The following is a 114,998-nucleotide window of genomic DNA, read 5'->3' as shown; positions in this document are numbered from 1 at the left end:
GGAGAGGCGCAGCATCTTCTTGGCTGCCAGCGGATGATCCGAGCGGGTGATCACCACAAGACGCTGGGGAAGGCTGGCGATGACGCGCAGTGACGGCCACATCGCCGGACGATGCACCAGAGCGAGATCGACGTCGTAAGCCGCCAGCGCGGCCAGCGCGCGCTCGTGATCCATCACCTTGAGGTCGAACACGACTTTCGGATGTTTCTTCTGGAACGCAGCGACGCGCAGCGCCAGAAAATCCAGCGCCAGTGCCTGGCTGCAGGCGATCTGAATCGGACCGCGCCGCAGACCCCTGAGATCCTCGACCTGCGATCTCATCCGCTCGGCATCGGCAATCTGGCTGCGCGCGTAGCGCACGAACATCTCGCCGGCGGTGGTCAGCTTCACGCCCCGTGGCCGGCGCTCGAACAAAGGCGTGCCGATTTCGGCTTCGAGGTCCTGAATGCGCCGGTTCATCGCGGAAGGCGTCAAGTTGAGCAGTTCCGCGGCGCGGCGGATCGAGCCGGTGCGGGCCACTTCGACCACATGGGTCAGCAACCGCAGATGCCTCATTGCCCCTCGCCTCTCAAGTGATGCCTTTTTCACACCGGTCACTGGAAAAGATAGCAGCAGATGTGACCACTCGAATAGGTCTATCCTGATTCACACAGGAAGATAGTCGCGAGAGCGACGTCGCCCACCGACCAATCATGTCACGTTTCGCAACAGGAAAGCATCGATGACCGAACGCCGGGCACTTCGTGGATTACTGACGCTCGTGTTAGCCTTGGGCGTAGCCGCAGGAACACTCACTCTTGCCCAGGCTGCCGGGCCAACCAAGATCAAGTTTACCCTCGACTGGAAAATCCAAGGTCTGCATGCGTGGTACTACTGGGCGAAGGCCAAAGGGTACTTCAAAGATGAAAATCTCGACGTGACGATCGATCAGGGCGAAGGCTCGGCGGCGACCGTCACGCGGATCATGTCGGGCGCTTATGATGCCGGCTTCGGCGATATCAACGCCATCATTCAGAATGCTGCCGCCAAGCCGGACGATGCACCGGTGATGGTCTACATGATCTATAACAAGACGCCGTTCGCGCTGCTCAGCAAGGCGGATGGACCGATCAAAACTCTCAAGAATCTCGAGGGATCCAAGCTTGCCTCGCCTTCCGGCAGTGCGTCGCTGAAACTACTGCCGCTGCTCGCCAAGCAGAACGGCATCGATTACAGCAAGATCAGCATTCTGCAGGTTTCGCCGGCCTTGCAGGAACAAATGCTGCTGCAGGGCCAAGTGGATTCAATCGCGGTGTTCGCGGCCACCAGCTATCTCAACCTGGTGTCGCTCAAGGTCGATCCCGACAAGGACTTCCGCTGGAATTTTTATTCTGACGCCGGCCTCGACCTCTATTCCAACGGCGTAATGGTGTCGCAGAAGCTGCTGAAGGAACATCCGGAGGCGGTGAAAGGTCTGCTGCGCGCCATTAACCGCTCGATCAAGGAAACCGTCCAGGCACCGGACGCCGCCATCGACCTGCTCGCCACCGAGGAACCGCTGATCAAGAAGGATATCGAGAAGCGGCGCCTGACCTACGTTTACAACAACTTCATCAACACGCCAGAGGTCGGGGATCTGGGCCTCGGCGAGCTCGATCAGAAGCGCCTGACTTCAGCGATCTCCACCATCGTCACCTCGTTCGAACTGCCGCGAACACCGAAGCCCGACGACGTGTTCAACGATACGTTCCTGCCGGCCAAGCCCGACCGGATGCCCCCGACCATCGCGCCGTAATGACAACGTCTCGCTCCACCGGCGCGCCGCGTCGCATCACCTGCGCTCATGTGCTTGGCCCGGACGGGCCGATGCCCGGCGCACAGGTGATCGCGCTGCACGACGGCAAGATCCAGTCGATCGCGCGGACAACTGAAGCAGCAGAGTCGATCATGGCGCTGCCCGCTTTGGTCAATGCCCACGACCACGGCCGCGCGGTCCGCACCAGCTCCATCGGCGCCGACGCCAAGCCGCTGGAGTCCTGGATCCACTATCTCGCATTGTTTCCTGCGGTCGATCCCTATGTAGCGGCCTGCGTCGCGTTCGCCAGCAGCGCGCTGGGCGGTGCCGGTATCGTCATGAACCATTACACCCGCGTGCAGGGCTTCACTGATCTGCCGACCGAACTGGCCGAGGTATCGCGCGCGGCACGCGATGTCGGCGTGCGCACCGGCCTCGCCGTGGCAATGAGAGATCGCAATCCTTTGGTCTACGGTCCCTCGGAACCTGTGCTGGCAGCGCTGCCGCCGGACGTTCGGGCGGAGATCGCGCAGCGCTTCACGCGTCCGCCGCTGTCACCGCGCGATTACATGACGCTAGTGGACGAGATTGTCTCCGCCGCCGATGGCCCGACATTCGATGTGCAATATGGTCCCAATGGCGTGCAGTGGTGCAGCGACGCGCTGTTGCAGGCGATCGCCGAAGCCTCGGCACGGACCGGCCGCCGTGTCCACATGCATCTGCTCGAGACCAAGTATCAACGCCAGTGGTGTGACGCCAATTATCCTGGCGGCGTAGTCCGCATGCTGGACGAGATCGGTCTGCTGTCCCCGCGGCTGACGCTGGCACATTGCGTCTGGGCCCGGCCCGATGAACTCGAACTCCTGGCCGAACGGGGCGTCGTCATTTCGGTCAATACCAGCTCCAACCTGCATCTGCATTCGGGTCTGGCCCCCATGACCCGGATGTGGACCGCCGGATGCCGGATCGCCCTCGGCATCGACGGCAAAGCATTCGACGACGACAACGATGCACTGCGCGAGCTCCGACTGTCACATCTGCTTCATGCCGGCAGCGGTTTCGATCAAGTCGCGACCCGCCACCGGGCGCTGCATGAGAGCGTAAGCAACGGCCGCTTCGCCGTCACCAATATCGCCAGCGACGGCGGTCTGCGGGACCGTGCCGATGCGGACATGCTGCTGCTGGACTGGAACGCCCTCAACGACGACGCGCTGCGCAGCGATCTCGACCCGATCAATCTGCTGTTCTCGCGGGCAACCGCGCGCCATATCCGGGAAGTGATCGTCGCCGGCCACACGATCGTGCGCGATGGGCATGTCACCGGGATCGACTTCACGGCCGCGCGGCAGGAGATTCTGACGCAGATGCGCGCCGACATGCCCTCTTGCCAGAACCTGGCTGGGGCCCTCGCTGCGCTCGACGGCGTGATTGCCGCAAGCCTTTGCGGATGCTGCTGACGCGCCTGCGCCTCGCGGTTCTGCAAGCGCCGGCCTGAACAACGCGTTATCTGGACGATTCCGGTGAGGCCTTTTTTGCACCGCTTAGGCAAAAAGATAGCAGCAGATAAGTGCACTCGGATAGGCTTAACTTGTTCCTGAGGGCGGCCGCAGGCAGAAACACCCCACCGGCCGATCGTGTCACTCTTCTCAACAGGAACGCACCGATGACCGGACGCCATGCATTTCGTGGATTGCAGACGCTTGCCCTGACACTGATCGTGACGGCCGGATCGTTTGTCGCCGCGCAGGCCGACACCAGGATCAAGATGGTCCTGAACTGGAAGTATGAAGGTCCGCAGGGCATGTTCTTCCTGGCGCAGGATCGCGGCTACTTCAAAGCGGAAGGCCTCGATGTCAGTTTCGACCAGGGTAACGGCTCTGGTGCGGCGGTGCCGCAGGTCGCCAACGGGGCCTATGACATGGGGTTCGGCGACATCAATGCGCTGATCGAACTTGCCGCCAGGAAGCCGGACGAAGCGCCGATCGGCGTCTACCAGATGTACAACCGCCCGCCCTTCACGGTGGCGGTGAAAGCCGACAGCCCAATCAAGACCCCCGCCGATTTCGTTGGACGCAAGCTCGGCGGTGCGGCCAACGACGGCGCGCTGAAGCTATTCCCGGCGCTCTGCGCGGCGACCAAGATCGACTGCAGCAAGGTCGAGGTGACCAACATGCAGCCGAATCTGCGCGAACAGATGCTGATGAAGGATCAGGTCGACGGCGTGTTCGGCTACATCACCACCATCCGCTTCAGCGCCAGGCTGATCGGCATCGATCCTGAAAAGGAGATCCGCTTCATCAAATTCGGCGACTACGGCATGGATCTGTATTCCAACGCCATCATTGTCTCGCGCAAGTTTGCCAAGGAAAACCCTGACGCCGTGAAGGGCTTCCTCAAGGCGCTCAACCGTGGCGTCAAGGATGCGATGGCCGATCCCAAAGCAGCCATCGAGGCGGTGCAGAAGCGCGAACCGCTGATCAAGCCGGACATCGAACGCGCGCGCCTGGAAGCCACGCTGTCCGACGAAATGACTTCGCCGGAAATTTCAAAGATCGGCCATGGCGACATCAGCGACGAACGCATGAGCAAGGCGATCGATATCCTCGTCAGCGCCAAGGAGCTGCCACGCACGCCGAAGGTCGGCGAGGTATTCGACCGCAGCTTCATGCCGCCGCTGGCCGATCGCCCAACGGCCATCAAGGCCGCGATGTAACGACGAACCGGCCCCTCAGCATCATCGCCTCTCAACCGTCATTGCGAGCCCTGGCGAATTGGCGAAGCCAATTCGTTGGGCGAAACAATCCAGTCTTCTTCCGCTCGTGGCTTCTGGATTGCCGCGTCGCCTTCGCTCCTTGCAATCACGTCAAGGGGCCAGAGCAAATGACCCAAGAAAGACAACACCATGAAACTCTCCCTCGAAAACCGCGTCGTCATGATCACAGGCCCCGCCAAGGGTATGGGCGCCTCCATCACCCACGCCTTTGCCGAACAAGGCTGCAAGCTGGCGCTGCTGGGCCGCGATACCTCGGCGATCGAGCCGGTTGCCGCCGAGGTGAAAGCCAAGGGCGGCGAGGTGATCGTCATTCCCTGCGATCTCACGAAGTCCGAGCAATGCGAGGCCGCGGCGGAGAAGACCAAGGCGACGTTCGGCGGGCGCATCGACATTCTTGTCAATGTCGCCGGCGGCTCCGGCCCGATCGGCAAAACGGGGGTGCAAACCACGCCGGAGGAGTTCGACGAGATCGTCACGCTCAACATGAACGGTTGCTTCCACTCCATGCGCGCGGCACTGCCGACCATGATCGATCAGCGCTACGGCAAGATCGTCAATGTTGGCGGCACCTTCGGCATGCGCGGCCGCGCCGGCCGCATGGCCTACTCGGCCTCGAAATGGGGTCTGCGCGGCATCACCAAGAGCTTCGCGCTCGAGGTCGGCCCGCACAACATCAACGTCAATTGCGTGGCGCCTGGCATGGTCGATGGCCCGCGCTTTCGCGACAAGGTCTGCCGCGACATGGCGCTGAAGCTCGGCATCACCGAACAGGAAGCCGCCGAGCGCCACGCCATGGACTACGCGCTGCGCCGCGTCACCGTCGATGCCGACGTAGCCAATGCCTGCCTGTTTCTGGCCAGCGACGTCTCGCGCCAGATTACCGGCGTCGACCTGCCGGTCGATGGCGGTTGGGCCATGCTGTGAGCGAGGGGGCTAACATGAGCGACAAGGTCGATCTGGTCATCAATGGCGGCACCATCGTATCGCCCGATGCAAGCTACAAGGCTAGCATCGCCATCAAGGACGGCGTGATCCACGCTATCGGCGCGCCGGAGGCGATGCCGCCGGCGACGCAGATACTCGACGCCACGGGCCTTCATGTTCTGCCCGGCGCCATTGACGTGCACGTGCATTTCCGCGATCCCGGCTATCCGCAGAAGGAAGACTTTGCCAGCGGCACCGCCGCCGCGGCCTTTGGCGGCGTCACCACCGTGTTCGACATGCCCAACACGCTGCCGACCATCAACAATGCGGAAGCGCTGGCTGACAAGCACAAGATCGCTTCTGCCAAGGCCTATGTCGACTACGGGCTCTATGCGGTGCTGGGCGAAGACAGCATCGAACATGTCGACGCGCTGATCGATGGCGGCGTGATCGGCTTCAAGCTCTATATGGGCAACACTTTCGGCCGCATCCCCTCGCCGACCACCGGCGCGATGCTGGAAGCCTTCGAAGTGGTGGCCCCGACCGGCAAGCGCATCTCGCTGCATGCCGAGACCAATTCCATCATGGAGCGCCGCGAAGCACGGCTGCGTGCCAGCGGACGCATCGAATCGATCGCGCATCTGGCAGCACGGCCCGCCGTCGTCGCCGTCGAGGCCGTCGCTCGCGCGGCGATCCTCGCCGAATGGACCGGTGCGCGCATCCACGTGCTGCACATTTCCTCCGCTGCCGAATTGCAGCCGCTGGCCGAAGCCAAGGCGCGGGGCGTCGACATTACCGGCGAGACCTGCCCGCAATATCTGCTGCTGTCGGAGACCGATTACGAAAAATTCGGCGGCGTCGTGCGCGTCAACCCGCCGGTGCGCGAGAAGCCCAACCAGCAGCCGCTGTGGAACGCGCTGATGGATGGCACGATCGACATGATCGCCACCGACCATGCGCCACATGCACCGGACGAGAAGACCCGGCCGGACATCTGGACGGTCGACTGCGGCTTTCCCGGCGTCGAGACCCAGATGCCGCTGATGCTGACCGAGATCAACAAGGGCCGCGCCACCATCAACGACTACGTGCGCTGGAGCGCCGAGAGCCCCGCCAAGATCTGGGGCCTGTATCCACGCAAAGGCACGCTGACGGTGGGATCCGATGCCGATATCGCCATCGTCGACCTCAAGCGCGAATGGACCGTCGACGACGCGATGATCCAGTCGCGCGCGAAGATTTCGCCGTGGCATGGCCGCAAGGCCTCGGCACTGCCGATCCATACCATCGTGCGCGGCCGCTTCGTGATGAAGGACCGGATCTTGCAAGAGGAAGCCCGCGGCACCGGGCAATCGGTGCATGCGATCCAGCAGACGCTGCCGGCGATGCCGGCCAACACCGACTCGACCATGGCCGCGATCACCTCCGTGCAGAAAGCCTGACCCGATGAACGCACCGCTCGCCCACCCAAAGCCCCGCGCTGTGGACAATGTGATCGAGCTCGAAAAGGTGCGCGTCACCTTCGGCACGGCGAAGAACGCCGTGACCGCGCTGGCCGAGACGTCGCTACGCATAGACAAGGGCGAATTCGTCGCCCTGGTCGGTCCGTCCGGCTGCGGCAAGTCGACGATTCTGAAACTGGTGGCCGGCACGCTGAATGCGACCCAGGGCAACGTGTTCGTTGCCGGCCGCGAAATCGGCGCGGGCGCGGCACGGATCGGCATGGCGTTCCAGAACCCCACGCTGCTGCCGTGGCTGAATATCCGCGACAATGTCATGCTGCCACTGAAGATCGTGCCGCCGTTCAAGGAAAGCTTCAGCGCCAAACGCAAGAACGAATATCGCGACCGCGTCGAGGCCTCTCTGACGCAGGTCGGCCTCGGCGGCTTCGGCGACAAGTTTCCCTGGCAGCTCTCCGGCGGCATGCAGCAGCGTGCCTCGCTGTGCCGGGCGCTGATTCATGATCCGACCTTGCTGCTGCTCGACGAGCCATTCGGAGCGCTCGACCAGTTCACCCGCGAGGAGTTATGGGAGATCATGCAGAACCTGTGGATCGAGAAGCGCCCAACGGTGCTGCTGGTCACTCACGACCTCAAGGAAGCCGCCTATCTGGCGTCGCGCATCTGCGTGATGCAGGCGCGGCCCGGTCGCATCGTCGATGACAGCACGGTGCCGTTCGCGCGGCCACGCACCATCGACGTGTCGTTCGAGCCGGATTTCGTCACGCTGACCCAGCGCCTGCGCCAGCGCATCGTCGCGGCTCGCGCCGTTCAGGAGATCGTGTCATGAGCGAACGCGTCCGCCGCCAGGTCATGTCCACCGCCTGCATCATCGGCTTCTTCGTACTGTGGGAATTGTTGTGCCTGATGTTCCATGTCTCGGACATCGTGCTGCCGCGGCCGAGCCAGGTGCTTGCGACGCTCTGGACGCGCTTCCCCGCGATCTGGCCGCATGCGCTGCAGACGCTATACACAACCATGGTTGGGTTCGGCTTCGGCATCGCGATCGGCATTCTCCTGGGCATGCTGATCGGCTCGTCGAAGCTGGCCTATGACGTCGCCTATCCGATGCTGGTGGGATTCTCGTCGATCCCGAAAGTCGCGGTGGTGCCGATCTTCGTACTGTGGTTCGGCGCGGGCACCGTGCCGGCGATCCTCACCGCGATGATCATGTGCATCTTCCCGATCGTCGTGAACGTCGCCACCGGCCTTGCGGCGACAGAGCCCGAATTGCAGGATGTCATGAAGACGCTGCGCGCGACCAAGCTGGAAATTCTGTGGAATGTGGGCCTGCCGCGCACCATGCCGTACTTCTTCGCCTCACTGAAGGTGGCTGCGACGCTGGCTTTCGTCGGCACGGTGATTTCGGAAACCGTGGCCTCCAATCGCGGCATCGGCAATCTGATGATGATCGCGTCGTCCAGCTTCGATGTGCCGCTGGTGTTCGCCGGCCTGTTCATTCTGGCTGCATTGGGCGTCGGCTTGTATATTGTGTTCTCGCTGATCGAGGCGCGCGTCACCGGCTGGGCCGTGCGCAGCGACAGCTTCGCCGCCGGCGGCTGAACACAGGACATTCCATGACGCAGACACTGCTTCCGAGCCCGACGACCGTTCATTGGGGTTATTTCGACGCCACGCTGAAGCCGATCGCCACCATCGATCCCGGCGAGACGGTCACGATCACGAGCGTCAGCGGCACGCGCGAGAACCTCCCGACAGAAGCGGGCATGACCATCCGCCCCGAACTTGTCGCCATCCTGGATGCCGTCACGCCAGAGCTCGGGCCGCATATCCTCACCGGGCCTATCGCCGTGCGCGGCGCCCAACCGGGTGACGCATTGCGTGTCGAGATCCTTGATGTCCAGCTCGCGGATGACTGGGGCTACACGCTCTTCAAGCCCGGCATGGGCACGCTGCCCGACGACTTCGACTATTTCCGCCGCGTCCATATCGGACTTGATCGTGCCAGCGGCGCGGTAAAGACCCCATGGGGCATCAAGCTACAGGCGCAACCGTTCTTCGGTGTGATGGGTACCGCGCCGAAACCTGCGGTTGGCCGGGTCAGCACGACCATGCCCTCGCATTTTGGCGGCAATATCGACAACAGGGAGCTCGGCGCAGGCTGTGTTCTCTATCTTCCTGTCTGGGCCGAGGGTGGCCTGTTCTCCTGCGGTGACGGTCACGCCGTGCAGGGTGATGGCGAAGTCTGTGTGACCGCCGTCGAGACCGGCCTCACCGGCACGTTCAAGATCGATCTCGTCAAGAATACGCAGCTGGAGGCACCTTATGCCGAGACGAAGGATCACCTCATCTCGATGGCCTTCGATCCCGATCTCGACGAAGCCGCGCGTATCGCGCTCCGCCGGATGGTGAGCATGATTGTCGCACGCACAACACTGACGCCCGACGATGCCTATATGCTCTGCAGTCTCGCCGCCGATGTCCGCGTCACCCAGCTGGTCAACCTCGACAAGGGCATCCATGTCATGATGCCGCATGCGGTTCTGAACCAGTCGAAGCGCTAAACCGCGCGTTCGGCCGGCTCAAACGCGACCTCTTCGTCGTCGATCTTGTCGACGAAGGTTGCCGGTACGAGGCGCTTGCGATTGATGGTCAGATCGAACACGTCGAAACGATTGTAATAGCCGACCACGTCGTGGAACTGCTTCGGCTCGATGCAGCGGCGCAGGTCGAATTCGGCATAGGCGATGCCCTCCTCGTCCTGCAGCATGTCGCCGAGCACTTCGCCGGTCGGGTCGACGAAGAAGCTGGCGGCGCGCTGCGTGCGATCGATCACATCGACCGCGTCGGGATCCCGCGCGATCAGGAAGTCGCGCATCGCCTTGTCCATATAGCCGGCGGTGACGATGCCGAAGGCCTTGGCCTCGAACGAATGCGCGCTGGCGCGAATGCGATTGGCTGCGACATTGTTGAAATTGCCGCCGCTGCTCGGGCGGCGCGTCGGCCACATCGGCGGCCAGCTCGAAATGTGGATCTGCTCGGCCTGAGCCATCAGTGTATAGCGTGCCAGCGGATTGGTGTTCTCACCGCAGATGAGATTGCCGACACGGCCCACGGGCGTATCGGCGACACGGAGGCCCGCGCCATCGCCGGCAGCCCAGACCAGCTTCTCATAGAAGGTCGGCACCAGCTTGCGGTGATGGTTGAGAATACTGCCGTCGGGCCCGATCAGGACATTGCTGTTCCAGATCAGGCCGACGCTGACCGGCGAGCTTTCGCTGATGCCCATCGAAACCGTCACGCCAAGCGCCCGCGCCTCGTTGCGCAAGGCGGCCATTTCCGGACCTGCAATCGAGACCGACTGTTCGGCCATCGTCACGAACAGATCGTGATTCTCGATCGGCGCCCATAGTGCCGCCCAGACCGGAAACGCCGGGATATAAGTTTCAGGAAATGCGATCAGCTGCGCACCCGCGGCCGCGGCCTCGCGAATGATCGAAATCGCCTTCGCCGTGGTGGCCGCGCGATCGAGAAATATCGGCGCAGCATGGACCGCAGCGACTTTAACCTGTGACGACATCGTCATTCTTCCTCTTGCATCGATGCAGCGATGTCTCAGGCTCGTCGGAAGGCCCGGAAATGTCGCTGAACCATGTTCGAGGAGGAACCTATCCATTCAGGGCCGCGGGACCACCGGGCATTTCTGCAACCCGGGGTGCACGGACCACCATGCTTCGAGGATCAACCGGGCCTGGCTGGGCGCCTCGCTTCACCACGTCTGGTTTCGGGAGTTGTCGCCGATGCCGTAGCCATAGCTTGTCGGCGCACTCGCATAGGAATCCATCGGCCGCACCGGCGGAGCAACGGAAGGAACCGTCACGCGGGCGGGAGCATGGACACGTCGCTGCTGTACACGGCGGGCTGCGCTGATGTCGGTGGAGAGCCGGGGATCTCCGATCCAGCGATAGGCCTTGTCGGACGCCGCCGAGCTCTCCGCCATGGAAGTCAACATCACGAAAGCCACGGATGCGGGCACCAGGAGCCACCGCCGGGCCGATTTCATCATCGTGTTGCGCGCAGACATTTGAGCGATCCTTTCATCATGGTTGAGGTAGCGAGATATCTTCGGGTGGAGCGTCGATGCGAACTATTCGTCAAAGGCGGGGACGATCATGCAAGCGTCCGTGGCCCGTTTCTGGATACTCCCCGAGGAGCATCACTGCTGTGTTGCGAGCGCAGACATCATCATGTTGTCGCGGCGCCAGACGTTGGGGCTGGCCCCGGTCGCGCGGCGAAACTGGCGGCACATGTGGGCCTGATCGGAGAAGCCACAATCGATGGCGATCTCGCAGAGTGACTTGCTGCTGGATGTCATCAGCACCATCGCACGCGTCAGACGGCGGGAGACGATATAGGCATGGGGAGACTGGCCGAACGTGGTCTTGAACGCATTTGAGAAGTAACCGCAACTCAGGCGAGCGAGACTCGCGAGATCCGATACTTGGATCGCCTCATCCAGATTTGAATCAATGTGGCGCTTGATCCGCTCCGCCTGCCAGCGTGCGAGGCCGCCCCTCGCGGGGCTGACGGGCGACGGTTGGGAGGGCGCCTCGAGCAGCGATGCAGCCTGCCTGATGCAGCGAAGAGCCGCACCAACATCCGATCCAATCGCCTGCCGTGCATCTAGCAGGAGCTGGGCGACCGTCGTAGAACTTGCGTCAGACAATATACCGGCAAACGAGTCAGAATTCTGGGACTGTGAATCGAGCAGCATATCGGTCTCCTTTGGATGGTGAATGCCATCGACATCGCGATGACTTCGACGATCCAAGGATGAGAGATTCCGGCCGCGCTAACCATTCTACGAGGATAGAGATTCAAGAAACGAAGGTAATCCCGCCCTATACCAAGGTTTATCCTGGGCGAGACGCCACCGACTTCAGACGACTTCACCATTCCCTGCAGGACGCACGCCCTGCTTCCTATTTTGCGGCTCAAATGACCAATTCTGATCGGGTGCACCGCCCCTCACAGCTGCCCATGGCCATTGCGACAGCTATCCTTGCTGCAGGCATTTTCGCGTTCGACGCCTTCAGCACATTCGAGATCGCCGTCGCGGCGCTTTATATCGTCGTGCTGCTGATGGCGCTCCGTTTCACCAATGTCACGGGTATCATCCTGATCGCCCTCGGTTGCATCGGCCTGACAATCCTCGGCTATCTGATCGGCCACGCGAACGACCCCAATGAGGGAGCAATGCTGCGCGGCGCCGTCAGCGCGCTCGCCATTGCCATCGCCGCCGTGCTCTGCGTTCAGATCAGGATGTCGGACGCAAGGCTTCGGCAGAGCGAAGAGCGCTATCGCAACATCTTTCAGGGCACGAGTGTTGCCATCTGGGAGCAGGACTTCACGGAAGCGGCCAATGCCTGCGCGCCGATCCTGCAACAAGGCATTCCCCGATTGCGCGACTATCTCATCGCCAATGAGGGTTTCCTCAAGCATTGCCTGTTTCTCGTCCGGACCCTCGACGCGAATGATGCCGCGAAGCAACTGATCGGCGATCTCGACCAGAAGAATGTTCAGCAGTCCTGGGATGCGGCACTCGAGCCAGAGACTTTGGTCGCCTTTCGCGAAATCCTGCTCGCATTTCTTGCGGGAGAAAGCTCATTCACGATTGAAGCGGCCATCCGTGCCGTCAACGGCGAGTTGCGTACCACCATCGTCACGGCAACCTTCCCCACCGATCGATCTCGTTCCGTCCTGATCAATTCGCTTGATGCCACCGCCAAGATCGCAGCCGAGCAAGCACTCCAGCAGAGCATCGCAGAACTCACCCGCGTCTCGCGCATCGCAACATTGGGGGCCCTGACGGCATCGATCGGCCATGAGGTCAACCAGCCACTTGCCGCCGTGGTGACCAATGCAGAGGCGGCCTTGCGCTGGCTGTCGCGGGAACGGCCCGATCTCGGCGAAACCACGGCCTGTCTCAAGGAAGTCGTGCAGGAGGGGCGCAGGGCGGGCGACATCATCCACCGGCTGAGGTCGCTCGCCGTGAAGGGCGAGTTGGCGCGTGGCCCGGTCGACGTCAACGCCATCGTCACGCAGGTACTGGCGATGGTTCAGCGCGATCTGGCACAGCACCAGATTTCAGCAGTCCTCGACCTCACACCCGATCTGCCCACCATCGCCGGCGACGAAGTACAGCTTCAGCAGGTGCTGATGAATCTCGTCAACAACGCCGTCCACGCCATGAAGGCGACCGAGACGAAAGAGCTGAGGGTGTGGTCGGCATTCGACGCGGCACGAGGAATTCTCGTCTCGGTGCGCGATTCAGGATCAGGTATCCCGGACGACCATATGCAACGCCTGTTCGCGCCGTTCTTCACGACAAAGGCCGAGGGGATGGGCATCGGCCTGTCGATCTCCCGATCCATCATTGAGTCGCATCACGGGCGCATCTGGGCGGAACGAAACGAGAGTGGTGGAACCACCTTTCATTTCATGATACCGACAGCGACCGCAGAAGGACCCGGCAACCTTGCCTAACGACGCAGAAGCACCTTTGGTCGTCGTCGTGGACGACGAAGCCGCCATCCGCACTGCGGTTGGCAGTCTGCTGCGCTCGGTCGGATATGAAGTCAGCTTCGCCTCCTCGGCGGTCGAGCTTCTCGAGAGCGACATTCTCACCAGGGCCAGCTGCCTTGTCCTCGATATTCGGCTGCCGATCGTCAGCGGCCTTGATTTCCAGAAGCGCCTGGCCGATCTCGGCGGCAATACACCCATCGTCTTCATGACCGGCCATGCCGATGTGCCGATGACGGTGCGCGCCATGAAGGCCGGAGCCGTCGATTTTCTCGCCAAGCCGTTTCGCGATCAGGAAATGCTCGATGCCGTCGCCGGCGCGGTGGAGCGCGACCGCAAGGCGCGGCAAGAGCGCGATGGACTGGCCGATATCAAGGAGCGTTTCGGCACTTTGAGTGCGCGGGAACGCGAGGTGATGGAATTTGCCACCGCTGGGCTGCTGAACAAACAGATCGCCGCAAAGCTGAACCTCAGCGAAATTACGGTTAAGATCCACCGCGGCAAGATGATGAAGAAGATGGATGCGAAATCCTTCGCCTCTCTGGTGCGCATGGCCGAGGCCATCGGCATGAAACCAGCCCCGGGTACCTCCCGATAAACCTCAGTATGATTTCACTACACGGCGTTATTTGACAATATCCTAGGCGAAACGGCTCAACACTGGGGTCGCTGTCAAAGCTGCCGTGTGGAGATTGCGTTGAACTCTGAACATGCCATTGCCATCATCGACGATTCCTCGTCGGTTCGCCGCGCGCTTGAAAGCCTGCTGCGATCGCTGGGCTTTGTCGTTCTCAGCTTCGAATCCGCCGAAGCGTTTCTGACATCGCCGTCGGTGCTCGCTACGTCATGCGTGGTGACCGACGTCGAAATGCCGGGCCTCACCGGCATCGACCTCTATGAGCGCATGCGCTCGGACAAGAACCAGACGCCGGTCATTTTCATCACGGCCAATTCCGAGCAAAAGGTGCGTCAGCGGCTGGGCAACACGCCCTGCGTCCTCAACAAGCCGTTTGAAGTCGACGAACTAGCCGCCTGCATCAACCAGGCTATCGCGACACCATAGCAGCACTGATCTTCCCAATATCGATGGCACCGATCCCCCAATAGCGATGGGCTCACATGCCCTATATGCCGTCACGCGGCGGTTTTAACGCGCGCGCGTGTCGGATACTGTGCGCGCACTTACATGGGGGAATGACATGAGTTTGTCTGGAGTTTTTGCGCGCATCGTGGCGGTCATCGGCGGCGCGGCGCTGCAGTGGCGCCGCCTGCAGGGCAATACGCACGCGCCCGCCTGGGGCAGCGCGCCAGTGGTGCCGGAGGCCAAGCCACAAGGCGCCATCCCCACATTGAAGATGCCGACCGCTCAGGGTTGGGCCGCGGGACAGAAGCCAGTTGTAGCGCCCGGGCTCAAGGTCAATGCCTTTGCCTCCGGCCTGAAACATCCGCGCTGGATCAATGTGCTGCCCAATGGCGACGTCCTCATCGCCGAGGCGACGCAGGTTGCGGGCCCGGTGCGCAACATGTTCGGCTATGCGATGCAGGCCACGATGCGGCGGGCCGCGGCGCTCGGCGTCAGCGCCAACCGCATCACGCTGCTGCGCGACCGGGACGGCGACGGTGTCGCCGAGACCAGCCAGACCTTCATGGAGGGGCTGAACCAGCCGTTCGGTATGGCGCTGCTGAAGGACACGTTCTATGTCGGAAATGTCGATGGCGTGGTGGCCTTCCCCTATGTGGCGGGCGCAGACAGCATCACGGCGCCGGGTAAGAAACTCACCAATTTCAAGTCGGGCGGTCACTGGACGCGGAGCATCCTGCCGAGCCCGGATGGCAGCAAGCTCTATATCGGCGTCGGCTCGCTGAGCAACATCGCCGAAGGCGGCATGGAGGTCGAAGAAGGCCGCGCCGCCGTCTATGAGCTCGATCTTGCGAGGGGCAAGAGCCGCATCTTCGGCGCCGGCTTGCGCAACCCCGTCGGCCTCGCTTGGGAGCCGACGACCGGCGCGCTATGGACCGTGGTCAATGAGCGCGACGGCCTCGGCGACGAGACGCCGCCGGATTACCTGACCTCGGTGCGCGATGGCGGCTTCTATGGCTGGCCCTATTGCTACTGGGGCAAGACGGTGGACGACCGCGTGCCGCAGGATCCGGCGCTGGTGGCCACCGCGATCACCCCCGACTATGCGCTGGGTGGTCACACTGCATCGCTCGGACTGTGCTGGCTGCCGGACGGCACGCTGCCGGGATTTCCGGACGGCATGGTCATCGGCCAGCACGGGTCGTGGAATCGCAGCACGCTCAGCGGCTACAAGGTCGTCTTCATCCCGTTCGTGAACGGCAAGCCGTCCGGCCCGCCGCGCGATATCCTGTCGGGCTTCCTCGCACCGGACGAGAAGGTGTCCTACGGACGCCCGGTCGGTGTCACGCTCACCTCCGACGGCGCTTTACTGGTGGCCGACGATGTGGGCGATGTGATCTGGCGTGTAACGGGCGCGGCTTAAGGGCCGCGGACTAGTCCGGCAGGCTCGTGGAGCACGCGTTAGTCGCGCGCTCCACGCTTCGACCTACTTCATCGTTGGCATCACGAATTCCGGCCCCTGCGCAATGCTCGTCGGCCAACGGCTGGTGACGGTCTTGAGGCGGGTATAGAAGCGTATGCCTTCCGGCCCGTGCATCGAATGGTCACCGAACAGCGAAGCTTTCCAGCCACCGAAGGAGTGGAACGCTACGGGCACCGGGATCGGCACATTGATGCCGACCATGCCGACGCGAATGCGATGAGCGAATTCACGCGCGACGTCGCCGTTCTGCGTGAAGATCGCCGTGCCATTGCCGTATTCGTTGTCGTTGATCATGCGCGCTGCCGTCGCATAATCCGGCGTACGCACCACCGCGAGCACGGGCCCGAAGATCTCTTCCTTGTAGATCTTCATGTCCGGCGTCACGTGATCGAACAGCGAGCCGCCGATGAAGTAGCCGCCCTCGTTGGACCGGAAGTCCCGGCCATCGACGACCAGCTTGGCGCCCTGCTCGACGCCGGAGTCGACATAGCCACGCACCTTGTCGAGATGCTGCTGGGTCACCAGCGGGCCCATTTCGGACTCGGCGTTGAAGCCCGACCCGACCTTCAGCGCACGGATCTTTGGCTCAAGCTTCGAGATCAAGGCATCCGCCGTCTTCTCGCCGACCGGCACAGCCACCGAAATCGCCATGCAGCGCTCGCCGGCCGAGCCATAGGCGGCGCCCATCAGCGCATCCACGGCCTGGTCGATGTCGGCGTCGGGCATCACCACCATGTGGTTCTTGGCGCCACCGAGTGCCTGGCAACGCTTGCCGGTGCTGGTCGCGGTCGAATAGATGTAGCGCGCAATCGGGGTCGATCCGACGAAGCTGATCGCTGCAACATCGGGATGATGCAGCAGCGCATCGACGGCTTCCTTGTCGCCATGCACAACGTTGAACACACCTGCCGGCAGACCGGCTTCGGCCAGCCATTCGGCAATCAGAAGCGAGGCCGACGGGTCACGCTCGGAGGGCTTGAGTACGAAGGTGTTGCCGCAAGCCAGCGCCACCGGGAACATCCACATCGGCACCATGACCGGGAAATTGAACGGCGTGATGCCGGCCACGACACCAAGCGCCTGACGTACGCCGTAGCTGTCGACGCGCGTGCCGACATTCTCGCTGACTTCGCCCTTCAGCAGCTGCGGAGCACCCACAGCGAATTCGACGACTTCGAGGCCGCGCTGGATTTCACCCTTGGCGTCCGACAGGGTCTTGCCGTGCTCCGAGGTGATCACCGCCGCGAGATCGTCGATGCGGTCTTCGCAGATGCGCAGGAATTTATTGAGAATACGGGCACGGCGCAGGGATGGCGTATCGGCCCAGCTTTCGGCAGCCGCGCTTGCGGCAGCAACCGCGGCGCCCACTTCGGACGTGCTGGCAAGACCCACCTGAGCAGTTTGCTCGCCGGTGGCCGGGTTGAAAACAGGCGATGTCCGGCCGCTGCGACCTGCCACCTGCTGTCCGCCGATATAGTGCTTGATTTCCGAAGCCATCGAACTCTCCTTTGATGCTCCGGCGGTCTTGCGCCGCTTCCCCGGCCCGGACAACGCGAAGTATTGCGGCTTCGATGTGCAGCAAATAGAGTCCGGCGATGGATTGGGACAAAGTTCGGATTTTCCTGGAAGTCGCCCGTACCGGCCAGATTCTGGGTGCCGCCAAGCGGCTGAAACTCAACCATGCGACGGTCGCGCGCCAGCTCACTGCGCTGGAAAAAGACCTCAAGACAAAGCTCCTGAACCGGCAGACGACGGGCTCGTCGCTGACGCCATCAGGGGTTGCCCTTCTGGCCGCCGCAGAGCGCGCCGAATCCGAACTGCTCAAGGTGGGATCGCAGCTGACATCGGCCGCCGACAAGGTGGCAGGCACGGTGCGGATCGGCGCGCCGGATGGGCTCGGCAATTATTTTCTGGCCGACAGGCTCGGCGGCTTTGCCGCAGCCAATCCGGATCTGATCGTCCAGCTCGTGGCGCTTCCCCGCACATTTTCGCTTGCCAAGCGCGAGGCCGATATCGTGGTGACGCTGGAGCGACCCGACGAAGGCAAGCTGATCTGCACCAAGCTCACCGACTACACGCTCAGCGTCTACGCGTCTGAGGACTATCTGGCTCGGTCGACGCCGATCCGCGAGCCCGGCGATCTCGCCGACCACCTGCTGATCACTTACATCTACGATATCATCTACAGCCGCGCGCTGGACTATGCATCGACCTTCAGCGAACTGATCACCCGCCGCTTCGAATGCGGCAGCGTGGTCGGCCAGCTTGAAGCAGTTCGTGCCGGCCACGGCGTCGGCATCCTGCACGACTATGCGGCGCAGCTTTATCCCGAACTGAAGCGTATCCTGCCAGCCAGCCGCTTCACGCGAAGCTACTGGCTGGTGTCACATCCTGACACGCACGACACCAGCCGGGTCCGTGAAGTCCGCCGCTATATCGTGGCAAAGGTGCGCGAGGCGCGCAGCCAGTTCGTCGTGCAATAGGCCACAGCCGCTGCACTCAGCTTGCGGAAACGACCGCGCCGAATTTGGTGAAGAACTCGCCGGCCAATTTCTTGGCGGTGGAGTCGATCAAGCGCCCACCGAGCTGCGCCAGCTTGCCGCCGATCTGGGAATCGACCTCATAGTGCAGGATCGTTTCACTGTCGCTCACCGCATCGAGCCTGATCGCAGCGCCGCCTTTGGCGAAACCGGCGACACCGCCAGAGCCTTCACCGGTGATCCTGTAGCCGTTCGGCGGGTCGAGATCACTCAGCGTGACCTTGCCCCCGAACGTCGCTTTCACCGGGCCCACCTTGATCACGACCGTTGCCGTCATCTCGGTCGGTGACGTCATATCCAGCACCTGACAGCCGGGAATACACTGCTTCAGCACAGCGGGATCGTTGAGCGCGGCCCAAACCTTGTCGCGCGAGGCCGGAACGGTTTGGCTGTCTTTCATCTGCATGGGAGTGACCTGTCTGCAAGCATGCGCGTCAGACCGCGCAATAACGTTCCTGGATTTCCTTGTCGGCAAGCAATGCCGCTGAGCTGCTCTCGTAAACGACCTCGCCCTGGTCCATGATGATTGCGCGATCAGCAAGGCGCAGCGCCCATTCGACATTTTGCTCGACCAGTAACAGCGTGACGCCCTGATCGCGCAGCTTGCGGAACAGCACGCCCATCTCCTCGACCAGCACCGGCATGATGCCCTCCGACGGCTCGTCGAGCAGGATCATCTTGGGCTTGGCTATGGTCGCGCGCGCGATGGCCAGCATCTGCTGCTCGCCGCCGGACATGGTGACGCCTTCCTGATCGAGGCGCTCCTTGAGGCGCGGAAAGCTCTCTGCGATTTCCTCGATGGCTTCGCGCTCGTCGATCTTCCCGCGGCTGGCAACGAGACCAAGCTGGAGATTTTCGCGCACCGTGAGTCCCGGAATGATCCGGCGCTCTTCGGGCACATAAGCAAGGCCGAGCCTGAAACGATCATGGGCGGGCATCGACGTCAGGTCGCTGCCGTCGAATGTCATGCCGCCCGTGGTTTTCGACATCAACCCCATGACCGAACGGATCGTGGTGGTCTTGCCGGCGCCGTTACGGCCGACCAGCGCGACGACTTCGCCCTGCGCCACCGAGATCGAGACCCCATGCAGCGTATGGCTGGCGCCGTACCAGGCGTTCAGGTCTTTGGTTTCAAGCATAGCCATCGTTCTGTCCCAGATAGACGCGACGAACCTCGGGGTCCGTCTGAATGTCGTGCGGCGTGCCATCAGCGATCAGCCGGCCATGGTGCAGCACCAGAATCCGGTCGCTGAGGCCGAGGATCATCTTCATCTTGTGTTCAACCAGGAGGATGGTCCGCTCCGCCGCCAGCTTCTCGAGCAGAGCCACCATTTCCTTGGTCTCTTCCGGACCCATGCCCGCGGTCGGCTCGTCCAGCAGCAGCACCTCCGGATTGGAGATCAGCGCGATGGCAATCTCCAACGCACGCTGCTGGCCATGGGCTAGAAACTTCGCGGTCTCGTCGCGCTTGGCGACCAGACCGACGGATTCGAGCGCCGCATCCGCCTTAGCATCCAGCTCGGTGAACCTGTTGCGGTTGGTCCAGATATTGTAGCGCGAGCGACTGGCCTGCGCAGCGACACGAACGTTCTCGTGGACGCTCAGATCGGGAAAGATGTTCGTGATCTGATAGGAGCGTGCGATGCCGCGATGCACGAATTCGTGCTGCTTCGTGCCCTTGAGATCGTCGCCCTTGAAGCGGATTGATCCGCTGGACGGCGTCAGCACGCCGGACAGCACATTGAAGAACGTGCTCTTGCCGGCACCGTTGGGGCCGATGATGGAGGTGACGCGGCCCGGCCGGAACTCCGTCGTCACGCCTTGCAGCGCGACGAAGCCGCCGAACCTCACTCCGATATCGTTGACGGCGAGAAGCGGCGCGTTCATCGCATGACCTTTGTGAGAAATGTGCCCCAGATGCCCTTGGGCAGAAACAGCACGAACAGCACGAAGATGGATCCGACGATGATCTGCCAGTGCGACGTCCACAGCGAGAACACGTCTTCCATCACCAGGAACACCAATGCACCGATGAACGGGCCGAAGAAGCTGCTGGCGCCGCCCAGCAGAGTCATCATCACGATCATGCCGGAGGACAGGTAGTGCAGCGAATCCAGCGGCACGAAGGCCAGATGCAGCGCCGACATAGTGCCGCCAAGCGCGCAGATCGTGCCTGACAGGGTAAATGACAACAGCTTGGTGCGCTCGACATTGTAACCGCAGGTCCGTGCGCGACGCTCGTTCTCGCGGATCGCCTCGATGGCGGCGCCGAAAGGTGAATTGAGAATGCGCGAGACCAGCCACAGTGCTGCGGCGGCGAACGCCATCAGCACATAGTATTTGTTGACCGGATCGAGGAAGTTAATGTCGAAGCCGAACAGATTGATCTTGTTGACGGTGAAACCGCGCAATCCGTTCTCGCCACCTGTCCAGGACGGCGTCTGGAGCGCCACGTAATAGACGAGCTGCGCGAGAGCAAGCGTCACCATCGAGAAGTAGATGCCGCGTGTGCGCGTGGACAGCGCGCCCATAACGAAGGCCAGCAGCGCACCGCCAATAACGCCCATCAGCACCGCGAGATACCAGGGCACACCGAACTGGCCGATGGCGATACCGGTGACGTAAGCCCCGGTGCCGACAAAGGCTGCATGGCCGAATGATAGCAGGCCGGTATAGCCGAACAGCAGATTATAGCCGACGGCGACCGTGCCGTAGATCAGGACGTTCACCGCCAGCGCCTTGGACGGCAGTAGCCACGGCAGCAGGCATAGCGCGAGGATCGACAGCGGGACGCGATATTTGATCACGAGTGATTTGAAGCGTGCAGGCTTACGCATGCTTGCAGAAGGGGAAACGGCGAGCGCCGGGGATGTCATGGTCCGCTCCGTTACGCGAGTTTGCCGAACAGGCCTTGCGGCCGGATCAGAAGAACGATGGCCATCAATGCGAACATCACGATGGTCGCCATTTCCGGTGCGAACAGCGCGGTCATGCTGATCACGACGCCGACCAGAAGACCCGCGATGATCGAGCCGACCAGCGAGCCGAGGCCGCCGATGACAGTCACGACGAAGGCTTCGGCCAGCACCAAGGCGCCCATCTCGGGATTAACTGACCGCATCGGGCCGGAGAGCACGCCGCCGAGCGAGGCGAGACCGACACCGAGCCCGAACACCAGCAACCAGACCTTGCTGATATCGACGCCGAGCACCTTCATCATGGTCGGATCGCGCGCGCCGGCGCGCACGATCAGGCCGAATTTGGTCTTCTCCAGCCCCATCCACAGCAGCACCACGACCAGGAAGACGACGCCGACAACGAAGATGCGATAGATCGGAAAGAATCCGACGCCGAGATCGACCACGCCGGTCAGTGACGACGGCGTGGGAAACGGAATGCCGTCACTGCCGAACACGATCCGCACGCCTTCCACCAGCACGTAGCTGAGGCCGAAGGTGAGCAGAAGCGGATCGTCGATCGAACGGCCGTAAAGTGGACGTATCAGGACATATTCGATCGCCATCCCGAACAGGCCGATCATGATGGGGGCAACGAGCAGCCCCCACCAGAAGCTGCCGGTCAATGAGGCAACCCATAGCCCGGCATAGGCGCCGACCATGAACAGCGCGCCATGCGCGAAGTTCACCACACCAAGCATGCCGAAAATGATCGACAGGCCGAGCGCGGTGATCACGAGGATCGCACCGAGGGCAACTCCGGAGAAGAGTTGCATCAGAATGAGTTCTGTATCCATGGACGACGAATGCTTTCGTTAGGCCGGGAAGCCGAGTTCAGTGCAGCTGCGCAGCACGCTTTCCGAAGCCGGCTCATTGGCCACGATGCTGAACAGATCGCTGTCGCCCTTCATATCGGCCTTCTTCTTGGACTCGAGCACGAGCACCGACTGGACCGACTGGTGATCGCATTTGCGATAATATTGCGGGCCCTTGGCGACATCGTATTTCAGGCCTTCCAGCGCCGCGATCACCTTGTCGGTGTCGGTGCCGCCGGCCACCTGCATCGCCTGCAGCAGCGACGAGACGCCGGTATAGCCATAGGCGCCGTAGTCGGTCGGGATCGCGCCGCCATTCGCCGCACGATAGGCATCGTTGAATGCCTTGGCGCTCGGCAACTGGCTCTCAAGGCCCCAATAGTAATTTGAACCGCCAACGACACCTTCGAACACTTCCGGGCTCACCGCCAGCCGCTGATTATGCAGCAGCACAGGCACGACGATCTTGGCCTGCTGCTTGAGGCCGAAATCCACCGCCTGCTTGATGGAATTGGCCTGATCGCGGCCGAAATTGCTGATGCACAGGATGTCAGGACGCATCGAGCGCAGACGCGGCATGAAGGTCGAGTAATCGGCCGCACCGAACGGGTGCATGATCTCACCAACGGTCTCGGCGCCGATCACGGCCTGCGCACGCTTGAATCCGCGCAGCATTTCATGGCCATAGGCATAGTCGGCCACGAGATGCGCAACCTTGGTGCCCTTCTTGAAGGCGTGCCGCGCCACCGCGCCTGCGGTCATCGTGGGATTCAGCGCTTCGTGGAAGGTGTATTTGCTGAAGTCCTTGACCTCGTTGATGGTGTCGGACTGGCTGATCGAGACATAAAGCACGCCGCGGGCGCGGGTGACTTCATTGACCGCGAGCTGCACCGCGCTGGACAGTGATCCGACGATCGCATGCACCTTGTCTTTTTCGATGAGCTCGAGCGTGCGAGTCGCCGCCTCGCCGCCATTGAGCTTGTCATCGCGCACCAGCAGCTCGATCTTGCGACCGTTGACGCCGCCCTTGTCGTTGAACTGCTTGACGGCAAGCTCTGCGCTCTTGACCTGATCCTTGGCTTCGGCAGCGAACGGGCCGGTCAGCGGTGTCGGAAAGCCGATGCGGATCGTGTCGTCGGCCGCGCGTGCGACCCACGGCATGGCGACGATGCTCGCGCCGGTGCCGAGCGCGGCCAGCACATTGCGGCGTGAAATATGATTGCGTTTGGTGTCTCGAATGTCCTTCGTCATGATGTCCTCCGTTTGATTTCTTTTATGGGTCAGATGTGTCCAAGCGCCTTGAGTATTCGCGCCGGTGTCATTGGCACCTGCGCGACCGTGCCTCCGAATGGCTTCATCGCGTCATTCATCGCATTAAGCGCTGCTGCCGATGCCGCAGCCGTACCGGCTTCGCCGACACCCTTGGCACCGAGCTGGGTATCCAGCGTCGGCGTCTCGACATGTCCGATCTCGATGTCCGGCATCTCCACCGCCATCGGCACGAGATAGTCGGCGAGCGAACCATTGGTGAGCTGGCCGTTGTCTCCGTAGACGCATTCCTCGAAGAACGCCGCGCCGAGCCCCTGCACGACGCCGCCGCGGATCTGCTCATCGACCAGCAACGGATTGATGACACGGCCGCAATCCTCGACCACCCATAGTTTGAGGATCTTGACCAGACCGGTCTCAACGTCGAGTTCGAGATGACAGGCCTGGACACCATTGGTGAAGGCAAAAGGATAACCCTGCGGCGCATAGTGCTGCGCGACGGACAGCTGCGCCTGGGTGCCGGGCGGCAGTGTATCGGAACGGAAATAGGCGATACGCGCGATCTCGGCGAGTTCGATGCGCTGCTGCGCCGTCGCGGCATCGACGATCCAGCCACTGTGGATGTCGAGCTTCTCCGGCTCGTCCTGCAGGATGGCCGCAGCCACGGCCAGCACATTGGCCTTCAGCTTCTTGGCCGCCTGCAACGCCGTTTCGCCGCCGATGCCGGCGCCACGGCAAGCATAGGTCGCACCGCCATGCGGGGTGGTGTCCGTGTCGCCTGTCATCACCTTAATGCGATTGCTATCGACGCCGAGATGTTCGGCGACGATCTGCCCGATGATGGTCTCGGTGCCCTGCCCGAGTTCGGTCACCGAGATCGAGCAATGAACATCCCCTGACGGCGTGATCTTGATGATGGCGCCATCCTGCGACGAGATGCGCGCACCGCCGACGCCATAGAAGGCCGGGCCGGGATTGGTGATTTCCACGAAGGTGGCGATACCGATACCGCGATGAATGCCTTTGGTCCGCAGCTCGGCCTGTTCGGCGCGCAGCCGGTCGTAATCCATCATCTCCCGTAGCTTAGCGAGACAGGCGTGATGCGACAGCGCCTCGAATTGGTATCCGGTCGGCGACGTGCAGGGATAGGCATCGTCGGGGATCAAGTTGCGGCTGCGGATGTCGAACACATCCTGCGCCGTCTTGTCGGCGATCATGTCCACCAGACGCTCGGTGACGGTGCAGGCCACCGGATGCCCAACGGCGCGGTACTGGCTCATCTGCACCTTGTTCTGGAACACCACCTGCAGATCGGCCCGGTAATTCCTGAACGTGTAAGGCGCGCCCATCAGGCGGTAGACCTGATTGCCTTCGACCACACTGGTGCGCGGATAGGCAGAGAAAGCGCCGATGCCGGTAACGTCCTCCACATCCATCGCCAGGATGTTACCCTCTGCATCGGCCGCCATGCGGGCGCGGACGCGGTGATCGCGCGCATGGATGTCCGACACAAAGGATTCAATACGGTCGGCGACATATTTCACGGGACGGCCAAGCATCATGCTGAGTCCGACCACCGCCATGTCCTCGTGATACATGTGCAGCTTCATGCCGAACGAACCGCCGATATCCGGTGCGATCACGCGGACGCGGGATTCAGGGAGGCCGTAGTGGCGGGCATAGATGTCTTGGAACTGATACGGCGTCTGCGTCGCATGATGCACCGTCAATTGCCCTTCGCTGGCATCGTAATCAGCGATGATCGCGCGCGGCTCCATGGTGACCGCCGTATGGCGGCCGAAGTGAAACTCCTCCTCCACCACATGCGCGGCGCCGGCGAAGACATCCTCGACACCACCGGTATCGATCTTACCGTGGAAACAGAGATTGCTGCCGAGTTCCGGTGAAATCACCGGCGCATCCGGTGCGCGCGCAGCGTCGATATCGACAACGGCGGGCAGTTCATCGAACTCGATATACACCGCCTCCGCTGCATCTTCAGCCAGTGCGCGCGTATCGGCCACGACCGCGACAACCGCCTGGCCGGACCATACGACCTTGTCGATCGGCAACGGCAGCTGCGGCGGTGACTTCATGCCCTTGAAGTGATCCATGGTACCGATCCATGGCGCGCACAGTTTTGCGAGATCCTCGCCGGTAGCCACCAGTCGCACGCCGGGCATCTCGCGCGCCGTCGTCGCATCAATCGAGACGATGCGGGCGTGCGCATAAGGACTGCGTACATAGGCGACATGCAGCATGCGCGGCAGCGTGATGTCGGTGACATAGCGTCCACGGCCGGCCAGCAACCGCTTGGCGTTGGGGCGCGGCACCGAGCGGCCGATATAGGAATTCGGACGGTCAAGTGGGGTCAGCACGCTCATACGCCGACCTCCTCGGACGCCTGAGCAATCACACCAGCATCGCGGTCGCGCGCGACCTTCTCGATGGCATCGACGATGGCTTCATAACCGGTGCAGCGGCAGTAATTTCCAGATAGCGCGTCGCGAATTTCCTCACGCGTGGGCACGCCCGGCTGTGACAGCAGGCTATGCGCGGTCATCAACATGCCGGGCGTACAGAAGCCACATTGCAGGGCATTACGCTGATGGAACGCCTCCTGGATGTCCGCAATCACCGCCCGATCACTGAGACCTTCTACCGTCTCGATGGCCGCCCCGCTCGCCTGCACCGCGAAGGTCAGACAAGAATGTACGACGCGGCCATCCAGAATAACCAGACAGGCGCCGCAAACGCCCATCTCGCAGCCGGTATGGGTGCCGGTCAGTTCCAGCGTCTGGCGCAGGAAATCCGCTAGCGTGATGCGCGGCGCGATGCTGTGCGACACTTCTGTGCCGTTCACCGTCATGGTGACATTGACGAGATCGCTCATGCGCCCTGCCTCTCGATCTCGACCAGCAGTCGACCGAGAAGAACGCGCGCAAGATGGCGCTTCATGGCAGGCGGCGCGTGCTCGTCTTCAGGCGGATCGAGATCGTCGCCAACGACGGCCTGCGCCGCAGCGATCGCGGCCTGATCCAGCCTCTTGCCGACCAGACTGTCCTCGGCCTGCCGGGCGCGCAGCGGCGTGCTGCCGACGGAGAAGAACGCAATACGCACCTGTTTGACGACGTCATCGACGAATTCGGCGAGAACACCGCAGCCGACCAACGCAAAGTCGCCACGCCGACGCGCAAGCTCATGAAAGGCCCAGCGATGACTGGGCTGAACCACCGGCACATGAATCGCGACAAGCAGCTCGCCCGGTTCGATCGCTGTCTGAAACAGATCGAGGAAGAAATCGTCGGCCGGCACGCGGCGTACGCCGTCGCGGCTAGCAATTTCGAGCTCGGCGCCCAGCGCCAACGTCATCGCCGGGAATTCCGACGCAGGATCGGCATGAGAGATACTGCCGCCGAGGGTGCCTTTGTTTCGTATAGCCGGATGCGCCACATGCGGCGCGGCTTCGCTGTAGAGCGGCGCGTGCCGGCGGATCAACGGATCGGTCAGCACTTCGTGATGGCGGGTGAGCGCGCCGATGCGCAACCAGTCACCCTGCAGGTCGACACCACGAAGCGTCGAGATATGCGCGATGTCGATCAGCAATTGCGGCGCCTGCAACCGCAAGGCAAGCGCCGGCACGAGGCTCTGGCCACCTGCGATGTAACTCGCATCGTCGCCGGCTTCCTCGAACGCTTTCAAAGCCTCCACCACCGTGGAAGCCCTCACATAGTTGAACGCCCTCGCCTTCAACGTCTTCTCCCTAAACGTCTCACGGACGTCCAGTTGTGACCATTTGGTCGGAAATCTAGAACACGTCGATTTCCCCGGGTCAACTTAAAATGACCATTTGGTCTCTTTTTCGAATTGAGCTATTCAGAACTCCCGCAACGCGAAGCAAAAATGGCAAAAAAGCCCATCAAATCAGTCGAAAAACCACCGCGTCGCAACATGCGCGCGGCGGAGCGCGAGCGCTTCATCGTCGATGAAGCCGTGAAATTTTTCGCGGAACACGGCTTCGGCGGGCAAACGCGCGAACTGGCGAAACGCATGGGCATCACCCATTCGGCAATCTATCGCCACTTCCCGAGCAAAGAGGCGCTGATCGAACGCGTCTATGAAGAGATCTATCTCAGCCGCTGGTCGCCGTCCTGGGCCGGCCTGATCCAGGATCGCACGCTGTCGCTGCAGGCCCGGCTGTCGCGCTTCTATCTCGAATATGTCGAGCAGGTCTTCGAATACAACTGGGTGAGAATCTTCGTCTTCTCCGGGATGAAATCGTTCGACATCACCAAACGGTATCTTCAGATCGTCCGCGAACAAATCATCGAGCCCGCCTGTTGCGAACTTCGTCACGAGTTGAAGCTGCCTTCAAGCGATCAGGTCCCGCTGTCGGAGCGCGAAGTCGAAATGTTCTGGGGTTTGCACGGCCGCATCTTCTATATGGCCATCCGGCGTTTCGTCTACGACACGCCGACACCGGAGCGACTGGACGACATCGTCAACGACGCAGTGAGGGTGTTTCTTGATGGCTCAAAACAGCTGATGCCTGAGCTTGTACAATCGGCATCATGACATTTGTAGCACAGCCACACCGGCAGATTGATCAAGCTGCTCGAGCGCATGAAGTGCAGCTACGGAGCCAGGTTCTGCCGCGGCATTGATGTGACCCGGCACCGGCGCACGCATTTTGCGTCGAAAGAGTGAGATCGCGCCACACCGACATTACGGGCTTTCCGAAGTGCGACGCCCGAAATGGGCACCCGAGGTCGGAGAGAAGCTTGCTGTCGTCGTCACGAGTGCAACTGCAGCAGAGGAAAGCGAAACGCGCGTCACCGAGTATCATTTCTCTCAGCGATACTTATGCGCGCTTGTGTAGTTCCTTCACCGCATCGGGACTATCGAAAAGTACCGCTGCGAACAGATTGAATCGTTACGCACCGTGCTAACACTTCTCTGATACCAGCCTCCAAGTTTTAGCACAATAAACTCACTGTTTCGTCCGGTGCTGCGACAAACTCCCGCCTCAAACGTAAACAAACGTTAATCCATGGGCGCTTCGATCAAAGCTAACGCAGAACTGTAGTTACATACCTGCATTTACTTTTACGAAGATTCTTGGGGGCCTCGTCAACGTACTACAATACAGGGGAACGGTATTGGCAACATTACACTACGCATCAGGCGACAACATCGACGCACAAGGTAACTTCACCCCAGCTCAAGCAGGCTTCAATCTTGCCGACGTTTCGTCGGTGGAGCAAGTGAACGCTTTGCCGGCAGGCGTGAGGGGCCTCGTCTGGCTCGATCAGGGTGACGGCGTCACCCAGAGCTTCATCGACGCTGTGAAACCTTACATCGGTAATCCCAACGTCTACGGTTTCTTCCTTAAGGACGAGCCAGATCCCACGGGGCAGTGGAATACCCTCGTGACCGCTGCAAACCTGAAGGCTGAGTCCGATTGGATTCACGCCAACGTTCCGGGTGCGAAGACGTTCATCACCATGATGAACATGGGATCTTCGGATAATCCCAGCTTCGCGAATACGTACACCCCGGAGAACACCCATATCGACCTCTTCGGAATCGATCCGTATCCGGTGCGGTCGGATAGCTCGACAGTCGACTACAGCATGATTGACAAGGCTGTCGCTGCCGCCAAAGCCGCCGGAATTCCGGAGGCCAGCATCGTCCCGGTATTTCAGACATTCGGCGGCGGTAACTGGGTCACCGATCAGGGTGGTCACTATGTGATGCCGACCGCCGCGCAGGAACAGCAAATGCTCGACCATTGGGCATCTGTCGTTCCCAATCCGGCTTTCGACTACGCCTACGCCTGGGGATCGCAGAACGGAGACGTGGCGCTGGAAAACTCGCAAGCGCTCCAGAACGTATTCCTGCAGCACAATACGAGCACGACGACGGATTCGACGTCGACTGGAAGCACGACTCCGGTTGACACGTCGAGCAGCAACCCGACGACGCCGGTCGATACGTCGCATAGCGGCACCTCGACGGATACGACGTCTTCGAGCGATTCTTCGACGACGCCCACGGCCTCTCAGCCAACGACGACGGCGCCGACCACCGATACCAGCGGCTCCGGGCACAACCACCATCACAAGGCTGACTCCTCCCAGTCGACAGATGGAAGCACATCGTCCGGTTCCGGAGGTGGACACCATCACCACGGATCCGCGGCAAACGCGTCCGTGAGCACTGCAACGGATACCGCTTCCAGCAGCGTTACCGACACAGCGTCGGTCGACACCTCGACTGCGCCCACGACCACCGAGCCAACGACGACGGCGCCGACCACCAACGCCGGCCACTCCGGGCATAACCACCATCACAAGCTGGACTTCTCCCAGCTGACTGATGGAAGCACATCATCCGGAGGTGGACACCATCACCACGGATCCGCGGCAACCGCGTCCGTGAGCGTTGCAGCGGATACCGCTTCCAGCAGCGTTGTCGACACCTCGACTGCGCCTACGACCACCGAGCCGACGACGACGGCTCCGGCCACCGACGTCGGCAACTCCGGGCACAACCACCATCACAGGCTGGACTTCTCTCATCTCACGGATGGGAACAAATCTTTCTGGGGTGGTCATCATCAGCACGCATCCGCTTCGCCCGCTGCAACCGCAGCAGCGACGGCTGCAACGGATACGGCTTCGAGCGACGTCACCGACGCAACTCTGGCGCCGCATCTGGATCTCGCCAGCCTCCACAACAACCATCACGTGGATCACCATTCGTGGCACTGGTAAACCCGCAGAACTGAGTCTGCGACAAAGAACGACATATGCGCGGTGATCCGCGCATATGAAAGCGACTTGGGGGGCCTTCATGGCCCCCCATTTGGGGATCATCGCGGCCAGTATGGTCACGAGAGGAATGCCGTCTCGCGCAGTGCGGGATGTGTTGAGTACGAGTGCCCTCGCACTCGCTTTTCCGTATGTAATTTCTCTAACCGTTTGTGCCGTCCGATCCGGGCGGCCTGGATGCACACATGTATACTTCAGCAAGACCGCCCGCGCTTGCGGACGCTTTCCGCCAGATACGTCCAGGCCTGCTTGCCGCTGGCGGGCTGTCTATCTTCATAAATCTCCTGGTGTTCGTTTCGCCGCTTTATACGATGCAGATCTACGATCGCGTGCTGACGAGCCGAAACGCGATGACGCTGTTGCTGCTTTCGCTGATCGCGCTCGCGCTTTTCATCAGTTACGCAGCACTCGAGCACTTTCGCAGCCGTGTTCTCGTGCAAACCGGAATTCGCTTCGACCATTTGCTGTCAGGAGAAGCTTTCGAAACGGCTCTCGCGCAGGCAGTGCGCACAGGAAGCTCGCATCATGTTCAGCTGTTGCGCGACGTCGACACATTGCGCGACGTTCTATCCGGCGGCGTGATCACGTCTCTGATGGACGCACCCTGGACTCCGATTTTTCTCGGCATGTGTTTTCTGCTTCATCCGTCGATCGGCATGGTTGCTCTGACAGGCGCGCTGGTCATCCTTGCGCTCGCCTTTCTCAATGAGCGCGCCACCAAAGCGCCGCTGATGGCGGCTTCGTTCAAGAATCTCCACGCTCTGGACCGATTGACGTCCTCGCTTCGTAACGCGGAAGCGATCCGTGGTCTCGGAATGGGGCCTGCCATACGCGCCGCCTGGGGCGTCACGCATGGACAGGCGCTCGTTGAAAGCGCCAAGGCCGGAGAACGCGGCGGAACGCTGCTCGCAATCTCGAAATTTCTGCGGATGGCGATTCAAGTGGCGATTATGGGCGTCGGGGCCTACCTGGCAATTCATCAGGAGATTTCGGGAGGCGTTCTCTTCGCTGCCTCGCTGATCATGGGGCGTGCGCTCGCACCGGTAGAGGCGGCCGTCGCGCAATGGAGAGCGTTCGTGTCGGCGCGGACGTCTTTTTCCCGCCTCGACGAGGCTCTGCGGACGCGGGCGACGGAAAGACAACCGACGCGATTGCCGCCCCCGGTCGGCAACATCTCCGTCGAGGCTTTGACCGTTATGGTACCGGGATCGCAGTTGGCGGCGATTTCCGATGTCAGTTTCCGGCTGTCACCTGGCGAAGTTGTTGCGATCGTCGGTGCGTCCGGTTCCGGAAAATCTTCCTTAGCGCGCGCGCTGGTTGGAGCCTGGCCAGCCGCACAGGGTTGCGTACGCGTCGATGGAAATGACATCCGGCATTTCGAGGCCAGTTTCCTTGGACAAAGTTTCGGTTACTTGCCGCAGGATGTTGAATTATTCGCCGGGACCGTCCGCGACAACATCGCTCGCTTTCGTGACGGCGCGTTGGATGAACAGGTTGTCGAGGCGGCGCAGCTGGCTTCGGCGCATGCCATGATCCAGCGGCTGCCGCAGGGCTACGACACTGTCATCGGGGAAAACGGGGCGGGTCTTTCCGGCGGCCAGCGACAACGCATCGGGTTGGCCCGCGCACTTTTTGGCAGGCCCGTCTTTGTCGTGCTCGATGAACCGAACGCCAATCTGGATGGTGACGGCGATCGTGCTCTGGCTGACGCCATCCAAATGCTCCGTAAGCAGCGTGTGACGATCGTGATCATCAATCACAGACCAAATCTCCTTTCATTGGTCGACAAGATTGTTTTCATGCATGACGGACGCATCGGGCGCGCGGGTACGCGCGAAGAGCTTCTTCCCTTGCTTCTTGGTGAGACCGTTGCGCCCATGCGCCGCGAACCGCGGATCGCAACAGAAAGCCACCGAGTTGATGGGGCCTCGCGTCATGCGCCGTTCCCAAGTTCGGCTCGGCCTGTCCATGTCACGAGGCAATGATGAAGATTCCAAAATTGCGAGCAGAGATTGCTGCTCAGGACGAACTGGCGCGACTCCTCAGACGTTTGAGCGATGGCGGCCACGCGTTTCGCAGGCCTGATGTCTTGCAACGATTTATGGAGATCAAGGCGCGGTTGCTGATCTGGCTATCAAAGGTATGGCTGTCGATATCCCCGAATCGCGACGCCGGGAACGCAAATGGCGGCCCATCGGGCGATTGGCGCACTCCGGCGAGACGCGGCTTTGGCATCGTGTTCCTGACCTTCGTTGTGTTTGGTGGTTGGGCTGGCCTGGCCTCCATCGACGGTGCCGTCGTGGCTGCGGGCTCGATCGTCGTCGAGAGCGACCGTAAGTCCGTTCAGCACCTGGAAGGTGGCATCGTCCAAAGCCTGATGGTGAGGGGCGACGCGCATGTCGAACAGGGACAGGTGCTGTTGCGACTCGATCCAACACAGGACCGGGCGCGGGAGGAGATGGCGCGTTCGGCCGTGTATTCGGCAATCGCGGAAGAGGCGCGTCTGCTTGCGGAAGCCGATGGGGCCGATACGATCACGTTTCCATCCGAACTGACGCAGAAGGCCTCCGATCCCTCTGCGCAGCGTGCCATGGGTGACCAGAAGCGGCGGTTCGAGGAACGCCGCGTCGCGCGAAAGATCGAGGTTTCGATCCTTGAAGAAAAGATCGGACAGGCGCAGCGCCAGATCCAGGGAAACGCTGCGCAAAGCAAGGCTGCACGCGCGCAGTTCGAGAGCATGGCGCAGGAATATACCAAGCTCAAGCCGCTCGCCGACCAGGGGATTGTTCCGTTCGCGCGGATTGCGACTCTGGAGCGTTCCAAATCCGATCTTGAGGGCCGAATTGGTTCATACGACGCCGACATCGCGCGCTTCGGACGGATCATCGACGAAGCACGGTTACAGATCAATCAGGTCGGGCAGAAAGTTCTGGAGGAAGCCACCGGTAAGCTTGCCGACACCCGCGCTCAGCTCGCCGACGCGCGCGAGAAGCTGCGCATGGCCGCAGACGTTCTCGGTCGAATGGACGTTCGCGCATCTCGCTCCGGACGTATCGTCAATCTGAAAGTCCACACGGTCGGCGCGGTGATCAAGCCGGGCGACGTCTTGATGGAAATCGTACCGGACAACGACGTCCTCGTGGTTGCCGCGAAAATATCCTCTCTCGACGTCAATCACGTACAAATCGGTATGCCCACGGAAGTTCGGCTTCCCTCGTTCAAGGCTCGCTCGACGCCGATCGCCATCGGCGAAGTTCTTTCGGTGGCAGCTGATGCGCTTCGCGACGAAGCCACGCACCAGCCTTACTACGAAGTCAAAGTTTCAGTGCAAGTGACCAAATTTCCCGACAAAATTCGCGAGAAGCTCAAACCCGGCATGATGGCCGACGTCCTGATCGCGACTGGTGAACGCACCGTTCTTGCCTATCTCATGCAACCGATGACCGATGCGATACGGCGTGGCATGCGGGAGGACTAAGGAGGCCAACCGGCGTCGCGACTTGCCTAAGCCTCGCCGCGGCTTGGTTCAGTTCAGCACAACCGTCGTTGCCGCAATGCCAAGACATTGAAGATGTTGGAGCGTTGAATGGACGAGAGGGTGCGAAGGGCAGCTGCGAACTGGTCGCGTTGTCCTGCACTCGTACGCGCGTCGGTCAGGGCGCGGGCCAGTTGCATGCCGTCGCCATCTTGCGTCGGATGGCATTCAAGCCGACCAATTGAAACGTACTTTCATATGCCGGACCTTTCCCAACGTGGACTTTAACGAGAAGCTGGCTACCATCCGGCATTGAACGGAGCAAGCGGACGACGTCGCCTGGAAAGGCAAGACTTTTCCCCACTTCTATGGCTCTCCAGCGCTGTTCAACAGCCGGCTCTTCGTTGATCCGGTGCGCGACCTTCACCTCACCATCCGGGACCTGCTTCCAGGACCCCTTTGTGGAAATTATCAACTCCGTGCGATGGGCGCGACAATGGATGGCGAGCGCGGAGGCAGCATTTTGCGATGCTGTGCGCGCTGTCATCAGCGCCTCAATCTGCGGCTGATAATCCACCGGAGAGGTGGTCTCGCTGATGATCCAGTTCGGACTTGAAGACGGCGTGGTAGCGTGGGTTTCGGTCATCTCCCCCAACAGCTCATCGACGCACTTCAAGCGCTCCATGCCTTCAAACTGTGAGCAGGTCTTCAGGCGATCTATGGCGCCACCGGTTTGAGCACACACAGTCTGGCTCATAACCAAGAGCACAGCCAGACCGAGAGTACCCGTGTCCTTCATGGGGACCGTCCCGCTGTTACGGCTTGCGGAAGATCAAGCCATTCCTGCGCCGGCTTAAACCGGCCGAGGCTCGGCACGCTGGCCCGCAGATTGACCTCTTTCCATTTCGGATCGAAACCAGGGGACTGCAACCGGTCGAAGCGACCAAACAGGTGATCGACAAGGCGCGCCACGCGCCGGTATCGGTCAGACTGTTGTGGCCAGTTATAGGCCGCAAGAATGGTGGGGACTGCAATCGTCGCTATCCGCTCACCTTTCGGCACCAGACTCGGATAGTCCGCCGCATCGATAGACGATGGAAGATAGTAGTCCTCAAATTTGGCGCCGTATTCGACGGGGAGGAACTTAAATCCGGGATCCCAGCGTCCCTTCAGAAAAGCGTCGACGGGCTTTGACGTCACAAACACAACGGCCGCGATTTCTCCGCGCTTCATTTGCTCCAATGCGACCTGGTGCGGAATGAACATCTTTTCCACGTTTAGTCCCAGCCGACTGAAGATCAGCGGACCGGAATAGGCGGCTGCCGTACCTTGCGTATTGAAATTGACCTTTTTTCCCTTAAGCTCTTCGAGCGACCGGATCTCCGGGCGGACGAATATGTGCAGTTCGGACGGAAAGAGGTTCAGAACGTAAACGATGCGCCGTTCGATAGATGGAACTTGAGCTTTATATTCCTCAAGAGCATCCGTGTTGATGATCGCCGCATCAACGCCTCTAAGATACAGCAGCGAATTGACGTTTTCCGTTGCTCCGCGCGTCACGATCGGGAGGACGTGAAGCTTATCCTCCTCGTTTACGACGCGAGCGATCTCTGCCGCGAGACGAAGCGGAGCCCCTTCAATGAGCCCGCCGGCGAGGCCGACAGTCCATGCATTGATGCGCTCTTTCGCGGCCGTTTCGGTCCTTTTCACCGCCGCCATAGCCTGCGTCTCGCGCGTCGGGAGAGATTGGGCATTGGCAGCCAGTTGCAGCCCGAACGCCGCTAATGCCATAGCAAATGAGAACTTGATGAGCGACATGCGAGTCTCCATTCTCGGAATGACCATCTAGGGCTGACGCGTCAGGAGCAGGCTGCTATTTCAGCGACTCAATCCTCGCCTTCGCATCCTCAATGCCGCCCGCCTGTGCCTTTTCATACAGTTCGAGTGCCTTTCTGGAATCACCGTGGACCCCACGTGCGCTCCACGATTTCAGCACGCGGGCGTCGTAGGTCTCCGCGAGCATAAAGGCGGCTCGCGCGCTACCATGTCCAAGAGCGTGTTCAAGCAATGGGCGCGCCCCGCTGATGTCAGCTTGCCGGAGCAATGCGTTCGCCCGAACAAGCAGTCTCTGTTCGTCCGCCACAGAATAGGGAGCGACACTCGCCAGCACGGTTGCCTCTGATGCCACGGGGACTTTCGGCTCCACACTTGGCACGGCTTCGCGAGCGGTCGACCGTGCTTGCGGTCGCGTTTCCAACACGGACGATCGTTCCGCATATGAAGCGACGGCCTGAGTGGAAGCCCACTGCGGCAAGGCGCTCTTTCCCTCGGTCGTCTTCGCACGGGGCTCCGCCGCGCCTTCGTTCCGGCCAGTAGGGGCGGGTTGGCGCGAAGCGAGAGTCTGAGAAGCACTCACGGCAACAAGCTGCTGGTTTCGAGCCTCCAGTTGGTTCTTAACAAGAGCAAGCTCCTGTACAAGTGCGTCAGCACGCTCGCGCTCGCTGGCAAGAGCTCGCTTCTGCTCTGCTGCCGTGGTGTTGCTGGCCTCCGTCACCCGAAGCACCTCAGCGTGTGCCGCCGCGAGGCGGCTGGCATGCTCCTCGATCTGCTGACGCGCCGAGGAGAGCTCGCGGGCGACTGCCTCGGTCCGGCTGCGCTCCTTTGCAGATGCGCGCTCTTGTTCGACCTTCGCAGCCTCGACGATCCGCGCAGCCTCCGGCGTCGCGGCACGCGCCGCGTCGAGTTCGGTCCGGAGAGAGATCAATTCACGCTTGAGGGCTTCCGTCCCGTCTTGCTGCTGTTTGAGCTGCTGTTCGAGCGCCTGCTTTTGCTCGATCTCTGCCGCGGTGGCTTTTGCGGCGTCCGAAGCTGCGATCCGCACCGTATCGAGTTCCGCCCGAAGGGAAGCAAGGTCATGGGCGGGCGCGTCTGCCTTCCACCGCTCCTGCTGTTCGAGCGCCTGTTCTTGCTTGATCTCTGCCTCGGTGGCTTGCACGGCTTTCGAAATCACGATCCGCGCCGCGTCGAGTTCCGTCCGAAGGAAGGCAAGCTCACGCATAAGGTCGATTGTTTTGTCTCGCTCCTGTTCGAGCGCTTGCGTTTGCCTGATCCCTACCTCGATGGCCTGGGCAGATTCCTTGCCTGCCACCCGCGCCGTCTCGAGTTCCGCCCGGAGGGTCGCAAGTTCACCCGCAAGGGCGTCTGCCCTAGCTCGCTCTTGATCAAGCGCCTGTCTTAGCGTGGTGCCGGTCGCTTCAGCCGTCGACTGGGCCGCATTGAGTTCTGCTCGGGGGGGCGCGACAAGCACAGGTGCAAGGGCTTCAGCCCTGTTCCGCTCCCGTGTTTGAGAAGATTCGGAGGCCTGCGCGCGGAATTGGCTTTCACCGCATAGCCCATCCTCCGCAGCCCCAATGAAGGCCCACAGAATGCAAGCTCCTACTGCAGACGAGGCACGCGCAGCGGTTCTGCTTGTTGCGCGGGAGCCCTCAACAGCTTTGGATCGCGGTAGCCAATGCGATGCTACCTCAACTGCCTGTGACCACATCGTGACAACTCAGGTGAGCTTTTATGTGTGTCCATTTTGATGACACAGCCTTCATCGGCCGTTTGTCGATGTAGCAATGGAAGTAGTCACAACGAGGTAGGCGCACCAATCGCGGCAATTAAGTAGATCACGCCTGCATTGTCTGAACCATTGTTGACCCGCCTGTTCGCGCGCGATTACGCTATCGCGCACACTTGAGCCCGCACTCCCAGCACACTCAAGGAAACAACATGAACAGATCACTCGTCGTCTTCGCCAGCATGGCCGCCGTTGGGAGTATCTTGATGCTGAGCACCCAAACCAGCGGCGCTGTAGAAATCAATACGTCTGCCAAGACTTCTGCCAAAATGAACGCCAACGCCAAGGTGACCACCGCCGCCATCCGAACGCAGCCACATCGGCTCGTTGTACAGGTTAACGTCAATGACCCCGCAACAATGAATCTCGCTCTCAATAATGTCAGCAATGCAGCTCAGCACTACAGCGAGATCGGTCAAAAGGTTGGGATCGAAGTGGTCGTTTTTGGACCCGGACTGCATATGCTGCGAGATGACACCTCTCCCGTCAAAGCGCGCATCAAATCCATGAGCGAAACCATGCCACAGCTGACCTTTTCAGCATGCGGGAACACCCGCGAGAATATGGCAAAAGCTGAGGCGAAAGATATTCCTCTTATCCCGCAGGCCAAGGTCACCAAATCCGGAGTGGTACGGCTCATGGAGCTGCAAGAGCGAGGCTGGAGCTACTTGCGACCTTGATCCAGAGGGGCCTCTGCGATCTGCATCGCCTAGTTCCAATCTGTTGGATCTGTTGTTCGAAGATCAGGAATAGGACGAGGTGATCGCTCGTTCGATGACCGGTCGGTTGACGGTCAAATGCGGGTCAATCACGAGATCGAGATGGCCGCCAGCAATCGGAATAACCTCCAGTTTTGCAAACAGAGAGTCCCATCCGAGGTGTGCTGGTGACCCTCGCCGGTTGCAAAGGAATAGCGTTCCGGTAATTGGCAAGCGAGGTTTGGCACTCGCCACCCAGCGGCCGAATTCCTGCATCCGGAGAATCTCCTCAAGCTCCAACTTGAGCATGAAGCGGGTGCCGGCCAAACGCGTCCAGATCCTCGCATCGAGAATTCGACAGAACTTCACCTCCCAGTGGAGTCGAGCAACACATTTTGCGATAGCGCGACACAGCATTCGGTACATCGTAACCCGGTGTGATCTAACTCGTTGCAGCGTACGTGACAGGGTCTCCCGATAGTCACTCCTGCGGGGGCCGATATTCGTATCCAGAATGCCCAGAAATTTCACCGACCGGCCTTCCGCAATCAGCCGGGCTGCCACTTCAAATGCGACGCCGCCACCCAGCGAATAGCCGATCAGACGTATGTCGCCGCGAGGATGAACGGCGTTGATCTGTTCCAGCGCCAACGTCGCCATGTGGTCGACCGAGCCGCATCCGGTCAGGGCAGACGTCAGATCCGGGTAGCGGATCGGGATCACATGAGCCGTCTTGCTCAACTGTGCCCCGAACGCCGCCAGACTCGGACCGTAACCTATCGAGCCTGGCAACATCACCAGATGAGGTAGGAGTTCCCCCGCGGCTTGTTGCTGCTGCGATCGGCCACCTGCAGCGACGATCTGAATCATATCGGCTGCGCTCATGTCCACCGTGAAGGCTTCCATATTGAGCTCTTGGCCGACCAGCTCTTCCAGCTCCATCACGCATCGCAGAAGCTTGAGGGAATCGCCACCTGCCTCGTCCCAGCGGCTGGCAACGTCGGTCGTACCTAGGATCCGCGCCCATACCTGCGCCACTATTTTTTCGGCTTGCTTCACTTCACCCGCCCCTGGAGGCTGAGGTGGGGCCGGACCTCTTCGGCTCTTGGTATCCAGCACCTTGAGTTTCGCGACATCTATCTTTCCGCCAGCGAGGCGCGGAAGCTCCGCGATTTCATGCAATCTGGTGGGATGCAATGCGGTCGGAAGCGTCTGCCTGATGACGTCCCGAACGTCAATTGTGAATGTTGCCTTTGCCTCGGCGCCTGGCGATGCAAAAATAACCAGCTCGCTTGAATCGGTGACGATGGCGACGGCGTCACTTACATAGGGAATTCTGCGTACGACAACCTCGAGTTCAGCCGGCTCGACACGCCGTCCATTGATTTTGAGCTGACGCCCCTTTCGTCCCAGCATCTGCATCAATCCGCGCGCATCGACAGTAACAAGGTCGCCTGTCGGGAAGATGCGGCAACCGTCGTCATCCGAGTCAGGCAATGCAGGGAGCACCTGGCCGTTCTCCCAGTAACCAAGCAGCACATGCACGCCCTTGATGATCAGCTCCCCGACCTCGCCGGTGGGCACAGGCACGCCATTGTCGTCGACGACGGCAAACGACATTCCTGGAAGCAAATAGCCAACCGGGGGCATGCCGAAGTCGCTTTCCTTGCAGTCGTCGGAAAGAAACCACTGCGTGCCGGTGGTTTCGGTCGACGAATAGCTGATCTGAATGAAGCAGGAGGGCTTCACGACCTTTCGGACGAGTGCAACATCCGTCCACAGCACCTTCTCGCCGCCAATGCGGACAACCCGGAGCGATTCGAAATCACCGGTTTCACTCGCGGTAATCACTGCCCGCAGAAGAGCGGGAACGATGTAGGTGATCGTTATCTGCTGCGATCGGATCTGACGCAACACGCCGCGAAGGCCAAGGGCCTCGACATCCGCCATATGCAATCTTGCGCCGGTCAACAAGGCCGTGAGCATCTCTCTGGTGCCCGCAATGGTCGTAGGGCCGCTCAGAGGCATGAAGACGTCAGTGGCGTCTATGTGGCATGCATCCGCATATTGCTGGACACGCTGGAGCAAGCTGCGCTGGCTATTCACAACGCCCTTTGGCTGTCCGGTGCTACCGGAGGTATAGAGCACAAGGGCAGGTGCATCCACCGAGACTGGCTCAAGCGATGGGGCGTCATCGAAAAGTTCGTTCGCGTGCGTAATATCGATCCAACGCAGGCCGTCTTCGTCGATCCATTTGGTTGAGCTACTGTCCCCCTGGCCGATCAGTACAGAAATCTGTGCATTTGCAACGATGTGGGCAAGTCGCTGGTCCGGATCGCGCGGATTGAGCGGCACCAGGGGGCGCCCTGCGGCCATACATGCAAGCATGGCGATCGGATGCCAGATCGAGTGGCGCAACAACAGGCCGACGGCCCGCCCCTCGGGAGCCACCGCTGCAATCGCCTGGGCCAGCGTCAAAACTCTGATCAGAAAATCCGAATATGTGATTTGGCGGGTGTCATCGCTGATGGCTACGTTGTTCGGAAATCTCTTTGCCACCGCATCCAGATGTTTGATCGCGGGCACGCCGGCAAATTCGACGCCCATACGATTGAACGGGCGATCGACAGGCCCGCCCAGGTCGAGGGGCAATTCGGGAGGTTTCATCCAGAGGGTTTGTGCAGGCTCGCTTGAATCTCCGGAAAGTGCGCGCCCGCCAGCGAACGTCTTCGCGCGTTTCGCCAAGGATCCATCGGGAAATCTCTGAAGTTGCATGACGGTACTCACCGTTGCGGGATGGAGATCGTAGGCCACACGTCGGCTATTGACGTCCTTCGAGTGAATGATAGGGCTGCACCAATTTTCCGGCCTCTATCCAGTTACCGGGCTATTCAGCGGCGGCGGGCCGACGAAACTCCACAAAGGCAAAGAGCAGGCCGGCCGTCATGTTCACGCGTTTGTAGATGTAGATCGCCATTGCCATGTTCCAGGCTACATTCGTCACGGCCGTCGCAACGGCGGCACCCATCACTCCAAAGAAAGCAATGCCGATCGCACAGGCGACAACGTTCATGATGGCTCCGATCGCCGTGATTGCGGCAGCTGCCCGCTCGTGCCCAGTCATGGTCAGAAGATTTTGCTGCGGACCAGTAGCAGCAGCAAATATCTGTCCGACGACGAGAATTTGGGCGACCGGAGCTGTTGCAACGAATTCCTCGCCAAAAAAGCGGAGTAGCGGTACCGTCAGCAACAAAAGTGGAAGTGCCAGCACGACTGTTCCAGCCAGCGACAGGACAGTTGCTCGGGCAAACAGACTCTGAAGCGCTGCCTCATTCCGATGCGCGTGAAGCTTCGAGACGTTCGGCGAAAAGAAAGTCCCTACTGCCATCCGAGGCAGAACAAGAAAAAGAGCTAAATTCAACCCCAGTGCGAAGATGCCGGCCTCGTGGGCATCGCCGGTCCAGCCGAGGATAATCACGCCGGCGCGGCTCATGAGAACCTCAACTCCAATCAAGATCATGACAGGACAGGCGAGATGCCACCAGTCGCGAGGTGCATAAGCCGGCACCGCCGAGCGTAGTTGTGGCGGCCAAAGCTTCCGCATGCTCAGTCCGACGATGGCTGCTGTGACGGCAGAGCTTGCCATCAAAGCGATCAAAACCGTTGTCGCATCAATTGGCGTGACGTTGAGTGCCACGGCAAGCAGAAGCAGCACGACCATAAGGCCATCCCGAACGAAGCGTTCGGGCGCAATTGCCGAAATGACGCCACCCAGCGCGCGTACCGTAGCGGAACCGAGAACGTAAAGCGCGACCAATGGGACGGTCGCCATGCCAACCGCCAGACTGATAGTCAGCTCCCGATGAAGCGTCTCCGACAGGAATAGTGCGGTGGCGACTCCGCAGATCGCAATCAACATCCCAACCAACAATGATCGTCCGAATGCAAATTGAATAACTCCGCGCGCCAATGGCCACTTTCCGGTCGCGCTATAGGCCGGCACATATCGCAGCAGAACCGTGTTGAACCCGAGTCCCGCGATGTAGGAGAGAAGGGTCGTCCAAGCCAAAACGTATGAATAGATACCGTAACTCGTCGCTCCTATCGTACGGGCAATGACAAGTTGAGCCACGCACGTCAGCCCGGCGCCGCCAACATAGATGACGAATGCCCACAGGCTTGCGCTGGCCATGCGCCGAGCCAGCTCGGGTTGAGCCTGAGCTGTGAAAGTTCCGATCGTCTCGGGCGCCGGCAGGGGTGGCGTGAACTTCTCGGCATAGGGTTCAAAGCTGTTGTCCCCTGGGCCGGGTGACGAACTGACCGCTCCGTTGGGCCTGAACTTACTCGAGACCTCTTCTTCGATACGGTCGAGAGCCCTGGACATCAGGCCGGGATCAAGCGAGTTGATGCAGATCACCCGTTGATGCTCGGCCGCGAGTAATGAGCCAACGTAGTCAGTAATCGGCTTTGCCTTGAGAAAGGTCGCTACGTCAGGCTCGAACCATTTCTCCATGTAGGTTTTTTGGTGTACTCGCTCATGGAGGCGCTTTTCCAACAGCTCCTTCGGAGCATCAAACCGGATCAGCAGATCGGATTGTGTCCTCATGCCGATTGCACGAGCGATCGTCTTCTCGTCTGCTCGGCTAAACAGGGCCAAGGTGCAAACGATCTGCACAAAGCCCTGGTCGAACAAGACGATGCGATCTGACTTGTGCGAATCTCTCCACACGCAGGAGAATCGGACGACGTATTGGCTAAGCCTGATCCACCAAACGGGATTGTTGGGTGGCATTAGTCGGAGCAGGTCTTTCGCTAGACGCAACCCTCGGGCATTTGCGATAGGACGGCACAAGATTGCGATGGTGGCGAAGATCGCGAGAGTGACGCGCTGCAGCGCTGGAAGAAATCCACCAAAGTTCAGAAGATGATTGGATAGATGCGGCAACGTAAGTACGAGGTCGACCTCATACCCGCGGTCACGCAGGCGTTGAGCGAGTGCCTGACTAAAGGTTGTTTTGCCAGCGCCTGGTGGACCGAAGGTCTCGATAATCATGCTGCCCTCAATCGCTTCTCAACCAATTGCGGGGGTTCAGTTTGGGTGATCCGGAGCGTTTCAGCTCGATTGCGTCTCCGCGCCACGTTCGCCACGTGATTGCTCTCTTCGACCGCCGGCAGAGTGCGCCCCAAGTCCTCTTGACCAGCTGCTGTGCGCGCTCACCGAACTGGTCCTGCTGTAGCGGCTCGACACGAGTTAAGACCGACGAGAATCTCGTATTCTGGGCAGGGTTGAGATGTTCTGTCCGAACAAGTTGATGCAGCGCGGTCTGCGCCGCCTCACGATCGGTGCTTCCAGAGTGAATGGCGAGCAAAACGTGGTCAGCCCAACTCGCCAGAAGTCTTGCTTCCGGGGCTTCCAGCAGCGAAGGTCCGTCGATGATCACGAAATCATAGGTGTCGCTCAGCTGTCGGAGCAACGAAGGAATCTTGGGGTCGGCGAGAATCCGAAGCCGATGTCCCCCAAACGATGTGGCGGGCAGGTAGTCAATTCCGGACTCATGGATATGTTCGATCGCGTCTGCAAGTGGACGGCCGTACGCCAGTACACTGAGTAAGTTGGCGCTCTCGCCACCCGGTCGACGAGTGAATTGGCCAAAGTCAAGGAGTAGAGTGCGCCACCCGAGCCGGGCAGCGTAAAGACCAAGGCTCCATGCAAGTGTGGTCTTGCCTTCCCCACCGATGCTGGAGCTGACGAGGACAACACGCTGCGATCGTGGGGTTGCCGGGTCGGAGGCCAGTATGGATACCAGAATGGAGCGGATTGCTCTGGCATAGTGGCTCGCAGGCTCCTCCAAAACATAATGCGGCTGCTTGCCTGGCTCCAGTGGAATCGAAGGTATCAGTCCGGCGCATGGAATACGCAGAGCTTCAGCGGTGTCGGCTTCCGTGTGCAGGGTCCGATCGAAGTGATTCAATACGACTGCGAGAACACAAGCCAGCAGAGCGAAGATAATTGCCGCAGGAGGAATCATAAGTAGCGGGTGTAATGAGGTCGGTCGTTCTGGCGGTGTGGCCGTGGCGAGAATACTGACGTCTGATTGCGCGGTCAGACCTTTTGCGGTGAGCTCCTGCCGCCGCCGCAGAAGCGTTTCAAACTGTTGCGCCAGCGTGGTGACCTGCCACTCCAGCGCGGCGTCCCGTGAGGGAGAGGGCTGGCCAAGACGGGAGGCTTTTAGTTCCTCCTCCGCCTTTGCAAGGTCACGCTGAACTTTGGATGATTGTGTCGCAAGGGAGCTCAAAGCATACTCCACATCGCTTTGCTTCTGACGCGCGACCTCGTCGACATACGATTGTGCCACCGTATTGGCGATTTCCGCCGCTCGTTGCGGATTGGCGGCCATAGAAGTAACGGCGATGATTCTGGAGCGCCGCTCCTGACCAACCTTCAAGCTGCGCTTTAGAGCAGCGAGAGCCGACCCGTCATCGGGCTCGTGGTTCTTGCCAAGTAGCAGCTCCTTGGTTGCTGACCATGTACGACCAAAGAGCGTGCGCAAGCTTTGCATCCACGTTCGTGACCCCGTTTCAGCACCGTGCCTCGCATCTTCGAGAGCGCGGAGCGTTGGAAGGAGTCTCCGCAGATAGGCGTCGGAAAGCAGCACCGTGACATGTGTGTCGATGGTGGATTCCTCGGCGGCCGGTGTAGGTGCTGCGGATGCGCCACCGGCATTCAAGGCATCGACTGCGCCGGACTGTCGGACGTCAACAGCAAGTTGTGCCGTCGCCAGATATGAAGGAGACATAAGAAGGCCGGCTACTCCAGCCAGCAAGGCGCCGACGACAATCATCCTGATGACAAGCCGCTTGTACTTCCGCACGCTACCCAGCACGCGATTCAAAGACTGGAGACCGTCATTTGAAGCCAGGGATTGTTCCGTCAGGCGCCGCCCAAGTTCGTCCTCTGCCATATCCGGCGAAAGAGCCTGCAGGGATCGAATACGTCTTCCTACTAACGCTTCCATAGCTCGCTCCTCTGCTGTGCGGGCTCGAGGGTATCTGTCGATCGGGACGTACTCTGTTCAACCATCATTCCTAGCCATGATTGCAACATCAGGACGGCCCATAGCATTCGCGAGTGATCGCGATTGCCACTCAGATGATCCTGCCAGCAGCTCTGGACTCGTTGTACGTCCAGCAAATTCTGGCGGTTAAGGCGTGATTCGGAGAGCAGGTCTGCAGCCCATGAGCGCAGGGGGCCTTTCAACCAGGCGCCGACAGGCACGTCGAAGCCCTGCTTGGGTCGATCTATCAAGTGGCGCGGCAAGTAACGGCTGAGAACCTGCCGCAAGATCCACTTGCCCTGTCCGTCGCGCACCTTGGCCGTGTTCGGCAGCCGCCAGGAGAATTCCACGACGCGATGGTCGAGAATTGGACAGCGCGCTTCCAAGCCTGTCGCCATGCTGGCGCGATCGAGCTTCACCAGGATGTCGCCGGGGAGATAATCGATCATGTCCCGCACAATGAAGTCGGATAGAAGATCGTTCAGCGGCGGCACCTTAGCCGAATCGGTGACTTGCTCCGGAGTCAATTGCAGCTCGGAAAGCCGCATGACTTTCCGGTACATGTCGTCGGCGTCATCGCCTGCAAACAGTTGCGCAAGGCGGTTAATCCGGTCGCTTCCGATCATCCGTCGCAGGCGGCCTGGAAGAGGCAACGCGTCAGCGATGTCTTCCCGCAAACCGCGGGCGAGCAATGACACACCCATTGCCGCCGTTCGCCGAAGTGCTCGATTGGAGTTAAGAAGGGGAGCCAGACGGGCGGTCAAAAGATGCCTGGAATATCCAGCAAAACATTCGTCTCCGCCGTCACCGGAGAGGACAACAGTTACATCCCGGCGGGCGAGGCGAGATAGCAGCAGCGTCGGAATCTGCGATTCGTCGGCGAACGGCTCGTCCCAAATACGGGGCAGTTCGGGAATGACATCCATGGCCTCCGAGGGAGTGAGACGTAGCTCCGTGTGGTCCGTGCCGAGGTGACGAGCCACAGCCGCGGCACTGGCCGCTTCGTCGAAGGCGGGCTCGCCGAAACCGATAGTGAACGTGCGGACGGGCCGGGCGGATTGGGATTGCATCAGGGCGACGACAGTTGAACTGTCGATGCCACCGGACAGGAACAGCCCGATTGGCACGTCGGCAACCATGCGCTCACCGACAGCCTCGCGAAGCAGGCCATCAAGATGCGACACGAGCTCGCCATCGTCCGCGGAAACGGGGTTTCTTCGGCCGTGCTTTGCGATGTCGGTCAGCGACCACCAAGTGCGCGCCTTTGCCCGAAGCGCTGCAGCATCCCGAGATGCCAGAAGTTCATCGGCGCCGAAAGATAGAATGTTGCCGGGCGGAAGTTTGAAGACGTCTTTCCATATACAATGTTCATCCGGTAGCCAGCCGCGAGCGAGAAATTCAGCGACCCCGCGCGGATTGACCTCCGCAACGAAATCGGGGAACGCGTCGATCGCCTTCAACTCTGAAGCAAAGACAACGGCATTTCTCGTTCTGGCGACGTATAGGGGCTTCTTTCCCATTCGATCGCGGGCCAGATGGAGCGTACGGGTCTGCCGATCCCAAAGGCCGATTGCGAACATGCCGTTGCAGCGCGCCAGGGCAGCCTCGAATCCCCATCTCTCGATCATCGCGAGCAAGACCTCGGTATCACTGCTGCCGATGAAGTTCTGGCCGAGGCGTTGAAGCTCCTGTCGCAACGACGGATGATTGTAGATCTCACCATTGAATGTGATGACGAATCGGCCGCTCTCGGAAAGCATCGGTTGTCGCCCCGCGTCGGTGAGGTCAACGATGGAGAGCCGGCGATGCCCGAATGCAATCCCGGCGTCACGATCGCACCACGAACCGTGGGCATCGGGTCCGCGATGGTGCAAACGATTCGTCATTCGGCCGATCGCATCCAGATCGGCGGATCGGGAAGCTTGTGGCATCTGAAGAATTCCGGCGATTCCACACATGATCTAGCTTCCGATACGCGTGTGCGGCGACGGCGGGCGCGCCGATCCAAGGATCAGGCTGAGAGCAAACGCGAACCACACGATGGGATGACGCAAGATGAAATGGCTGATGCTGAAAATGGCCAGCGCAGCGAACAATGCTGCCAGGGCATCGAGCTTCGCGCGGAACATGAGCATGAACGTGCCTGCGAAGAGGCCGCAAACGGCAATCACAGCGAGCAGGCCACCTTGCGTAAATATATCCAGCAGTGTGCTATGGGCTTCGAAAGGAGTTGGAAGCGCCTTGTTATTGGCGACGTTCGGCTTCTCGAGATGCGGGCCTGGCCCCAGCCCGAGCGATCCGGTTTCCAGCCCTCGACGGAGTGCATCTTCCCAGAGTTGCAGTCGCAGGGACGCGGTGCGCTTCGTTGCCTCGCCGCCACGGTCCTTGGCCAGACTGATTGCCAGACCTTCAAACTCATCGGCGGTCGCAACGGCATACGGTGCTAATGCGAGCGCCAGAGGGACGGCGGCGGCGATGACCAGAACCGCGACCACCGACCGGAAATTTAGTCTGTGCTGTGGCGAGGTCAGCCAACTGCGCAAACGCAGCAAGGAAAAGATCGCGGTGGCAATCACCATCGCAACAAGAAATGTATCGCTTTTGGTCAGGCGCCCGACGGCGAAGGTTAGCAGGCAACTGAATGATCCCGCTATGCGGCCAAACCCTTTGGCCGATAGGGCAAGGCTGAGAGACAGCGGCGTCAAAACGGCGCAATAGAGAGCGATCTGATTGGGATTCTCCGCCCAGCCTCGAAATCGATCCCAATACCATGGATCGACCGACGGCAGGCTGATGATGGACCAGCCCGCAGCGATCTGAAGGACCAGTGCGATGTTCCAGAAAGCGAGCAGGAACCATTGGGTTTGACGTAGGGCAGCGTCGGCTTCCATCGTTGCGACGATGAGGCAGGTCAAAGCTGCCACCAACAGATACGCGAAGGTGTCGTGCAACATCGTAGGAAGGTCCAGCTCCTGGCTCAGATAGGCCACGCATGTCCCTATGCTCAGGGCGAGTGCAAGACAGGCCCAAAACGCACCGATTCGGAGCAAAGCGGTCGCGTTGTAAATCTGGCCGGTAACGATGGCTCGCAATGAGACGAAGGCTAGCCACAGGACAAGACAGACCTCGCCAACACCCAGCGGAATTCCGGGAAGGCGCAGCTGTGAAGCTGTCGTAAGCACGATGCCAAAAGAAAGAAGCGCATTGGCGATCATGATGATTTCCCGCTGTGCCGGCTAACCCTTCGATCTTCATGGACGTCGCGAGACAAAGCAGCCGGATCTTCGCTTCGCCTCCCGGTGAAAATCAGCTTCCTGTAAAGATCGGCGTAGCGGTCAGCCACGACGTTCAGGTCGAACTCACGGCGCACGAGCGCGATCGAGCGCTGTCCCATGCTCTTTGCGCGGGCAGGATCTTGGAGAAGATCGAGAATGGCTGCGGCGAGCGCACGCGGGTCCCGGGGCGGCACCAAATGGCCATTGCAGTTCTCCACCACAACATCGCCGCAGCCTGGCATACGCGTGGCGACAATAGGCACCCCCGCCAATCCTGCTTCCAGCAGAACACGGGGGATTCCTTCCCGATACTCCGTCGGGAAGGCAAAGACATTCGCGATTCCGAGAAGCGCAGGAACGTCGGATCGCGCACCGAGAGCGATTACGTGTGGTGCGTATCGATCAATCAAAGCCTGATCCACGGCAAAAGGACCTTCGCTCTCCCTTGGACCGACAAGCAGGAAACGAACGCCGGGCCGCACTTCGCGGACAATCGCCGCCGCATCCAGAAGCGTGGGTATGCCTTTTTGTACGGTCAGTCGGCTCACAGTCATGACGACTTCGTCGTCACCGAGTCCGAGCTCTGTACGAAGTTTTGCGGTGGACGGCGCCTGAGCCCGCGCTGTGTCGAAAGCATCGACATCGATTCCCGAACTTCCGATCAGTACAGCGGGGCTGTTGCCAAGCAGACGATAGCGGCGGAAAAAGTCGCCATCCTCCTTGTTTTGAAATACCGTTGCCGAGGTCCAGCAGGCGGCCAACCGCTGTAGCGCCAGGTAGGCTGGCCTGAATGCAAGAGCTTTCAGCTGTGCGGAGGAGAATACCCAACCCATTCCGTTGATGGTGCGCACAATGGGGATTGCGCCTCTCACCGCAAGAGGAGCAAGCAGATTTGGTTTGGTATCGAACGTTTGAACAACGTCCGGTCGAATGCCACGCACAAGCTGTGAGAGCTGGCCGACAGCTAGGCGGTCAGCAACCCGTGCGCCGAATCTATTGAAGTCATAGCGGTGATACTCGATGCCGCTGTTTGAGAACGGGAGTGCAGCGCCAGTACCGGCAGCGCTCACCCGAAAGCCGCGACTGCGCAAAGCTGCCAGAAATGGGATCCGCAGGGCATGATCCTCGCCTCCCACACAAAGCACATGCAACGTCATGCTAATCCTTTCGGTCGCAATCGGAATGCAGCTCAGTCGATCCGGAGAATCGGCTACAGATGAATTTCGATGTCCTCGCGTATGAGCGGACGATGTGAGCTTACGAGGCGATCACAAAGTGTCTTCATTCGTTCGAATGACGGCCGCGTCGGAAGTATTCGGCGATCCTGAAGAATTGAGACATCGACACCAAGAGGATTACTCCGAAGCGCGTTTGGCATCATGCACGCAAGCTGAAGCGTCGTGTCGTCAGATCCAGAATCAGTTCAAACGTCGGAGCAAAGCAGGCCTGTCGGCGACCCGTTTCACTTGCCGCTGTGTTTGTGCCCGGATGAACAAGGCGGCTCGCCTGGGTGCCTATCGTCAGACTCAATTACCGGGAGAAGGCAGGACGGCGACACGCCCGAGTAATGCAACCAGCTCCGCCTGCCGCCGTGTCTGTGTCTTGACGAACAGGGAGGCCAGGTGTGAGCGAATCGTCGTCCGGCTCAGCCGTCGGGCGCGAGCAATATCAAGCAAATTATGGCCGCGCGCCAATTCGACTGCAAGCTGGGTTTCCGCGGCTGTGAAGCCGAACAAACACCGGAGCGCTTGGGGCGTCGGCTCCGGATGAGCGTCGAGATCGAGCAGAATGATGGTGCTGGTTTCATCCGTCCAAACATTGACCATCTGGCTTACAAGGCTGGTGACGCCCTCCTTGAAGGAAGTCGCGAGCCACGATGTCGAGCCAACGGGAATTTGGGCTCCCGCGCGGTTCACCAGCTGCTTGACGGCGCTGTAGAGCGTTTCAGGGCTGGTGGTGAGGTTGCATTCGCGTTCCAATATCACGCGTCCGATTGCACTCACGTCAAGCACACAGCCACGCTTGAGCAGAACTTGCCCGCAGCCAATACGCGCCAAAACCGCGTGTAGGACGTCACGTTGCTCGCCAAGGTCGGGCTTCTTGCCTGGATCAGCGTCTGGCCGGATAGCGGGAGCACGATTCGAAATGTTGAAGATGGATTCCCTGCAGGGATGAAGCGATGCAATTGCGCCGGGCAATGTGGCACTCTGGTTCAAATTCAACATGTCGTCATTCCCTTCGCTACTACTTCAATCGAATGACAAGGATTGATCGGAGGGAAAGCATTCCAATTTCGACGAGCCATGTAAATGTTCAAATTGGGGTAACCCGACTGCACATTTGGCTGAGGCAGTCTACTATTCGTGGGGCCCCTAGCGGTCTGAATGACATGGAGGAAATGTCGGTTGGAAAAGCGATGCGCGCCTCAGCGCGCAGTTTTGTGCAGGCGTCCGGCCAGAGGTCGTAAGCGCGGTATCCTTTGTGGGTACCCACGCTTGTGCCAATGGCTCAGTTAGATGCGCTGGCTACTCCCGAAGGGCGCAGCGCAACTTCGACCACATCTCCCGGCTCTACATCGAAATCAACTGATGCGACGATCCTGTTCCACTGCTGGCCGACCTTTCGTGCGATCGTTACCTCTGCTCGGAGATCGCTGGTTCCAACAGGTAGTGCTCCCGCACCGCCGACAGGCTGCAATTTTTGACTCAACGCCTGCAATTTAACCCGCAAGTCCGCCATGCGAACGGTTGAATCCTTCAACTCGCGCAACAGATTGATGGTTCGTAGATTGGCGACCCGCTCGATCTGGCGCACGAAGTCGTCGCGCTGACGTTGCAGCCGCATGACTTCGACCATCGTCTGAAGACGCCTTGTCGACGACAACAGAAGAGCGCGTCGGCTTTCCGTAACACGGGGGCTTGGCAAGGATCCTGCACCAAACAACTTGGCTACCCGATCCAGCTCATCCTCATCGGCCTGAACACCCTTTTCCTCACCGTCCTGCTGCTTCCTGAGGGTTACGAGCTGAGCCTCCGATTGTTTGACTGCATCCTCCAGAAAGCTTCGTTCCTTACGATAGTCGATTTGCGCGGTCTTTAGCGACGCCGACTCGGATTGCATGAGCGACTCGATGACGGAGACCGGCAAAGATACTTCGCTGGGTATCTTCTGATCGAAGCTGTCATTGCCCTGGAGTTCGGCATTGGTGCGGATCACGTGGATATACTCTTTGATGTACTCGGTCGACAAAGATTGGTAATCGCGCAACAGATCCGCCGGATCGATAGCACCGACCTGACCGCGAGAACGCAACAGGCTAAAGCCACCGGCGACTGCAACGGCTTGGCGTACAGTCATTGACGCGCGATACACCAGCTGTCCGGGCGTGAGAACGTCTCCTGTGACGTAGATCGGTCGATATTCCACGACGCTCGCGATCACGTCCCCAGGCTTGATGACGAGCGCCTGCTCTCGCCCATCCGGTGAGCGCTGACGCAGAATCCTGGACTGCAGCAGCGTCTCCATGCGAGTCTGAAGTTCCGACGGGGTCAGACCTGCAACCGGCACCGTACCGACCCCGGGAAGAGCAATGGTGCCGTCAATCTGGATCTGAGCTCTATTGCGCTGTTCAGGCGCTCCACCGACCGATACCTCGACAGTATCGCCAGGCGCGAGGCTGTATTGAGCTCCAAGGCAACCGTCGCTGCCTGCCAAGACAATGATCCCTGCCCAGACGCTGATGGGGACATAGCTGAAAGTCTTACTGCGCCTGTTGCCCTTCATGACGATCTCCTTGCGCTAAGTCGTTTCCGCTGTCTCGATCAGCCCAGTCGATGCGGGAAACAAAATCAAATACCGGCCCGCCTCGTTGCCCCCAGTTGCTCGACCAGATGACTTGCGATCCATCAGGAGAAGGTGAGCCATGCGTTTCGCTCCAATAGTCATACGGAGCATTGCGCGTATGCGCGATACGTCGAAACTCGCCACTGCCATCGATTTTAAGTGCGATAACTTCCTGAGCGAACGGTGCCACCTTCTTGCCGCCGGCGGGAGCGAGCGCGGCGCCGGCATAACTCATGAAGACCCAGCCGGGACGGCGTATCGCTCGCATCGATGCATGCTGAGCTTCTCCATAGGGAGCGAGCGCCGTGACCTGTCCGTCTTGGAGTCTCCGTTTGATGACCTGATACTTGTCGGGCGCCGACTTGCTGATGCCGACATAAACTTCATCACCGCCGGCATCGACGGTCATGTCGCCGTGGCCGGGCCGGTGATGCTCTGTCCAGCTCTGCAGGAGATCACCCTCAATGCTGAAGACAAATGCTTGATCTGTGAAGTCAATGAGAGACTGCTGGCAGAATATGTACTTGCCCAGCGGCGAGATTCCGCAATAGCTGTTTTTGCCGGGAATTCGCGCCAGCTCAATATCAGGAAATTTCCGGCGATCCGAAAGATCCATCGCAAATGCGACAAGCGTGCCCTGCTGGCCGATGGCGCGCACCACGATACGGTTGCCGTCCCATGAGGGATTGCCCTTGTAGGGACCGAATTGAAGCTCGCGATATGCTTCAGTCTCAAGAATTACATCTTCGGCGTTGCTTCGCGGCGACCATCGCGAAATGCGGCGCCCGGCGACACAAATCATGACCTCCGGATCTTGCGGATGCCATTCGCATTCACCCCCGCGCTGTCGCCGAAACAGTGGAGCATAGGTGTGCCCATCAAGAAAGCACAGGCCATTGCAGCCGTTGACAATCAAAAGCAGGCTCTGGTCGGCGTTCCACGCCTGCGCGCTCGAATAGCGATGCGTGCAGTAGGAACGCTTGCAAACCATGCCGTTTCCCATCGGACTATCAGGCGTGGTCACACGTACAAAGGTCGTACCGAGGGATGCGTCGGCGGCTGACGCGAGATAGCCAGGCAAATCCATGGCGGGCGCCGGGAGGAATTGGGCGTTTGCGAGCGATTCGGTTGAGGCGGGTCTTGAGGAAGCGAGCAAGACAAGGGCGCCACAGCACAGGAGAGCTCGGGCATAACTTAGCCTGGCCATCATGTGATGAAATCCTTTTGCCGCCGGACTTGCTTTCCCGAAAGGCGATGACGCCACCAGTCAACTGTCCGCTCCAACCCTTCTCGCAGCGTGACCTGCGGTGACCATCCCGTTGCATGGACGAAGCGGGTGCAATCAGCGAGCAACGCTCGCACTTCCGAATTTGTCGGTCGCAGACGCTTCTCATCTTGAAGCACAGGCTTGTCGCTGGAAGTAAGGTCGACGATGACATCAATAAGGTCGCGGATCATGATCGCCCGCTGACTACCTGCGTTATATGGCTGGCCGTATTCGATGCCCTCGGCCAGTCCGGCAGCCATGAATGCGGCTGCCGTATCTGCAACGAATGTAAGGTCGCGCACGGTCGTTGCATCCCCGATCATGATCGCGGGGCAGGAAGGATCGAGCGCTTGCCGTATAATGGCGGCGATGATCGCCCTTTCGCTCTGTCGTGGCCCAAACGTGTTGAATGGTCTGAGAATGACGACTGGTACGCCGAACGATTTCGCAAAAGCCCCTGCCATCATGTCCGCGGCTATTTTGGAGGCGGAATACGGCGATTGTCCCTGCAGCGGATGAGTTTCATCGATCGGCATTGTTATGGCTGTGCCGTAGACCTCGCTGGTCGACGTGTGAATGACCCGCTCGGTGCCGCACTGCCGCGCGGCCTCGAGCACATTCAAGGTGCCGAGAACGTTTGTTTCGACATAGGATTGCGCAGCGACGTAGGAATAGGGGATCGCGATCAGTGCTGCGAGATGAAAGACGATTTCGTGGCCGGGTACGAGACGACCGACGAAAGCTGCATCGCGGATGTCGCCGCGAACCAGGTTGACTTTCTTTCGGGTCGAATCCGGAAGGTCGTCCAGCCAACCATGGCTATCGAAGGAATTGTACTGGGCAAGAGCGGTAACGTTGGCCCCTGCCGAAACAAGCGCTTCGGTCAGGTGCGAGCCAATGAAACCGTCGGCTCCCGTGACGAGAATTCTGGCACCAAGGTAATTCATGGCCGTCAATGTCCGGTTTGTTGTTTAGATTCTCTCGATTGATTCTTCCGCGTGTATTCGGTCCACGATCCCACCGCGATTGCCCAGGCCGCACGAACAATCCAGCCGAGATCAGAAGCCAGTGTTCGGCGCGGGAAATAAGCGAGATCGATTTTCGCCTTGGTCGGGAACAGAACTTGTCGATAGAAATCCACAGCCGCAACGTCAGCGGGATAGAGCTTGCTTTCATGTCGAAACATGACCTGGCACGGACCAACAAGACCGGGCTTGTGGTCGAGAAGCTTCTCGAAGCCACCGTGAAAGCAGTCGAAGAATGCGAGCGATTCAGGCCGCGGTCCCACGAGCGCCATGTCGCCGCGCAAAACGTTCCAGAGTTGCGGTAACTCGTCCAGCTTGCTCGCGGCAAGAATGCGGCCAATCCTAGTCAGGCGACCGTCTCCCTCCATTGTAAGCGGACATCCATACCGGTCGCAATCCGGCCTGAACTTGCGAAATTTGTACATGCGGAATGGTCGTCCATTTTGCCCGAGACGAAGCTGCGAGAACAAAATCGGCCTTCCGCCTTCGATCCAGATAGCAAGTGCTACGATTAGGAAGAGAGGAGCGAGAGAGGCTGTCGCGGCACCGGCAAACAGAATGTCAAGGGCGCGCCGCAAGCCCACCTGCGTAACAGGAGTTGACGCCAGGAGCTGGTTCGCTGCCCCGCGCATGGCTACGCGATTGCCCCTAGTGGAAATTCCGTGCCAAGTGCCGCCGCAAGGGAATTCACTACCTGTTCCACGTCGGCCGGGTTCATCCGGGGGTGCAGCGGCAGCGTGAGCTCCCGTTGGGCAAATTCCTCGGTGCGCGGCAAGAATGTATCGGGATAGAGTTCTCTGTAGAATGTCAGGTGGTGGACGGCAGGATAGTGAATCGTAGTCTGTATGCCGCGCTTGCGGAGCCGATCGATCACGGGCTGCCGATCGGTTGCCATCGGCAGGACGACCGGCATCAGATGGTGCGCCGATGGCCAAGGATTCGCGAAGGGTATCATCACCGCTGGGCAATGCTCCGCCATCAACTGACGATAGCACAGTGACAGGCGTCGCCTGGTGTCATTCCATTCCGGAAGTTTCTTGAGTTGGGCAAGGCCAACGGCAGCGCGCAAATCGTCCATACGATAGTTGAATCCGAGGATCGTAACATCGTAATCGGGACGACGACTGGTGAGGCGCTGTCGCGTGCTGCTTGTCATGCCATGAGACCGTGCTCGCTTGATGGTTTCCCTCAAAGCGCGGCTGCGGGCGATAATGGCGCCGCCCTCGGCGGTCGTCATGTTCTTGTTGCCGTAGAAGCTGAATGCTGCCGCCTCGCCATAGGTCCCCACTGCGGGCAGTCCGGGCGCATGAGCTGCATCCTCGATCAGGAGCAGGCCCTTGCGACGAGCGAAAGACTGCCAAGTGTCGCGATGCGCGAGGTAACCGGCGAAATGGACGAGAATAATCGCTTTTGTTCTCGATGTGCATTTGGCTTCGGCATCATCCAGCGACATCAACGGAATCTCGGCCGAGTCGATATCGACGAAGACGGGGCGCGCTCCGACATAGAGAACGCTATTGGCCGTGGCAACGAAGGTCAGCGACGGAACGAGAACTTCGTCGCCCGGTCCAATGCCGAGCGCGTGCAGGATGAGGTGGAGGGCTGCCGTGCATGAGCCGACGGCGATCGAATCCTCGGCCTCATGAAGATGAGCAAACGCTTGTTCGAACTCCCGGACCCGGTCTCCCATCGTAACCCAGCCGCTCTCGATGACAGAAGCTAGGGCTGTTTGCTCGTCCGGACCCAGGACTGGCTCTGATACCAATAGCATGTGTTCATCTCCAATCCCGGATTCAGCGATACGTTTGAGATTGCACGAGCAGCAGCCGTAACATGCAGCGTCTTCGTCAGGCCGCGACGGTTGCCACGAATGCCGGGGGCGACTGCTCGTCCCATGCAATATCCTGAGCCTTGAGGAAGTCGTCCACCCGCCCGATGTCGAGCCACATGCCATTGTGCTTGAATACGTTCACGGGTATTTCCTCTTCCAGCATCTGGGCCATCAGATCGTCGAAGCCGAATGGAACACCTGACGGAATGCGATCCAGTACTGAGGGATCCATGCAATAGATGCCCATGCTCACGAGATGCGACAGTTCAGGCTTCTCACGGAATCCGGTGACGCAACCGCCCGTCTCGTCGATCACGCCAAAGTCCATCTTGGTAGGACGTGTGGCAGTGGCGATGGTGAGAGGACCTTGGTGTCGGCGATGACAGCTCACGAACTGACTGAGATTCAGGTCCGTGAGCACATCGCCGTTGAGGACCAGAAACGGCGTGTCGAGTTGTTCTCGCAAAAGTGACAGCGGGCCCATCGTTCCAAGCGGCTCCACTTCCTGCGTGTAAACGATCTGCATGTTCCACTGATTGCCGTCGCCGCAAACGCTGCGAATAAGGTGGCCCAGATATCCAGTCGTGATGAAGACTTCTCTGATCCCATTTCGCCTGAGCCATTTGAGCAGGAGCTCGAGTACGGGCCGCGATCCGATCGGCATAAGCGGTTTCGGCAAGATGGATGTATGCGGACGCAAGCGCATTCCCTTTCCGCCGCATTGGATGACAGCCTTCATATTATCCTCCTGTGTTACTGAAGCGCGCAATCATTCATCATATCAACGCGACAGCCCGACCTGGCGCTGATGGCCGAACCGGAATGCCATTGACGAGAAAACTAGACGCTGACTATCCACGCGTCTTCGTGCGTTTGCATGAGATGTCGGAATGATAGTTGGATTGCACGCGACCACATGTATTGGAGTGGCAAAGCTGCAGCTCGCAGTGGTGCATGATGGGACGAAACAGACCGAACCGGACTTCGGCTGCATCGCTGGCGCGCGATATCGCGAGGCCCGATTAACATCGCTGCGCTTAGAATGACGACGAAAGCGCAACGAGCCGGCTTTTCAGAAAGCCTGTTAGAAACTGACGCCGGCACCCCTCACGCGCGCGAGCGACATCGCACTAACCGTTGCCCAAGATCGGTGGAATGATTTATTGAAGCGCGTCGCAAGAACACGCGCGATCGTCAGCGCCTCACGTATCCATGTTCGATCGTTCACCGGCGCGAGCGCCACGCTCCGACAACCACCGGTCGGCGCGACTTGCTCGCCTACGCCAACAATCGCTGACTATTTGCCGATTCGTGCCGCACCGCAGATCTTTCCGTTGATGCCCTTACGGATCAGACCGTCGATGCGCGAGACCTCAATATGATTTGGCTCGTGGTTGATCACACCCAGTGGCACTGGCGTCTCGTTTTTCTTGATCTCGGAGATCATCGCAACGGGATTTGAAAGCCGACCGTTCGAATCGCCAGCTAAAGGCGGAGAGTTGCTGTTTGCCGGTTCTGCCAGTGATCCGTTGTTCATCCCCCAAATCGCTGCCTGTGTCCGATTCTGGACACGGAGCTTGCGAAGGATCGCCTTGACGTGGACTTTTACAGTTGCTTCGGCGATATGGATCGTCCGCGCGATGCTTTTGTTGGAGGCGCCTTCAATCAGGCAGTGCAAAATTGATTTTTCCCGCGGAGAAAGCTGCGGCGTGGTCATATCTTCTGTAGCGATAAGAATCGCCTGCGTCTTGTTTTGGTCGCGCGACCCCGTCTCGCCTGGGTGACTGCCTTCGGGAGCAAGAACAGATGATAGAAATGCCGGAGGAAAGATCGTTTCACCCATCATTATCAGTTCGATGGACTTTATGAATACATCGCAGGTCATAACGTTGACAAAGTAGCCGTTGGCACCTGCCCGAAACGCAGAAGCCAGTTCGTCCATTCGATAATGATCGGCCACGATCGCAATGCGCCCGCCCGGATGGTAGTCCCTGAAAAGTTCGATTTGTTCAATCGCGGCGTCAAAATCATCGCCGGTGTGAGCAATAAGAAGCAGGGGCTGGTGTGCTTGCGGTTGACCCGGGAGCAAATCATCCACGCTTGATACTGAGGCTAGGATACGAAAATTTGCTGAGCGTAAAATCCTGGCAAGACCTTCTCTGAGTAAAGTATTTTTCCCAACGAGAATTGTAAAAAAAGATTTTTGCCTCCGCATCGCGATCCTCCCAACCATACGCAACTGATTTAAAAAAAATTGAGCGATTGAAATTCAGCTCATTCTTGGTGATCTGTCGGCGGTTAAGCCCGCTTCTTCGGCAGAAATTTTGGCATTGGAATATTTTCAGTCGGCAAGAAACTCTGTCTTCTTAGAAGCATTTCGTCGTCGAATTGAAGACGCCTCCCTTCTCGTTTGCGACGATTTTATGAATGTTAGATGCGAATTCTCGATCTCCCTATATACCTTTAGTTATAGGCGATGGGCCGGTACTGAGGGATGTCGTTCATAATAGTAAACGGGGGAATCACCGCAGACTTCGCAGAGGGAGTGCGTGCTTCGTCATACGGGACATCTATCCTTGAGCGACCATTTCAGATACGTCTACCCGAGGTTGTTACGTGTTTTCTTTGTTGCGTTGCGATGTAGCGTAACGAATTTGAGCCTCCCGAAAATTAGGCTAAGAAGGGAATATCCGGGGTCGCGTGGAGTTTAAGTTTTGGGGGGCTAGGCTGAGGACCGCCCATGCGTTGCACCAGTGTCGTGATCGCAGACCGCCATCCTGTGGTTCTGCAAGGTTTGACGAGCGTGCTTGAAGCGCAAAGCGGCTTCAAGGTTGTCGCGTGCTGCAGCGCTGGCCCGAGCTGTATCGAAGCGATTCGAAATTTAACGCCGGACATCGCCATTATAGACATCGAAATGCCAGGCCTGACCGGGCTGGAAATCGTTGCCATCGCCAACTCCGAGGGGCTTTCAACGCGGGTCGTCTTTTTCACCGCTGTCGTTGAAGATCGCCAACTGGCTTTATCGGCCGCCGCTGGCGCCTACGGTGTCATCCTGAAGGACATGCCGCTCGAACCCCTGGTGCAGTCCTTGCGGGAGATCGCGGCTGGCCAAAGGCTATTGCCGCTTCCCGCGGTCAATCACGTTATACCTTCCGAACAGAAGAGTATCGCGATCACGGAGAGTGTTCTGGCGGTGCTGACAGAGCGCGAGCGTCAGATCATGCGCCTGGTATCTGAAGGGTTGTCGAACAAGGAAATTGGGCGCCGGCTAAATATTGCTGATGGCACCATCAAGCAACATCTCCATCACATCTATCAGAAGCTTGAAATCAACAACCGGACAGTGCTTGCGGCGCTTGCCATATCGCACAACGAACGTGGGGGCTTTCTTGAGGATCGGGCTCTGTCGGTTCATTGTGATTGAGCGTCTGCAGTCGCACTGCCGACCCGTGCACCACTTCCCGCTGATACGGGCAGTGATTGGCGCACAAGCCTCGTCGGCGACATCCACCTCGCCGCCATCGCGGAGGCCGAAAGGACCCTGATGCGCGGCTTCACCACCCTGCCCGACATCGGTGGGCCTTCTTCAGCAAATCGCTGAGGAACCTGCATTGCTGGTCGCGCGGCGCCATGCCCCCGCGGCAATCCGGTCGCAGCGGAAAAGATGCGGGTGAAGTGGCTTTGATCGGCAAAGCCACAAGCCTGTGCAACATCGGCCAACGGCATATCGGTCTTCATCAGAAGATTTCGGGCCAACTCGACGCGCTGGGACAGGATAACTTAGAAAGACGCATTTAGGGTCCCGCTCGTGTCTAAATCAGCGCAGATAGCTCGCCAGGTTCAGGCTCTGAACCTTGGCAATCGCGGCATAGGATGCCGTAAGCTGGGCCTGATAGGTCGACAGTTTGGCGGTGACCGCTGCAACGTCGACACTGGTGAGATCGCTGCCGAGCGTCTGGGCATAGGATTGATACTCGGTCTGGTAGGCACTGGCCCGCTCGATTGAGGCCGATGCGTTGGATATCCGCGTCTGCACCACGCCAAGCTTGTCGATGGAATCGACCGCCAGATCGAGCGCCTCATTGAGCGTGTCGGTCGAGAGCGGCGAATTGCTCGCTACCAGATTCATGGCCCGCATGATCTGCTCGAAAGCGGTATTGTCCGCCGTGACGCCGTAAGAGACCGTCTGGTTGTCCGAGACGCGTACAGCGCCGAGCTGACTGTCGCCCTGATAATAGCTCGTGTCTGCGGTGGACGGCGACGATGCCGCGGCATAGGTCGCACTGGAGATATCCACCGGCGCGGTTTTGGTGGCAGAACCGACGAACAGATAGCCGCCATTATATTGCGTGTTGAGTAGTGACGCCATCTGCTCCAGCATGTTCTTGGCGCTCTCCGTCACGCTAGCCGCATCCGTGCTCGAAGCGCTCGATGCGCTCGTTAGCAAGGTGCGGAATTGCGTTACCAGATCAGACACCGAATTGACGGCCGAGTACATCACCTGGATCTTGCTGTTGGTCTGCGTGGCGGCATCGATATAGGACTGCGCCCGGGTCACCGAGACCTGAAGATTGAGCACCTGCTGCGCCGATGACCCCAACCCGCCAAAATCCGACGAGATCAGCCCCGAAGCCTCCTGGATCTGCTGATTGGCCATGGTGCTTTGCGTGCGCAAAGCGGATGCGATCATCTGGTCGTTAATCGCAAAGGTGGCAACGCGCATCTGCATCAAGTCGGTTCCCGTCAGCTCGCGCTCTGCACGGCGGTCAGCAGCGATGAGAACATCTCGTTGATGACCTGCATGAGCTGGGACGCGGCCGTATACTGATTCTGCAATGTGCTGATCTTCGCGGTTTCTTCGTCGAGATTGACGCCCGACTGCGACGCCAGCGCATTGGTAAATGACGATTGTGCCGTCGACTTGGATGTATAGGTCGTGGCCGCGAGCGTCGCCTTCGACGCGACATTGGCGATGACCGTGGCCGCGTAATCCGCAAACGAACCGGTCGATGACCCGAGCCCACCAGACGCGCCAAAGGTACGGGAATCCGTGAGTGCCGCGTAGATCGCATCGACCACGTCGGTCGCGCCGGCGGTGAGTACCTTGGTGCCCGTCGTCAGCGTTGCCGATGCATCGAGGATCGAGACGGCGAACAAACCTGAATTGGCCAGGATGACGCTGCGCACGGCGATGTTGGATGCCCCGGTTCCGGTCACGAGGTCATTGAGGCCGAGATAGTCGGACAGGCCGATTCCGCTGCTGCCGACGGCGCTCGTCATCTCATTGATGGCGACCCCGTTGCTGCTGCTGGAACTAGCGATCACCACCTTCCCGCTAGCATTGATCGATGCGCTGAGGCCGGAAATGCCGTTGATGGCCGAGACCAGGTCGCCCACCGTCGCATAAGTCGACAGATCGAGATCGGCGTAGGACACCAGACTTCCCGACTGGTCGGCAACGGCAATGCGGACCGTGCCGGTCGCATCCAGCGCAGTCGCCGCCGTGACCGTCGTGGAGCCGGTCAGCATCGTTGGCGGCGGCAACGACGTGCCCTGATTGCTTGCGGCATTCAGGGTGTCCGCCAGCGTATTGGCAAGCTGGTCGAGCTGCGACTGCGCTGCGGGCAAGACGCTATCGCGCAGGCTGAGCAACGAGCCGATTTCGCCAGATGTGATCTGCGCAGTGACATCGACGCCGTTGACCGAAATGCCACTGAGCCCGCTGGACGAACCGGTTGTATAGCTGGCATTGACCGTAACGGATGATGCGGCTGTGAAGCTGAGCAGATGCGCGCTGCTGTCCACGAGCGCCTGGCCTGACGCCGTATAGACCTGCATATCCCCCGTCGATGAGATGAAATAGCTGACATTCATCTTCGACGCGACGGTCTGCAGCGCGACATTACGCTGATCCTCGAGGTCACCCGTCGATTGCCCCGCAGCTGCTGCCTGTTTGATCTGGGCGTTCAAACTGGCGATGGCCTGCAGGCTGGCATTGACCTGATCGACATCGGAGGAAATCGCAGCATCGGCAGTGCCGCGCAGTTGCTGAATTCCAGACGACGTCTCGCGCAGTTGCGACGCGAGGTCGTCAAGCGCACTCACGACATTGGCTTGCAGCGAGGCACTGCTGGTCGTGCCGGCGAGCGACGATATGGCGGATTCCAGCGATGCCAGCGTGTTCGCGATCGAAGTGCCAGTGTCCTCTGCCCCGGTCGTGCTGCCATAGAGCGCCTGGAGCCGGTTGAGATAGTCGTTGTTGGTGTTGGCTGCGCCGAGTTCCGAGGTTGCAGAGATCAGGGACTTGAACAGCAATTTGTCGACGCTACTGGTGATCCCGGTGATCGACACGCCGGTCCCGGCGCCGCCACTGGTGGTCGCGACCTGATTGGCGGTTTTGACCGTGTAGCCGGTGGTGTCAGCATTCGAAATATTCGACGAGGCGACGCTGATCTGGACCTGACTGGCCATCAGGCTACTGACGGCGATGCTGCGAGCTATCTCCAGCGACACGGTGGCGACCTCATATTACAGCTTGGTTCAGATTCGCACGTTGCGTGCGTAGGATGCCGACTGCGCACTGATGCGACCATTGGCGCCGTAGGGCGCGCTGTCGGATATCTGCTCCCGAATCGCGGCCATCACGGCGTCGATGCGGCGCTGGCTGGCCTCGATCGCGGTGCGCAGGCGGGTAACATTCTCGTCCATCGAGACGCTGAGCTGTTCGAGCCGAGTGAGGACGCGCGCCTGCAGCTGGCGATCGGAAGTGCCAAGCAACATGTTCTTGCGACCGACTTCCTTGACCCAGGCCTCGAACAGCTCCGAAAGCTCCAGCTTGATCGCTGTGTGCTGCGACTGCGAGGCCGGCAGCCCCATTGCCAGAGCGATATTCTCTTCGGTCACGACGTCGATCAGGCGTTCGATCAGTTCAACCAGATCCTCGAGGCGGGATCCGTCATCGGCGCTCGCAGGCTGCAGCGGCGGGCTTCGGGTCATCATGTGGCTACTCCGTGATCGATGGATGGGGCGCGGCTGCCGTGGCGTGCGGTCCGAGCGAGGCTATCCGTGAATATGCCGTCGCCGCTTTGCTGCGCGCGCCAGCGATGTTGAGTTTCTGCGCCAACGCGTCACGGCGCTGCTGCAAAGTGGTACGCAACGTACTGAGATCGCCCTGCAGCGCCAGGATCATGCGCCGATCACCGCGATCGATCCGCTGCGCGGCGGCCAGCAACCGGTCAAGTCGCCGCATCAGCGCGTCATCGTCTGCGTCGGCCACCATCGCGGTCATCTCATGCTCGAGATCAGGGTATCGAACATCTTGTTGACGGCGGTGATCACCTGCGATGCGGCCGAATAGGCCTGCTGCGCGGAGATCATGCTGCTGAACTGCTCGTTAGTATCGGTGGTGCTGGATTCCAGCTCACTGCCAAAAATGGTGCCAGCGCCGTTGGTACCGGATTCCTGCAAAGCAGCGGTTCCCGATTCTGCCGTCACCGAATAGAGCCCGTTACTCTGGGCTTCCAATTGGTCCGCGGCGGCAAAGGTCGCAACCGGGATCTTGTAGATCGCAATGGTCTGACCGTTCGAATATGTGGCGTTGACGATGCCGCTGTCGCCGACCGAGATGTTGCTCAGCTTTCCGAACGCCAGACCATCGGACTCGATGCGGGTAATATTGACCGCGGGCGTGGATAGGCCGGAGGCATATTGCGTTAGCCCATCGGTGCCGCCTACGGTGCCGAGCTTGAGCGTAATGTTGCTGTCCGCCGCCCCTGTGGTCCAGTCGGTGATCGCCAGCGTTGCCGGACTGGGATTGGTGCTGGCCAGTGAACCGTCGGCATTGAAAGAAACCGACACGGTGCTGGTCGGGGTTGCCGCGGTTGTCGTCGTCGAATCCGACGACAATGTCGGCTGGCCGAAGCTCGCGCTCCAGGTATTGTCCGCGGTCTTTGCCCAGGTCACTTGGATCGAGCTCGACGTTCCCAGCGAATCGTAGACCGACATCGACGTGGTGAACGTATCGCCAACCGCGGCATCCGCCGGCAGATTGGCCGAGAAGGTGGTGGTCGCCGTCGCGCTGCCGCTGGTCTGCGCCACACTCGTGTCAATTGCCGTGAGATTTCCGCTGCTAGCGCTGCCAATAACATTGCCGGCCGCATCGGTGCGCCAACCCAGAAGATAAGCGCCGTTATTGACGAGATAGCCGTCGGAATCCGTCGTGAACCCGCCGTTGCGCGTGTAGAGCGTCGAGCCGCCGGTCAGCGACGTCGTTACCGGAAAGAAGCCGTTGCCCTGGATCGCGACATTGGTAGAGGTCGATGTTGTCGTCAGCAGGCCCTGCGTAGTGATATTGGACTTCGAGAGCGTCGTCACGCCGCCGGACGAATAGGCCGATGCACTCGACGAACCCGTCACCAGCGGCTCGAACGATGCCGAGTTTGTCTTGTAGCCGACCGTCGATGAGTTTGCGATATTGTCGGAAATCATCGCCAGAGCCGAGCTCTGGGCGTTAAGAGCGGAGATGGCTGAAGACAGCGCGCCGGATAGACTCATAATCAGTACTCCAAAGTAAACTCAGGAAGTGACGCCGATGACGTTGCTGGTGCTCACGGACGTGCTCCCGATATTGAGCATCGGAGTGCCGGACGAGTTGTCGATCGAGGTCACCTTTCCGGTGACGGTCGTGTAGCCGTAGACAGACTGACCAGTGCTATCGGTGGCCGAGACGTTGAGCGTGTACTGGCCACCGTCGGTCAGCTGGGTGCCGTCCGTCGTCGTGCCGTCCCAGGTGAAGCTGTTGGTGCCGGAGGCCGTGGTTCCGCTTCCGGTCCACACCGTGTTGCCGGATGAATCCTTGACACTCAGCGTGACATCGGAGGCGGCGGACTCGAGCGAATAACCGAACGAGATCTGGCCATCCTTCAGTGTGCCGGTGTCGGTTTTGGCGGTAACAGTCTGGCCGATATAGTTCGACGAGTTCAGCGTGAGCAGGCTGTTGAGCGACGACACCAGCGTGCCCATATTGCTGTTTAACGTCTGCTGCTGATCGAAGTTGGCGTAGGATGTGAGCTGATTGATGAAGTCGGTCGAATTGGTTGGGTCGAGCGGATTCTGGTTCTGCAACTCGGTCACTAGCAGGTTCAGAAATTGCTGCGACGTAATGGCCGAGGTCACCGACGAGGACGACGCCGTCGAGGCAGTCGTGGTCGTGGTTGACGTCGTTGCAGCTACAGTCATGGCGTGCTCCGGCGATATCCGCGCGCACAGCGCTGCGGAACTGCGTCAGTGAGAAGAGTGCTCGTGAAGTCCGTTCCTTATTGAAACGGGTGGTCTCGGCCGTTCAGGCAAAGATTCTTTGCAGGCCGCTCCTGCCCGCGAGCCATCGCGCCCCGTTACAAGAAAGCGTTGTACCGCAAGGGTTTTCGGAAATTTTTGGCACGGACTATTGGCGCTCAGGCGCGGCAAAAATTGCCGGCTGGGACGACCGAGGGAGGTTTTGTAGAAGACCGAAACGGGAGGCAGTCGCGCACGGGATTGTCCGCGGGCACTGGCGGGATTAGAGCGACCGTAACGGAAGCGTCAGCTACTTGCTGTCAGGCTCGGTTGCCGGCTTCGCGGGAACCACATCTGATTGCCGGGCCTTCTGCATGATCCGGTCAACCAGATCTGGCGGCGCGCGGACGGCGTCCGACAGCAGGGCACGGCGCAGCAATTGCGCCTCGGCCATCGCCGCACGCGCCTGTTCCGACGTCCGCAGTAATGCGAGCGCGGCGTCCCGCCGGTTATCTGGCCAGGTTGACACGTCTTCACCGTGGCGACCCAACAGGTCTTCAAACTCGGGAACGTCCATTCTGGAAACTCGCCCGGCACGCACTTGATCGTACGTTGCATGTCAGCCCTCGCTCGGACTGGCACGCCAGCGTCCTAAGGCAGACCGGGTCGCGAGGCAATGCTGCCCCGACTTTTCAACCACAAAAAGACGCCGAACGATCCTAAACTCTGCAGGTGCAATGAATTCACCCTGCCTGCCGGTGTCGATCTGATCAGGCGGGCTTCGCGGTGCTCCGGGCGACGACAATCCAGGCGTCACGAAGCTCGGTCAGGCTCGCAATGATCCGGCCATAGCACTGCGCCGCGTTCGGCTGCCCGAACGACCGCAGGCAGGCCATGATCAGCGTATGATAGGTGGTGTGCAGGCCCTCCGCGACCTCGCCTCCGCGATCTAAATTCAGGTTATGGCTCAGCCCGCGCAGGATGGCAGTCGCCCGGATCATCAGATCGTGGCTCTCCTCGAATTTCTTCTCCTCGGACGCCGTCACTGATTTCTGCAATGCCGTAATCGCCCCATCGATCATCATGACCACCGCCCGCAACGGCGGCACCGCGACCGCTGCCTGTCGATAGGCCTGGGCGGCCTGAAAATTCGCTTGATGATGCATGACTAATCACTCGACGCGTTGAGAAGGGCGGACAGATAATCCAGGGTGGAATTGGCCGACGAGATCGCCGACTGATATTTGGCGTATTGGGTGGTCAGCATTGTACGATAGATCGCGGCGCGCTCGTTGATATCATCGATCTGCTGCTGCATCCGGTCATCCTGGGATTGCAAATTGGTGATCAGATCCTGCAGTGAGCCGCTGGTCTTGTTCGATGCGGCACTCGCGATCGCGTTGATCTGCGCCGCAATCCCGATGGTCGACGTAATGGTCACCGATGCCGATGACGTACTGCTGTAGCTGAAGGCCATGCCGGAATAGATCGTGCCGGCCTTTCCGATGATCGTCCGGCCGGACACGGTAAACAGCGAACTGTCTCCCCCCACCGAGACCGACAATGCACCGGAGCTATCGACCGCGATATCCATCACGAAGGACGATGGCGGCGATGAACTTGTATTGACAACCGCGAGCGCCGCCGACGAACTCGTGGTCTTGGTGGCGAGGAGCGCGATAACACCGTCAATATTGTCGGCCAGGGTTGTGGCGAGCGTGCTCGTATCGAGCACAAGATCGTTCGTGTCCGAGAACGACAGGCCGAGATCGCTCATCGACAGATCGCCGACGATGGAGTTCAGGACCTGCTCCATCTGCGTCGTGACGCTACGCATGGTGCCGTCGCCAAACAGCACCGCACTCGTGTCTGCGGTTCCACTCGACGACAGCGTCTGCTGCGTGGTTACGTAGTCGCGCACAGCGTTGTAGGACGTGACGAATTGCTGCAATGCAGCCTGGATCGAACTTGTATCGACATCGATGCTGATCTTGACTGTCGATCCCGATGGCGTGCTTTGCAGCAGACTAAAGGAGACGCCGCTCAGTACGTCAGTGATGTTATTGGTGTCGCGCGTCAGCGTAATGCCGTCGACGCTGAAAATTGCGGGTTGCGATTCCTGCAGCACGTCGGTGAACGCGCCGGAACTATCTGTCACGCCCAGGGTCGTGAGCACATCGTCGCCCGACACGACACTGGTGGTGATATCCGCATTATCCTTGGTTGCAGACAGGATCATCTCGTACTGATTGCTCGAGATCTGGATGATCGAGGCCTGGACGTTCGTCGTGGACGCCTGTGCGTTGATCGTATCGACGAGATCCTCCAACGTCATCCCGCCGGTGACCGAGATATCGGCACTGGTGCCGCCTTCCAGGCCAATCGAGAAAGTGCCGGTCAGACCGAGATCCGCGCTCTTGTCGGCGACGGCGGTGCCGATCACCTTGTGGGCTGTGGCGATCTGGGTCACGGTGAGCGTGTGATCGCCGGTCGCCGCGCCGTTGCTGATGGCCATCGAGACGGCAGAACTGGCATTGACGTCGCCAGTGGATGTAATGGTCGCCGATCGCGCTCCATAGGCACTCGACGACAGTGAATTGACGATCGACTTGGACAGCGAAGTCGTGTCGGTCGTCAGCGTCGTAAGCAGCGTCTGCAACTGCTGATAGGCCGAGATCTTGGCCTCATTCGCGGTGATGCTGGTCTGGATTGTGGTCGCGGCTGCCGTCTTGGTGGCAACCTGCGCCTCGATCAAGGCGTCCCAATCGACGCTGGTCGTCGTCTTCGTGCCTGAGGTCGTCGTCGCCAAGGCCGCGGTTGCCGCTGCGGAAGTCGAGCTCGTCACCGTCGCCATGCCACCTTACTCTCCTGCACGAGGGGGCGAGCCGGCGTTGCCGCCGGCCCGCAATTGCTGCGGCTTAGCCGAGCAGCTTCAGCAGATATTGCGGCATCTGGTTCGCCGACGACTCCGCGGCGACCGCGGCCTGAACCTTCACCTGCGAAGACGATAGCTTGGCCTGCTCGGCTGCGATGTCGACATCGGTGATCGCAGAATTGGCGGCCTGCAGATTCTGGGACTGCGTCGAGATCGAACTGGCGCTGAAATTGAAGCGCGATTCCTGCGCACCGATCGTCGCGCGAGCGGCCGAGACCGTATCGATGGCAGTGTCGAGCGCGTCGATGGCCGCAGTGGCGCCGGCCTGCGTGCTGACATCGAGCGTATCGACGCCTAACGTGGTAGAGGTGAGGTCGTCGAGCTTCACGGTGATCGTATCGGCCGACGTCGAGCCAACCAGAACGGAAGCGCCCGCGGCGAATGCGCTGGTGCCATCCAGCAGGCTCTGCCCGCTATAGCGCGTGCCGGTCGCGATGCTGTCGATCTGATCGCTCAATGCGGTAAATTCCGAATTGAGATAGGCGCGACTGCTGTCGGTAACCGTCGCCGAGGACGACTGCGATGCCAGCGACTTCATACGCGAGAGAATGTCGCTGATGTTCGAGGCGCCGCCGTCGGCCGTCTGCAGGATCGAGGTTGCCTGCGAGGCGTTGGTTGCGGCCTGCTGCAGCGTCGTGACGTCGGATGAAATGCGCGTCGAAATCGCAAGGCCGGCGGCGTCGTCGGATGCCTGCGTGATCTTTGAGCCGCTCGACAGCTTGGAGAGCGAGCTCGACATCTGCGACGAGTTGATATTCAGGTAACGGACTGCAGAATTGGCCGCGGTATTGGTTGAAATAACGGGCATTAAATTGCTCCTTGAATGTGGCCGCGGATGCGGACCGATCGGGGACCTCTGGACGCAGGCCAGCCCCCGTCCATTCGCTAAACGGAATGGCCCTCACAATTCAGGCGCGGTTTATTTCGAGACCGGATATTTATGGTTAGCAATCGCTTAACGAGTGCAGGATGTCCGGCTCGTGGCGGCGCAAGATTTCGCGCAGCTGCTGCCGCCCGCGCTTGAGCAGCGACTCGACCGCGGACACAGTCGTGTTCATGACTTCGGCGATGTCGCCATTGCTCATGTTTTCATGGTAGGACAGGATCACCGCGACACGTTGCTGCTCGGGCAGACGCTGCATCGCCGTCTCCAGCAATTTAGCCACCTCATCGCGCTGCATCGTGCTGAACGCATCGGGCTTGATGTCGGCTGGCTCCGGCACGGCATCGACATTGTCGGTGCGTGGCCGACGATGCAGATCGATACAGCGATTGGTGACAACGCGGTAGAGCCACGTCGAGAATTTTGCGCGGCCGTGTTCCCATTGCCCGCGATGCGTCCAGACCTTCAGCATGGTGTCCTGCACCACATCCTCGGCATCGGCACGACTACCCAGAAGTCGAAGCGCAATGCCAAACGCACGATCGATATGACGCTCGACAAGACATCTGAACGCCGTCTCGTCATTTGCAGCCAGTCTATCCAGCAGCTCCTCGTCGCTATCGTCCGCGGGCTCGCACGCGTTGAGCATCAGAGAATCCTCCGCGGCTTCGAGCTGCACCGGCATTGTTTCGACAGCGTCTGCAATCTGGAGCGCGTACGTCATACCCTTCTCCCACTTCTCCGCCGACAAACGGCCGTTCTGGTCGACCTCTCACTCTTGAACGGGTGACGCGCGACGATCAGGCGAGGAATTTTGCTTATTTTACAAATACTTGATGGGAAAAAGCTGCCTAGAACTAGGCAGAAATTTCTACACTGGCTGTTGCGGCCACGTCGGGCCTGATGGGAACAGGTCATCAAAGCATCTCGAGAAATCGCATCGACTGCGGCGAGTGATGCAAAGAATTCTTACGCACACAACGACAACACCTGCAGCGACACGACATCACTCAGCAATCGAAGACCGATGCCGGCAACTTTGCAGCGATGGCTCCGGCAGTGGGCAACGTCACACTTTCACTGGGAAATTCTTGCCGAATCGCAACTTGAAAATAGCGGACTGCGTCGTCGGAAAAAGAAAAAACGCTTGCATGCGGCGCTCATCTGCGGCGCATCGCGATCTTTTTTGTTTCAGAACATTGACCGCGTGCATCCAACGGGCACGCGCAATGAAGATACACACAGTAGAAACAAACCGCACCGAGCTGAAACATATAGAAGCATATTGTGCCGACGCATCGCAGAGATATCCGCCTGACGACGTCAGCTCGTTCGTATCAGTCAAAGCATTCAAACGAACGAGACAGGCGGCGATGAACGACAGCTTGGACGATATCCTCCGGCAGCATGCGCGCCCGCCGCGACTGGGCGCGCTTCAACTTGCACGCTTGCGTCAGGTAACGAGCCGGTGCCATGGCATTGTCGACTGGGATGGCGTCAGTGCCGTATCTCAGCCTGGCGTTGCGGTCATTGTGTTCGAAGCGACGCACGCTGTGCGCGTTCAGGCGCTGATCGAATCCCTGCACGAGAATGCAATCGTCATTTTGCTCGTTGGCGAGAGCCCAGCCTTCGACGGCCTGAAGTCGAAATTACACGCACACGGGTCACTCGGCGCCGAGGGCGCGGACGCGCCGCATCAGGTGTGGTGGGGCGGCGTCAAGCCGCTCACGGTGCCGACCGGATTATATCGAAAGCAGGATACGCTTTTCATCTCGTCATTCGAGAGTTCAGACGTTCAGGGCGAGGATGCTGGCCTTACCGCAGATCTGAAGCGGTCGGGCCTCGATCACGTCGTAACGCAGATATCACCGAACTGCAGCAACGCCCGGCAAGGCACGTCGAAAGTCGATTTCATCATCGAGCAGTGGAGCCACGCATGCCGCCCGGTGTTCTGGATCGACGCTCAGGCGCGGCTCGCCAATCTTCCACTGCTTCCGCAGGCGCTGGGCTGTGACTTCGCAGTCAACCGTCGCCCGAATGGGGTGATGAATACTGGCGCGCTGTTCTTCCATCAGACCGAGCGCGCCGAAGCGCTGCTCGACATCTGGCGGCGCCTCACCTGCAGCCACCCCAATCTGCCGGAGTCCTTCCTGCTGGATCAGGCATGGGCGCTCACAAATGCGCAGCGGGAGATCGAAACCGCCTGGCTGCCGGACACCTACTGGCGAAAAGATGATGTGAAGCCGTGCATCGACTGCACGATCCTCGCTCATGCCTGTAACAATGATGATCATCCATTGGAAAAATTCGCTGAACAAATGCAGTTGGGGCGCAGGTTCGGACGCCATCAGGCTCCGGAAGCTCACCTCGTCATGAAAGGCGCCGCCGGCGGCCGCGGGCTAATCACAATCGTGATCAGGGACATCCTTGCAGGCAGCACGACAGATATCGCCGAGTCAGTGGAAGCAGCAGCAGCAGCGTTTGCCGCCGACAACGGCGGATTTTCGCAGATGGAAATTGTGCTCTGCGGCTGGGACGACGAAGTCAGGTCCGTTCTCCAGATCGAGGACTATGCGTGGACACTGATGACCGACGTATCGGAACGTCTGCGGCCGAACTGCTTCAGCTCGCTCAAGCGTCGACGCGCCAGGCAGGATTTGCATGCGCTGGAATACACGTCAGAGGATGAGACAGAGGGCAAGATTGCTTCCGCCATTCAGTTGGTCGATCCGTCACTCGGCGCCAAACTGAAGCGAAGTGGCACGGCTGACCACATCTTTATTCGGAAACCTGCCTAGGCGCGTCCTAATATCGTTACAGAGGTCCCCAGCGTAAATTAAGCCGGCTCGACCTTGAACAGACAGTGATCGTGAGCGCCTTCAGCCTCGCAATAGACCTCCTGCGCCCGCAGCCTGACCTCACGACCGGCACTTGCGGCAACATATTCGAGCGAGCCCTCGAGCCAAGACGCAAACATGTAACACACCTTGCGACCACTGTTGCGGCGCTCGTCATCAACCATGGCCGAATTTCGCAAGCGCACTGTCGCCGTCCCTGCTTCCGGCGACACGTCGAGCACATCAAATTGGCCCCATCCGCGCTGCGTGATGCGGCGCATATAGTGACGGAACACATCGACGCCGGACATGCCGTGGAATTCGGCTTCCTTCTCGCACCAGTAATAGGCCGAGCGATGGCCGGCCGGCTGCAGAATGCGCTCCAGCTCCGCAGCTCCCACCGCCGCCTCGATGGCGAAGTGGTTGTTCATATAGAAATGCTGCGGCACCAGGATCATATTGGTCGCATCGACCGACCAGCGCCCGGTCTGATCATCGACATTGATGTCAACCTGCGGCTTCCCCATCTCAGGCTCCCCAGACAATCTTCAGGAGATTGACCCAATTCTTGCCAATGACGGCCTCGATGCGTGAGGCCTTCCAGCCGCGCTTCTCCATGGCGGCCGTGAGATTCGGCCATTCGCCGATAGTCTTGATGCCTTCGGGATTGATGACGTCGCCGAAATTGGTGAGGCGGCGGCCATATCCCTTGTCATGGGTGATCCAGTCGAAGAATTCCTGGCCATAGCCCTGCGTGAAGTCGGTGCCGATGCCGACGCTGTTTTCGCCGCAGATATCGATGACATATTCGATCGCCTCGACATAATCGTCCACAGTCGATGCTGGACCACGCTTCAGGAAAGGCGGGAACATGGTGACGCCCACAAAGCCGCCGTGATCGACGATGAAGCGCAGCTGCTCGTCGGTCTTGTTGCGCGGATGCTCCTTCAAGCCGGCTGGCAGGCAGTGCGAATAGGCAACCGGCTGCTTGGAGGCGAGGATGACATCTTCGCTGGTCTTCGATCCGACATGCGATAGGTCGCAGAGGATGCCGAGGCGGTTCATCTCGGCAACGACCTCGCGGCCGAAGTCGGACAGGCCACCGTCCTTCGACTCGTAGCAGCCGGTGCCGACCAGGTTCTGCGTGTTATAGGCCATCTGGATAATGCCGACGCCGAGCTCCTTGAACAGGCCGAGATAGCCGATCTGATCCTCGATACCAGTGACGTTCTGCCAGCCCAGGATGATGCCGGTCTTGCCTTCCTCTTTGGCCTTCAGGATGTCAGCGGTCGTGTAAACTTGCTTGAGGATGTCGTCGTTGTCTGCGAACCAGCGCTTCCACTTGACCACATTGCGCATGGTGGCTTCGAAGCCTTCCCAGACGCAGCAGGTACAGTTGGCGGCGGTCAATCCGCCCTTGCGCATGTCCTCGAAGACCGGACGCCCGAAGTCCGAGATGATCAATCCATCGACGACGATGGCGCTTTCATGGATGGTTGAGGACATGACGTTTCCTTTCAGATGATAGTCTGACTTTTCGTTATGATGCGGCAGCCATATCAGCTAGCGCGACGTTCTTTCTGATCAGTGCGCTCCACCGAAGTAGGCGCTTTGGACTTCCTCGTTCTTTGCCAGCATCTCGGAGTCGCCCTGGACGATGATCTTGCCTTGCGACAGCACATAGCCGTAATGGGCGATCGCAAGGGTTTGGTTGACGTTCTGCTCGACCAGGAGGACGGTCACACCGGTTTCGTTGAGCCGGCGTACGATGTTGAAGTTCTCCTGCACGAATAGCGGAGACAGGCCCAGCGATGGCTCGTCGATGATCAGAAGCTTGGGATCCGTCATCATTCCGCGGCCGATCGACACCATCGCCTGCTCACCGCCGGACATGGTGCCGGCAAGCTGCTTGGCGCGCTCTTTCAGGCGCGGAAACACCTCATACACCTTGCCAAGGCGCGCTTTGACCGTCTTCTCCGCATTGACGAGATAGGCGCCGACCCGAAGATTTTCTTCGACGGTCATCTTCGCGAAGATCCTGCGCCCTTCGGGAATGCACGCAATCCCGAGACCGACGATCTCATGGGTTGCCATCTGGTCGAGCGTCTTGCCTTCGAATGCGATGGAGCCGGCGCGCGGCGGCGTCAGCCGCAGAATCGAGCGTATCAGCGTCGACTTGCCGGCACCATTGGAACCGAGGATACAGGTGATCTTGCCCGGCTGCACGTCGATGGAAATGCCGGACAGCACGTCCGCCCGATCATAGGCGGTGAAGATGTTCTCGACTGTGAGATGACCGCTCATGCTTGCCCCAGATAGGCTTCGCGGACCACAGGATCGGCCGCGACATCACGGAATTTGCCTTCGCAGATCTTCTTGCCGTAGTTCAGCACGACACAGCGATCGGTGACGCGTTCGATCAAGCCCATCTCGTGCTCAACAATGATGATCGTGAGCCCGCCGAGCGATTTGCGGATGCCGAGAATTTCATCCACCACCTGATCCGTCTCGTCATGGGTCATGCCGGCAGACGGTTCATCGAGCAGCACAAGCTTTGGCTTGCCGATCAATGCGCGGCAGATCTCAACCCTGCGCCGATCGATCATGCCGAGCGAGATCGCCGGATCGAACAGCTTGTCCGGCAGCGCGGGATTGAAGACATGCAGCAGCTCGCGGGCTTCATCCGCGATTTTCTGCGCTTCCGCGGCGAATGATTTCCGCTGCACGATATTGTGCCAAAGGCCATTGTTCAGCGTTCGCTGCGCACCCAGCGCAATATTGTCGAACACCGACAGCGACAGGCATAGGCGCGATCGCTGGAACGTGCGCGACAGGCCATAAGACGAGATGTTGTGAGCCTTCTCGCGGGTGATGTCGATGTCACCCAGCAAGATCTTGCCTGCACTTGCGGAATAGACACCGCTGATCACATTGAGAAACGTGGTCTTACCCGAGCCGTTCGGCCCGATCAGTCCGAGCACTTCGCCATTGCGGACGTCGATGCTCAGCTCATTAAGTGCGAACAGGCCGCCGAAACGGACCGTCAAGCCGCGGCTCTCGAGCAGCACGTCGTTGGACAAGCTCGTCATGCGCTTGCCTCCGTATGCAGTTTCCGGACCCGGCGCGCCACGAGGCCGTCCGGGCGCATGGTCAGAATCGCGATGACCAGGACGGCATAGAAGATGAGACGGTATTCCTGGATGAATTGAAGCTTCTCGGGCAGCAGGACGACGATCAGCGCCGCTGGCAGAACGCCCCAACGATTGCCGATGCCGCCCAGGATCACGATGGACACCATCACCAGCGAGTCGCCGAATGTGAAATTCGCCGGCGCGATGAACCCCGTCATTTTCGCATAGACGGCCCCCATCAGGCCGGCCAAAAAGTTGCCGATCGTGAATGCCAGCACTTTCCAGTAAGCTATCTTTAGTCCGAAAACGGATGCTGCGGTCTCATCGAGGCGCACCACATCGAACCAGACACCGACCCATGAGCGGTCAAGCAGTCCGACAAAGATCATCGCCAGCGCCGTCAGAATACCGGTCAGGATCACGTAGTTCACATATGACGACAGCACGAGGCCGAAGATGTGGATGTCATTGGTGAAGTCCCAGCCGAACAGATTGATGCCGGGAAGCTTCAGGCCCTGCGGACCGCCAAAGAAGTCATTCGCATCGAGAAAGACGTTGAACATCACGCCGAACGCCATGGTCGTCAGTGCGCCGTAATGTCCGCGGGTGCGCAGCACCGGGAGGATGAGCAGCGAGCCGATGAAGACCGCGACCAAGCCGCCGCAGACCAAAACCAGCGCATCGGGCAGACCGCCCTGCCGTCCTAGCATCGCTGCGGTATATCCGCCGGTGCCGGCGAAAGCTGCGGCTGCAAAGTTGGTCAGGCCAGCATAGCCCATCTGCACAGTGAGGCCGAGACAGATGGTCGCGTAGATCAGCACCGTTGCCAGCATCAGCAGGCCGAAATTGTCGTCGCGCAGCACGAAGATGACAGCGAGCGAGGCCACCGTTATCAGGCCACGCAGCAGCCAGGGATTTTCCGAAGCGGCGACTTCCGTCGCGGCGACGCCTCCGAACCGAGCGGCGCAGAAGCAGACCGCAGCCGTGATCGCCAATGCGGCGCCCAGCAATTTCTGGTTTTCGATCAGGACCAGCGCCGTGAGCGCCACTGCAGCGAAGGCCACAGCAACAAACAGCGGCCACACCGGCACCCGTACAAGCGTCCGAGAGGTCGGCGTCATACCCGCTCGCTCCCGCGTTCGGCGAGAAGCCCGGTCGGTCGCCAGGTGATGAGGACGATGATCAGCACGAAAGCGAACACGTTCTTGTAGTCGCTCATCGACGGCATCGCGGCAACGACGAAAGTCTGCAGCCCTGCGAACAGATAGCCTCCGATGATCGCGCCCCAGATATTGCCGAGACCGCCCACGATCGCAGCCGTGAAGCCGATCACGGCCAGCAGCAGGCCCATGCTGTAATTGATCTCACTGTAATACAGCGCATAGATCATGCCGGCGAAGCCTGCGGTGATGGAGCCCAATGCAAAGGTCAGCGGGATGATGCGACCGAAATTGATCCCCATCACACGTGCAGTTTCGGTGTCTTCGGCCACCGCCCGCATCGCGAGGCCGAATTTGGAGTGGTTGATGATCCAGTAAACGGCGCCGATCGAGGCGGCGCCTGCAATGATCAGAATAATCGCGTCGGTGCGGAAGAACGACGGACCGATATTGAAGCCTCCGGCCGGCAGCAATTCCGGAAAGCGCTGCGGATTGGTGCCGTTCGGAAAGAACAGCCGGATGGCTTCGCGGATGGCCGTACCGACCATCATCGTCATCAGCAGCATGTTGAGCGGCGGCGCATTGCGCAGCGGCATGATGAGGAAATGCGAAATGCCGGCGCCGACCACCGCGGTCAGTGCCATTGCCACGCACAGCGCGACAATGAACTGCAACGGCACCGACAGTCCCAGCGCGTTCGCCGCCCAGACAGCGACCAGGCCTCCGAAGGCGCCGAGCGTGAGCACGTCCCCGTGCGAGAACTTGATCACGTTCATGACGCCGAAGAAGATGGTGAACCCCATGGCGACGAGGCCATAGATCGTTCCTTGCATCAAGCCGTTCAGCAGGTGTTGACCGATCATACCCATGGGATGTCCCGACGATCCGCGCCTACGGCAGGTTCTTGAGTTTGCGCTTGCCGGACACGTATTCGCTTTCTTCCCAGACCACCCACTTGCCGTCCTGGACGACATAACTCGTGGTCAGCGGCGTGATGTTCTGGCCATGGTCGTCGAAGGTGATCGGACCGACGATGGACGGACGGTCCTTCACATCGCCAAGGTCGGCGGTGACCTTGGCGCGATCCGGCCCGACCTTCTCGATGGTCTCCATGACCAGACGGGTGGCGACATAGGCGAACGGTCCGTAAGCTTCCGGCGGTTCGGAATAGCCGGCAGCCTTGTAGGCATCCGCAAACATCTTGCCACCCGGCATCTTGGACATCGGCGGGCTGTCGAAGAAGGTCAGCGTGCCTTCGGCGAGCTCCGGACCAGCGGCGTTGACGAACGCGTCGCCCATGATGCCGGAATTGCCCTCCAACTGCGCGTTGATGCCGAACTTGGCCATCTGCGTGCGGAGGCGCGCGCCGAGCGGCGTCAGGCCACCAAAATAGATGACCTCCGGATTGAGCTCCTTGATCTTGGTCAGCTCGGCCGACAGATCCTGCTGATCCGGCGGGACCGAGAAGCTGCCCAGGATTTCATTACCGTTCTCGAGCGTGAACTGGGTGAAGTACTTGTTCATCGACTTGCCGTAGTCGGTGGAGTCGGCGAAGGACACGAACTTCTTGTAGCCGCGCGCCTTCATGAACTGCGCGCCGATGCGGTTCTGGCCGATCAGGATGCCGCTGACGCGGTGCACTTCCGGATATTTCTTGGCATAGGTAATTTCGGGCAGCACCGCCGCCCACACGACCATCGGCATCTTGAAGCGATTGAAGATATCAACGGTGGCAATCGCGGTGGCGGAACAGTAATGCGGGATCGCGGCAATGATCGAACGGTCGGACGCGATCTTGGTGACGACCTGCACGCCCACGTTGGGCTTGCATTCGTCGTCAAGCACGACGAGCTCGTACTCATATTTGGTGTTGGGCTCGGCATTCATCAGCTTCACGGCCAGTTCGGCCGAGTTGCGTCCGCCAATACCGTGAGGCGAAATAGCGCCGGTCAGCGGACCCACGAAGGCGATCTTCACCTTGTCCTTGGCGAAGGCCGCGCTGAAGCTACCAAAGGCCAGTGGCAATACACTCGCAACGGCCAATGCGGCCAAACCACGCTTGCTAATCGTCCCCATCGCTGATCCTCCCAGGTTGATCCAGCCTGCAACGCTAGTGGTCCGCGAATGCGGCAGATAGGATGCACGCGCGCTGTTGCTTGTAGAATTGCGTCATAACTACCGAATATCGACTGCCTGTTCTTGGTTCGCGCGCCGACTGCTCGTCGGACTATTTTGCGTAGCAAACACAATGATTTCCGCTGCGCTGCAAAATTCATCGCGAAGATCAAATCTTGGCCTGTCGATGCTTTTCAAACGAGCATTCGCAGCATCATTCGTCGTCGCATTGCGGGCGCTAGAACACCACCGTCTTGCGTCCATTCAAAAGGCACGACGCTCGAGATGAAGCCGCACGGCCCGCGCCAGAACTCGCGACTCGATGTCGCGCCCAACGGCGACAAGATCGTCCGAGGACGACGCGTGCGTCACCCGTTCGGTCTCCTGTTCGATGATCGGGCCCTCACATAGCGCGACGCCAAAAACGCCTCAGTCGCGGTGGCGACGACTGACGCATAGTCGATCGTCTGTCCTATATCGTCCGAACTGGCCGCATCGGAGAGATCGACCTGCAGATCGATATCGATCACAAAGCGCTGCCCTAGTTGCGCCTCGTGATCCAGCAGGCCGTGGCGCGCGTGAACATTCAGCCCCTGGATGAATATCCCGTCCGCCTGCCCCTCTCCGACACGCTCCATCAAGCGGCCTGATCAGGACCGATAGATCGGGAACGACGCAACCAGCTCGGCGACGCGGCCACGTACCTTTGCCTCGACCTCCGGCGCTCCCTGGTCTGGCGCGCCGGAATTCGCATCCAGGACGGCGGCAATGAGCCTGCCTACTTCTTCGAATTCACCGACGCCAAAACCGCGCGACGTCGCCGCTGGCGAGCCGAGCCGGATGCCCGACGTGATGGTCGGCTTCTCCGGATCGAACGGGATACCGTTCTTGTTGCAGGTGATGTTCGCCCGCCCGAGCGCCGCCTCGGCGAGCTTGCCGTTCAGGTTCTTCGGCCGGACATCGACCAGCATCAGGTGATTGTCGGTGCCACCGGTGACGATCGGATAGCCGGCCTTTGAGAGCGTGTCCGCCAGCGCGTGCGCATTGGCGACGACGTCGGCCGCATATTGACGGAACGATGGTTGCAGCGCTTCGCCGAACGACACGGCCTTGGCGGCGATGACATGCATCAGCGGCCCGCCCTGCAATCCCGGGAAGATCGCCGAATTGATCTTCTTGGCGATGTCCTCGTCATTGGTCAGGATCAGTCCGCCGCGCGGGCCGCGCAGCGTCTTGTGAGTGGTCGAGGTCACCACATGCGCATGCGGGAACGGCGACGGATGGGCGCCGCCCGCCACGAGGCCAGCAAAATGCGCCATGTCGACGAACAGGTAGGCACCGACCGCATCCGCGATGCGGCGGAACGCAGCAAAATCCCAGAACCGCGAATAGGCCGAGCCACCGGCGACGATGACCTTCGGCTTGTGCTCCACTGCCAGCTTCTCGAGCTGCTCCATATCGATGGTGCAGTCGTCGCGGCGAACGCCATAGCTGACGACGTTGAACCACTTGCCCGACATGTTCGGCTTGGCGCCATGGGTGAGATGACCGCCTGCCGCAAGATCGAGGCCCATGAAGGTGTCGCCGGGCTTCATCAGCGCCATGAACACTGCTTGGTTGGCCTGGCTCCCGGAATTCGGCTGCACATTGGCATAGCTGCAGCCGAACAGCGTCTTGGCGCGCTCGATCGCAACCTCCTCGACTTCGTCGGCGAAGCGACAGCCGCCATAGTAGCGCCGGCCGGGATAGCCTTCGGCATATTTGTTGGTCAGCACCGAGCCCTGCGCCTGCAGCACTGCACGCGATACGATGTTCTCGGACGCGATCAGTTCGATCTCGTCACGCTGCCTGCCGAGTTCTCCGGCAAGCGACGACGAGATGGTTGGGTCTGCTTGGGCGAGATCGGTCGTGAAGAATGCCTCGCGTTCGGCTTGGGTCATGGTCTTCCCTCAACATTCTGCCAGATTGACAGCGAGACCTCCCAGTGAGGTCTCCTTGTATTTCGATTGCATGTCGCGCCCGGTCTCGCGCATCGTCGCGATCACCTTGTCGAGCGGCACCACGTGGGTACCGTCGCCCTGTAATGCGAGCGACGCCGCATTGATCGCCTTCACGGCACCAAAGGCGTTGCGCTCGATGCATGGCACCTGCACCAGCCCGCCGATCGGATCGCAGGTCATGCCGAGGTGATGCTCCATGCCGATCTCGGCGGCGTTCTCGATCTGCTCATTGGTACCGCCGAGCACGGCCGCGAGCCCCGCCGCCGCCATCGAACAGGCCGAGCCAACCTCACCCTGGCAGCCGACCTCCGCGCCAGAAATCGACGCATTCATCTTGAACAGCGCGCCGATCGCAGCGGCCGTCAGCAGGAACACGCGCATGTTTTCCTGTGATGCCTCGCGGCAATGGTCGCGGAAATAGCGAAGCGTCGCAGGTATGATGCCGGCCGCGCCATTGGTCGGTGCCGTCACCACCTTGCTACCCGCCGCATTCTCCTCGTTGACCGCGATCGCATACAGGCTGACCCAATCCATCACCTCATGCTGGGCGCGGCTGTTCGAGCTTGCAGCGGCGACAAGGCGCCGATGCAGTGAGGGCGCGCGGCGCTTGACGTTCAGTCCGCCAGGCAGCTGCCCCTCTTTGGTCATGCCGCGATCGATGCAGTCCATCATCACCTGGATGATGCGATCGAGCCGTTGCTCGATCTCGTCCGCCGGGAGCGACGACATCTCGTTGGCCATGACGATCTGCGCAATCGACAGACCGGTTTTCGCACCGATCTCGAGTAGCTGCTTGCCCGACCTGAAAGGATGCGGGACGGGAACGTCCTCGACGATCCCGACGACGCCGACCTGCGCTTCCGGAACGACAAAGCCGCCGCCGACGGAGCACCAGCGCTCGCCGTGAAGGACATGACCGGCCGCATCGAAGGCGGAGAGCGCCAGCGTATTCGGATGGTTTGGCGGCTCGGTCACACCGTCGAAGATGATGTCATTGGCGAAATCGAACGGAACGTTGCGCCGCTCGGCAACCCGCAGCGTGCCCGCCGCGCGGGCGCCATCGACCAGCGTCTCCGCTTCTTCCGGATCGATCGTTTCCGGAAACTTGCCAGCAAGACCGAGAACGACCGCCTTGTCGGTGCCATGGCCGCGACCGGTCCAGGCCAGCGAGCCGAACAGCTCCACCTTCACGCGCGCGAGATCCTTCAGCAGACCGCGCTCCGCAAGCTGGCTGGCAAACAGCGCCGCAGCCTTCATCGGTCCCATCGTATGCGATGACGACGGCCCGATGCCTATCTTGAAGAGATCGAACGTTCCAATCATCGTGCGGTCTCCAGGGCGCAGCGGGGCTGCTAGGACAGGCTTCGCGCTTCGTCGAGGAACTGCCAGACATAGAGCGCAAACGAACGCCATACATCCACATGGAACACGTGCTCTTCAGAACGTGACAGCAGAAGTGATGCCTTGCCCAGCACCGTGCGCGTGCACATCCCGACCGGGAACGCCTTGAGGGACAGATCCAGCGGGCAGCCATGGTTCAGCACCAGCGCGGCCGTCGGCCCCGCAACCGCGATGCCATCCGAACGATGGCTGACATCCACGAGCGAGCAGGCCTGCGCTTGCAGCGCTGCCGACATCCCGCCAAATACCTCGATCGGATCCTCGTTCACCGCCTGGAACAGCCATTCGTCCGGCCCCAGCCAATAGACCGACCGGCCGCCGACCGCCGCGAAGCGGCAGGCCTCAAGGCTCGGCTTGACGCCAAAATGCGCCCCAGCAGCCTCGATCGCCTCGGTCTTGCCGCGAAACACCAGCTTCGCCGCATCGGGAAGAATCGAGAGCGTCGTGGCGAACGCAGCAGTGGTGCCGGACAACTGCATTGGGGACAACGCGTTCGAACGCATGATCGCAGGACTAAGCATTCAAACGTTCCCCCTTCGGATCGAACAATATCGAGTCGACGACTTTCGCCTTGATCACGCCATCCGGCATCGGGATCGAGAGCTCCTCACCCATCCGCGAGCGACCGCCGCGAACGAGTGCCAGCGCGATCGAACGGTTCAGCGTCGCGCTCCAGTAGGAGGAGGTGACATGTCCAATCATCGGCACCGGAATGGGATGCGCGGGATCGAGCACGATCTGGGCGCCCTCTTCGAGGACCACCTTGGGGTCCGTCGTCAGCAACCCGACCAGTTGCTTGCGGTCTTCCCTGACCAGCGCCGGCCGCGACAGCGAGCGCTTGCCGACGAAATCCCGCTTCGCCTTGCCGACAGCCCAGCCGAGGCCGGCGTCATCGGGCGTCACCGTGCCGTCGGTTTCCTGACCGACAATGATGTAGCCCTTCTCCGCGCGCAGCACATGCATGGTCTCGGTACCGTAGGGCGTGATCCCGTAGGGCTTGCCCGCCGCGAAAATCGCTTCCCAGATCGCCCGGCCATAGCCGGCGGGGACGTTGACCTCGAAGCCCAGTTCGCCGGTGAACGACACGCGGAACAGCCGGGTCGGCACGCCGCAGATACGTCCTTCGCGGACGCTCATATGCGGCATGGCATCGGCCGACAGATCGACGCCCTCGACCAGCGGCTCCAGCACCTTGCGCGCATTCGGTCCCTGCAAGGCAATGACCGACCACTGCTCGGTGGTCGAGGTGAGCCACACTTCGAGGTCCGGCCATTCGGTCTGGAGGTAGTCCTCCATCATGGACAGCACGCGGGCCGCGCCGCCGGTCGTCGTGGTGACATGGAAACGATCCGTCGCCATGCGGCCGACGACACCGTCATCCATGATGAAGCCGTCTTCGCGCAGCATCACGCCATAGCGCAGCCGACCGGGCTCCAGCTTGGTCCAGGCATTGGTGTACATGCGATTCATGAATTCGGCAGCGTCCTTGCCGACGATCTCGATCTTGCCAAGCGTTGAGGCATCGAAGATGCCGACCGACTCGCGCGTCGCCTTGCATTCGCGCGCGACGGCGGCATGCATGTCCTCGCCCACCTGCGGGAAATACCAGGCGCGCTTCCAGACACCGACATCCTCGAACTGTGCGCCCTGCGCTTCAGCCCATGGATGAATGCTGGTCTTGCGTACGGGATCGAACAGATCACCACGCGATTGGCCGGCAAAGGATCCGAAAGTCGTCGGCGTATAAGGCGGCCGGAACGTGGTCAGGCCGACCTTCGGCACCGCGACGTCGATCTGCTTCGAGACGACGCCGAGGGCGTTCATGTTGGACAGCTTGCCCTGGTCGGTGGCCATGCCGGTGGTCGTATAGCGCTTGACGTGCTCGATCGACCGGAACCCTTCGCGGGTCGCGAGCCGGACATCCTTGGCCGTCACGTCATTCTGGAAATCGACCCAGGCTCGCTTTTCCGCCTGATGATCGGTCATCACGGAGCCGAGGAACGCATCGGCACCCACCGACTGCGCGGAGACCGTATAGCTGCGCTCGCCGCGCGGGGAGAAGCCGGCCTTGGCCGCAGCGTCCCGACCACCCTTGGCGCCGCTTTCGATGACGCTTTCGAGCGCGAACAGTCCCTTGCACGCCCCGACCGACCGCTCACGCTCGACGGACTCGCCAGGCACATAGGCCCGCAGCTCTTCGCTGTAGCTGAGCTTGCCGCGGCTCTGCGAGAACAGATGCACCGACGGCGTGAACCCGCCGGACATCAGGATAAGATCGCAAGCCACCGTCTCGGCATCGCCGCCTTGCGCGTTGGAGATCTGCGCCGACTTTACCCGCAGCCAGCCCGACGTGCCGCGAACGATGCTGTCGGAGCGAACCTTGATGCCTTCGGCGCGTGCCTTGTCGACCCAATGGCCCGACGCGCTCTTGCGCAGATCCACGATCACCTGGATCCTGGCGCCGGCTGCCTTGAGGTCCAGAGCCGCGCGATAGGCGCTGTCGCAGGCGGTGAACACGACCACCTGCTTGCCCGGCACCACGCCGTACCGATTCACATACGTCCGGGCAGCATCGGCCAGGATGATGCCCGGCCGGTCATTGTCGGTGAAGACGAGCGGCCGCTCGATTGCGCCAGCCGCCAGCACGACTTCCTTTGCCCTGACCTGCCAGAGCCGCTCACGCGGCTGGTTCGTCGCGGGATTGCTGAGATGGTCGGTGACGCGCTCGTTGAGACCGACAAAATTGTGCGGGTACCAGCCGAACGCCGTCGTACGCGACATCAGCTTCACATTGGGACGCTTACGCAATTCATCGAGCGCCGCGCGCGCCCAGTCGGCGGCCTGCATGCCGTCGATCGATGCCGAACGATCGGACAGTAGCGAGCCGCCCATCTCTGCCTGCTCGTCGCACAGGATCACGGTGGCATCGCTGTTGCTGGCTTCGAGCGCTGCGGCAAGACCCGCAGGTCCGGCGCCGACGATCAGCACGTCGCAATGCGCAAACACCTGCGTATAGCGATCGGCATCCGGCTCAGCCGGCGCCTTGCCGAGACCGGCCATCCGACGGATCACCGGCTCATAGAGCTTCTTCCAGGCCGTGCGCGGCCACATGAAGGTCTTGTAGTAGAAACCAGCCGGCAGGAAGGCCGAGAAATATTCGTTGAGGAAGCCGGCATCGGTCTCGAGCGACGGCCAGCGATTCTGGCTTTCGGCCACCAGCCCGTCATAGATCTCGACCTGGGTCGCGAGCAGGTTCGGTGTATAGCGCGACTGGGTCGCGCCGACACCGACCAGCGCATTCGGCTCTTCCGAGCCGGCGGAGACGAAGCCGCGCGGCCGGTGATACTTGAACGAACGGCCAACCAGATGCACGCCATTGGCGATCAACGCGGAGGCCAGCGTGTCGCCGGCCAGACCCTGATACGACTTTCCGTCGAACGTGAAATGAACTGCGTTGCGACTTTCAGCGCCGTCGCCGCGCCGCACGCGATACGTATCCGTCATGGCTTGGCACCCTGATGTTCGGCTTCGGGGCGCTCGCCCATGCGATAGGTGCGCTTGATGACGTCCGTGGTCGTGTCGCGGCTGGCATTGAAGAAACGGCCACAGCCATTGGCGTGCCGCCAACGCTCGTGATGCAACCCCTTGGTGTTGTCACGCATATAGAGATAGGCGGCCCACTCGTCGTCAGTGAGGCTCATCGGGTCGGCCGGGCGGGCGATATGCGCCTGCCCGCCATTGGCAAATTCGGCCTCCGGGCGCGGCCCGCAATAGGGGCAATTGATCAAGAGCATCTCGTTTTCCCCGCTATCAATGCGCCACGGCGGCCGCAGCCGCTTCGTCGATCACGGCACCATCGCGGAATCGCTCGATGGTGAACGGCGCATTGATCTTGTTCGGCTCGTCCTTGGCGATCGTGCTGGCGAACACCTCGCCCGATCCCGGCGTCGCCTTGAAGCCACCGGTGCCCCAGCCGCAATTGACGTACAGTCCGGATACCGGTGTCTTCGCCACGATCGGCGAGCGATCCGGCGTGACATCGACGATGCCGCCCCAGTTGCGCAGCATGCGCAGGCGCCGGAACGCCGGCACCAGTTCGCAGATCGCATCCAGCGTATGATTGACGATGTGCAGGCCACCGCGCTGCGTATAGGACGTGTAGACGTCCGTTCCCGCACCGATCACCATCTCGCCTTTGTCCGACTGCGAGATATAGGCGTGGATCGTGTTCGACATCACCACGCAGGGGAAGATCGGCTTGACCGGCTCGCTGACCAGCGCCTGCAGCGGGAAGCTTTCCAGCGGCAGACGTACGCCGGCCATGTTCATCACCGTGCTGGTATTACCGGCCGCGACGACGCCGATGCGCTTTGCATTGATGCTGCCGCGCGTCGTATCGACGCCGACCACCTCGCCGGTCGGCGCGCGGCGGATGCCGGTGACTTCGCAATTCTCGATAATATCCACTCCGAGCGCGTCAGCAGCGCGGGCATAGCCCCAAGCCACAGCGTCGTGGCGCGCCGTGCCGCCGCGGCGCTGCAGCGCGCCGCCGAGGATCGGATAGCGCATGGACCCACCGACATTCAGCGGCGGACAGAATTCTTTGCATTCCGCCGGCGACAGCCATTCATTGTCGATGCCGTTGAGACGGTTGGCATGAACGTGTCGCTTGAAGCTCTGCACATCGTGAATGTTGTGCGCCAGCATCAAGACGCCGCGTGGTGAATACATGACATTGTAGTTCAGTTCCTGCGACAGCCCTTCCCACAGTTTGAGGGCGTGCTCGTAGATCCCGGCGCTTTCGTCGAACAGATAGTTCGAACGAATGATCGTGGTGTTCCGGCCGGTATTGCCACCGCCGATCCAGCCCTTTTCGAGGACGGCAATGTTTTTGACGCCGTAGCGGCTGGCCAGATAGTAGGCCGTTGCAAGCCCGTGGCCGCCACCACCGACGATGATGACGTCATAGCTCGGCTTCGGTTCAGGCGAACGCCACTGTCGCTGCCAGCCGGCATGACCGGTCAGCCCTGCCCGTAGTAATGAAAGCGCTGAAAATTTCTGCATGGCTGTCCACGTTGTGATTGGACAGAGCCTACAACTCGCTGCCGCTTCGCGGCCAGCATCAGCCCGCCAATCATGTTGGATCAGAGCGACATCGGAACGCCGCAGGTTTGCAAAGCCCCGACACGAAACACGTAGATTTGCGACAAGCCGCCCGGCTTCGCTCGCCAGGGTCTCGAATTCGCGACGTATCCATGCGACACGGATCGCTGCCATGTAGACAGGACGGCATGCCCCGGGCGCACGCAGTCCCGCCCTCGACGATCAAGGACACGCAGGATGAGCATCGAACGCAGCGACGAGATTCTTCAGTACCTCAAAGACAAGTCGATCGTGGTGGAGACGTTCGAACACCCGCCCGTGCATACGGTGGAAGAGTCGCGTGCGCTGCGCGGCGACATTCCCGGCATTCACACCAAGAACCTGTTCCTCCGCGACGGCAAGAAACGGTTCTTCCTGTTCGTCACCGACGAAGCCGCGACCGTTCACCTGAAGTCGCTGGCAAAGACGATCGGCGCCAAGGGCGGGCTGTCATTTGGAAGCGCGGAAGCCCTGAAGGAATTGCTTGGGATCGAACCGGGATCGGTCTCGATTCTGGCGCTCTACAACGATGCCAATCAGGCGGTCACTCCCGTCATCGATGCGCGCTTACGATCGGCGGAGCGCATCAATTGCCACCCCGTCATCAACAGCCGCACGACATCGCTGTCGGTCGGTGCACTCGACGCATTTCTTACTGCGATCGGCCGCGAAGCGCAGTTCGCGACGCCAGAAGAGCCGCCGTCCGCCGGCTGACCCTCCTGCGCCGCACCGGCCGACCTGATCTGGCCGCAACAACCTGGGGCTTCCCCGTTTCCCAACCGACGCCACAACGTCGCGCGCCGGGCGAGACGCTTCGCCGCTCTTGCGCGCGCGCCAATGTATTTTTAGGATCAGCCTGTCGTAAATGCCCGCCCCAGCGCGCTGGAGGTATGTAATGATGCGACATGGGTCCGTTTTGGAGCATCGTCTCGCGGCGATCACCCGGATTGCCATTCGACCATATGGTGAATGCGAAGGCAGGGGTGATGCAACCAAAGGTCCGTCCGCTGCGCGTTGGCTTCATTCTGACCAAGAATTTCACGCTGACTGCGTTGGCCAGCTTCGTGGACGTGCTGCGTCTCGCCGCCGACGAGGGCGACAACAGTCGGCCGATCCGCTGCCAGTGGCACATCATGGCCGACACCGACGAGCCGATCCGTTCGAGTTGCGGTCTGCTGATGTATCCGAATTCCCGGTTCCTCGATCCGCGCGAGCTCGATTATGTCGTCGTCGTGGGCGGCCTGCTGCATCAGGGCCCGCAGATCGATGACAAGATCAAGCGCTATCTGCTGGAGGCTGCGAACACCAAGGTCGATCTGATCGGCGTCTGCACCGGCAGTTTCGTGCTGTGGCGTCTAGGCCTTCTCAACCAGAAAAAGTGCTGCATCAGCTGGTACCACTATCGCGATTTCCTGGAGGAATTCGGCGAGACACTCCCGGTGGCCGACCAGCTCTTCGTCATCGACGGCAACCGCATCACCTGTTCGGGCGGCATGGGCGTTGCCTACCTCGCCGCCCATATCGTGGAACAACGCATGGGCCTGTCGAGCGCGCAGAAGGCGCTCCACATCATGCTGATCGATCGCATGAAACCCGGATCCTCGGCTCAATCGGCGCCGCCGACCGAATTTGCCGAGACCGACGGACGGATCTCGCGCGCGCTGCTAATGATGGAGCAGAACCTATCAGCGCCGCTGTCTGTCGCGCGACTGGCCGGCAAGGTCAGTCTGAGCACGCGGCAACTGGAGCGTCTTTTCAAAGAGGAAACCGGACAGTCGCCGCAGGCGACATATCTGCGGCTGCGCCTGAAACATGCACGGTGGATGTTGAAGACCGACCTATCGCTGGCCGCAATCGCCGCCGAAACCGGCTTCGTCGACGGTTCGCATCTCAGCAAGGCGTTCAAGGCCGCCTTCAATACCAACCCGTCCGAGGAACGCCGCAGAATAATCGGTCAATCCCACGGGCAAGATGCCGGCGAAGGTCGGCGTATATTCAGTCCGGCTTAGGCGGCACTTGTTATGGTCATACACTCCGACGACCTGATCATTCGCCCGGCTGAGCCGGCAGACCGGGCAGACATCTGGTCGGTCATCGAGCCGACCATCCGTGCAGGCACGACCTACGCCCTGGACCCCCTGATGACGAAGGACGATGCTTTGTCCTACTGGCACGGTCCGGATAAACGAACCTTCGTTGCCGTGCGCCAAGGTCAGATCGTGGGATCTTATTATGTGCGCGCCAACCAGGACGGTGGTGGCAGCCACGTGGCCAATTGCGGCTACATGACGCTGGCGAGCGCGCAAGGCGGCGGTGTGGCGCGCAATATGTGCCTACACTCGCTCGACTATGCCAGAAGCTCCGGATTTCGCGCGATGCAATTCAACTGTGTCGTGAGCAGCAATGTGCGTGCGGTGAGACTCTGGACTACGCTTGGTTTTGAGATCGTCGGACGGCTGCCTGAGGCTTTTCGGCTTCCGACTGACGAATATGTTGATGCGCTCGTGATGTTTCGTAAGCTTGACGCTCAATAACGGCATCGCGAGGCGCGGTGTGCGCCGCTCCATAATTTTTGCTGATCTGATCCGGTATCCTCACGGCTGAGCACTCGGTATCACCATGGCCGAACACCATGACTGCATCATCGGCGGCGGCGGGCCCGCGCGGGCCTGATGGAGGCGAGCGGGCGCTGGCTTTGCCGGGGGTTCGACCAACGCTCTTCAATCTCGACAAGCTTCAAGGCGTGGAGACGCTTTGCCTCGACTGTATCTCGGGTACCGAGGCTAAGCCGCCCTTCGCGTTTGCCGAACAAACTCGCGGAGATCGTCCGGCACGCCTCGCCGGAAACAATAGTCGCCGCTGTCGGGTGCTTCCAAGAACAATACATGGGTAGAGCCATGTGTACCACCCGCGTGTACAAAACGGGCGGCAAAAGGCTATTGCTTTCAAAGGTCTATCGATCTGGCTGGCGGAGAGGGGGGGATTCGAACCCCCGATGGGCTTGCACCCATGCCGCATTTCGAGTGCGGTACAATCAACCACTCTGCCACCTCTCCAAGGCGCCAAGACCCACGGTCGCCCGTGGGTGGTTGCGCGGAGTTCTAGGCGAGGATGGCGGGCCAGACAAGACGGGCAGAGCGGAAAATCCGCACCCAATTGCCCGCAGAGCCGCAAAAGCTGGCTCTGGCTGGCGCGTAGACTAGGAAGCCAGCCTTTTCGTTGCAGATTCGCAGCGGCAACGCACGCTATGGTTGGACGCGCGGCATGACGAGCCATGGCGGCGCCAGGATGATTCGCCGACGGATGCATGCACTCGGCCATTGGCCGAGGCGGCACCGGGACGCTCAACGGTCCTGCTCAATCCTTGTCTTTCTTCGCTTTCTTGTCGTCCTTCTCTTTCTTGCGGTTGGTGAAGCGAGCATTGCCCAGCCCCGTTCCGATCGTCAGCACGCCCCAGCGTTCGAAGTCCTGCATGAAAGGGACTTCACTGAGGCCTTGGACAACGCCGTCATTGTGCATGAGCACCGCAGTATCGTGATCCCCGATTGTGGGAATGCCTTCGGCGAGCAAGGCTGGCAGGTTGAACTTGCTGCTTTCCCAATTACCCGGAAGATTCTGCGCTCCCTTCGCGATGGTGCCGTCTTCGTTGATCACCCCCGGGCACGAGATGCCGATGAACGGCGCCAGCTTGAGGCCTTCATTGTCGGCGGCGGAGATCAGATCCTTCAGCATCTTCACCAGCCGCTTGACGGCGCCTTCACGCGTCGGCTCATCATCGGCATGTTTCCAGAGATCGGACTTCCACACCGCGGCCTTGGAGAGATCCTTCGATTTCTTCCATGCGGTTTCGACCACGCCACAACGGATGTTGGAGCCGCCGATGTCGACCGCAAGAATGCTGTCGTAACCTTCGAAAATCCATGACGGCGCCAGATGCAGGCAACCGATCAGGCCGGCTTCATCTGGATGAAAACGGATCGGCACCAACGTAACTTTGAGATCCTCGGCCTTGAGAATGATGTCCGTACGCGCAATGACGAGTTCCCCGACACGGCTCTGGCGGAAACCGCCGCCGACCACGATGCATTCCGTATCTGCCCAGGCCTTCGTCTTGAAGAAGCGCTGCGTGACATAAGCCAGCTCCCGCGCGAATTCTTCGATCGCACCATGGACGAGCGCAGCCGCGGCCACATCGTCGCCAAGCAGGATTTCGTCGAGGCTGGATTTACTGATCTCGTTGGCAGCCTTTTTGCCGAGCGGATCGTCGCCGTTTTTCTTCAATGGCTTTCTGAGATCATCCAGTATGCGCTGAAAAGCGCCCTTGCTGGCGCGGTCACCGAGAAAGCCGTTGTCGTCCTTCAGCTCGATGTTGAACGTATCCACGTCAACGGATGGCAGCCGCTTGGCACCGTGATTGCCGATGCCGACGGTCGTCATTGTGTCTTCAGCCATATTGCCCCTGCCAGACTAGAACCGCATGACAATGCTCCGGGAGCCGGTTTGTTTCATCGCCCCGCCGGGATGATCGTACCGCTCACCTTTTGCGTCGGTCGCGCGAGCCGGTTTCAATGATACCGGTAGAACATCCTTAACTAACCAACAGGGCAGCAACCCAAGCCACTACCTTTCTGCGATCGACCTAACAGTAAATTTATCAGCTCAGGTAATTATCTCTGCATTCATACGGGTGCGTATTCATGCTGAAGTCATTCCTCGGGCTATCATTCCTTGGGCTAACCGATCGTTTTCGCCGCGACCGGCGCGGCAATGTCGCGATCATATTCGCGATCACATGCATCCCCCTTATTTCCATGGTTGGCGCCGCGGTCGACTATACGCGTGCACTACAGATCAGATCTCAACTGCAAGCCGCCCTTGATACTGCGAGCGTCGGCTCCATCGTGCAGAAGTCTGCTGCATTCATTACCGCAGGTTCGATGGCGGCGGACGGCGCCGTCCCCGGGGGCGACGTCGACGCAATCAATATTTTCAAGGGCAACACGTCCGGCCGGACCGGCTTCACGCTGACCAGCACGACAGCGACCGTCAATCGCGCCAACGGCGTCGTGACGGCCACTATGCAATTCTCGGCGGATGTGCCGACCAGTCTTACATCCGTCATGGGCTTTTCCAAAATGACCGTTACCGGCAGTTCTGTCGCGACGGCGACGATGCCGAATTACATCGATTTCTATCTGCTGCTCGACAATTCGCCATCCATGGGCGTCGGCGCAACACCGGCCGACGTGGCTCTGATGGTCAAGAATACGTCGGACAGCTGCGCCTTTGCCTGCCACGACCTCAACAACAGCAACAACTACTACAAACTCGCCAAGACACTTGGCGTGATCACGCGCATCGACGTGCTGCGTACAGCCACCCAGAAGTTGATGGATACCGCGGCCAGTACGCAGACCTATTCCAACCAGTTCCGCATGGCGATCTACGACTTCGGCGCGGCCGCCTCGACGTCCGGTTTGAGAGCCCTGTTCACATTGTCGTCCAGCCTCTCAAGTGCGAAGACGGCGGCCGGAAACATCGACTTGATGACGGTGAACGGCCAGAACGACAACAACGATCAGGACACAGGCTACAGCGCTATATTCCCGGCGATCAACACCGCCATCAGCGCCCCCGGAGCCGGTACAGCCGGTGCACCGCTCAAATATCTCTTCTTCGTATCCGATGGCGTGGCTGACGAATACAATCCCGGCAACTGCCTGAAACCGACGACTGGTGGACGATGCCAGTCGCCGATCAATCCAGCGCTTTGCACCACGTTGAAGAATCGCGGCATCAAGATTGCCGTGCTTTACACGACCTACCTCGCACTTCCGACCAATGCCTGGTACAATAGCTGGATCGCACCATTCAACGCTGGTCCTTACGGACCTTCACCCAACAGCCAGATCGCCAGCAATATGCAGAGCTGCGCTTCGCCAGGCTTCTATTTTGAGGTCAGCCCGACCCAGGGCATCTCGGACGCGATGACAGCGTTGTTTCAGCGTGCCGTTGCCGATGCCCGCGTGAGCCGCTAGCCGGCGCAACGACCGAGCAAGTCGGCTAGCTCCGCGAGATCGACTGCGTGATTCATCTTCAAGATCACGCACGACACTGCACTGTGGCGAATGCTCATTCGCTCGCGCTTTCCTTCAGGCTTTCCAGCAGCAATTGCGCCGGCCGACTCAGGCCCTTGTCGCGCACGGCGACGACGAATTGCCGCTTCGCCCAGTCATTGCTGAGCGGGATGACCTTCAGCCCCAGCGTCTGCTGGATCGTGGACGCTTCTTCCTGCGGAATGATCGCGACGGCCAGTTGCGCCGCGACAATGCGATAGGCGGCATCCACGGTGGAAACCTGAATGCGGTAGCGCATCTGCTTGCCGGCCGCAGCCGCGACGCTTCGCTGCATGGTTTGCATGATGCTCCGCGCGACGATATCGACATGCTCGAAGTCGATCGTATCCTCGAACGACACTGACGTGCGTTTCGCAAGCGGATGATCGGGGTGCACCACCACCGCGAGATGATCGCGGTGATAGGGAAACGTCTTGAGGCCGCGCAGGTCAACCGCATCCCAGCAGACGCCGATATCGGCGCGCCCTTCCTCGACTCCGCGGACGACCTCCCAGATCTCGCGCTCTTCCAGACTGACGCGCACGTCGCGATAGCGCTTGGCGAACAGGCTGATATCTTCCGGCAGCACCTGGGCCACCGCCGATTTCGAGGCGAACACCCGCACATGGCCCTGCACACCATCGGCGAAAGCGCCGAGTTCGGCCTGCATCCGGTCGAGCAGTTGCAGCGACTCGCGTGCGTAACGCCACAGCGCTTCACCGGCCGCCGTCACCGTGACACCGCGTCGGCCGCGCTCAAGCAACTGGACGCCAGCTTCTTGCTCCATCTGACTGATACGCTTGCTCACCGCTGAGGGCACGATGGCCTCGCGCTTTGCGGCATTGGCGATATTGCGCTCCTCGCAGACAGCGATGAACAGGCGGAGTGAAATTGGATCGAAGCTTTGCATGGGACGTCCGGGATGACACCAGCCATCTTATCTTGGAACTTCTCAGATGAAAAATGACCATTTCAGAGATGGCTAGGAGAGGCGTATGCCTCTCCGCAAGCCCGTCTCACCCCAGCCGCAGGAGCGCCTCATGCGCATCGTCGACATCCGGGAGCGTACCGCCCCGATTGCCTCCCCTATCGCTAACGCCTTCATCGACTTCAGCAAAATGACGCTGAGCCTGGTCGCCGTGGTCACCGATGTGATCCGCGACGGCAAACCCGTGATCGGTTACGGCTTCAACTCCAACGGCCGTTACGGCCAGGGCGGCCTGATCCGCGAGCGCTTCGCGCCGCGCATTCTGGAAGCCAAGCCCGACAGCCTGATCGACGCCTCGGGCAACAATATCGACCCGCACAAGGTGTGGGCCACCATGTTTACCAACGAGAAGCCGGGCGGCCACGGCGAGCGCTCGGTCGCGATCGGCACCATCGACATGGCGGTGTGGGATGCGGTCGCCAAGATCGCGGGCAAGCCACTGTTCCGTTTGCTCGCCGAACGCAATGGCACCACCGCTGACCCGAAGGTCTTCGTCTATGCCGCGGGCGGTTACTATTATCCCGGCAAGGGTCTCGAAGGCCTCGCCTCGGAAATGAAGGGCTATCTCGATCGCGGCTACAATGTCGTGAAGATGAAAATCGGCGGCGCGCCGCTCGCCGATGACTGCAAGCGCATCGAGCATGTGCTGAAACTGCTTCCGGCAGGGGCTAAACTCGCTGTCGATGCCAATGGCCGCTTCGATCTCGACACAGCCGTCGCCTATGCCAAGGCACTGCGCGAATACGACCTGTTCTGGTACGAGGAAGCCGGCGATCCGCTCGATTACGAACTGCAGGCGAAGCTCGCCGAGCATTATCCCGGTCCGATGGCCACCGGCGAGAACCTGTTCTCGATGCAGGACGCGCGCAACCTGATCCGCTATGGCGGCATGCGCTCGGACCGCGACTGGCTGCAATTCGACTGCGCGCTCTCTTACGGCCTGGTCGAATATCTCCGCACGCTCGACATGCTGAAGAGCTACGGCTGGTCCTGGCGCCGCTGCATCCCCCATGGCGGCCACCAGATGTCGCTCAACATCGCCGCAGGCCTCGGTCTCGGCGGCAATGAGTCCTATCCGGACCTGTTCCAGCCCTATGGCGGGTTCCCGGACGGCGTGAAGGTGGTGGATGGTCACATCACCATGCCGGAACTCCCGGGCATCGGCTTCGAGGGCAAGTCCGACCTGATCAAGGAAATGCGCAGCCTGGCGTCGTGAGGGCGACCGAGAGGCTAAGCCTCTGATTTGGAGAACAAAACTCATGGCCGGACCTGACCCTGCCATCCACCTTTCCGCCATTCCGTCCGAAGATGGATGCCCGGGTCATCTAGCGAAGCTCGCTTCGCGCTGCCCGGGCATGACGACTAAAGGCAGGCGCCCGAAAAACGGGGCGGCAGGTTAAATGGTACGCTCCATCGCAGGCACCGACTCATCCGCCAAGACTCTGTTTTTGGCTCGCTTTTCGCCCGTCTTTCCTTGACTCTCCGCCTTCACCCTCTATAAAGCACGCTTCGGCGCAAGCTTTGCTTGGCGCCGATTGTTTTTGCGTGGGGTCGCAACGTCGACCAAAAACGCAAAGATGCGCGACTTCCTGGAAGTCGCGGTGAACCCTTATCGACTGAACAAGAAGCCGTCCCGGATCTGATCCGAGGATGGGATCGAACACGAAGGAATATAACGATGTTCGCAGTCATCAAAACCGGCGGCCGGCAATACCGCGTCGTTCCGGATGATGTGCTCGAGATTGGCAAGATCGCCGGCGATGTCGGAACGATCGTGCAGCTTGGTGAAGTTCTCGTGCTGGGCGGTGATACGCCTGTGCTCGGCCTGCCGTTGGTGGCCGGCGCGTCGGTTGCGGCCGAAGTGCTCGATCACAAGCGCGGCCCCAAGGTCATCTCTTTCAAGAAGCGCCGCCGCAAGAATTCGAAGCGCAAGCGTGGCTACCGTGACGAACTCACGATGATCCGCATCACCGAGATCCTGGCCGACGGCAAGGCGCCGACGATCGGACCTCGCCCGAAGCGTGAGAAGCCGGTCGTGACCGCTCCGGTTGATGGCGACGAAGCTCCTGCCAAGAAGGCGCCGGCGAAGAAGGCCGCTGCTCCGAAGGCAGCCGCCGCCAAGCCTGCTGCAGCCAAGAAGCCGGCTGCGAAGAAAAAGCCCGCCGCGGAATAAGCCGCTGCGAAAAGTTGAGAATCTGTGAGACAATTCCTTCAAGGAATTGATCTAGAACTTATCGAGATCGGAGACGGGCTATGGCTCATAAAAAAGCAGGCGGTTCATCGCGCAACGGACGCGATTCGGCTGGCAAGCGCCTCGGCGTGAAGGCGTTCGGCGGCGAACGCGTGATTCCCGGCAACATCATTGCGCGTCAGCGCGGCACGACCTGGCACCCCGGCCTTAATGTCGGCATGGGCACAGACCATACCCTGTTCGCCAAGGTCGAAGGCCACGTGGAGTTTCGCGCCAAATCGAACGGCCGCACTTTCGTATCGGTACTCCCGATTACTGAAGCCGCGGCCGAATAAACGGTGGACACATTGGAGTCCGCCGGGTCCTGTTGAACCGGCGGAGCGCCAGAATTGGGCTCCAGGGGAGGCGGGAAACCGGCCTCCCCTTTTCGTTTGGTGCGTCGCTTCGGGGCGCACACAGGAGCCCGAGATGTTGCAGGATATTCCGACCCCGACGTTGAGAGAAACCAGAGGCTGCGTCCTCGAGACCGAACGGCTGGCCTTGCGCAAGCCGACACTCGCGGACGTAAAAGCCATCGCGCTTCTCGCCAATGATCGCCGCATCGCCGAGATGACGCGTCGCCTGCCCTTCCCGTATCAGCAGGATCACGCAGTCGATTTCGTCAATTCGCTGAGCGGCACGGCAAGCGACAGCGTGTTCCTGATCGAACTCGATCGTCGTCCCATCGGCATGGTCGGAATCGACTGGCGCGAAGCCGAATCGCCGGAGCTCGGCTACTGGCTCGGCGTCGATCACTGGGGTCAGGGTTTTGCGACCGAGGCCGCACGTGCCGCGATCGATTACGCATTCGACGAATTCGATATCGATCACCTGATCTCGGGTGCGCGCGTCGCCAATCCGTCGTCGCGCAACATCCTGGAGAAGTGCGGCTTCCAGTGGAGCGGTGTTCAACTGCACCGCTTCGAAGCGATCGGCTCGTCAACACCGGTCGACTGCTTCAAGCTGACAAGGGGCGTGTGGAGTTCGCTGAAGAACTGGGGAACGTCGACGCGACGGTGAACGACTCTTACTTTCCCTCTCCCCTTGCGGGAGAGGGAAAAGAAGTTCACACCGCTGGCGGTACTTCGTCGGCGATCTTTCCGAGCTGCTGCTCGCGCAGGAAGATATAGAGCCCTGCTGCGATGATGACCGCCGCACCGATCAGCGTGGCCCACGACGGCAATTCGCCGAACACGAGATAGCCGAAGATCACCGCCCAGATGATCATCGAATACTGATACGGCACCACAGTGCTCGCCGGCGCCAGCTTCAGCGAGCGATTGACGCAGAGCAGCGCGCAGACCGAGACAACGCCCGCCAGAAAGAACAGGCCGAGATCGCGCAGATCGGGCGTCACCCATCCGAACGCCGTGAATACGGCGCCGAAAGTAAACGTGCCGATAAACTGGGTCGTCGCGAGCACGACATCCGGCGCGGAACGCAGCGAGCGGGTGATGAGCATCAGCGCGGCGAAGGACAGGCTGCCGCCGAGCGCGATCAGCGCCGGCCATGTCACCGTCTGCGCCGAGGGCTGCAGCGCGATCAGTACACCGCAGAAGCCGACGAAGATCGCGCTCCAGCGCCGCCAGCCGACGGATTCGCGGAGAAAGATCGCGGAGCCCGCGGTGACGAAGATCGGACAGGCCAAATAATAGGTGATGACATCCGCCAGCGGCAGATAGGCCGCCGCCCAGAAGAACGCCGCGACTTCCAGCGTCGACAGCACCACGCGAATGAGCTGCAGACCCGGCCGATCGAGCTGCAGGAAGTCCGCACGATGCCGCCAGATCGACGGCGCCAGCAGCGCCAGCGCCGCGCAGGCCCGCAGCAGCATCAATTGCCCGACCGAATAGGTGCCGACGAGGAATTTGCCGATCGCATCGCCGCAGGAGAACATGCTGATGCCCAGGAGCATCAGGCCGATACCGGCCAGCCGGGCGGCACGATTGTCGGCTGCGGTCGAAATGGTCGCAAACATGCCTATATGAGCCTGTAGGAAAGTCGCGGAATGCGCACGCTTGGTTAACGGCAAGATGAGTCGTTTAGGACGTCACCTGATGCGCAGCAAGGCCCCCAAATAAGGGCTTTTCACGATGCTCCGGCGACGAAGTGGTTGCCGCGACCACCCCCCTGCGATACGGATACGCTATGAAATTCCTCGATGAAGCCAAGGTCTACATTCGCTCCGGCGACGGCGGAAACGGCTGCGTGGCCTTTCGCCGCGAGAAGTATATCGAGTTCGGCGGTCCCTCCGGCGGCAATGGCGGCCGCGGCGGCGATGTCATCATCGAAGTGGTCGACGGCCTCAACACGCTGATCGACTATCGCTACCAGCAGCACTTCAAGGCGCCGCGCGGCACCAATGGTATGGGCAAGGACCGCCATGGCGCCAATGGCAAGCCGATCACGCTCAAAGTTCCGGTCGGCACGCAGATCATCGATGAGGATCGCGAGACGCTGATCCACGACTTCACCAAGCTCGGCGAGACCTATGTGCTGGCCGAAGGCGGCAATGGCGGCTTTGGCAACGCGCATTTCAAATCATCTACCAACCGCGCCCCGCGCAATGCCAATCCCGGCCAGCCCGGCGAAGAGCGCTGGATCTGGCTGCGGCTGAAACTGATTGCGGATGCGGGTCTCGTCGGCCTGCCCAACGCCGGCAAGTCCACATTCCTTTCCAAGGTCAGCGCTGCGCGGCCGAAGATCGCGGACTATCCGTTCACCACGCTGCATCCACAGCTCGGCGTCGTCGATGTCGACGCGCGCGAATTCGTGCTGGCGGACATTCCCGGTCTGATCGAGGGCGCGCATGAAGGCGCTGGCCTCGGCGATCGCTTTCTTGGCCATGTCGAGCGTTGCCGCGTGCTGCTGCATCTGATCGATGCGACCTGCGAACATGCGGGCAAGGCCTACAAGACCGTCCGCGCCGAACTCGATGCCTATGAGGGCGACCTCGCCAACAAGGTCGAGATTGTTGCGCTCAACAAGATCGATGCGGTCGAGCCGGACGAGCTGAAGAAGCAGAAGGACCGGCTAAAGCGCGCTGCGAAGCAAACGCCGCTGCTGATCTCGGGCGCGACGGGCGAAGGCGTGCCGGAAGCTTTGCGGGCGCTGGTCGCGGTGATCGGCGAAGCGCCGGTGTCGGACAAGGCCAAGAGCGCAGCGCAGTCTGCGCCATGGGCGCCGGCGACGAGCTGATCTGCCTCTGACGTCCGTCCAAGCATCACACGCACTGCCAAAGCCCACATCATGTCGCGCCCCGAGCTGAAGAACTTTCGCCGTATCGTCGTCAAGGTTGGCTCGTCGCTGCTGATCGATTCCGCGGCCGGCGAAGTCAGGGCCAAGTGGCTCGCCGCGCTGGCCGCCGATATCGCCAAGCTGCATGCCGATGGTCGCGACGTCCTCGTGGTCTCATCAGGCTCGATCGCGCTCGGCCGCAGCCGCCTCAAATTGCCACGCGGTCCGCTGAAGCTCGAAGAGAGCCAGGCCGCCGCTGCCGTCGGGCAGATCGCGCTGGCGCGCATCTGGTCGGAAGTACTGGGCCATCACGGCATCGGTGCCGGACAGATTCTCGTGACGCTGCAGGACACCGAGGAACGTCGTCGTTACCTCAATGCGCGCTCGACCATCGGCAAACTGCTGGAATGGCGCGCGGTGCCGGTCATCAACGAGAACGACACTGTGGCGACCAACGAGATCCGCTATGGCGACAATGATCGCCTCGCGGCGCGCGTCGCGACCATGGCTTCCGCCGATCTGCTGGTGCTGCTGTCGGATATCGACGGGCTCTACACTGCACCACCCGGCGCCAATCCCGATGCGAAGTTGATTCCCATCGTCGACAGCGTCACTGCCGAGATCGAAGGCATGGCGGGCGCTGCCGAGAGCGAATTGTCGCGCGGCGGCATGTACACCAAGATCGAAGCTGCCAAGATCGCGACCACCGCGGGCACGCATATGATCATCGCGTCCGGCAAGGTCGAGCATCCACTGCAGAAGATCGCCGATGGCGGCCTGTGTACCTGGTTCCTGACTCCTGCAAATCCCGTCACTGCGCGCAAACGCTGGATTGCGGGATCGCTGGAACCGAAAGGCACGCTGACTATTGATGCAGGTGCTGTCGCCGCACTCCGTGCCGGCAAGAGTCTGCTGCCTGCCGGCGTCATCAAGGTGGAAGGTGACTTCGCACGCGGCGACGCCGTTATCGTGCGCGGACCGGACACGCACGAAATCGGCCGCGGCCTGGTGGCTTATGACGCAGACAATGCTGAGAAGATCAAAGGCCGCTCATCTCCGGACGTGATGATTATTCTTGGGATCAGCGGCCGCGCCGAAATGATCCATCGCGACGATCTCGTGATTTCGGGATCACGAAGTTAAGCAGCGACGCTCGCCTGAATGACATAACGCGCAATCCGTAAACTTGGCGCCGGACGCTCGCCATCATTGCGCCATTCCCGCGTACTTCGTTGCGCGCCATAGAATCAGATAGCCAATTTTTAGGGAGGCCCATTTCATGACCCGACTTTTGATCATCCCGTTCCTGCTGATCGCAACGTCCGCTTTCGCGCAGGGCGGTAACACATCAGCCAATCAGTCGGCCTGCTCACGCGACGTCTCGCGCTTCTGCCGCGCCAAGATGAACGATGGTGACATGGTCGTGCTCAGCTGCCTCAAGGAAAACCGTTCGAAGCTCAGCAAGGCCTGCGCGAAAGTTCTCGCCGAGAATAATCAATAGCGCGACTAATGTTTTCGAGCGAAATGAGCACCGGTTCGCGTCAGGAAAACGCGTCAAGATAAGAAGCTCTAACCGCTGCTGCCGGCCGGCGTCGCGACAGGAAGCACCTCGGTCGCTGCGCGATCGGGCGTATCGTCCTTCCAGCGCACCGAACCGAACGGCCGCTCCAGCATGCGACGCACACGGACCGGATCCGGCCCGAGATGATAGTCCGCCGCGCGCTGATACAAAGCGCGCTCGGACTGCGTCGAACGATTACGCTGGCGCAGGAAATCGAGCCAGGTCGGGCAGTGGTAGCGTTCGGTCCACAATTCGGGATCAGCGATATCGCGCGCGATGGACCACCCATAGGCGCCGTTGCGCTGGCGCGAGAGCTGCACGTCCTGCATCACGCCGTGGAATGCGCGCGCATTCTCTTGATCCACGCGATATTCGATCTCCACGACCAGCGGGCCACTGCGCGCCGTCAATTGGAGTTGCACTTCAGGATCGGCCAGCGTCTCGGCATCCTCGTCGCGCGCGCCGGTCGGCGGCATCCGTAGGAACAGGCCAAACAGCGGCGAGAGAAACATCGCTCCGCCGGACACCAGCAATGCCGCTTCGACGCCGACCATGTCTGTGAGATGCCCCCAGCCCCAACTGCCAATCGCGATGCCGCCGGCAATCGCAGCCTGAAAGGCGGCGAGCGAACGTCCGGCAACCCAGCGCGGCGCCGAGAGCTGTACGCCGATATTAAACAGCGCGACCGCCAGCATCCAGACAGAGCCGGCCACCACCAGCGCCGCCGCAGTGATGACCGGCTCGCTGCTGACCGCCACGACGGCAATCGCAACGCCCATGATCAGCGCACAGGCCCGGATCGAACTTTCGCCGCTCAGATGCTTGCGGACATGCCCAATATTCATTGCGCCGATCACCGCACCCATGCCGAAGGCGCCGAGCATGATTCCGTAGGTCTGCGCGCCGCCATGCAGCAGGTCGCGCGCAACCAGCGGCATCAGCGCCGAGACCGAACCACCGCAGATGCCGGTGATCAGCGTGCGCGTCAGCACGATCTTGATCGACGGCGAATTAGCAATGTAACGCACGCCGGACACGATGGCCCGACTCAGCCGCTCACGCGGCAGCCGCGACACATCGACCTTGCGACGCCACAGGAACAGCACCACCAGCAACGGGATGTAGAGCACCGCATTGGCCGCGAAGGCTGCGACAGCACCGGCGGTGGCGACCACGATGCCGCCGATCGCCGGGCCGAAACTGCGCGCGATATTGTAACTGATGCCGTTCAGCGCCACGGCGGATGGCAGTACCTCCGGCGGCACCTGCTCGCCGACCGAGGATTGCCAGGCCGGTCCGAACAGCGCCATGCCGCTGCCGATGATGAAGCAGAAGGCGAGCAGGATGTTCGGCGTGATGTGACCGGTCCAGTCCAGCATGGTCAGTACGCAGGCGCCGACCAGCGACAGCACCAGCGAAGCCAGCGACACGACACGGCGGTCATACATGTCGGCCACGGCGCCCGCCGGCATCGAGATCAGCATGATCGGCAGCATCAAGGCGGTCTGCACCAGCGCCACCTTGTCGGCCGACGCGGTCATCTGCGTCATGGCCCAGGCAGCGCCCACGCTCTGGATCATCAGGCCCAGATTGGACAGCAGGCTGGCGAGCCAGATCCGCCGGAACACCGCAAACCGCAGCGGGGCGGCAATGCCGTCGGAGGGAAGAACCACTGGTTTCGCTGCTTCGGCCATCATCGTCCCGTCGTCTGCTGCAGATAGCGACTGCAGGGCCATGCGGGTCTGATTCCCCGCGGGCACATCAAGTTGATGCCTGCGAAACGCGTTGTCTGTCCAGTGCCTGCTCCGCTATCACAGTGGCAGGCGTCGGATGTGCGCAGATAGAGGGAGACCAGCCATGGCGCTGTCGCGACGGACCATACTCACGGGCGCAGCGATGCTGCCGCTGGCTGCCCATGCGCTCCGTTTCGAGGCCGCAGCACAGACCGGCCCCGGCACGACTGCGGGTTCCGACATTCCCCCGATCCTGTTCGTCCACGGCAATGGCGACCACGCGGCGCTCTGGATGACGCAGATCTGGCGCATGGAAACCAATGGCGTCCCGCGCAACCGGCTGATGGCGCTCAATTTCACCGATCCGCTGGCGCGTTCCGACGATGCTGTGGCGCAGCAGGGCCGCTCCTCCACCGAAGACCAGCGCCGCGAACTCGGCGAAGCCATCGCCGAGCTAAAAAAGCGCACTGGTGCTGCGAAAGTGGCGCTGGTCGCCAATTCGCGCGGCGGCAATGCGGTGCGCAATTACATCAAGAATGGCGGCAGCGCCGATGTCAGCCACGCCGTGTTGTGCGGCACCCCCAATCATGGCGTGTTCGACGGGACCGATAGTCCCGGCAGCGAATTCAATGGCCGCAGCCCGTTCCTCAAGAGCCTCAATCCCGGCGAAGGCCCTGAGGTGACCGAAGGCACCGCCTTCCTCACCCTCCGCAGCGATGGCATCGACAAATATGCGCAGGCCGACGGTCGCCTGCTCGGCAAGCCGGGCGTGGCCACCGGCGTCACCGCCGATGGTCCGGCGCTGCGCGGCGCCACCAATCTCGTCCTCGGTGCCATCGATCACCGTGAAACCGGCTTTCACCCCCGCGCCTTCCGCGAGATCTACAAATTTATCGTCGGCCGCGAACCCGCGCGGATCGATATTGTGCAGGAAGCTGACGTGAAAATCAGCGGTCTCGTCACCGGCACGCCGGGCGGTGTACCCACCAATCGTCCAGTCGCGGATGCCCTGGTCGAGGTGTATCGCGTCGCGCCTGACAGCGGCGAACGGATCGGGGCGGCGCTCCATGCGGTTCGCACATCCGCCGATGGCCGCTGGGGTCCGGTTCAGGTCGACCCTACCTGGCCTGTTGAGATTGTGCTGACATCGGCCGGCGCGCCGATCACGCATTCCTATCGCTCGCCATTCCCCCGCTCGTCCGACGTCGTGCATCTGCGTCCCGGTCGCACACTGGGTCCCGCCGACGCCACTGTCGGCGCCGTGGTGTCGATGTCGCGCGTCCGCGGCTATTTCGGACTGCCGCGCGATGTCGTGCTGCTCGACGGCAAGGAGCCGACCGACGTGAAAGCCGGCGTGCCCACGGATTCGCTCTCGACTATCCGCCTTCCGGCCACGGACATCGGACGGCCGGTGGTCGCGCTCTTCAATCAGGAGCGGATCGTGGCGCGCGCCTGGCCGGCATCGGAAAACCGGATCACGGTGGCAGAATTCACCGAGTAGATCACGCCAACTCGCGCGCCTCAGCGGTCTGGCTTTCTATATAACCGCTTTGCTGACTTCCCTGCGCGTCTCCGGTCAGATCGCATGAGGCATTGTTCGAAATCGCAAAGAGCCCCGCCATGTGCGGGGCTCCTTCGTTATTCTGTTATCGCAGCAACAGTACCAGGATGATGAGGGGAAGCGGGATTCCGAGTAGCCACAGAAGAATGGGCATGGTTGTCTCCTTTGATTGGGGTTAACGACGCTTCTTCCAGGTCCCGTCACGAAGCCCGCCACCTTCCGTCGCGGCAAGGCTGGCGGAGAAGGCGCCGATCAGCAGCGACGCCGTGAGCCAGAATGCGAGCTGCATCGCGGCCTTGCGTGCGGCATCCACCGCGGTCTTCGCATCGTTGATGACTTCAGTGACGCGCTTGTCGGCATCTGCCTCGCTCAGACCGGTGCGGCTGGCGACAACCTTGTTGACGTAGCTGCGGTCGGCGGGCTTGAGCTCTCCACCACGGAAACTGGCAGCCATCACACGTGACAGTTCACCACGCGCTTCCGCGCTGGTGCCATCGGCCGACGGCGTCGTCGGACGCAGCAGCGAATCCAGGTAGCCATCGCTCGGACCTGACTGGGCTGCAGCAGCGGTTGCACCGGCAGCAACACCCGACGCGGCTCCGCTCAGCAAAGTGGTTGCTGGAGATGCCAGCAGGATCGCTCCCAAAACCGTCGCGAACGACCAGGCCAGGAATCCATGCGCGGTGTCACGAAAGTAGACTTCGTCCGAATGCACGCCGATCCAGCGCGACCGCAGACGGCCGGCAATATAACCACCGAGCGATGACGAGATCATCGCGATGACGATCAGGTAGATACCGGTCGTGATCTTGAACGTGGTCGCGGAGGCGCCGGCACTTGCCCACGGAGACACGACAGACAGACCGAGACCTGTGCCAAAGGCAATCAGGACGAGCGTCAGTGCGAGCGAAACCACGGCACCGGCTGCAACCGCAGCCCACGATACGCCGGAGGTTTGCGGTTCGTCGACGCTTACATTGGGTTGGACGACAACGGTATCGATCATTTTAAATCCTCAGGCCGGTCCGATATGGAGCCACTGCCTCCCTAATGTGCATGCGTGAGTATCGTTCCGAGGGATGCGCCCGCTGGACCGCAATATTGGTCGATGCGTGCGTTGCGGCCACGCTTTCCATCGAGGCCTCCATGGCGCGCGGATGGACGCCTGCTATAATGACGAGACGCTCCGGTCCCTGGATCAATTGCGAGGCCCATCGTGAGCATTGCCGAGGTCTACGATTTCTCCGCTGCGCGAGCGCCCCTGGTGCCGCCGAGCCCGCCACGTGCGCCCGAGAACATGGGTGCGCTAGGGCGTATGTCGGCAATGCGCCGCAGCGCCATCGAGACCTGGGGTCAGCGCGCCTATGAAGATGACATCGTCAAGGGCCGCTTCTTCGGCCACGCGAGCTTCATCCTCAACGATCCCGACGCGATCCGCCATGTGCTGGTGGACAATTACGAGAACTATACCCGCACGCCCGCTGCATTCCGCGTGCTGCGGCCGATGCTCGGCGAGGGCCTGCTGCTCGCCGAAGGCCGCACCTGGAAACACCAGCGCCGCACCCTGGCGCCCGCTTTCACGCCGCGCGCGGTGACGACTTTGGTGCCGCACATGATCTCGGCGGTCGATGACACGCTGGCCGACCTGCATCGCGCCGTGGGCAAGCTGGTCGATCTGCGCGCGATCATGCAGCGGATGACGCTGGAGATCGCAGGCCGCACCATGTTCTCCTTCGGCATGGCCGAGCATGGCGCGAAGCTGCGCGACTTCGTGATGGAATACGGCATGAACCTGGCACGGCCGCATTTCCTCGATCTGCTGCTGCCGCTGGGCTGGCCGACGCCGCAGGATATCTCGCGCGCCTTCTTCCGCAGACGCTGGACGAGATTCGTCGGCGAGCTGATGACCGCACGTCGCGCCGCCGGCAAGAACGACGACGCGCCGCGCGATCTGTTCGACCTGATGGTGGCCGCGCGCGATCCGGAAACCGGCGCATCCTTCACCGATGGGCAGCTCGGCGATCAGGTGGCGACGATGATCCTCGCCGGCCATGAGACGACGGCAACGGCGCTATTCTGGGCGCTGTATATGCTGACGCTCGACCCGGCGACCCAGGAGCAGGTCGCGGCCGAAGCCCGTGCCGCCAGCGCGAGCGGCACATTCGACATGGAGCATCTGAAGTTCACCCGCGCGGTGATCGATGAGACCATGCGGCTCTATCCGCCCGCCTTCCTGATCGCACGCGCCGCCGCGGGCCCTGATCGTCTGGCTGGCCAGTCCGTCGCCAGCAAGGACGTGATCCTGATCGCGCCCTGGCTGCTGCATCGGCACGAGAAATTGTGGCACGAGCCCAACGCCTTCATGCCGTCCCGTTTCATGCCCGGCGCGACACCGCCGGACCGCTTCGCCTATCTGCCTTTCGGCGTCGGTGCCCGGGTCTGCATCGGCGCGCATTTCGCGCTTGTCGAGGCCACATTGGCGCTGGCGAAAATCATCGGCGCGTTCCGCGTCGAGCTGCCGGATAAAGCCCCCGTCATGCCGATCGGCGTGGTGACGACACAACCGGATCGCTCGCCAATGTTCCGCATTGAGCGGCGCTGACGTTATTTCAGCACGCCCTCTCCTCACGTGTTCCCCACCCGCGCGCGCTCATGGCACGTTAGGCGGAACGACAAGTTGAAGCGCAGCGGCAAAGCCCTGTCTTGGACGTAGCGACTATTTGGCCTAAACTGATGCCATGAGTGATGTTCAGGCACTATTCGCGACATTGAACCAGGCGACCGATCCGGCCGTAGCCGATGCCATTGCACAACTGATCCGCGACGGCGCGGACCACGAACTCAATCGTATCAACGTGCTGGATTTTGCGGCACGCCGCGGCCTGAACGAAGAGCGCGTCATTTCCGGCTTCCTGCATGCCTCCCGCCTCGGCCTGTTCGACCTGACCTGGAATGTGTTGTGCCCGGGCTGCAGCGGCGTCCTCGACGCCCACAGCACGCTGAAATCGCTGCGCCATGACGACTACCATTGCGGGCTCTGCGCCTGCGGCTATGAAGCGTCGGTTGACGAGCAGGTCGAGGTGGCGTTCACGGTCGCACCGCGCGTCAGGCACATCGCTGCACACGACCCCAATACGCTGCCGCTCTGGGAATACTTCAAGCAGGTGTTCTGGAGCTCAGGCGTCGATCTCAATCAGGAATCGTTTGCGTCACTCACCGATGAAGTGACACTGGACGCAATGGAATTGCCGGCACATGAAAAAGCGGTGATGTCGCTGCACTTGCCGTCGGAATTCGTCATCGTGTTCGAGCCGGTAACCCATGCCGCGCAGTTCATTGACGTGCAGGGCGAGCCGACCAAGGAACGACAGCATCTGTCGCTGATCTACAACCGGCAGCATACACCGACCGGCACCATCACGCTGCAACCCGGACCGTTGCGATTGTCCCTCGAGAACCAGACCGAGGTGCGCGTGCTGCCATCGGTATTTGTCGCGGCCGAGGGCCTCCATCACCTGATCGGCAAGCGCAAACCGTTCCTCACGGCCAAGCGGATACTCACCAACCAGACCTTTCGCGATGTCTACAAGGCCGACAACCTTAACATCGATCAGCGACTAAAGATTACCTCGCTGACTTTCCTGTTCACCGACCTCAAGGGCTCGACGGCCTTGTACGAGCGCGTCGGCGATCTCGCAGCCTTCGATCTGGTGCGTGCGCATTTCCACGCACTGCTGGAGATCATTGCGTCGGAAGCGGGAGCCGTCGTGAAGACCATCGGGGATGCCGTCATGGCGACCTTTACGCGGCCCGAACAGGCGCTGGCCGCAGGTCTGCGCATGCGCGCCGCGATGGAGCGATTGAACGAGGAGCGCGGCACCAAGGACCTCGTGGTCAAAATCGGCATCCATGAGGGACCCTGCCTCGCTGTGATGCTGAACGAGCGGCAGGATTACTTTGGCCAGACCGTCAATATCGCTGCCAGGGTGCAGGGCCTGTCAACCTCGCAGGCGATCCATGTCACCAGCCCGGTGATATCAGCGCTGGCCGTGGAAGCTATTCTGCGGAAGGCCGAAATCACGCCGATCCAGAAGCACGCCGCCTTGCGCGGCATCGCCGACAAGATCGTGGTCTATGAGATTCCGTGACACGAGATCCCATAAACTACCGATCGTCTCAATTGTTACTTAACTGTCATCAGCGCTTCGGGAACCCGGCCGCATTGCATGCGTTCCATTTTCGCGCCACAAAGCACGAGCGCTTTCGCCGCATGGCGGGCCTCGCGATCATCTGGTTCAAAGAATAATGCTGGAAAAACTGCGCCAATTCATTGCCGACGTGGTGTCTCCCGATGCGCACGGAAATCAGGCATTCGACGATACCGGCTTCCGTCTTGCCGCCACGGCGCTGATGCTTCACGTCATCTCGCTGGACGGTGAGCCCTCAGCTATCGAGAAAGCCAAGTTGCACAGCCTGATCGAGTCGCGTTTCGAGCTCGATCCCGGCACGGCTGACAGGCTCATCTCGGCTGCCACCCTCGTCGAAGGCGAGGCCGTCGATCTCTATCACTTTACAAGCGTCATCATGCGCGTGGTCGACGAGCCCGGTCGTGTCCGTCTCGTCGAGATGATGTGGCAGCTGGTCTATGCTGACGGCCGCGTCAGTGAGTTCGAGGAAAATGTGGTCTGGCGCGCAGCCGACTTGCTCGCAGTTTCATCACGTGACCGGATGGAGCTCAAACGACGCGTGGCGGGCGGTACGGCCACAACGGATACGACTGTCTGAGCAGGCGCAGCCCGACCGGCAAATGACGGCACCACGACGCATAACCAAAGTTTAATGCGCGGTCCCCGACAATTCATGCCACTGCTACACGCTCGGGAACTGGAGGTCCTACGGTACTCCGGTGGTCATTCCGACTTGCACATCACGGGTATCCCTATTACGCCTGTAGATGCATGCAAATCGTCCTCACGTATTTCAAGAGTAACTTATTGTGACTGAGCGCGTGACGTTAATAACCGGAGCCTCGGCCGGAATTGGCGCCGAGTTCGCGCGCATCTTCGCCGCGAACAAGCATCGCGTCGCTCTGGTTGCACGCCGTGCCGAGCGCCTGAATGCGCTGGCCGCTGAAATCACTGCTGCCGGCGGTGCTGCGCCCATCATCATTCCCTGCGATCTCGAACAACGCGACGCCTGCGCCCAGATCGCGGCTGCCCTCGCTGCTGCCAATGTCGAAGTGGAGTACGTCGTGAACAATGCCGGCTTCGGCATGTTCGGTCGCGCGATCGACATGGACCGCGATCGGCAACTTGGCATGCTTGAGGTCAATGTGCGCGCACTGACGGATCTGTCGCTGCGCTTTTCCGAGAGCCTGATCCGCAACAAGGGCGGCATTCTCAATCTCAGCTCGATCGCGGGTTTTTTGCCGGGTCCCGGAATGGCCGTGTACTACGCCAGCAAGGCCTATGTGCTGTCCTTCACCGAAGCGCTGCGCCAGGAGCTCGGCTCCAAGGGTGTGCGCGTGACCGCATTGTGCCCCGGGCCGGTGCCGTCGGAATTCCAGGCGCGCGCCGGATTCACGCCGGGCCTCGACTCGGCGATCCTCAATGTCTCGGCGGCTGACGTCGCCCTGCTGGGCTATCAGGGCCTGATGGCCAATAAGCGCACAGTTTTCCCCGGCCTCGGCATCAAGATCGTGCCGCTGCTGCTGCGGCTTTTTCCGCGCGGCTTCATCGCGGGGGCGGTGGCAAGGTTGCAGTTGAGACGGGTGTGAATCCGGTCCGCCTACGCCCTGCGGGCTTCGGCGAGACATCCTTCGTTTGCTTCGCTTTTTATGGTCGGGAGGGTGGCTTGCCGAGCCGGAGCTTGCGAAGCAAGCGAAGGATGGTGGAGCCAGGCGGGATCGAACCGCCGACCTCGTCATTGCGAACGACGCGCTCTCCCAGCTGAGCTATGGCCCCGATACGAACCGGGTCGCCCATGCGATCCGATCAGCAATCGGCGCCATTTACAATCCCCGTTAACGGCAAGTCAAGAACGTCGCAAAAGCGCGGTTTTCCGGCACTTTTCGCCCGGAACTTCCCTTGTTTGAGGGGGGCTGAACCGATATTTAGCGGACAGTCGAATCCGCGACCTAACCCGCGAGCCATCCCCGCCATGCGCGCCGTTCTCGATATCGTGCTGATCATTCTCGATCTCTATGTCTGGCTGCTGATCGCCTCGGCGATCCTGTCCTGGCTGATCGCCTTCAACGTCGTCAACACCCGCAACCAGTTCGTCTCCGCGATCGCCGAATTCCTGTTCCGGATCACCGAGCCCGTGCTGGCGCCGATCCGCAGGATGCTGCCGAGCCTCGGCGGCCTCGATATCTCGCCGATCATCCTGATCCTGATCATCATGTTCCTGCAGCGGGTGATCACCTACTACATCTATCCCAGCGTCTTCTGATCGGCCGCCGGGTTCGTGGCAGATCCCTGGCGCTACGCGACTGACGGTGTCAGCATCGCCGTTCGCGTGACGCCGCGGGGTGGCCGAGACGATATCGACGGGATCGAGACCATGGCCAATGGCCGTTCGGTAGTGAAGGTGCGGGTTCGCGCCATCGCCGAGGGCGGCGAGGCGAACCGCGCCGTGACCGAACTGCTTGCCAAGCGGCTCGGCGTGCCGAAGCGCGATGTGCGCGTGCTGTCCGGCACCACGTCGCGCGTGAAGCAGATCGCGGTCGACGGCGACCCGACGAAACTGGGCGCGATGCTGCGCAGGATCACTGCAGCAACGCCCGACGACACAGACGACAGGACCGACACATGACCGCCAGCATCATCGATGGAAAGATCATTGCCGCCGAATTGCGCGGCCGCGTCGCCGCCGAAGTCGCGCGCGTCAAAGCCGAACATGGCGTGACGCCTGGCCTCGCCGTAGTGCTGGTCGGCAGCGATCCCGCCAGCGAAGTCTATGTCCGCAGCAAGCACAAGCAGACCCAGGAAGCCGGCATGGCCTCCTTCGAGCACAAGCTGCCGGCTGATGTCGCACAGGCCGATCTGATCGCGCTGGTGCAGAAGCTCAACGCCGACCCCACCGTCCACGGCATCCTCGTGCAGCTGCCGCTGCCGAAGGGGTTCGATACCGACGCCGTCGTCAATGCCATCGATCCCGCCAAGGATGTCGACGGCCTGCACCCGACCAATGCCGGCCGTCTCGCCAGTGGCATGCCCGCGCTCTCGCCCTGCACGCCGCTCGGCTGCATCATCCTGACCAAGAGCGTGCACAAATCTCTGGAAGGCATGAATGCCATCGTGATCGGCCGCTCCAATCTGGTCGGCCGTCCCTTGGTGCAACTGCTGCTCAATGAAAACGCCACCGTGACCATCGCGCATTCGAAGTCGCGCGACCTCGCCGAGCTCTGCGCGCAGGCGGATCTGGTCTATGCGGCAGTGGGCCGCCCCGAAATGGTGCGCGGCGACTGGATCAAGCCCGGCGCGACCGTGATCGATGTCGGCATCAATCGGCTGCCCGGTGCCGAAGGCAAGACGCGCCTCGTCGGCGACGTGGCCTATCAGGAAGCGCTGAAGACCGCCGGCGCGATCACGCCGGTCCCCGGCGGCGTCGGTCAAATGACAGTTGCCTGCCTGCTGGTGAACACGCTGCGCGCGGCCTGTGCGATTCACAAGCTGCCGGCACCGGCGGTTTAAAGCGCTCGCTCCGGCCCATCCACGTCATTGCGAGGAGCCTTGCGACGAAGCAATCCAGTTCTTGGCTTTCTGGATTGCTTCGCTGCGCTCGCAATGACGGCTGAGGGGTCGACGCAGAACTCTTACTTCGCCGTATTCTCGATCAGCCGCCGATAAAACCGGATCATGTCTGCGTAGTTCGCGACGCTCAGCCGCTCATTGGTGCCGTGGAAGCGCTTGAGATCTTCCGATGTCGCGCGCACCGGCGAGAAGCGGAAGATGTTGTCGGTGACATCCGTGTAGTGCCGCGAATCCGTTGCCGCGACCATCAGGCCTGGCGCCACCAGCGCATCCGGGAAAATCTCGCGAATGGTCTGATTGAGCGCGCGATAGGACGAGCTCGCCGTGCCGGTCACCGGAGGCGGATCGGTATTGCCGGGGAACGGCGCGATGGAAATCCTGTCGTTGCTGACCGCGCTGCGCACATGTTCGGTGACGCTAGCCTGGGTGTCGCCGGGCAACAGCCGGAAATTCACCGTGGCCTCCGCATTGCCCGGCAGCACATTGTCCTGCTCGCCGGCCTTGAAGATCGTCAGCGCCGTGGTCGTGCGCACCGTTGCCTCGGTCGGACCGCTTTTCTCGAATTCGCGCAACAGCAGCGGCTTGAACAGCCACAGATTGGACAGCACCACGCGGTTGAAGCCGCTCATCTCCGGCGCGATCGTGTCGAACATCTCGCCGACGGTGCCGCGGATCTGCATCGGCAGACGCTTGCTTTCGAGCTGGGTCAGCGCCGCGCTCATCATGCCGATGGCGGTTTCGCGCGGCGGCATCGACGAATGACCGGGCGTGCCATGCGCCGTCAGCACCAGCGTCGCATAGCCCTTCTCGGCCACGCCGATCAGCGCCATCGGTTTGTCGAGACCCTTGAGAATCCCCTCGGTGATCAGCAGCCCCTCGTCGAGTACGAAATCGATCTTCACGCCGCGCGATTTCAGCAACGCCGCGATGGCCCGCGCGCCGCGCATGCCGGACACTTCCTCGTCATGGCCGAAGGCGAAATAGATCGTTCGCTTCGGCTTGAAGCCCGCCTTCGCCATCACGTCGGCAGCCTCGAGGATTGAATACAGATTGCCCTTGTCGTCCCAGGAGCCACGGCCCCAGATGAAGCCATCGGCGACGACGCCCTTGAATGGCGGCTGCTGCCAGTCTTTCTCGGTGCCCGGTGCGACGGGCACGACATCCTGATGCGCCAGCAGCGCAATCGGCTTCAAGGCGGGATCGCTGCCTTCCCATGTGTAAAGCAGACTGTAGTTGCCGACGAGTTCGCGCTTCGCCACGGCATGGAAGGCCGGGAAGCTCGCCACCAGATGCGCCTGCATCGCGCGTAGCGGTTCGGCGGCCTGATCGGGATTGAGAAAATTGGAGATGGTCGGAAAGCGGATCGCCTCTGCAAGGCGCTCTGCGGCCGCCTGCTCATCAACCGGCGCCTTTGCCGCCGCGGTCACCTGAAGCTGCCGCGATCCCCCGCTGAATGTCTTGACGAGCACGATGCCCGCGAGCAGCAAAACGGCCGCGATGACGATCAGCGCGGCCGTTCGGAGCAGTTTGATCCATCGGCGCATCGGAAGTCCCCTTCTGCTACGCCGGTCTCTGTTACTTGGTCTTGGCGGCCGATTCTTTTGCAGATTTGGCGCGCTCGACGCCTTCCATGATCAGGCGCTGTGCATCGGCGGCATCGCCCCAGCGCACCACCTTGACCCACTTGCCGGGCTCAAGATCCTTGTAGTGCTCGAAGAAGTGCTGGATCTGCTGCAGCGTGATCTCAGGCAGATCGCTGTAGTTCTTCACCTTGTCGTAGCGCTGGGTCAGCTTCGAGGTCGGCACGGCGATGATCTTCTCATCGAGGCCGCCTTCGTCTTCCATCAACAGCACGCCGACGGGACGCACGCTCATCACGGCGCCCGGCACGATGGCGCGGGTGTTGGCGATCAGCACGTCGCAGGGATCGCCGTCGCCGGACAGAGTGTGGGGGATGAAGCCGTAATTGCCCGGGTAACGCATCGGGGTGTAGAGGAAGCGATCGACGAACAGGGCGCCGGATTCCTTGTCCATCTCGTATTTGATGGGCTCGCCGCCCACCTGGACCTCGATCACGACGTTCACTTCATGCGGCGCCTTGGCGCCGAGCGGGATTGCGTCAAGACGCATCAAACACTCCAGATTTCATAGGACACGTTGCGACAGGCGTAGCCGAGCGAGAGCCCGGATTCAACGCCTGCGAGACCAGAAAATCATGAACCGGCTTAATGGCTTAATTCGTCCAGGCGAATGCCACTTTATCGAGCGATTTTGCGCCGAAACGCTCCGAGGAACGGGCCACCATGCGGCCACCCAGAGCGCGGTAGAACTCCGTGGCGCCCTCATTGTCCGACAGCGC

Annotated in this window: 106 protein-coding genes, 2 tRNA genes and 1 pseudogene (2 of these 109 only partly in view); 39 read left to right on the top strand and 70 right to left on the bottom strand. The window is 60.7% G+C overall.

Annotated features, from left to right (window positions below; genetic code table 11):
* Positions 1-555, bottom strand: the 5' portion of a protein-coding gene (locus AB7783_RS24780; RefSeq protein WP_441279051.1) for a LysR family transcriptional regulator. The gene continues 354 nt to the left of window position 1, outside the view; the window shows 555 of its 909 coding nt (coding positions 1-555); the start codon lies at positions 553-555; the stop codon falls past the left edge of the window.
* Positions 556-721: 166 nt separating this feature from the next.
* On the opposite strand from AB7783_RS24780, the gene AB7783_RS24775 reads away from it, so the two are divergent.
* The 3 genes from AB7783_RS24775 (at position 722) to AB7783_RS24765 (ending at position 4,487) form a co-directional block, all read left to right on the top strand.
* Positions 722-1,774, top strand: coding sequence for an ABC transporter substrate-binding protein (locus tag AB7783_RS24775; RefSeq protein WP_441279050.1), 1,053 nt, complete (start codon positions 722-724; stop codon positions 1,772-1,774).
* A complete protein-coding gene (locus AB7783_RS24770) occupies positions 1,774-3,231 on the top strand; it encodes an amidohydrolase family protein (RefSeq protein ID WP_441279049.1) in 1,458 nt (485 codons plus the stop codon). The genes AB7783_RS24775 and AB7783_RS24770 overlap by 1 nt, the downstream gene beginning before the upstream one ends.
* 206 nt (positions 3,232-3,437) lie before the next feature.
* A complete protein-coding gene (locus tag AB7783_RS24765) occupies positions 3,438-4,487 on the top strand; it encodes an ABC transporter substrate-binding protein (protein WP_441279048.1) in 1,050 nt (349 codons plus the stop codon).
* A gap of 38 nt (positions 4,488-4,525) precedes the next feature.
* Here the strand turns inward: AB7783_RS24765 and AB7783_RS24760 are convergent, their stop codons facing one another.
* The gene (locus AB7783_RS24760; protein ID WP_441279047.1) at positions 4,526-4,678 is read right to left on the bottom strand and encodes a hypothetical protein; all 153 of its coding nucleotides are present in this window, start codon (positions 4,676-4,678) and stop codon (positions 4,526-4,528) included.
* Between AB7783_RS24760 and AB7783_RS24755 the strand changes: the two genes are divergently transcribed.
* The 5 genes from AB7783_RS24755 to AB7783_RS24735 are packed head-to-tail and all read left to right on the top strand — an operon-like array spanning position 4,677 to position 9,495.
* Positions 4,677-5,471 (top strand): SDR family NAD(P)-dependent oxidoreductase, encoded by a 795-nt coding sequence (locus AB7783_RS24755; protein ID WP_089266670.1) that lies wholly within the window; start codon positions 4,677-4,679, stop codon positions 5,469-5,471. The two genes, AB7783_RS24760 and AB7783_RS24755, sit on opposite strands and share 2 nt — an antisense overlap.
* A 14-nt stretch (positions 5,472-5,485) precedes the next feature.
* Positions 5,486-6,913, top strand: a complete 1,428-nt coding sequence (allB, locus tag AB7783_RS24750; protein ID WP_441279046.1) for an allantoinase AllB — start codon at positions 5,486-5,488, stop codon at positions 6,911-6,913.
* A gap of 4 nt (positions 6,914-6,917) precedes the next feature.
* Entirely contained in the window at positions 6,918-7,760 is an 843-nt protein-coding gene (locus tag AB7783_RS24745; protein WP_441279045.1) for an ABC transporter ATP-binding protein, read from the top strand.
* Positions 7,757-8,533 (top strand): ABC transporter permease, encoded by a 777-nt coding sequence (locus tag AB7783_RS24740; RefSeq protein WP_068737726.1) that lies wholly within the window; start codon positions 7,757-7,759, stop codon positions 8,531-8,533. The genes AB7783_RS24745 and AB7783_RS24740 overlap by 4 nt, the downstream gene beginning before the upstream one ends.
* 14 nt (positions 8,534-8,547) lie before the next feature.
* Positions 8,548-9,495 (top strand): acetamidase/formamidase family protein, encoded by a 948-nt coding sequence (locus AB7783_RS24735; RefSeq protein ID WP_441279044.1) that lies wholly within the window; start codon positions 8,548-8,550, stop codon positions 9,493-9,495.
* Here AB7783_RS24735 and AB7783_RS24730 read toward each other — a convergent pair.
* The 3 genes from AB7783_RS24730 to AB7783_RS24720 all read right to left on the bottom strand — a co-directional run bounded on the left by AB7783_RS24730 (position 9,492) and on the right by AB7783_RS24720 (position 11,657).
* Positions 9,492-10,511 (bottom strand): carbon-nitrogen hydrolase family protein, encoded by a 1,020-nt coding sequence (locus AB7783_RS24730; protein WP_441279043.1) that lies wholly within the window; start codon positions 10,509-10,511, stop codon positions 9,492-9,494. The two genes, AB7783_RS24735 and AB7783_RS24730, sit on opposite strands and share 4 nt — an antisense overlap.
* 189 nt (positions 10,512-10,700) lie before the next feature.
* Positions 10,701-11,015: a hypothetical protein gene (locus AB7783_RS24725; protein ID WP_231078455.1), complete on the bottom strand. Its 315-nt coding sequence runs from the start codon at positions 11,013-11,015 to the stop codon at positions 10,701-10,703.
* Positions 11,016-11,147: 132 nt separating this feature from the next.
* The gene (locus tag AB7783_RS24720; protein WP_441279042.1) at positions 11,148-11,657 is read right to left on the bottom strand and encodes a helix-turn-helix domain-containing protein; all 510 of its coding nucleotides are present in this window, start codon (positions 11,655-11,657) and stop codon (positions 11,148-11,150) included.
* Between AB7783_RS24720 and AB7783_RS24715 the strand changes: the two genes are divergently transcribed.
* The 4 genes from AB7783_RS24715 (at position 11,645) to AB7783_RS24700 (ending at position 16,017) form a co-directional block, all read left to right on the top strand.
* Positions 11,645-13,477, top strand: coding sequence for a sensor histidine kinase (locus tag AB7783_RS24715; protein WP_441279041.1), 1,833 nt, complete (start codon positions 11,645-11,647; stop codon positions 13,475-13,477). The genes AB7783_RS24720 and AB7783_RS24715 overlap by 13 nt on opposite strands.
* Complete coding sequence (locus AB7783_RS24710; RefSeq protein WP_089266657.1) at positions 13,470-14,111, top strand: response regulator transcription factor; 642 nt, start codon at positions 13,470-13,472, stop codon at positions 14,109-14,111. The genes AB7783_RS24715 and AB7783_RS24710 overlap by 8 nt, the downstream gene beginning before the upstream one ends.
* A 99-nt stretch (positions 14,112-14,210) precedes the next feature.
* The gene (locus AB7783_RS24705) at positions 14,211-14,576 is read left to right on the top strand and encodes a response regulator transcription factor (RefSeq protein ID WP_176454687.1); all 366 of its coding nucleotides are present in this window, start codon (positions 14,211-14,213) and stop codon (positions 14,574-14,576) included.
* Between the two features lie 136 nt (positions 14,577-14,712).
* Positions 14,713-16,017: a PQQ-dependent sugar dehydrogenase gene (locus tag AB7783_RS24700; protein ID WP_441279040.1), complete on the top strand. Its 1,305-nt coding sequence runs from the start codon at positions 14,713-14,715 to the stop codon at positions 16,015-16,017.
* A gap of 63 nt (positions 16,018-16,080) precedes the next feature.
* Here the strand turns inward: AB7783_RS24700 and AB7783_RS24695 are convergent, their stop codons facing one another.
* On the bottom strand, positions 16,081-17,574 hold the full coding sequence (locus tag AB7783_RS24695) for a CoA-acylating methylmalonate-semialdehyde dehydrogenase (RefSeq protein ID WP_441279039.1): 1,494 nt from the start codon (positions 17,572-17,574) through the stop codon (positions 16,081-16,083).
* Positions 17,575-17,672: 98 nt separating this feature from the next.
* Between AB7783_RS24695 and AB7783_RS24690 the strand changes: the two genes are divergently transcribed.
* Entirely contained in the window at positions 17,673-18,560 is an 888-nt protein-coding gene (locus AB7783_RS24690) for a LysR family transcriptional regulator (RefSeq protein WP_441279038.1), read from the top strand.
* 16 nt (positions 18,561-18,576) lie between these two features.
* On the opposite strand, the gene AB7783_RS24685 is transcribed toward AB7783_RS24690, so the two are convergent.
* The 9 genes from AB7783_RS24685 to AB7783_RS24645 are packed head-to-tail and all read right to left on the bottom strand — an operon-like array spanning position 18,577 to position 27,411.
* The gene (locus AB7783_RS24685; RefSeq protein ID WP_441279037.1) at positions 18,577-19,023 is read right to left on the bottom strand and encodes an SRPBCC family protein; all 447 of its coding nucleotides are present in this window, start codon (positions 19,021-19,023) and stop codon (positions 18,577-18,579) included.
* A gap of 28 nt (positions 19,024-19,051) precedes the next feature.
* Positions 19,052-19,756: an ABC transporter ATP-binding protein gene (locus tag AB7783_RS24680; RefSeq protein ID WP_441279760.1), complete on the bottom strand. Its 705-nt coding sequence runs from the start codon at positions 19,754-19,756 to the stop codon at positions 19,052-19,054.
* On the bottom strand, positions 19,749-20,504 hold the full coding sequence (locus AB7783_RS24675) for an ABC transporter ATP-binding protein (protein WP_149529404.1): 756 nt from the start codon (positions 20,502-20,504) through the stop codon (positions 19,749-19,751). Before AB7783_RS24675 ends, AB7783_RS24680 begins: the two co-directional genes overlap by 8 nt.
* Entirely contained in the window at positions 20,501-21,454 is a 954-nt protein-coding gene (locus tag AB7783_RS24670; RefSeq protein ID WP_441279759.1) for a branched-chain amino acid ABC transporter permease, read from the bottom strand. The genes AB7783_RS24675 and AB7783_RS24670 overlap by 4 nt, the downstream gene beginning before the upstream one ends.
* Before the next feature lie 50 nt (positions 21,455-21,504).
* The gene (locus tag AB7783_RS24665) at positions 21,505-22,371 is read right to left on the bottom strand and encodes a branched-chain amino acid ABC transporter permease (RefSeq protein WP_441279036.1); all 867 of its coding nucleotides are present in this window, start codon (positions 22,369-22,371) and stop codon (positions 21,505-21,507) included.
* Positions 22,372-22,389: 18 nt separating this feature from the next.
* The gene (locus tag AB7783_RS24660) at positions 22,390-23,640 is read right to left on the bottom strand and encodes an ABC transporter substrate-binding protein (RefSeq protein ID WP_441279035.1); all 1,251 of its coding nucleotides are present in this window, start codon (positions 23,638-23,640) and stop codon (positions 22,390-22,392) included.
* Between the two features lie 29 nt (positions 23,641-23,669).
* Entirely contained in the window at positions 23,670-26,042 is a 2,373-nt protein-coding gene (locus AB7783_RS24655) for a xanthine dehydrogenase family protein molybdopterin-binding subunit (protein WP_441279034.1), read from the bottom strand.
* Positions 26,039-26,551: a (2Fe-2S)-binding protein gene (locus AB7783_RS24650; RefSeq protein WP_441279033.1), complete on the bottom strand. Its 513-nt coding sequence runs from the start codon at positions 26,549-26,551 to the stop codon at positions 26,039-26,041. The genes AB7783_RS24655 and AB7783_RS24650 overlap by 4 nt, the downstream gene beginning before the upstream one ends.
* On the bottom strand, positions 26,548-27,411 hold the full coding sequence (locus AB7783_RS24645) for an FAD binding domain-containing protein (protein ID WP_441279032.1): 864 nt from the start codon (positions 27,409-27,411) through the stop codon (positions 26,548-26,550). Before AB7783_RS24645 ends, AB7783_RS24650 begins: the two co-directional genes overlap by 4 nt.
* A 150-nt stretch (positions 27,412-27,561) precedes the next feature.
* On the opposite strand from AB7783_RS24645, the gene AB7783_RS24640 reads away from it, so the two are divergent.
* From AB7783_RS24640 to AB7783_RS24625, 4 genes are all read left to right on the top strand, one after another.
* On the top strand, positions 27,562-28,233 hold the full coding sequence (locus tag AB7783_RS24640; protein WP_231078470.1) for a TetR/AcrR family transcriptional regulator: 672 nt from the start codon (positions 27,562-27,564) through the stop codon (positions 28,231-28,233).
* 584 nt (positions 28,234-28,817) lie between these two features.
* A complete protein-coding gene (locus tag AB7783_RS24635; RefSeq protein WP_441279031.1) occupies positions 28,818-30,434 on the top strand; it encodes a calcium-binding protein in 1,617 nt (538 codons plus the stop codon).
* A 242-nt stretch (positions 30,435-30,676) separates the two neighbouring features.
* Positions 30,677-32,476, top strand: coding sequence for a type I secretion system permease/ATPase (locus AB7783_RS24630; protein ID WP_439078972.1), 1,800 nt, complete (start codon positions 30,677-30,679; stop codon positions 32,474-32,476).
* A gap of 104 nt (positions 32,477-32,580) precedes the next feature.
* Complete coding sequence (locus tag AB7783_RS24625) at positions 32,581-33,969, top strand: HlyD family type I secretion periplasmic adaptor subunit (RefSeq protein WP_441279030.1); 1,389 nt, start codon at positions 32,581-32,583, stop codon at positions 33,967-33,969.
* Positions 33,970-34,144: 175 nt separating this feature from the next.
* Here the strand turns inward: AB7783_RS24625 and AB7783_RS24620 are convergent, their stop codons facing one another.
* From AB7783_RS24620 to AB7783_RS24610, 3 genes are read right to left on the bottom strand one after another with little or no spacing between them, the layout of a single operon-like run.
* Entirely contained in the window at positions 34,145-34,765 is a 621-nt protein-coding gene (locus AB7783_RS24620; protein WP_441279029.1) for a type VI secretion system-associated protein TagO, read from the bottom strand.
* Positions 34,762-35,784 carry a TAXI family TRAP transporter solute-binding subunit gene (locus tag AB7783_RS24615; protein ID WP_089266912.1) on the bottom strand — a complete coding sequence of 341 codons (1,023 nt, stop codon included), beginning with the start codon at positions 35,782-35,784 and terminating at the stop codon, positions 34,762-34,764. The genes AB7783_RS24620 and AB7783_RS24615 overlap by 4 nt, the downstream gene beginning before the upstream one ends.
* 55 nt (positions 35,785-35,839) lie before the next feature.
* Entirely contained in the window at positions 35,840-37,114 is a 1,275-nt protein-coding gene (locus AB7783_RS24610; protein WP_441279028.1) for a hypothetical protein, read from the bottom strand.
* Positions 37,115-37,740: 626 nt separating this feature from the next.
* On the opposite strand from AB7783_RS24610, the gene AB7783_RS24605 reads away from it, so the two are divergent.
* On the top strand, positions 37,741-38,268 hold the full coding sequence (locus AB7783_RS24605; protein WP_441279027.1) for a DsrE family protein: 528 nt from the start codon (positions 37,741-37,743) through the stop codon (positions 38,266-38,268).
* A 63-nt stretch (positions 38,269-38,331) separates the two neighbouring features.
* Here the strand turns inward: AB7783_RS24605 and AB7783_RS24600 are convergent, their stop codons facing one another.
* The 14 genes from AB7783_RS24600 to AB7783_RS24535 all read right to left on the bottom strand — a co-directional run bounded on the left by AB7783_RS24600 (position 38,332) and on the right by AB7783_RS24535 (position 58,797).
* The gene (locus AB7783_RS24600) at positions 38,332-41,061 is read right to left on the bottom strand and encodes an AMP-binding protein (protein ID WP_441279026.1); all 2,730 of its coding nucleotides are present in this window, start codon (positions 41,059-41,061) and stop codon (positions 38,332-38,334) included.
* 112 nt (positions 41,062-41,173) lie between these two features.
* Positions 41,174-43,339, bottom strand: a complete 2,166-nt coding sequence (locus AB7783_RS24595; protein WP_441279025.1) for an oligosaccharide flippase family protein — start codon at positions 43,337-43,339, stop codon at positions 41,174-41,176.
* A gap of 7 nt (positions 43,340-43,346) precedes the next feature.
* On the bottom strand, positions 43,347-45,302 hold the full coding sequence (locus AB7783_RS24590; protein ID WP_441279024.1) for an AAA family ATPase: 1,956 nt from the start codon (positions 45,300-45,302) through the stop codon (positions 43,347-43,349).
* The gene (gene asnB / locus AB7783_RS24585) at positions 45,290-47,299 is read right to left on the bottom strand and encodes an asparagine synthase (glutamine-hydrolyzing) (RefSeq protein WP_441279023.1); all 2,010 of its coding nucleotides are present in this window, start codon (positions 47,297-47,299) and stop codon (positions 45,290-45,292) included. Before asnB ends, AB7783_RS24590 begins: the two co-directional genes overlap by 13 nt.
* Before the next feature lie 3 nt (positions 47,300-47,302).
* Complete coding sequence (locus AB7783_RS24580; protein WP_441279022.1) at positions 47,303-48,556, bottom strand: O-antigen ligase family protein; 1,254 nt, start codon at positions 48,554-48,556, stop codon at positions 47,303-47,305.
* The gene (locus tag AB7783_RS24575) at positions 48,553-49,773 is read right to left on the bottom strand and encodes a glycosyltransferase (protein ID WP_093757980.1); all 1,221 of its coding nucleotides are present in this window, start codon (positions 49,771-49,773) and stop codon (positions 48,553-48,555) included. The genes AB7783_RS24580 and AB7783_RS24575 overlap by 4 nt, the downstream gene beginning before the upstream one ends.
* 369 nt (positions 49,774-50,142) lie before the next feature.
* Positions 50,143-50,841, bottom strand: coding sequence for a helix-turn-helix transcriptional regulator (locus AB7783_RS24570; protein ID WP_441279021.1), 699 nt, complete (start codon positions 50,839-50,841; stop codon positions 50,143-50,145).
* 283 nt (positions 50,842-51,124) lie between these two features.
* A complete protein-coding gene (locus AB7783_RS24565; protein WP_441279020.1) occupies positions 51,125-52,399 on the bottom strand; it encodes a polysaccharide biosynthesis/export family protein in 1,275 nt (424 codons plus the stop codon).
* On the bottom strand, positions 52,377-53,546 hold the full coding sequence (locus AB7783_RS24560; RefSeq protein WP_338053840.1) for a hypothetical protein: 1,170 nt from the start codon (positions 53,544-53,546) through the stop codon (positions 52,377-52,379). Before AB7783_RS24560 ends, AB7783_RS24565 begins: the two co-directional genes overlap by 23 nt.
* 119 nt (positions 53,547-53,665) lie before the next feature.
* A complete protein-coding gene (locus AB7783_RS24555) occupies positions 53,666-54,673 on the bottom strand; it encodes an SDR family NAD(P)-dependent oxidoreductase (protein ID WP_175369514.1) in 1,008 nt (335 codons plus the stop codon).
* Between the two features lie 5 nt (positions 54,674-54,678).
* Positions 54,679-55,383, bottom strand: a complete 705-nt coding sequence (locus AB7783_RS24550; protein WP_184512790.1) for a sugar transferase — start codon at positions 55,381-55,383, stop codon at positions 54,679-54,681.
* A 2-nt stretch (positions 55,384-55,385) separates the two neighbouring features.
* Complete coding sequence (locus tag AB7783_RS24545; RefSeq protein WP_309941009.1) at positions 55,386-56,522, bottom strand: DegT/DnrJ/EryC1/StrS family aminotransferase; 1,137 nt, start codon at positions 56,520-56,522, stop codon at positions 55,386-55,388.
* Positions 56,523-56,598: 76 nt separating this feature from the next.
* The gene (locus AB7783_RS24540) at positions 56,599-57,321 is read right to left on the bottom strand and encodes a sugar phosphate nucleotidyltransferase (RefSeq protein ID WP_089266608.1); all 723 of its coding nucleotides are present in this window, start codon (positions 57,319-57,321) and stop codon (positions 56,599-56,601) included.
* Positions 57,322-57,879: 558 nt separating this feature from the next.
* Complete coding sequence (locus AB7783_RS24535) at positions 57,880-58,797, bottom strand: LuxR C-terminal-related transcriptional regulator (RefSeq protein WP_441279019.1); 918 nt, start codon at positions 58,795-58,797, stop codon at positions 57,880-57,882.
* 525 nt (positions 58,798-59,322) lie between these two features.
* Here AB7783_RS24535 and AB7783_RS24530 point away from each other — a divergent pair.
* Positions 59,323-60,006 carry a LuxR C-terminal-related transcriptional regulator gene (locus tag AB7783_RS24530; protein WP_441279018.1) on the top strand — a complete coding sequence of 228 codons (684 nt, stop codon included), beginning with the start codon at positions 59,323-59,325 and terminating at the stop codon, positions 60,004-60,006.
* On the opposite strand, the gene AB7783_RS24525 is transcribed toward AB7783_RS24530, so the two are convergent.
* The 12 genes from AB7783_RS24525 to AB7783_RS24470 form a co-directional block, all read right to left on the bottom strand.
* Positions 59,994-60,356, bottom strand: a complete 363-nt coding sequence (locus AB7783_RS24525) for a helix-turn-helix domain-containing protein (protein ID WP_441279758.1) — start codon at positions 60,354-60,356, stop codon at positions 59,994-59,996. The genes AB7783_RS24530 and AB7783_RS24525 overlap by 13 nt on opposite strands.
* 43 nt (positions 60,357-60,399) lie before the next feature.
* On the bottom strand, positions 60,400-61,311 hold the full coding sequence (locus tag AB7783_RS24520; protein ID WP_441279017.1) for a flagellin: 912 nt from the start codon (positions 61,309-61,311) through the stop codon (positions 60,400-60,402).
* A 14-nt stretch (positions 61,312-61,325) separates the two neighbouring features.
* Entirely contained in the window at positions 61,326-63,095 is a 1,770-nt protein-coding gene (gene flgK, locus AB7783_RS24515; protein ID WP_441279016.1) for a flagellar hook-associated protein FlgK, read from the bottom strand.
* 27 nt (positions 63,096-63,122) lie between these two features.
* Positions 63,123-63,581: a flagellar protein FlgN gene (locus tag AB7783_RS24510; RefSeq protein WP_441279015.1), complete on the bottom strand. Its 459-nt coding sequence runs from the start codon at positions 63,579-63,581 to the stop codon at positions 63,123-63,125.
* A gap of 4 nt (positions 63,582-63,585) precedes the next feature.
* On the bottom strand, positions 63,586-63,870 hold the full coding sequence (locus AB7783_RS24505; protein WP_441279014.1) for a hypothetical protein: 285 nt from the start codon (positions 63,868-63,870) through the stop codon (positions 63,586-63,588).
* Complete coding sequence (gene flgE, locus AB7783_RS24500; protein ID WP_441279013.1) at positions 63,867-65,135, bottom strand: flagellar hook protein FlgE; 1,269 nt, start codon at positions 65,133-65,135, stop codon at positions 63,867-63,869. Before flgE ends, AB7783_RS24505 begins: the two co-directional genes overlap by 4 nt.
* 21 nt (positions 65,136-65,156) lie before the next feature.
* Positions 65,157-65,819 (bottom strand): flagellar hook assembly protein FlgD, encoded by a 663-nt coding sequence (locus tag AB7783_RS24495; protein WP_089266596.1) that lies wholly within the window; start codon positions 65,817-65,819, stop codon positions 65,157-65,159.
* 346 nt (positions 65,820-66,165) lie between these two features.
* Positions 66,166-66,432, bottom strand: coding sequence for a hypothetical protein (locus AB7783_RS24490; RefSeq protein WP_441279012.1), 267 nt, complete (start codon positions 66,430-66,432; stop codon positions 66,166-66,168).
* 193 nt (positions 66,433-66,625) lie between these two features.
* Complete coding sequence (locus AB7783_RS24485) at positions 66,626-67,021, bottom strand: flagellar export chaperone FliS (protein ID WP_441279011.1); 396 nt, start codon at positions 67,019-67,021, stop codon at positions 66,626-66,628.
* Positions 67,022-67,023: 2 nt separating this feature from the next.
* Entirely contained in the window at positions 67,024-68,709 is a 1,686-nt protein-coding gene (fliD, locus tag AB7783_RS24480) for a flagellar filament capping protein FliD (RefSeq protein WP_441279010.1), read from the bottom strand.
* 64 nt (positions 68,710-68,773) lie between these two features.
* A complete protein-coding gene (locus AB7783_RS24475) occupies positions 68,774-69,598 on the bottom strand; it encodes a flagellin (protein WP_184512770.1) in 825 nt (274 codons plus the stop codon).
* Between the two features lie 136 nt (positions 69,599-69,734).
* The gene (locus AB7783_RS24470; RefSeq protein WP_441279009.1) at positions 69,735-70,397 is read right to left on the bottom strand and encodes an RNA polymerase sigma factor; all 663 of its coding nucleotides are present in this window, start codon (positions 70,395-70,397) and stop codon (positions 69,735-69,737) included.
* Between the two features lie 649 nt (positions 70,398-71,046).
* Between AB7783_RS24470 and AB7783_RS24465 the strand changes: the two genes are divergently transcribed.
* On the top strand, positions 71,047-72,471 hold the full coding sequence (locus AB7783_RS24465; RefSeq protein WP_441279008.1) for a hypothetical protein: 1,425 nt from the start codon (positions 71,047-71,049) through the stop codon (positions 72,469-72,471).
* Positions 72,472-72,509: 38 nt separating this feature from the next.
* On the opposite strand, the gene AB7783_RS24460 is transcribed toward AB7783_RS24465, so the two are convergent.
* The 15 genes and pseudogenes from AB7783_RS24460 to AB7783_RS24390 form a co-directional block, all read right to left on the bottom strand.
* Positions 72,510-73,037 carry a DUF5943 domain-containing protein gene (locus AB7783_RS24460; protein WP_441279007.1) on the bottom strand — a complete coding sequence of 176 codons (528 nt, stop codon included), beginning with the start codon at positions 73,035-73,037 and terminating at the stop codon, positions 72,510-72,512.
* 1 nt (position 73,038) lies between these two features.
* Positions 73,039-74,016 carry a dipeptidase gene (locus AB7783_RS24455; RefSeq protein ID WP_441279006.1) on the bottom strand — a complete coding sequence of 326 codons (978 nt, stop codon included), beginning with the start codon at positions 74,014-74,016 and terminating at the stop codon, positions 73,039-73,041.
* A 78-nt stretch (positions 74,017-74,094) separates the two neighbouring features.
* The gene (locus AB7783_RS24450; RefSeq protein WP_089266582.1) at positions 74,095-74,814 is read right to left on the bottom strand and encodes an ABC transporter ATP-binding protein; all 720 of its coding nucleotides are present in this window, start codon (positions 74,812-74,814) and stop codon (positions 74,095-74,097) included.
* On the bottom strand, positions 74,811-75,599 hold the full coding sequence (locus tag AB7783_RS24445; protein WP_320446279.1) for an ABC transporter ATP-binding protein: 789 nt from the start codon (positions 75,597-75,599) through the stop codon (positions 74,811-74,813). Before AB7783_RS24445 ends, AB7783_RS24450 begins: the two co-directional genes overlap by 4 nt.
* Positions 75,596-76,762 carry a branched-chain amino acid ABC transporter permease gene (locus AB7783_RS24440; RefSeq protein ID WP_439060374.1) on the bottom strand — a complete coding sequence of 389 codons (1,167 nt, stop codon included), beginning with the start codon at positions 76,760-76,762 and terminating at the stop codon, positions 75,596-75,598. Before AB7783_RS24440 ends, AB7783_RS24445 begins: the two co-directional genes overlap by 4 nt.
* Positions 76,759-77,670 carry a branched-chain amino acid ABC transporter permease gene (locus AB7783_RS24435; RefSeq protein WP_068737795.1) on the bottom strand — a complete coding sequence of 304 codons (912 nt, stop codon included), beginning with the start codon at positions 77,668-77,670 and terminating at the stop codon, positions 76,759-76,761. The genes AB7783_RS24440 and AB7783_RS24435 overlap by 4 nt, the downstream gene beginning before the upstream one ends.
* A gap of 22 nt (positions 77,671-77,692) precedes the next feature.
* Entirely contained in the window at positions 77,693-78,877 is a 1,185-nt protein-coding gene (locus tag AB7783_RS24430; protein WP_441279005.1) for a branched-chain amino acid ABC transporter substrate-binding protein, read from the bottom strand.
* 277 nt (positions 78,878-79,154) lie between these two features.
* A pseudogene (locus AB7783_RS24425) lies at positions 79,155-79,327 on the bottom strand (formyltetrahydrofolate deformylase); the annotation flags it as partial.
* On the bottom strand, positions 79,285-79,554 hold the full coding sequence (locus tag AB7783_RS24420) for a dihydroneopterin aldolase (protein WP_441279004.1): 270 nt from the start codon (positions 79,552-79,554) through the stop codon (positions 79,285-79,287). The gene AB7783_RS24420 and the pseudogene AB7783_RS24425, both read right to left, overlap by 43 nt.
* Positions 79,555-79,566: 12 nt before the next feature.
* On the bottom strand, positions 79,567-80,856 hold the full coding sequence (gene glyA / locus AB7783_RS24415; protein ID WP_441279003.1) for a serine hydroxymethyltransferase: 1,290 nt from the start codon (positions 80,854-80,856) through the stop codon (positions 79,567-79,569).
* A gap of 9 nt (positions 80,857-80,865) precedes the next feature.
* Positions 80,866-82,239 carry an L-serine ammonia-lyase gene (locus AB7783_RS24410; RefSeq protein WP_441279002.1) on the bottom strand — a complete coding sequence of 458 codons (1,374 nt, stop codon included), beginning with the start codon at positions 82,237-82,239 and terminating at the stop codon, positions 80,866-80,868.
* 29 nt (positions 82,240-82,268) lie between these two features.
* Positions 82,269-82,838: a sarcosine oxidase subunit gamma gene (locus AB7783_RS24405; protein WP_441279001.1), complete on the bottom strand. Its 570-nt coding sequence runs from the start codon at positions 82,836-82,838 to the stop codon at positions 82,269-82,271.
* Positions 82,831-85,821, bottom strand: coding sequence for a sarcosine oxidase subunit alpha (locus tag AB7783_RS24400; protein WP_441279000.1), 2,991 nt, complete (start codon positions 85,819-85,821; stop codon positions 82,831-82,833). The genes AB7783_RS24405 and AB7783_RS24400 overlap by 8 nt, the downstream gene beginning before the upstream one ends.
* Positions 85,818-86,111, bottom strand: coding sequence for a sarcosine oxidase subunit delta (locus AB7783_RS24395; protein WP_068737808.1), 294 nt, complete (start codon positions 86,109-86,111; stop codon positions 85,818-85,820). Before AB7783_RS24395 ends, AB7783_RS24400 begins: the two co-directional genes overlap by 4 nt.
* Before the next feature lie 16 nt (positions 86,112-86,127).
* Positions 86,128-87,381 carry a sarcosine oxidase subunit beta family protein gene (locus AB7783_RS24390; RefSeq protein ID WP_441231191.1) on the bottom strand — a complete coding sequence of 418 codons (1,254 nt, stop codon included), beginning with the start codon at positions 87,379-87,381 and terminating at the stop codon, positions 86,128-86,130.
* A gap of 276 nt (positions 87,382-87,657) precedes the next feature.
* On the opposite strand from AB7783_RS24390, the gene AB7783_RS24385 reads away from it, so the two are divergent.
* The 3 genes from AB7783_RS24385 (at position 87,658) to AB7783_RS24375 (ending at position 89,993) form a co-directional block, all read left to right on the top strand.
* Positions 87,658-88,173: a prolyl-tRNA synthetase associated domain-containing protein gene (locus AB7783_RS24385; protein ID WP_441278999.1), complete on the top strand. Its 516-nt coding sequence runs from the start codon at positions 87,658-87,660 to the stop codon at positions 88,171-88,173.
* A gap of 191 nt (positions 88,174-88,364) precedes the next feature.
* Positions 88,365-89,468, top strand: a complete 1,104-nt coding sequence (locus AB7783_RS24380) for a GlxA family transcriptional regulator (RefSeq protein ID WP_089266567.1) — start codon at positions 88,365-88,367, stop codon at positions 89,466-89,468.
* 33 nt (positions 89,469-89,501) lie between these two features.
* The gene (locus tag AB7783_RS24375) at positions 89,502-89,993 is read left to right on the top strand and encodes a GNAT family N-acetyltransferase (RefSeq protein WP_175369627.1); all 492 of its coding nucleotides are present in this window, start codon (positions 89,502-89,504) and stop codon (positions 89,991-89,993) included.
* A 107-nt stretch (positions 89,994-90,100) separates the two neighbouring features.
* Here AB7783_RS24375 and AB7783_RS24370 read toward each other — a convergent pair whose 3' ends face one another.
* The 3 genes from AB7783_RS24370 to AB7783_RS24360 form a co-directional block, all read right to left on the bottom strand.
* Complete coding sequence (locus AB7783_RS24370; protein ID WP_441279757.1) at positions 90,101-90,346, bottom strand: DUF6538 domain-containing protein; 246 nt, start codon at positions 90,344-90,346, stop codon at positions 90,101-90,103.
* Between the two features lie 79 nt (positions 90,347-90,425).
* Positions 90,426-90,515 (bottom strand) — tRNA-Ser (locus AB7783_RS24365).
* A 301-nt stretch (positions 90,516-90,816) separates the two neighbouring features.
* On the bottom strand, positions 90,817-91,911 hold the full coding sequence (locus AB7783_RS24360) for an ROK family protein (RefSeq protein WP_120287815.1): 1,095 nt from the start codon (positions 91,909-91,911) through the stop codon (positions 90,817-90,819).
* A 245-nt stretch (positions 91,912-92,156) separates the two neighbouring features.
* Between AB7783_RS24360 and AB7783_RS24355 the strand changes: the two genes are divergently transcribed.
* The gene (locus AB7783_RS24355; protein ID WP_231078508.1) at positions 92,157-93,497 is read left to right on the top strand and encodes a TadE/TadG family type IV pilus assembly protein; all 1,341 of its coding nucleotides are present in this window, start codon (positions 92,157-92,159) and stop codon (positions 93,495-93,497) included.
* A 94-nt stretch (positions 93,498-93,591) separates the two neighbouring features.
* Here AB7783_RS24355 and AB7783_RS24350 read toward each other — a convergent pair whose 3' ends face one another.
* The gene (locus AB7783_RS24350) at positions 93,592-94,485 is read right to left on the bottom strand and encodes a LysR family transcriptional regulator (RefSeq protein ID WP_439065540.1); all 894 of its coding nucleotides are present in this window, start codon (positions 94,483-94,485) and stop codon (positions 93,592-93,594) included.
* Between the two features lie 130 nt (positions 94,486-94,615).
* On the opposite strand from AB7783_RS24350, the gene AB7783_RS24345 reads away from it, so the two are divergent.
* The 4 genes from AB7783_RS24345 to AB7783_RS24330 all read left to right on the top strand — a co-directional run bounded on the left by AB7783_RS24345 (position 94,616) and on the right by AB7783_RS24330 (position 97,813).
* Entirely contained in the window at positions 94,616-95,779 is a 1,164-nt protein-coding gene (locus AB7783_RS24345) for a mandelate racemase/muconate lactonizing enzyme family protein (protein WP_441278998.1), read from the top strand.
* A gap of 462 nt (positions 95,780-96,241) precedes the next feature.
* The gene (rplU, locus tag AB7783_RS24340; RefSeq protein WP_089266555.1) at positions 96,242-96,736 is read left to right on the top strand and encodes a 50S ribosomal protein L21; all 495 of its coding nucleotides are present in this window, start codon (positions 96,242-96,244) and stop codon (positions 96,734-96,736) included.
* An 80-nt stretch (positions 96,737-96,816) separates the two neighbouring features.
* The gene (gene rpmA / locus AB7783_RS24335; RefSeq protein WP_068737821.1) at positions 96,817-97,089 is read left to right on the top strand and encodes a 50S ribosomal protein L27; all 273 of its coding nucleotides are present in this window, start codon (positions 96,817-96,819) and stop codon (positions 97,087-97,089) included.
* Between the two features lie 133 nt (positions 97,090-97,222).
* Positions 97,223-97,813: a GNAT family N-acetyltransferase gene (locus AB7783_RS24330; RefSeq protein ID WP_089266554.1), complete on the top strand. Its 591-nt coding sequence runs from the start codon at positions 97,223-97,225 to the stop codon at positions 97,811-97,813.
* Positions 97,814-97,859: 46 nt separating this feature from the next.
* Here AB7783_RS24330 and AB7783_RS24325 read toward each other — a convergent pair whose 3' ends face one another.
* The gene (locus tag AB7783_RS24325) at positions 97,860-98,777 is read right to left on the bottom strand and encodes a DMT family transporter (protein ID WP_093758225.1); all 918 of its coding nucleotides are present in this window, start codon (positions 98,775-98,777) and stop codon (positions 97,860-97,862) included.
* Positions 98,778-98,941: 164 nt separating this feature from the next.
* Here AB7783_RS24325 and obgE point away from each other — a divergent pair, with 164 nt between their 5' ends.
* The 3 genes from obgE to AB7783_RS24310 all read left to right on the top strand — a co-directional run bounded on the left by obgE (position 98,942) and on the right by AB7783_RS24310 (position 101,531).
* Positions 98,942-99,991, top strand: a complete 1,050-nt coding sequence (gene obgE / locus AB7783_RS24320) for a GTPase ObgE (RefSeq protein ID WP_439086962.1) — start codon at positions 98,942-98,944, stop codon at positions 99,989-99,991.
* A 51-nt stretch (positions 99,992-100,042) separates the two neighbouring features.
* Positions 100,043-101,173, top strand: a complete 1,131-nt coding sequence (gene proB, locus AB7783_RS24315) for a glutamate 5-kinase (protein WP_092140564.1) — start codon at positions 100,043-100,045, stop codon at positions 101,171-101,173.
* A gap of 136 nt (positions 101,174-101,309) precedes the next feature.
* On the top strand, positions 101,310-101,531 hold the full coding sequence (locus tag AB7783_RS24310; protein WP_068737829.1) for a cysteine rich repeat-containing protein: 222 nt from the start codon (positions 101,310-101,312) through the stop codon (positions 101,529-101,531).
* 68 nt (positions 101,532-101,599) lie between these two features.
* Here AB7783_RS24310 and AB7783_RS24305 read toward each other — a convergent pair whose 3' ends face one another.
* Positions 101,600-103,285 (bottom strand): MFS transporter, encoded by a 1,686-nt coding sequence (locus AB7783_RS24305; protein ID WP_439074055.1) that lies wholly within the window; start codon positions 103,283-103,285, stop codon positions 101,600-101,602.
* Positions 103,286-103,448: 163 nt separating this feature from the next.
* On the opposite strand from AB7783_RS24305, the gene AB7783_RS24300 reads away from it, so the two are divergent.
* Entirely contained in the window at positions 103,449-104,825 is a 1,377-nt protein-coding gene (locus tag AB7783_RS24300; RefSeq protein WP_441278997.1) for a hydrolase, read from the top strand.
* A 235-nt stretch (positions 104,826-105,060) separates the two neighbouring features.
* Here the strand turns inward: AB7783_RS24300 and AB7783_RS24295 are convergent, their stop codons facing one another.
* Positions 105,061-105,891, bottom strand: coding sequence for a hypothetical protein (locus AB7783_RS24295; protein WP_439060358.1), 831 nt, complete (start codon positions 105,889-105,891; stop codon positions 105,061-105,063).
* A 210-nt stretch (positions 105,892-106,101) separates the two neighbouring features.
* Here AB7783_RS24295 and AB7783_RS24290 point away from each other — a divergent pair, with 210 nt between their 5' ends.
* The 4 genes from AB7783_RS24290 (at position 106,102) to AB7783_RS24275 (ending at position 110,661) form a co-directional block, all read left to right on the top strand.
* On the top strand, positions 106,102-107,487 hold the full coding sequence (locus AB7783_RS24290; RefSeq protein ID WP_441278996.1) for a cytochrome P450: 1,386 nt from the start codon (positions 106,102-106,104) through the stop codon (positions 107,485-107,487).
* Positions 107,488-107,623: 136 nt separating this feature from the next.
* Complete coding sequence (locus AB7783_RS24285) at positions 107,624-109,033, top strand: adenylate/guanylate cyclase domain-containing protein (RefSeq protein WP_089266543.1); 1,410 nt, start codon at positions 107,624-107,626, stop codon at positions 109,031-109,033.
* 157 nt (positions 109,034-109,190) lie between these two features.
* Positions 109,191-109,670 carry a TerB family tellurite resistance protein gene (locus tag AB7783_RS24280; protein ID WP_441278995.1) on the top strand — a complete coding sequence of 160 codons (480 nt, stop codon included), beginning with the start codon at positions 109,191-109,193 and terminating at the stop codon, positions 109,668-109,670.
* Between the two features lie 211 nt (positions 109,671-109,881).
* Positions 109,882-110,661 carry an SDR family NAD(P)-dependent oxidoreductase gene (locus tag AB7783_RS24275; RefSeq protein WP_175369484.1) on the top strand — a complete coding sequence of 260 codons (780 nt, stop codon included), beginning with the start codon at positions 109,882-109,884 and terminating at the stop codon, positions 110,659-110,661.
* 111 nt (positions 110,662-110,772) lie between these two features.
* Here the strand turns inward: AB7783_RS24275 and AB7783_RS24270 are convergent.
* Positions 110,773-110,848: transfer RNA gene (locus tag AB7783_RS24270), tRNA-Ala, on the bottom strand.
* A 196-nt stretch (positions 110,849-111,044) separates the two neighbouring features.
* Between AB7783_RS24270 and AB7783_RS24265 the strand changes: the two genes are divergently transcribed.
* From AB7783_RS24265 to folD, 3 genes are read left to right on the top strand one after another with little or no spacing between them, the layout of a single operon-like run.
* Entirely contained in the window at positions 111,045-111,335 is a 291-nt protein-coding gene (locus AB7783_RS24265; RefSeq protein WP_068737841.1) for a YggT family protein, read from the top strand.
* A gap of 15 nt (positions 111,336-111,350) precedes the next feature.
* Positions 111,351-111,698, top strand: a complete 348-nt coding sequence (locus AB7783_RS24260) for a DUF167 domain-containing protein (RefSeq protein WP_089266538.1) — start codon at positions 111,351-111,353, stop codon at positions 111,696-111,698.
* On the top strand, positions 111,695-112,579 hold the full coding sequence (gene folD / locus AB7783_RS24255; RefSeq protein WP_441278994.1) for a bifunctional methylenetetrahydrofolate dehydrogenase/methenyltetrahydrofolate cyclohydrolase FolD: 885 nt from the start codon (positions 111,695-111,697) through the stop codon (positions 112,577-112,579). Before AB7783_RS24260 ends, folD begins: the two co-directional genes overlap by 4 nt.
* A 122-nt stretch (positions 112,580-112,701) precedes the next feature.
* On the opposite strand, the gene AB7783_RS24250 is transcribed toward folD, so the two are convergent.
* The 3 genes from AB7783_RS24250 to AB7783_RS24240 all read right to left on the bottom strand — a co-directional run.
* The gene (locus tag AB7783_RS24250) at positions 112,702-114,183 is read right to left on the bottom strand and encodes a M20 family peptidase (RefSeq protein ID WP_441278993.1); all 1,482 of its coding nucleotides are present in this window, start codon (positions 114,181-114,183) and stop codon (positions 112,702-112,704) included.
* 31 nt (positions 114,184-114,214) lie between these two features.
* Positions 114,215-114,769: an inorganic diphosphatase gene (gene ppa / locus AB7783_RS24245; protein ID WP_184512715.1), complete on the bottom strand. Its 555-nt coding sequence runs from the start codon at positions 114,767-114,769 to the stop codon at positions 114,215-114,217.
* Between the two features lie 103 nt (positions 114,770-114,872).
* Positions 114,873-114,998, bottom strand: partial view of a GNAT family N-acetyltransferase gene (locus AB7783_RS24240; RefSeq protein WP_068737851.1) — the end only. The gene runs 384 nt beyond the window's last position; the window shows 126 of its 510 coding nt (coding positions 385-510); its start codon lies beyond the right edge, outside the window; it ends in the stop codon at positions 114,873-114,875.

The organism is Tardiphaga sp. 172_B4_N1_3 (genome assembly GCF_052076035.1).
Classification (GTDB): domain Bacteria; phylum Pseudomonadota; class Alphaproteobacteria; order Rhizobiales; family Xanthobacteraceae; genus Tardiphaga; species Tardiphaga robiniae.
This window is presented reverse-complemented; position numbering and strand designations above follow the sequence as displayed.

What these genes read in the sequence shown, in the direction of transcription:
- AB7783_RS24280 (WP_441278995.1), top strand. Translation starts at nt 109,191, where the DNA reads ATGCTGGAAAAACTGCGCCAATTCATTGCCGACGTGGTGTCTCCCGAT.
- ppa (WP_184512715.1), bottom strand. Translation starts at nt 114,769, where the DNA reads ATGCGTCTTGACGCAATCCCGCTCGGCGCCAAGGCGCCGCATGAAGTG.
- AB7783_RS24435 (WP_068737795.1), bottom strand. Translation starts at nt 77,670, where the DNA reads ATGGGTATGATCGGTCAACACCTGCTGAACGGCTTGATGCAAGGAACG.
- AB7783_RS24385 (WP_441278999.1), top strand. Translation starts at nt 87,658, where the DNA reads ATGAGCATCGAACGCAGCGACGAGATTCTTCAGTACCTCAAAGACAAG.
- AB7783_RS24310 (WP_068737829.1), top strand. Translation starts at nt 101,310, where the DNA reads ATGACCCGACTTTTGATCATCCCGTTCCTGCTGATCGCAACGTCCGCT.
- proB (WP_092140564.1), top strand. Translation starts at nt 100,043, where the DNA reads ATGTCGCGCCCCGAGCTGAAGAACTTTCGCCGTATCGTCGTCAAGGTT.
- AB7783_RS24440 (WP_439060374.1), bottom strand. Translation starts at nt 76,762, where the DNA reads ATGACGCCGACCTCTCGGACGCTTGTACGGGTGCCGGTGTGGCCGCTG.
- AB7783_RS24330 (WP_089266554.1), top strand. Translation starts at nt 97,223, where the DNA reads ATGTTGCAGGATATTCCGACCCCGACGTTGAGAGAAACCAGAGGCTGC.
- AB7783_RS24655 (WP_441279034.1), bottom strand. Translation starts at nt 26,042, where the DNA reads ATGAGCGTGCTGACCCCACTTGACCGTCCGAATTCCTATATCGGCCGC.
- AB7783_RS24735 (WP_441279044.1), top strand. Translation starts at nt 8,548, where the DNA reads ATGACGCAGACACTGCTTCCGAGCCCGACGACCGTTCATTGGGGTTAT.
- AB7783_RS24370 (WP_441279757.1), bottom strand. Translation starts at nt 90,346, where the DNA reads ATGTATTGTTCTTGGAAGCACCCGACAGCGGCGACTATTGTTTCCGGC.
- AB7783_RS24695 (WP_441279039.1), bottom strand. Translation starts at nt 17,574, where the DNA reads ATGGCTTCGGAAATCAAGCACTATATCGGCGGACAGCAGGTGGCAGGT.
- AB7783_RS24475 (WP_184512770.1), bottom strand. Translation starts at nt 69,598, where the DNA reads ATGCCCGTTATTTCAACCAATACCGCGGCCAATTCTGCAGTCCGTTAC.
- AB7783_RS24730 (WP_441279043.1), bottom strand. Translation starts at nt 10,511, where the DNA reads ATGTCGTCACAGGTTAAAGTCGCTGCGGTCCATGCTGCGCCGATATTT.
- AB7783_RS24620 (WP_441279029.1), bottom strand. Translation starts at nt 34,765, where the DNA reads ATGAAGGACACGGGTACTCTCGGTCTGGCTGTGCTCTTGGTTATGAGC.
- AB7783_RS24540 (WP_089266608.1), bottom strand. Translation starts at nt 57,321, where the DNA reads ATGAAGGCTGTCATCCAATGCGGCGGAAAGGGAATGCGCTTGCGTCCG.
- AB7783_RS24490 (WP_441279012.1), bottom strand. Translation starts at nt 66,432, where the DNA reads ATGGACGTTCCCGAGTTTGAAGACCTGTTGGGTCGCCACGGTGAAGAC.
- AB7783_RS24630 (WP_439078972.1), top strand. Translation starts at nt 30,677, where the DNA reads ATGTATACTTCAGCAAGACCGCCCGCGCTTGCGGACGCTTTCCGCCAG.
- AB7783_RS24535 (WP_441279019.1), bottom strand. Translation starts at nt 58,797, where the DNA reads ATGCGGAGGCAAAAATCTTTTTTTACAATTCTCGTTGGGAAAAATACT.
- AB7783_RS24430 (WP_441279005.1), bottom strand. Translation starts at nt 78,877, where the DNA reads ATGGGGACGATTAGCAAGCGTGGTTTGGCCGCATTGGCCGTTGCGAGT.
- AB7783_RS24565 (WP_441279020.1), bottom strand. Translation starts at nt 52,399, where the DNA reads ATGAAGGGCAACAGGCGCAGTAAGACTTTCAGCTATGTCCCCATCAGC.
- AB7783_RS24570 (WP_441279021.1), bottom strand. Translation starts at nt 50,841, where the DNA reads ATGTTGAATTTGAACCAGAGTGCCACATTGCCCGGCGCAATTGCATCG.
- rplU (WP_089266555.1), top strand. Translation starts at nt 96,242, where the DNA reads ATGTTCGCAGTCATCAAAACCGGCGGCCGGCAATACCGCGTCGTTCCG.
- AB7783_RS24680 (WP_441279760.1), bottom strand. Translation starts at nt 19,756, where the DNA reads ATGCTTGAAACCAAAGACCTGAACGCCTGGTACGGCGCCAGCCATACG.
- AB7783_RS24300 (WP_441278997.1), top strand. Translation starts at nt 103,449, where the DNA reads ATGGCGCTGTCGCGACGGACCATACTCACGGGCGCAGCGATGCTGCCG.
- allB (WP_441279046.1), top strand. Translation starts at nt 5,486, where the DNA reads ATGAGCGACAAGGTCGATCTGGTCATCAATGGCGGCACCATCGTATCG.
- AB7783_RS24560 (WP_338053840.1), bottom strand. Translation starts at nt 53,546, where the DNA reads ATGGATTTGCCTGGCTATCTCGCGTCAGCCGCCGACGCATCCCTCGGT.
- rpmA (WP_068737821.1), top strand. Translation starts at nt 96,817, where the DNA reads ATGGCTCATAAAAAAGCAGGCGGTTCATCGCGCAACGGACGCGATTCG.
- AB7783_RS24670 (WP_441279759.1), bottom strand. Translation starts at nt 21,454, where the DNA reads ATGCGTAAGCCTGCACGCTTCAAATCACTCGTGATCAAATATCGCGTC.
- AB7783_RS24640 (WP_231078470.1), top strand. Translation starts at nt 27,562, where the DNA reads ATGGCAAAAAAGCCCATCAAATCAGTCGAAAAACCACCGCGTCGCAAC.
- AB7783_RS24575 (WP_093757980.1), bottom strand. Translation starts at nt 49,773, where the DNA reads ATGACGTTGCATGTGCTTTGTGTGGGAGGCGAGGATCATGCCCTGCGG.
- AB7783_RS24590 (WP_441279024.1), bottom strand. Translation starts at nt 45,302, where the DNA reads ATGGAAGCGTTAGTAGGAAGACGTATTCGATCCCTGCAGGCTCTTTCG.
- AB7783_RS24765 (WP_441279048.1), top strand. Translation starts at nt 3,438, where the DNA reads ATGACCGGACGCCATGCATTTCGTGGATTGCAGACGCTTGCCCTGACA.
- AB7783_RS24545 (WP_309941009.1), bottom strand. Translation starts at nt 56,522, where the DNA reads ATGCTATTGGTATCAGAGCCAGTCCTGGGTCCGGACGAGCAAACAGCC.
- AB7783_RS24470 (WP_441279009.1), bottom strand. Translation starts at nt 70,397, where the DNA reads ATGACGTACGCGCTCCAGATTGCAGACGCTGTCGAAACAATGCCGGTG.
- AB7783_RS24505 (WP_441279014.1), bottom strand. Translation starts at nt 63,870, where the DNA reads ATGACCGCGATGGTGGCCGACGCAGACGATGACGCGCTGATGCGGCGA.
- fliD (WP_441279010.1), bottom strand. Translation starts at nt 68,709, where the DNA reads ATGGCGACGGTGACGAGCTCGACTTCCGCAGCGGCAACCGCGGCCTTG.
- AB7783_RS24755 (WP_089266670.1), top strand. Translation starts at nt 4,677, where the DNA reads ATGAAACTCTCCCTCGAAAACCGCGTCGTCATGATCACAGGCCCCGCC.
- AB7783_RS24380 (WP_089266567.1), top strand. Translation starts at nt 88,365, where the DNA reads ATGGGTCCGTTTTGGAGCATCGTCTCGCGGCGATCACCCGGATTGCCA.
- AB7783_RS24355 (WP_231078508.1), top strand. Translation starts at nt 92,157, where the DNA reads ATGCTGAAGTCATTCCTCGGGCTATCATTCCTTGGGCTAACCGATCGT.
- AB7783_RS24690 (WP_441279038.1), top strand. Translation starts at nt 17,673, where the DNA reads ATGGATTGGGACAAAGTTCGGATTTTCCTGGAAGTCGCCCGTACCGGC.
- AB7783_RS24410 (WP_441279002.1), bottom strand. Translation starts at nt 82,239, where the DNA reads ATGATTGGAACGTTCGATCTCTTCAAGATAGGCATCGGGCCGTCGTCA.
- AB7783_RS24460 (WP_441279007.1), bottom strand. Translation starts at nt 73,037, where the DNA reads ATGGGGAAGCCGCAGGTTGACATCAATGTCGATGATCAGACCGGGCGC.
- folD (WP_441278994.1), top strand. Translation starts at nt 111,695, where the DNA reads ATGACCGCCAGCATCATCGATGGAAAGATCATTGCCGCCGAATTGCGC.
- AB7783_RS24665 (WP_441279036.1), bottom strand. Translation starts at nt 22,371, where the DNA reads ATGGATACAGAACTCATTCTGATGCAACTCTTCTCCGGAGTTGCCCTC.
- AB7783_RS24305 (WP_439074055.1), bottom strand. Translation starts at nt 103,285, where the DNA reads ATGGCCGAAGCAGCGAAACCAGTGGTTCTTCCCTCCGACGGCATTGCC.
- asnB (WP_441279023.1), bottom strand. Translation starts at nt 47,299, where the DNA reads ATGTGTGGAATCGCCGGAATTCTTCAGATGCCACAAGCTTCCCGATCC.
- AB7783_RS24345 (WP_441278998.1), top strand. Translation starts at nt 94,616, where the DNA reads ATGCGCATCGTCGACATCCGGGAGCGTACCGCCCCGATTGCCTCCCCT.
- AB7783_RS24445 (WP_320446279.1), bottom strand. Translation starts at nt 75,599, where the DNA reads ATGACGAGCTTGTCCAACGACGTGCTGCTCGAGAGCCGCGGCTTGACG.
- AB7783_RS24580 (WP_441279022.1), bottom strand. Translation starts at nt 48,556, where the DNA reads ATGATCGCCAATGCGCTTCTTTCTTTTGGCATCGTGCTTACGACAGCT.
- AB7783_RS24390 (WP_441231191.1), bottom strand. Translation starts at nt 87,381, where the DNA reads ATGCAGAAATTTTCAGCGCTTTCATTACTACGGGCAGGGCTGACCGGT.
- AB7783_RS24775 (WP_441279050.1), top strand. Translation starts at nt 722, where the DNA reads ATGACCGAACGCCGGGCACTTCGTGGATTACTGACGCTCGTGTTAGCC.
- AB7783_RS24360 (WP_120287815.1), bottom strand. Translation starts at nt 91,911, where the DNA reads ATGGCTGAAGACACAATGACGACCGTCGGCATCGGCAATCACGGTGCC.
- AB7783_RS24685 (WP_441279037.1), bottom strand. Translation starts at nt 19,023, where the DNA reads ATGCAGATGAAAGACAGCCAAACCGTTCCGGCCTCGCGCGACAAGGTT.
- flgE (WP_441279013.1), bottom strand. Translation starts at nt 65,135, where the DNA reads ATGAGTCTATCCGGCGCGCTGTCTTCAGCCATCTCCGCTCTTAACGCC.
- AB7783_RS24605 (WP_441279027.1), top strand. Translation starts at nt 37,741, where the DNA reads ATGAACAGATCACTCGTCGTCTTCGCCAGCATGGCCGCCGTTGGGAGT.
- AB7783_RS24770 (WP_441279049.1), top strand. Translation starts at nt 1,774, where the DNA reads ATGACAACGTCTCGCTCCACCGGCGCGCCGCGTCGCATCACCTGCGCT.
- AB7783_RS24510 (WP_441279015.1), bottom strand. Translation starts at nt 63,581, where the DNA reads ATGATGACCCGAAGCCCGCCGCTGCAGCCTGCGAGCGCCGATGACGGA.
- AB7783_RS24465 (WP_441279008.1), top strand. Translation starts at nt 71,047, where the DNA reads ATGAACGACAGCTTGGACGATATCCTCCGGCAGCATGCGCGCCCGCCG.
- AB7783_RS24405 (WP_441279001.1), bottom strand. Translation starts at nt 82,838, where the DNA reads ATGCTTAGTCCTGCGATCATGCGTTCGAACGCGTTGTCCCCAATGCAG.
- AB7783_RS24740 (WP_068737726.1), top strand. Translation starts at nt 7,757, where the DNA reads ATGAGCGAACGCGTCCGCCGCCAGGTCATGTCCACCGCCTGCATCATC.
- glyA (WP_441279003.1), bottom strand. Translation starts at nt 80,856, where the DNA reads ATGACCCAAGCCGAACGCGAGGCATTCTTCACGACCGATCTCGCCCAA.
- AB7783_RS24485 (WP_441279011.1), bottom strand. Translation starts at nt 67,021, where the DNA reads ATGCATCATCAAGCGAATTTTCAGGCCGCCCAGGCCTATCGACAGGCA.
- AB7783_RS24395 (WP_068737808.1), bottom strand. Translation starts at nt 86,111, where the DNA reads ATGCTCTTGATCAATTGCCCCTATTGCGGGCCGCGCCCGGAGGCCGAA.
- AB7783_RS24550 (WP_184512790.1), bottom strand. Translation starts at nt 55,383, where the DNA reads ATGCGCGGGGCAGCGAACCAGCTCCTGGCGTCAACTCCTGTTACGCAG.
- AB7783_RS24595 (WP_441279025.1), bottom strand. Translation starts at nt 43,339, where the DNA reads ATGATTATCGAGACCTTCGGTCCACCAGGCGCTGGCAAAACAACCTTT.
- AB7783_RS24725 (WP_231078455.1), bottom strand. Translation starts at nt 11,015, where the DNA reads ATGTCTGCGCGCAACACGATGATGAAATCGGCCCGGCGGTGGCTCCTG.
- AB7783_RS24520 (WP_441279017.1), bottom strand. Translation starts at nt 61,311, where the DNA reads ATGCAGATGCGCGTTGCCACCTTTGCGATTAACGACCAGATGATCGCA.
- AB7783_RS24700 (WP_441279040.1), top strand. Translation starts at nt 14,713, where the DNA reads ATGAGTTTGTCTGGAGTTTTTGCGCGCATCGTGGCGGTCATCGGCGGC.
- AB7783_RS24530 (WP_441279018.1), top strand. Translation starts at nt 59,323, where the DNA reads ATGCGTTGCACCAGTGTCGTGATCGCAGACCGCCATCCTGTGGTTCTG.
- AB7783_RS24600 (WP_441279026.1), bottom strand. Translation starts at nt 41,061, where the DNA reads ATGCAACTTCAGAGATTTCCCGATGGATCCTTGGCGAAACGCGCGAAG.
- obgE (WP_439086962.1), top strand. Translation starts at nt 98,942, where the DNA reads ATGAAATTCCTCGATGAAGCCAAGGTCTACATTCGCTCCGGCGACGGC.
- AB7783_RS24450 (WP_089266582.1), bottom strand. Translation starts at nt 74,814, where the DNA reads ATGAGCGGTCATCTCACAGTCGAGAACATCTTCACCGCCTATGATCGG.
- AB7783_RS24555 (WP_175369514.1), bottom strand. Translation starts at nt 54,673, where the DNA reads ATGAATTACCTTGGTGCCAGAATTCTCGTCACGGGAGCCGACGGTTTC.
- AB7783_RS24295 (WP_439060358.1), bottom strand. Translation starts at nt 105,891, where the DNA reads ATGATCGATACCGTTGTCGTCCAACCCAATGTAAGCGTCGACGAACCG.
- AB7783_RS24745 (WP_441279045.1), top strand. Translation starts at nt 6,918, where the DNA reads ATGAACGCACCGCTCGCCCACCCAAAGCCCCGCGCTGTGGACAATGTG.
- AB7783_RS24675 (WP_149529404.1), bottom strand. Translation starts at nt 20,504, where the DNA reads ATGAACGCGCCGCTTCTCGCCGTCAACGATATCGGAGTGAGGTTCGGC.
- AB7783_RS24650 (WP_441279033.1), bottom strand. Translation starts at nt 26,551, where the DNA reads ATGAGCGATCTCGTCAATGTCACCATGACGGTGAACGGCACAGAAGTG.
- AB7783_RS24495 (WP_089266596.1), bottom strand. Translation starts at nt 65,819, where the DNA reads ATGACTGTAGCTGCAACGACGTCAACCACGACCACGACTGCCTCGACG.
- AB7783_RS24350 (WP_439065540.1), bottom strand. Translation starts at nt 94,485, where the DNA reads ATGCAAAGCTTCGATCCAATTTCACTCCGCCTGTTCATCGCTGTCTGC.
- AB7783_RS24265 (WP_068737841.1), top strand. Translation starts at nt 111,045, where the DNA reads ATGCGCGCCGTTCTCGATATCGTGCTGATCATTCTCGATCTCTATGTC.
- AB7783_RS24660 (WP_441279035.1), bottom strand. Translation starts at nt 23,640, where the DNA reads ATGACGAAGGACATTCGAGACACCAAACGCAATCATATTTCACGCCGC.
- AB7783_RS24615 (WP_089266912.1), bottom strand. Translation starts at nt 35,784, where the DNA reads ATGTCGCTCATCAAGTTCTCATTTGCTATGGCATTAGCGGCGTTCGGG.
- AB7783_RS24455 (WP_441279006.1), bottom strand. Translation starts at nt 74,016, where the DNA reads ATGTCCTCAACCATCCATGAAAGCGCCATCGTCGTCGATGGATTGATC.
- AB7783_RS24400 (WP_441279000.1), bottom strand. Translation starts at nt 85,821, where the DNA reads ATGACGGATACGTATCGCGTGCGGCGCGGCGACGGCGCTGAAAGTCGC.
- AB7783_RS24420 (WP_441279004.1), bottom strand. Translation starts at nt 79,554, where the DNA reads ATGGAGCGTGTCGGAGAGGGGCAGGCGGACGGGATATTCATCCAGGGG.
- AB7783_RS24250 (WP_441278993.1), bottom strand. Translation starts at nt 114,183, where the DNA reads ATGCGCCGATGGATCAAACTGCTCCGAACGGCCGCGCTGATCGTCATC.
- AB7783_RS24285 (WP_089266543.1), top strand. Translation starts at nt 107,624, where the DNA reads ATGAGTGATGTTCAGGCACTATTCGCGACATTGAACCAGGCGACCGAT.
- AB7783_RS24760 (WP_441279047.1), bottom strand. Translation starts at nt 4,678, where the DNA reads ATGGTGTTGTCTTTCTTGGGTCATTTGCTCTGGCCCCTTGACGTGATT.